The 96,367-nt window shown below is 67.5% G+C and carries 94 protein-coding genes, 2 tRNA genes and 1 pseudogene; 26 read left to right on the top strand and 71 right to left on the bottom strand.

Going from position 1 to position 96,367, the window contains the following annotated elements:
• The 4 genes from scpA to Q0579_RS01685 form a co-directional block, all read left to right on the top strand.
• Positions 1-1,607: methylmalonyl-CoA mutase (gene scpA, locus Q0579_RS01700; RefSeq protein ID WP_298808494.1), on the top strand; the 1,607-nt coding region annotated here is incomplete at its 5' end.
• Positions 1,604-1,993, top strand: a complete 390-nt coding sequence (locus Q0579_RS01695; protein ID WP_298808492.1) for a lysozyme inhibitor LprI family protein — start codon at positions 1,604-1,606, stop codon at positions 1,991-1,993. The genes scpA and Q0579_RS01695, both read left to right, overlap by 4 nt.
• A gap of 11 nt (positions 1,994-2,004) precedes the next feature.
• Positions 2,005-2,997, top strand: a complete 993-nt coding sequence (bioB, locus tag Q0579_RS01690; protein ID WP_298808490.1) for a biotin synthase BioB — start codon at positions 2,005-2,007, stop codon at positions 2,995-2,997.
• 232 nt (positions 2,998-3,229) lie between these two features.
• Positions 3,230-5,245: an acetyl/propionyl/methylcrotonyl-CoA carboxylase subunit alpha gene (locus tag Q0579_RS01685; protein WP_298808488.1), complete on the top strand. Its 2,016-nt coding sequence runs from the start codon at positions 3,230-3,232 to the stop codon at positions 5,243-5,245.
• Positions 5,246-5,281: 36 nt separating this feature from the next.
• Here Q0579_RS01685 and Q0579_RS01680 read toward each other — a convergent pair whose 3' ends face one another.
• From Q0579_RS01680 to Q0579_RS01635, 10 genes are all read right to left on the bottom strand, one after another.
• On the bottom strand, positions 5,282-6,490 hold the full coding sequence (locus Q0579_RS01680; RefSeq protein WP_298808486.1) for an ABC transporter permease: 1,209 nt from the start codon (positions 6,488-6,490) through the stop codon (positions 5,282-5,284).
• Complete coding sequence (locus Q0579_RS01675; protein ID WP_298808508.1) at positions 6,490-7,245, bottom strand: ABC transporter ATP-binding protein; 756 nt, start codon at positions 7,243-7,245, stop codon at positions 6,490-6,492. Before Q0579_RS01675 ends, Q0579_RS01680 begins: the two co-directional genes overlap by 1 nt.
• Complete coding sequence (locus Q0579_RS01670; protein ID WP_298808484.1) at positions 7,235-8,644, bottom strand: efflux RND transporter periplasmic adaptor subunit; 1,410 nt, start codon at positions 8,642-8,644, stop codon at positions 7,235-7,237. Before Q0579_RS01670 ends, Q0579_RS01675 begins: the two co-directional genes overlap by 11 nt.
• Positions 8,644-10,137: an efflux transporter outer membrane subunit gene (locus tag Q0579_RS01665; protein WP_298808505.1), complete on the bottom strand. Its 1,494-nt coding sequence runs from the start codon at positions 10,135-10,137 to the stop codon at positions 8,644-8,646. The genes Q0579_RS01670 and Q0579_RS01665 overlap by 1 nt, the downstream gene beginning before the upstream one ends.
• 196 nt (positions 10,138-10,333) lie before the next feature.
• The gene (locus tag Q0579_RS01660; protein WP_298808482.1) at positions 10,334-10,966 is read right to left on the bottom strand and encodes an NTP transferase domain-containing protein; all 633 of its coding nucleotides are present in this window, start codon (positions 10,964-10,966) and stop codon (positions 10,334-10,336) included.
• Positions 10,963-11,934, bottom strand: a complete 972-nt coding sequence (locus Q0579_RS01655; protein WP_298808480.1) for an XdhC family protein — start codon at positions 11,932-11,934, stop codon at positions 10,963-10,965. Before Q0579_RS01655 ends, Q0579_RS01660 begins: the two co-directional genes overlap by 4 nt.
• A 16-nt stretch (positions 11,935-11,950) precedes the next feature.
• Entirely contained in the window at positions 11,951-14,155 is a 2,205-nt protein-coding gene (locus tag Q0579_RS01650; protein ID WP_298808478.1) for a xanthine dehydrogenase family protein molybdopterin-binding subunit, read from the bottom strand.
• A gap of 94 nt (positions 14,156-14,249) precedes the next feature.
• On the bottom strand, positions 14,250-16,505 hold the full coding sequence (locus Q0579_RS01645; protein WP_298808476.1) for a xanthine dehydrogenase family protein molybdopterin-binding subunit: 2,256 nt from the start codon (positions 16,503-16,505) through the stop codon (positions 14,250-14,252).
• Positions 16,502-17,467 (bottom strand): xanthine dehydrogenase family protein subunit M, encoded by a 966-nt coding sequence (locus Q0579_RS01640; protein WP_298808475.1) that lies wholly within the window; start codon positions 17,465-17,467, stop codon positions 16,502-16,504. Before Q0579_RS01640 ends, Q0579_RS01645 begins: the two co-directional genes overlap by 4 nt.
• Complete coding sequence (locus tag Q0579_RS01635; RefSeq protein ID WP_298808474.1) at positions 17,464-18,027, bottom strand: 2Fe-2S iron-sulfur cluster-binding protein; 564 nt, start codon at positions 18,025-18,027, stop codon at positions 17,464-17,466. The genes Q0579_RS01640 and Q0579_RS01635 overlap by 4 nt, the downstream gene beginning before the upstream one ends.
• A gap of 118 nt (positions 18,028-18,145) precedes the next feature.
• Here Q0579_RS01635 and Q0579_RS01630 point away from each other — a divergent pair, with 118 nt between their 5' ends.
• Positions 18,146-19,156 (top strand): glycerophosphodiester phosphodiesterase, encoded by a 1,011-nt coding sequence (locus tag Q0579_RS01630; RefSeq protein WP_298808502.1) that lies wholly within the window; start codon positions 18,146-18,148, stop codon positions 19,154-19,156.
• Positions 19,156-19,434, top strand: coding sequence for a hypothetical protein (locus tag Q0579_RS01625; RefSeq protein WP_298808472.1), 279 nt, complete (start codon positions 19,156-19,158; stop codon positions 19,432-19,434). The genes Q0579_RS01630 and Q0579_RS01625 overlap by 1 nt, the downstream gene beginning before the upstream one ends.
• Positions 19,435-19,509: 75 nt before the next feature.
• Here Q0579_RS01625 and Q0579_RS01620 read toward each other — a convergent pair whose 3' ends face one another.
• Together Q0579_RS01620 and Q0579_RS01615 are read right to left on the bottom strand one after the other, a co-directional pair.
• Positions 19,510-19,896: a hypothetical protein gene (locus tag Q0579_RS01620; protein ID WP_298808470.1), complete on the bottom strand. Its 387-nt coding sequence runs from the start codon at positions 19,894-19,896 to the stop codon at positions 19,510-19,512.
• A gap of 20 nt (positions 19,897-19,916) precedes the next feature.
• Positions 19,917-21,461 (bottom strand): L,D-transpeptidase family protein, encoded by a 1,545-nt coding sequence (locus Q0579_RS01615; protein ID WP_298808467.1) that lies wholly within the window; start codon positions 21,459-21,461, stop codon positions 19,917-19,919.
• Positions 21,462-21,789: 328 nt separating this feature from the next.
• Here Q0579_RS01615 and Q0579_RS01610 point away from each other — a divergent pair.
• The 3 genes from Q0579_RS01610 to Q0579_RS01600 all read left to right on the top strand — a co-directional run bounded on the left by Q0579_RS01610 (position 21,790) and on the right by Q0579_RS01600 (position 23,675).
• Positions 21,790-21,863, top strand: a tRNA-Gly gene (locus Q0579_RS01610).
• A 91-nt stretch (positions 21,864-21,954) separates the two neighbouring features.
• A complete protein-coding gene (locus tag Q0579_RS01605) occupies positions 21,955-22,719 on the top strand; it encodes an SDR family oxidoreductase (protein ID WP_298808465.1) in 765 nt (254 codons plus the stop codon).
• Positions 22,716-23,675, top strand: coding sequence for a glycosidase (locus Q0579_RS01600; protein WP_298808461.1), 960 nt, complete (start codon positions 22,716-22,718; stop codon positions 23,673-23,675). Before Q0579_RS01605 ends, Q0579_RS01600 begins: the two co-directional genes overlap by 4 nt.
• Before the next feature lie 86 nt (positions 23,676-23,761).
• On the opposite strand, the gene Q0579_RS01595 is transcribed toward Q0579_RS01600, so the two are convergent.
• From Q0579_RS01595 to Q0579_RS01555, 9 genes are all read right to left on the bottom strand, one after another.
• A complete protein-coding gene (locus tag Q0579_RS01595; RefSeq protein WP_298808459.1) occupies positions 23,762-24,148 on the bottom strand; it encodes a hypothetical protein in 387 nt (128 codons plus the stop codon).
• Positions 24,149-24,377: 229 nt separating this feature from the next.
• Positions 24,378-25,952 (bottom strand): efflux transporter outer membrane subunit, encoded by a 1,575-nt coding sequence (locus tag Q0579_RS01590; RefSeq protein WP_298808456.1) that lies wholly within the window; start codon positions 25,950-25,952, stop codon positions 24,378-24,380.
• Positions 25,949-27,517, bottom strand: coding sequence for a DHA2 family efflux MFS transporter permease subunit (locus Q0579_RS01585; protein ID WP_298808453.1), 1,569 nt, complete (start codon positions 27,515-27,517; stop codon positions 25,949-25,951). Before Q0579_RS01585 ends, Q0579_RS01590 begins: the two co-directional genes overlap by 4 nt.
• Before the next feature lie 31 nt (positions 27,518-27,548).
• Positions 27,549-28,868, bottom strand: coding sequence for an HlyD family secretion protein (locus Q0579_RS01580; RefSeq protein ID WP_298808451.1), 1,320 nt, complete (start codon positions 28,866-28,868; stop codon positions 27,549-27,551).
• Between the two features lie 122 nt (positions 28,869-28,990).
• Positions 28,991-30,481: a tryptophan halogenase family protein gene (locus Q0579_RS01575; RefSeq protein WP_298808449.1), complete on the bottom strand. Its 1,491-nt coding sequence runs from the start codon at positions 30,479-30,481 to the stop codon at positions 28,991-28,993.
• Positions 30,478-31,479 (bottom strand): cupin-like domain-containing protein, encoded by a 1,002-nt coding sequence (locus Q0579_RS01570; RefSeq protein ID WP_298808500.1) that lies wholly within the window; start codon positions 31,477-31,479, stop codon positions 30,478-30,480. The genes Q0579_RS01575 and Q0579_RS01570 overlap by 4 nt, the downstream gene beginning before the upstream one ends.
• Before the next feature lie 22 nt (positions 31,480-31,501).
• Positions 31,502-32,203 carry a SapC family protein gene (locus tag Q0579_RS01565; protein WP_298808446.1) on the bottom strand — a complete coding sequence of 234 codons (702 nt, stop codon included), beginning with the start codon at positions 32,201-32,203 and terminating at the stop codon, positions 31,502-31,504.
• A 71-nt stretch (positions 32,204-32,274) separates the two neighbouring features.
• Complete coding sequence (locus tag Q0579_RS01560) at positions 32,275-35,559, bottom strand: TonB-dependent receptor (RefSeq protein WP_298808444.1); 3,285 nt, start codon at positions 35,557-35,559, stop codon at positions 32,275-32,277.
• A 163-nt stretch (positions 35,560-35,722) separates the two neighbouring features.
• The gene (locus Q0579_RS01555) at positions 35,723-35,929 is read right to left on the bottom strand and encodes a hypothetical protein (protein ID WP_298808441.1); all 207 of its coding nucleotides are present in this window, start codon (positions 35,927-35,929) and stop codon (positions 35,723-35,725) included.
• On the opposite strand from Q0579_RS01555, the gene Q0579_RS01550 reads away from it, so the two are divergent.
• On the top strand, positions 35,910-36,929 hold the full coding sequence (locus tag Q0579_RS01550; protein WP_298808438.1) for a LacI family DNA-binding transcriptional regulator: 1,020 nt from the start codon (positions 35,910-35,912) through the stop codon (positions 36,927-36,929). The two genes, Q0579_RS01555 and Q0579_RS01550, sit on opposite strands and share 20 nt — an antisense overlap.
• Here the strand turns inward: Q0579_RS01550 and Q0579_RS01545 are convergent.
• The 6 genes from Q0579_RS01545 to Q0579_RS01520 all read right to left on the bottom strand — a co-directional run bounded on the left by Q0579_RS01545 (position 36,892) and on the right by Q0579_RS01520 (position 46,294).
• A complete protein-coding gene (locus Q0579_RS01545) occupies positions 36,892-38,100 on the bottom strand; it encodes an MFS transporter (RefSeq protein WP_298808435.1) in 1,209 nt (402 codons plus the stop codon). The two genes, Q0579_RS01550 and Q0579_RS01545, sit on opposite strands and share 38 nt — an antisense overlap.
• Entirely contained in the window at positions 38,090-40,405 is a 2,316-nt protein-coding gene (locus Q0579_RS01540; protein WP_298808433.1) for a hypothetical protein, read from the bottom strand. Before Q0579_RS01540 ends, Q0579_RS01545 begins: the two co-directional genes overlap by 11 nt.
• Before the next feature lie 34 nt (positions 40,406-40,439).
• Positions 40,440-41,066 (bottom strand): nicotinamidase, encoded by a 627-nt coding sequence (locus Q0579_RS01535; protein ID WP_298808431.1) that lies wholly within the window; start codon positions 41,064-41,066, stop codon positions 40,440-40,442.
• Positions 41,063-42,043 carry an aldo/keto reductase gene (locus tag Q0579_RS01530; protein WP_298808429.1) on the bottom strand — a complete coding sequence of 327 codons (981 nt, stop codon included), beginning with the start codon at positions 42,041-42,043 and terminating at the stop codon, positions 41,063-41,065. Before Q0579_RS01530 ends, Q0579_RS01535 begins: the two co-directional genes overlap by 4 nt.
• Positions 42,044-42,067: 24 nt before the next feature.
• Entirely contained in the window at positions 42,068-43,858 is a 1,791-nt protein-coding gene (locus tag Q0579_RS01525; protein ID WP_298808425.1) for a thiamine pyrophosphate-requiring protein, read from the bottom strand.
• Positions 43,859-44,008: 150 nt separating this feature from the next.
• On the bottom strand, positions 44,009-46,294 hold the full coding sequence (locus Q0579_RS01520; RefSeq protein WP_298808423.1) for a beta-glucosidase: 2,286 nt from the start codon (positions 46,292-46,294) through the stop codon (positions 44,009-44,011).
• A 173-nt stretch (positions 46,295-46,467) separates the two neighbouring features.
• Here Q0579_RS01520 and Q0579_RS01515 point away from each other — a divergent pair, with 173 nt between their 5' ends.
• A complete protein-coding gene (locus Q0579_RS01515) occupies positions 46,468-47,898 on the top strand; it encodes a L,D-transpeptidase family protein (protein ID WP_298808420.1) in 1,431 nt (476 codons plus the stop codon).
• A gap of 27 nt (positions 47,899-47,925) precedes the next feature.
• On the opposite strand, the gene Q0579_RS01510 is transcribed toward Q0579_RS01515, so the two are convergent.
• Positions 47,926-50,004: a GGDEF domain-containing phosphodiesterase gene (locus tag Q0579_RS01510; RefSeq protein WP_298808417.1), complete on the bottom strand. Its 2,079-nt coding sequence runs from the start codon at positions 50,002-50,004 to the stop codon at positions 47,926-47,928.
• A gap of 101 nt (positions 50,005-50,105) precedes the next feature.
• Positions 50,106-50,267 carry a hypothetical protein gene (locus Q0579_RS01505; RefSeq protein ID WP_298808414.1) on the bottom strand — a complete coding sequence of 54 codons (162 nt, stop codon included), beginning with the start codon at positions 50,265-50,267 and terminating at the stop codon, positions 50,106-50,108.
• A gap of 111 nt (positions 50,268-50,378) precedes the next feature.
• Between Q0579_RS01505 and Q0579_RS01500 the strand changes: the two genes are divergently transcribed.
• Positions 50,379-50,454, top strand: a tRNA-Val gene (locus Q0579_RS01500).
• A 96-nt stretch (positions 50,455-50,550) separates the two neighbouring features.
• A complete protein-coding gene (locus tag Q0579_RS01495; RefSeq protein WP_298808413.1) occupies positions 50,551-51,054 on the top strand; it encodes a hypothetical protein in 504 nt (167 codons plus the stop codon).
• A 16-nt stretch (positions 51,055-51,070) separates the two neighbouring features.
• Here the strand turns inward: Q0579_RS01495 and Q0579_RS01490 are convergent, their stop codons facing one another.
• The 13 genes from Q0579_RS01490 to Q0579_RS01430 form a co-directional block, all read right to left on the bottom strand.
• A complete protein-coding gene (locus Q0579_RS01490) occupies positions 51,071-51,868 on the bottom strand; it encodes a site-specific integrase (protein ID WP_298808412.1) in 798 nt (265 codons plus the stop codon).
• Positions 51,869-52,193: 325 nt separating this feature from the next.
• On the bottom strand, positions 52,194-53,180 hold the full coding sequence (locus Q0579_RS01485) for an MT-A70 family methyltransferase (protein ID WP_298808410.1): 987 nt from the start codon (positions 53,178-53,180) through the stop codon (positions 52,194-52,196).
• Positions 53,180-54,343, bottom strand: a complete 1,164-nt coding sequence (locus Q0579_RS01480; protein WP_298808408.1) for a phosphoadenosine phosphosulfate reductase family protein — start codon at positions 54,341-54,343, stop codon at positions 53,180-53,182. Before Q0579_RS01480 ends, Q0579_RS01485 begins: the two co-directional genes overlap by 1 nt.
• Positions 54,340-54,513, bottom strand: a complete 174-nt coding sequence (locus Q0579_RS01475; protein WP_298808407.1) for a hypothetical protein — start codon at positions 54,511-54,513, stop codon at positions 54,340-54,342. Before Q0579_RS01475 ends, Q0579_RS01480 begins: the two co-directional genes overlap by 4 nt.
• The gene (locus tag Q0579_RS01470) at positions 54,513-54,644 is read right to left on the bottom strand and encodes a hypothetical protein (RefSeq protein WP_298808404.1); all 132 of its coding nucleotides are present in this window, start codon (positions 54,642-54,644) and stop codon (positions 54,513-54,515) included. Before Q0579_RS01470 ends, Q0579_RS01475 begins: the two co-directional genes overlap by 1 nt.
• Positions 54,641-55,180, bottom strand: a complete 540-nt coding sequence (locus Q0579_RS01465) for a hypothetical protein (RefSeq protein WP_298808403.1) — start codon at positions 55,178-55,180, stop codon at positions 54,641-54,643. The genes Q0579_RS01470 and Q0579_RS01465 overlap by 4 nt, the downstream gene beginning before the upstream one ends.
• Positions 55,180-55,530 carry a GapR family DNA-binding domain-containing protein gene (locus tag Q0579_RS18225; RefSeq protein ID WP_366522244.1) on the bottom strand — a complete coding sequence of 117 codons (351 nt, stop codon included), beginning with the start codon at positions 55,528-55,530 and terminating at the stop codon, positions 55,180-55,182. Before Q0579_RS18225 ends, Q0579_RS01465 begins: the two co-directional genes overlap by 1 nt.
• Positions 55,531-55,541: 11 nt before the next feature.
• The gene (locus Q0579_RS01455) at positions 55,542-55,676 is read right to left on the bottom strand and encodes a hypothetical protein (RefSeq protein WP_298808402.1); all 135 of its coding nucleotides are present in this window, start codon (positions 55,674-55,676) and stop codon (positions 55,542-55,544) included.
• Entirely contained in the window at positions 55,676-56,077 is a 402-nt protein-coding gene (locus tag Q0579_RS01450) for a hypothetical protein (protein ID WP_298808399.1), read from the bottom strand. Before Q0579_RS01450 ends, Q0579_RS01455 begins: the two co-directional genes overlap by 1 nt.
• Positions 56,078-56,091: 14 nt before the next feature.
• Positions 56,092-58,839 carry a toprim domain-containing protein gene (locus Q0579_RS01445; RefSeq protein WP_298808397.1) on the bottom strand — a complete coding sequence of 916 codons (2,748 nt, stop codon included), beginning with the start codon at positions 58,837-58,839 and terminating at the stop codon, positions 56,092-56,094.
• Between the two features lie 79 nt (positions 58,840-58,918).
• The gene (locus Q0579_RS01440) at positions 58,919-59,257 is read right to left on the bottom strand and encodes an ogr/Delta-like zinc finger family protein (protein ID WP_298808395.1); all 339 of its coding nucleotides are present in this window, start codon (positions 59,255-59,257) and stop codon (positions 58,919-58,921) included.
• Positions 59,254-59,739, bottom strand: a complete 486-nt coding sequence (locus Q0579_RS01435) for a hypothetical protein (RefSeq protein ID WP_298808393.1) — start codon at positions 59,737-59,739, stop codon at positions 59,254-59,256. The genes Q0579_RS01440 and Q0579_RS01435 overlap by 4 nt, the downstream gene beginning before the upstream one ends.
• On the bottom strand, positions 59,736-60,092 hold the full coding sequence (locus Q0579_RS01430; RefSeq protein WP_298808391.1) for a hypothetical protein: 357 nt from the start codon (positions 60,090-60,092) through the stop codon (positions 59,736-59,738). The genes Q0579_RS01435 and Q0579_RS01430 overlap by 4 nt, the downstream gene beginning before the upstream one ends.
• Here Q0579_RS01430 and Q0579_RS01425 point away from each other — a divergent pair.
• From Q0579_RS01425 to Q0579_RS01415, 3 genes are all read left to right on the top strand, one after another.
• A complete protein-coding gene (locus tag Q0579_RS01425) occupies positions 60,080-60,913 on the top strand; it encodes a S24 family peptidase (protein WP_298808390.1) in 834 nt (277 codons plus the stop codon). The genes Q0579_RS01430 and Q0579_RS01425 overlap by 13 nt on opposite strands.
• Positions 60,914-60,990: 77 nt before the next feature.
• Entirely contained in the window at positions 60,991-61,662 is a 672-nt protein-coding gene (locus Q0579_RS01420; protein WP_298808388.1) for a hypothetical protein, read from the top strand.
• A gap of 100 nt (positions 61,663-61,762) precedes the next feature.
• Entirely contained in the window at positions 61,763-61,996 is a 234-nt protein-coding gene (locus Q0579_RS01415) for a hypothetical protein (RefSeq protein WP_298808386.1), read from the top strand.
• A 4-nt stretch (positions 61,997-62,000) separates the two neighbouring features.
• Here Q0579_RS01415 and Q0579_RS01410 read toward each other — a convergent pair whose 3' ends face one another.
• The 26 genes from Q0579_RS01410 to Q0579_RS01285 all read right to left on the bottom strand — a co-directional run bounded on the left by Q0579_RS01410 (position 62,001) and on the right by Q0579_RS01285 (position 80,726).
• Complete coding sequence (locus tag Q0579_RS01410) at positions 62,001-63,035, bottom strand: contractile injection system protein, VgrG/Pvc8 family (protein WP_298808384.1); 1,035 nt, start codon at positions 63,033-63,035, stop codon at positions 62,001-62,003.
• Positions 63,032-63,418, bottom strand: coding sequence for a phage tail protein (locus Q0579_RS01405; protein ID WP_298808375.1), 387 nt, complete (start codon positions 63,416-63,418; stop codon positions 63,032-63,034). The genes Q0579_RS01410 and Q0579_RS01405 overlap by 4 nt, the downstream gene beginning before the upstream one ends.
• A complete protein-coding gene (locus tag Q0579_RS01400) occupies positions 63,418-65,829 on the bottom strand; it encodes a phage tail tape measure protein (protein ID WP_298808373.1) in 2,412 nt (803 codons plus the stop codon). The genes Q0579_RS01405 and Q0579_RS01400 overlap by 1 nt, the downstream gene beginning before the upstream one ends.
• Before the next feature lies 1 nt (position 65,830).
• Entirely contained in the window at positions 65,831-65,950 is a 120-nt protein-coding gene (locus tag Q0579_RS01395) for a GpE family phage tail protein (protein WP_298808372.1), read from the bottom strand.
• Between the two features lie 8 nt (positions 65,951-65,958).
• Positions 65,959-66,297 (bottom strand): phage tail assembly protein, encoded by a 339-nt coding sequence (locus Q0579_RS01390; RefSeq protein WP_298808371.1) that lies wholly within the window; start codon positions 66,295-66,297, stop codon positions 65,959-65,961.
• A 53-nt stretch (positions 66,298-66,350) separates the two neighbouring features.
• Positions 66,351-66,860 carry a phage major tail tube protein gene (locus Q0579_RS01385; protein WP_298808370.1) on the bottom strand — a complete coding sequence of 170 codons (510 nt, stop codon included), beginning with the start codon at positions 66,858-66,860 and terminating at the stop codon, positions 66,351-66,353.
• A 44-nt stretch (positions 66,861-66,904) separates the two neighbouring features.
• Complete coding sequence (locus Q0579_RS01380) at positions 66,905-68,077, bottom strand: phage tail sheath subtilisin-like domain-containing protein (RefSeq protein ID WP_298808368.1); 1,173 nt, start codon at positions 68,075-68,077, stop codon at positions 66,905-66,907.
• Positions 68,078-68,091: 14 nt separating this feature from the next.
• Positions 68,092-68,445 carry a GPW/gp25 family protein gene (locus Q0579_RS01375; RefSeq protein WP_298808366.1) on the bottom strand — a complete coding sequence of 118 codons (354 nt, stop codon included), beginning with the start codon at positions 68,443-68,445 and terminating at the stop codon, positions 68,092-68,094.
• Between the two features lie 5 nt (positions 68,446-68,450).
• Entirely contained in the window at positions 68,451-69,005 is a 555-nt protein-coding gene (locus Q0579_RS01370; protein WP_298808364.1) for a phage baseplate assembly protein V, read from the bottom strand.
• Between the two features lie 75 nt (positions 69,006-69,080).
• Complete coding sequence (locus Q0579_RS01365) at positions 69,081-69,848, bottom strand: hypothetical protein (RefSeq protein ID WP_298808362.1); 768 nt, start codon at positions 69,846-69,848, stop codon at positions 69,081-69,083.
• Positions 69,849-69,861: 13 nt separating this feature from the next.
• Positions 69,862-71,646 (bottom strand): hypothetical protein, encoded by a 1,785-nt coding sequence (locus tag Q0579_RS01360; protein WP_298808360.1) that lies wholly within the window; start codon positions 71,644-71,646, stop codon positions 69,862-69,864.
• A gap of 3 nt (positions 71,647-71,649) precedes the next feature.
• Positions 71,650-72,693, bottom strand: a complete 1,044-nt coding sequence (locus tag Q0579_RS01355; protein WP_298808357.1) for a hypothetical protein — start codon at positions 72,691-72,693, stop codon at positions 71,650-71,652.
• Positions 72,690-73,340, bottom strand: a complete 651-nt coding sequence (locus Q0579_RS01350) for a phage tail protein I (protein WP_298808356.1) — start codon at positions 73,338-73,340, stop codon at positions 72,690-72,692. The genes Q0579_RS01355 and Q0579_RS01350 overlap by 4 nt, the downstream gene beginning before the upstream one ends.
• The gene (locus Q0579_RS01345) at positions 73,330-74,187 is read right to left on the bottom strand and encodes a baseplate J/gp47 family protein (protein ID WP_298808355.1); all 858 of its coding nucleotides are present in this window, start codon (positions 74,185-74,187) and stop codon (positions 73,330-73,332) included. Before Q0579_RS01345 ends, Q0579_RS01350 begins: the two co-directional genes overlap by 11 nt.
• A gap of 76 nt (positions 74,188-74,263) precedes the next feature.
• The gene (locus Q0579_RS01340; RefSeq protein WP_298808354.1) at positions 74,264-74,719 is read right to left on the bottom strand and encodes a phage virion morphogenesis protein; all 456 of its coding nucleotides are present in this window, start codon (positions 74,717-74,719) and stop codon (positions 74,264-74,266) included.
• On the bottom strand, positions 74,716-75,198 hold the full coding sequence (locus Q0579_RS01335; RefSeq protein WP_298808351.1) for a phage tail protein: 483 nt from the start codon (positions 75,196-75,198) through the stop codon (positions 74,716-74,718). Before Q0579_RS01335 ends, Q0579_RS01340 begins: the two co-directional genes overlap by 4 nt.
• The gene (locus Q0579_RS01330; RefSeq protein WP_298808349.1) at positions 75,195-75,416 is read right to left on the bottom strand and encodes a hypothetical protein; all 222 of its coding nucleotides are present in this window, start codon (positions 75,414-75,416) and stop codon (positions 75,195-75,197) included. Before Q0579_RS01330 ends, Q0579_RS01335 begins: the two co-directional genes overlap by 4 nt.
• A gap of 13 nt (positions 75,417-75,429) precedes the next feature.
• Positions 75,430-75,897 carry a hypothetical protein gene (locus Q0579_RS01325; RefSeq protein WP_298808346.1) on the bottom strand — a complete coding sequence of 156 codons (468 nt, stop codon included), beginning with the start codon at positions 75,895-75,897 and terminating at the stop codon, positions 75,430-75,432.
• A complete protein-coding gene (locus tag Q0579_RS01320; protein WP_298808344.1) occupies positions 75,897-76,532 on the bottom strand; it encodes a glycoside hydrolase family protein in 636 nt (211 codons plus the stop codon). Before Q0579_RS01320 ends, Q0579_RS01325 begins: the two co-directional genes overlap by 1 nt.
• A complete protein-coding gene (locus Q0579_RS01315; RefSeq protein WP_298808342.1) occupies positions 76,529-76,897 on the bottom strand; it encodes a hypothetical protein in 369 nt (122 codons plus the stop codon). Before Q0579_RS01315 ends, Q0579_RS01320 begins: the two co-directional genes overlap by 4 nt.
• A 2-nt stretch (positions 76,898-76,899) precedes the next feature.
• Positions 76,900-77,130, bottom strand: a complete 231-nt coding sequence (locus Q0579_RS01310; protein ID WP_298808340.1) for a tail protein X — start codon at positions 77,128-77,130, stop codon at positions 76,900-76,902.
• Positions 77,130-77,606, bottom strand: a complete 477-nt coding sequence (locus Q0579_RS01305) for a head completion/stabilization protein (protein WP_298808337.1) — start codon at positions 77,604-77,606, stop codon at positions 77,130-77,132. Before Q0579_RS01305 ends, Q0579_RS01310 begins: the two co-directional genes overlap by 1 nt.
• A complete protein-coding gene (locus Q0579_RS01300; protein WP_298808334.1) occupies positions 77,603-77,812 on the bottom strand; it encodes a hypothetical protein in 210 nt (69 codons plus the stop codon). The genes Q0579_RS01305 and Q0579_RS01300 overlap by 4 nt, the downstream gene beginning before the upstream one ends.
• Positions 77,813-77,923: 111 nt before the next feature.
• Positions 77,924-78,694, bottom strand: coding sequence for a phage terminase small subunit (gene gpM / locus Q0579_RS01295; RefSeq protein WP_298808332.1), 771 nt, complete (start codon positions 78,692-78,694; stop codon positions 77,924-77,926).
• Between the two features lie 40 nt (positions 78,695-78,734).
• Positions 78,735-79,799, bottom strand: a complete 1,065-nt coding sequence (locus Q0579_RS01290) for a phage major capsid protein, P2 family (RefSeq protein ID WP_298808330.1) — start codon at positions 79,797-79,799, stop codon at positions 78,735-78,737.
• Positions 79,800-79,844: 45 nt separating this feature from the next.
• Positions 79,845-80,726 carry a GPO family capsid scaffolding protein gene (locus Q0579_RS01285; protein ID WP_298808327.1) on the bottom strand — a complete coding sequence of 294 codons (882 nt, stop codon included), beginning with the start codon at positions 80,724-80,726 and terminating at the stop codon, positions 79,845-79,847.
• Positions 80,727-80,893: 167 nt separating this feature from the next.
• Here Q0579_RS01285 and Q0579_RS01280 point away from each other — a divergent pair, with 167 nt between their 5' ends.
• The 6 genes from Q0579_RS01280 to Q0579_RS01255 all read left to right on the top strand — a co-directional run bounded on the left by Q0579_RS01280 (position 80,894) and on the right by Q0579_RS01255 (position 89,543).
• Entirely contained in the window at positions 80,894-82,693 is a 1,800-nt protein-coding gene (locus tag Q0579_RS01280) for a terminase family protein (RefSeq protein WP_298808324.1), read from the top strand.
• A gap of 1 nt (position 82,694) precedes the next feature.
• The gene (locus Q0579_RS01275) at positions 82,695-83,744 is read left to right on the top strand and encodes a phage portal protein (protein WP_298808321.1); all 1,050 of its coding nucleotides are present in this window, start codon (positions 82,695-82,697) and stop codon (positions 83,742-83,744) included.
• A gap of 152 nt (positions 83,745-83,896) precedes the next feature.
• The gene (locus tag Q0579_RS01270) at positions 83,897-84,718 is read left to right on the top strand and encodes a DNA adenine methylase (RefSeq protein WP_298808318.1); all 822 of its coding nucleotides are present in this window, start codon (positions 83,897-83,899) and stop codon (positions 84,716-84,718) included.
• A 952-nt stretch (positions 84,719-85,670) separates the two neighbouring features.
• Positions 85,671-86,192 (top strand): DUF6456 domain-containing protein, encoded by a 522-nt coding sequence (locus Q0579_RS01265; RefSeq protein WP_298808315.1) that lies wholly within the window; start codon positions 85,671-85,673, stop codon positions 86,190-86,192.
• Between the two features lie 49 nt (positions 86,193-86,241).
• A complete protein-coding gene (gene dapF / locus Q0579_RS01260; RefSeq protein WP_298808312.1) occupies positions 86,242-87,195 on the top strand; it encodes a diaminopimelate epimerase in 954 nt (317 codons plus the stop codon).
• Between the two features lie 245 nt (positions 87,196-87,440).
• Complete coding sequence (locus tag Q0579_RS01255; protein ID WP_298808496.1) at positions 87,441-89,543, top strand: S9 family peptidase; 2,103 nt, start codon at positions 87,441-87,443, stop codon at positions 89,541-89,543.
• A 16-nt stretch (positions 89,544-89,559) separates the two neighbouring features.
• Here Q0579_RS01255 and ligD read toward each other — a convergent pair whose 3' ends face one another.
• Together ligD and Q0579_RS01245 are read right to left on the bottom strand one after the other, a co-directional pair.
• Positions 89,560-91,980: a DNA ligase D gene (gene ligD, locus Q0579_RS01250; RefSeq protein WP_298808309.1), complete on the bottom strand. Its 2,421-nt coding sequence runs from the start codon at positions 91,978-91,980 to the stop codon at positions 89,560-89,562.
• A gap of 7 nt (positions 91,981-91,987) precedes the next feature.
• On the bottom strand, positions 91,988-92,884 hold the full coding sequence (locus Q0579_RS01245) for a Ku protein (RefSeq protein ID WP_298808308.1): 897 nt from the start codon (positions 92,882-92,884) through the stop codon (positions 91,988-91,990).
• A 135-nt stretch (positions 92,885-93,019) separates the two neighbouring features.
• On the opposite strand from Q0579_RS01245, the gene pdxH reads away from it, so the two are divergent.
• From pdxH to Q0579_RS01225, 4 genes are all read left to right on the top strand, one after another.
• Positions 93,020-93,598 carry a pyridoxamine 5'-phosphate oxidase gene (pdxH, locus tag Q0579_RS01240; protein WP_298808306.1) on the top strand — a complete coding sequence of 193 codons (579 nt, stop codon included), beginning with the start codon at positions 93,020-93,022 and terminating at the stop codon, positions 93,596-93,598.
• Positions 93,595-94,542: a cation diffusion facilitator family transporter gene (locus tag Q0579_RS01235; protein ID WP_298808303.1), complete on the top strand. Its 948-nt coding sequence runs from the start codon at positions 93,595-93,597 to the stop codon at positions 94,540-94,542. Before pdxH ends, Q0579_RS01235 begins: the two co-directional genes overlap by 4 nt.
• Before the next feature lie 33 nt (positions 94,543-94,575).
• Positions 94,576-95,379, top strand: a complete 804-nt coding sequence (locus Q0579_RS01230; RefSeq protein WP_298808300.1) for a PhzF family phenazine biosynthesis protein — start codon at positions 94,576-94,578, stop codon at positions 95,377-95,379.
• 116 nt (positions 95,380-95,495) lie between these two features.
• A complete protein-coding gene (locus tag Q0579_RS01225) occupies positions 95,496-96,149 on the top strand; it encodes a DNA starvation/stationary phase protection protein (protein WP_298808296.1) in 654 nt (217 codons plus the stop codon).
• Positions 96,150-96,176: 27 nt separating this feature from the next.
• On the opposite strand, the pseudogene Q0579_RS01220 reads toward Q0579_RS01225, so the two are convergent.
• Positions 96,177-96,367: pseudogene (locus tag Q0579_RS01220) on the bottom strand (IS481 family transposase); the annotation flags it as partial.

The following is a 96,367-nucleotide window of genomic DNA, read 5'->3' as shown; positions in this document are numbered from 1 at the left end:
GGACGATCCAGAACGACATCCTCAAGGAGTTCATGGTCCGCAACACCTACATCTACCCGCCCGAGCCGAGTATGCGGATCATTTCGGACATCTTCGGCTACACCAGCCGCGAGATGCCGAAGTTCAACTCGATCTCGATTTCCGGCTATCACATGCAGGAAGCCGGCGCGACGCAGGTGCAGGAGCTCGCCTTCACCATCGCCGACGGCATGGAGTACGTGAAATACGGCGTCGCGAGCGGGCTCGACATCGACAAGTTCGCCGGGCGGCTGAGCTTCTTCTTCGCGATCGGCATGAACTTCTTCATGGAGATTGCGAAGCTGCGCGCGGCGCGCGTGCTGTGGCACCGCGTGATGACCAATTTGGGCGCGCGTGACGAGCGCTCAAAGATGCTGCGGACGCACTGCCAGACCTCGGGCGTGTCGCTGACCGAGCAGGACCCGTACAACAACGTCATGCGCACCACGATCGAGGCGATGGCGGCGATGCTGGGCGGCACGCAGTCGCTCCACACCAACGCGCTCGACGAGGCGATTGCGCTGCCGACCGATTTTTCCGCCCGGATCGCGCGCAACACGCAGCTGGTGATCCAGGAGGAAACCGGCATGACGAACGTCGTCGATCCGCTGGGCGGCAGCTACTACGTCGAGGCGCTGACCAAGGACCTGGTCGACCGCGCCTGGGCGATCATCGAGCGTGTCGAAGCCGAGGGCGGGATGGCGAAGGCGGTCGCGGCGGGCTGGCCCAAGGCGATGATCGAGGAAGCCTCCGCCGCGCGCGCGGCGCGGGTCGACCGCGGTGAGGACGTGATCGTCGGCGTCAACAAATACCGCAAGGAGAATGAGGACCCGATCGAGATCCTAGACGTCGACAATCACGCGGTGCGCGAGGCGCAGATCCGCCGCATCAACGCGATGAAGGCGAAGCGCGACGAGGCGGCTTGCCGGTCGGCGCTCGACGCGTTGCGTGAGGGGGCGCGGGGGAACGGCAACCTGCTGGAACTCGCGGTGGAATGCGCCCGCGCCCGTGCGACTTTGGGCGAGATTTCCTCGGCGATGGAGGATGTGTTCGGCCGCTTCGGCACGCAACCCACGCCGGTCAAGGGCATTTACGGCGGTGCATACGACGGGGATGCGGCCTGGATTCGGTTGGAAGAAGGGGTGGCAGCGACCGAGCGGCGGCTGGGTCGCAAACCCCGAATGCTCGTTGCCAAGATGGGTCAGGACGGCCACGACCGCGGCGCGAACCTCGTGTCGTCGATGTTCGGCGATCTGGGTTTCGAGATCGTGCCCGGGCCTTTGTTCCAGACGCCAAAGGAGGCAAGCGAGCTGGCGCTCGAGAAGGACGTTGACGTCGTCGGCGCCTCCAGCCTCGCGGCGGGGCACAAGACGCTGATCCCCGAATTGATCGGCCATTTGCGCGACGCGGGGCGCGCCGACATCAAGGTGATCGCCGGCGGCGTCATCCCGGCGCAGGACTATCAGGCGCTGCGCGACGCGGGAGTCCAGGCGATCTTCGGCCCGGGCACCAATCTAATCGCGGCGGCGCAGGAAGTGCTCCGCCTGCTCGGCCACAACATGCCGCCGATGAGCGAGGCAGCGGAATGAAAGCGACCATCCTGATCGCGGGCGCGCTGCTCGCGAGCGCGTTGTCACAGCCGGCTGCGGCGCAGTCGGCGAGCGACTATCAGGCCGCCGACGCGCAGCTGAACGCGGCGTATCGGACCGCGATGGCGCGGATGAAGCAGCTTGATCGCGGCTCCAAGCCCGCGAACCTGCCACCCGCCGAGCGTGCCGGACCCAGCTACAGCCAGGCGCTGCTCACCAGCCAGCGCGCATGGATCGCCTATCGTGATGCCAATTGCCGCGTGTTCTCGTACGAATATCGCGGCGGGTCGGCTCAGGGGCTGTCCAACCGTGTCTGCCTGATCCGCTTCACTCGCGCGCGCACCGCCGAACTGCGGCTGCTGCAATCGGTGTTCGCCCCCAAATGACCGAGACCCGCATGACGACCCGAACCGATTGGACGCGTGACGAGATCGCTGCGCTGTTTGACCTACCGTTCACCGAGTTGGTGTTCCGCGCCGCGGAGGTGCACCGCGCGCACCACGACGCAGGGGCGGTGCAATTGTCGACATTGTTGTCGATCAAGACCGGCGGCTGCCCCGAGGATTGCGGCTATTGCTCGCAATCGGTGGCGGCCGACAGCGGGGTCAAGGCGACCAAGCTGATGGACGTGCGCCAGGTGCTGCAATCCGCCGCGCAGGCGAAAGATGCAGGGTCGACGCGCTTCTGCATGGGCGCGGCGTGGCGCAATCCCAAGGATCGCGACATGCCCGCAGTGCTTGAGATGGTGCGGGGCGTGCGCGCGATGGGGCTGGAGACGTGCATGACGCTCGGCATGCTGACGCCGGCGCAAGCCGCGATGCTGGGCCAGGCCGGGCTCGACTATTACAACCACAATATCGACACCTCGCCTGAGCGTTACGGCGAGGTCATCACGACGCGCAGCTTCGACGAGCGGCTCGACACGCTGTCGCACGTGCGCGACGCAGGCATCAACGTGTGCTGCGGCGGGATCGTCGGGATGGGCGAGACTAGGCAAGACCGGGTCGGCTTCATCCACGCGCTCGCCACCTTGCCCGAGCACCCCGGCAGCGTGCCGATCAACGCGTTGGTGCCGGTCAAGGGTACGGTGCTGGGCGACATGCTCGCCGACACGCCGCTCGCCAAAATCGATGACATCGAGTTCGTCCGCACCGTCGCGGTCGCGCGCATTACGATGCCGGAGAGCATGGTGCGCCTTTCCGCAGGGCGAGAGAGCATGAGCGAGGTGACGCAGGCGCTGTGCTTTATGGCGGGCGCGAACTCGATCTTCACCGGCGACAAGCTGCTCACCGCCGCCAACGCAGGTGACGACCGCGATGCGGCGCTGTTCGACAAGCTCGGACTGCGCGCGATGGCGGCGGAAAGCCGGATGGTGGAAGCGGCGGAGTGAATTGGCGCAGGGTCATCGCTTTTGTTCTCTGGACGGCTGCGTTGCTCCTTCTTTTCTTCGTCGCCGCTGCTGTAACGGTCATAGGCGATTGTCCGGAACACGTTATCGTCGGATGGCAGGGTGGTAACGCTTGCAGTGAACATAAAAGATCGATGGGCTATATTCTACTGATTGGCTTCCCGCTTTTATGGTTGTTGGGATTGATCGGTATATTTCGACGTTGGAGCCGTTAATGTTCAAGAAGATACTGGTCGCCAACCGCGGCGAGATTGCGTGCCGGGTGTTCCGCACCGCCAAGAAGATGGGGATTGCGACCGTCGCGGTCTATTCGGATGCCGACGCGCTTAGCCCGCACGTGCTGATGGCAGACGAGGCGGTGCGGCTCGGGCCGGCACCCGCCGCGGAGAGCTATTTGAAGGCCGAGTTGATCCTGCTCGCCGCCAAGGAGACGGGCGCGGACTGCATCCACCCGGGCTACGGTTTCCTGTCGGAGCGCGAGAGCTTCGCGCGCGCCTGCGCCGAGGCTGGCATCGCCTTCGTCGGCCCGCCGCCCAACGCGATCGCGGCGATGGGCGACAAGATCGAGTCGAAGAAGCTGGCGAAGGAAGCCGGCGTCAACGTCGTGCCAGGCTTTCTGGGCGAGATCGCCGACACCGACGACGCGGTGCGCATCGCGGGTGAGATCGGCTATCCGGTGATGATGAAGGCATCGGCCGGCGGCGGCGGCAAGGGGATGCGGCTGGCGTACAGCGAGCAGGACGTGCGCGAAGGCTTCGAGGCGACCAAGCGCGAGGGGCTGGCGAGCTTCGGCGACGACCGCGTGTTCATCGAGAAGTTCATCGAGAGCCCGCGCCACATCGAGATTCAGGTGCTGGGCGACCAGCACGGTAACGTCGTGTACCTGAACGAGCGCGAATGCTCGGTGCAGCGTCGCCACCAGAAGGTGGTCGAGGAAGCACCGTCGCCGTTCGTCTCCCCCGAGATGCGCTGCGCGATGGGCGAGCAGGCGGTCGCGCTCGCCAAGGCGGTCGGCTACTACAGCGCGGGCACGGTCGAGCTGATCGTGTCGGGCGCGGACACGACGGGGCAGGGGTTCTATTTCCTCGAGATGAACACCCGGCTGCAGGTCGAGCACCCGGTCACCGAGGAGATCACCGGGCTGGATCTGGTCGAGCAGATGATCCGGGTTGCGGCGGGCGAGCCGCTTTCATTCGCGCAGGCGGATCTGAAGATCAACGGCTGGTCGGTCGAGAACCGCGTCTATGCCGAGGATCCGTATCGCGGCTTCCTGCCCTCGATCGGGCGGCTGGTGCGCTACCGCACGCCCGCGGCCGATCAGCGGCAGGCGCCGTTCGGTGACGACGAGGGTGCGCCGGGCGTACGCGTCGACGACGGCGTGCGCGAGGGCGGCGAGGTCAGCATGTTCTACGACCCCATGATCGCGAAGCTGGTCACCTGGGCGCCGACGCGTGCGGAAGCGATCGATAAGCAGATCGCGGCACTCGACGCGTTCGAGATCGAAGGGCCGGGCACCAATCTCGATTTCCTCTCCGCGCTGATGCAGCACCCGCGCTTCCGCTCGGGCGAGATCACGACCGGGTTCATTGCGGAGGAATATCCCGACGGTTTCCACGGTGCGCCGGCGGGCGACGAGGTGGTGCGCGCGCTCGCGGCGGCGGCGGGGTTCGCCGCGACCGCCGAGGCCGACCGCGCGCGGCAGGTCGACGGGCAATTGGGCAACCAGCTCGACGCGCCGGTCGACTGGGTGGTGCGCGTCGGCAAGGCCGATCACCGCGTCTTGGTTGGCGACGATCATGTCGTGGTCGATGGTACGCCGATCGCGGGCGATATCGGCTATGATGCCGGCGCGCGGGTGGTGACGGTCGGCGGCGATGCGCCACTATCGGTCAAGCTCCGACGGACACGGACCGGCTTCGTGCTCAACGCGCGCGGGGCAACGCACAAGGTGCGCGTGCTGCCCGCGCACGTCGCCCCTTACGCGCAGCATTTGATCGAGAAGGTACCGCCCGACCTGTCCAAATTCCTGATCGCGCCGATGCCGGGGCTGCTGGTGCGACTGGACGTGCGCGAGGGCGACCGCGTCGAGGCTGGGCAACCGCTCGCCGTGGTCGAGGCGATGAAGATGGAGAACATCCTGCGCGCCGAGAAATCGGCGGTGGTGAAGACCGTCAATGCCGCCGCGGGCGAGAGCCTGCAGGTCGATCAGGTGATCATGGAACTGGAATAAGCGAGGAGGGCGGGCCGGCATGCTGCCGGCCCGTCGTCATTCGTGGCGAAGCGCGTCGATTGGGTTGAGCGCGGCCGCGCGGCGCGCGGGGAAATAGCCGAACACGACCCCGATCACCGCCGAGATGCCGAACGCGATCGCGTTGATCTCGGGCACGAACAGGTATGGCAACCCGCCTAGCGCCGACAGTGCGCCGATCGCCACCTGCGCCAGCAGCAGTCCGATGACGCCGCCCAGCATCGACAGCACGACCGCCTCGACCAGGAATTGCAGCAGCACCTCGCTCGCCACTGCGCCGATCGCGAGGCGGATGCCGATCTCGCGCGTCCGCTCGGTTACCGACACCAGCATGATGTTCATGATGCCGATCCCGCCGACGACGAGGCTGATTCCGGCGACCGCGGTGACGATGCGGGTCAGCAGCGTCGTGGTGCTCGAAAGCGTGTCGCTGATCTGCTTGGTGTCGAAGATGTTGAAATCATCGTCCTTGCCCGTTGTGATGTTGCGGCGTTCGCGCAGCAGATCGGTGATCCCCGCCTGCACGGTGGCGGTTGAATAGGCCTGGTCGACGCCGACCAGCATCAGGCGGATGTCGCGCGTGCCGGTGAAGCGGCGCTGCACCGTCTTGATCGGCATGATGACGACGTCGTCCTGATCGCCGCCGAACCCGGCCTGACCGCGCGTCGACAGCACCCCGATGACGTCGCAACTGACCGCCCCGACGCGAAAGCGCTGCCCTACCGCGCGCCCGGTGCGGAACAGGTTCTGGCGCACGGTATTGCCGATCACGCAGACCGCCTTGCCCGCTGACTCCTCCTGCGGCGTCCAGAGACGGCCCGAGGCGAGCGGCCACGGCTGGACCTGAAAATAGGCCGCGGTGGTGCCGTTGATCGTCGTCGACCAGTTCGCACCCTCGTAGATCGCGGTCGCGGTCGATTGCGCTTGTGGGGCGACCGCGGAGACGCCCGCGATCTGGTTGGCGATCGCCTCAACATCCTCGGGTTTGAAGTCGGGGGGACGCGGACCACCGCCACCGCGGCCGAAACCCTGTCCGGGGCGAACCTGGAGAATGTTGGTGCCGAGCGACGAAATGTTCTGCTGCACCTGCGCGGTGGTCGCCTTGCCTAGCGTCACCATGGTCACCACCGCCGCCACGCCGATGATGATGCCGAGCGTGGTGAGGAACGAGCGGAGCAGGTGCCGCCGAATCGAGCGCAGCGCGAGAACGAAGGTGGTGCCGAGCATCAGGCGTCCGCCTCGACCGGTTGACCCTGGTGATGGTTGCGCTCGATCCGCTCGACCAGCCCGTCCTTGAAGTGGATCACCGTGCGCGCGAACGCCGCCATGTCGGGCTCGTGCGTCACCATCAGCACGGTGATGCCGCCGCGGTTGAGGTCGGTGAGCAATTCCATGATCTCGACCGAGCGTTCGGAATCGAGGTTGCCGGTCGGCTCGTCGGCGAGCAGCACGTCGGGCTGCGTCACGATCGCACGCGCGATCGCGACGCGCTGCTGCTGCCCACCTGACAATTCGGCGGGCGTGTGATCCCACCAGCGGTCCAGCCCAACCTTTTCCAGCGCCGCCATCGACAGTTCGCGCCGCGCCTTCTTCTCATCGCCGCGGTAGAGCAGCGGCAATTCGACATTCTCGAGCGCGGTGGTGCGGCTGAGCAGGTTGAATCCCTGGAACACGAAGCCGAGATAGCGCCGCCTCAGCAACGCGCGCTGATCACGGTTCAACGTCTCGACATGGTGGCCGCGGAACAGGAAGGTGCCGCCTGAGGGTACGTCGAGACAGCCGAGAATGTTCATCGTCGTCGACTTGCCCGATCCCGATGGGCCCATCACCGCGACGAAATCGCCCGCCATGATGTCTAGGTCGACGCCCTTCAGCGCTTGGAACGCGGTGCCGCCCTCGCCGTAGCTCTTGGTGACGCCGCGTAGCGCGATCAGCGCGTCGGCACCGCCTGGCGATGAGGCCGCGGCGGCGTTACTGGCCACCGCCGCCACCCCCGCGCCGACCGCCACCGCCGCCGCTACCGCCACCACGACGCCCGCCGCCGCCGCTGCCCGCGTCGTCACCACCGGCAAGCTGCCCGGTGATCACCTGCATTCCCGGCTTGAGCGGACCCGATAGCACTTCGGTCATCGTGCCGTTGGTGTCGCCGGTCGTCACCTGGATCGCGCGCGGCTTGCCGTCCGTGCCCTTGACGTAGAGCGTCTGCACGGCCCCGCGTCCAACGGTCGCGGTCCGCTCGGGCCGGCCGCCGCGGCGCGGACGGAAGGTGAGCGAGCCGGCGATCCCGCCGCCATTGTCGTCGCCGCCCGCGGTCTGCGGCTTGAAGCGGAACGCGGCATTGGGGACGAGCAGCGCGTTGCTCTTGTCCGAGGTGACGATGTCGGCAGTCGCGGTCATGCCGGGGCGCAATTGCAGCGTCGGGTTCTCGACCGTCAGATCGGCGGCGTAGGACACGACCTGCCCGGTCGTGCTGGTGGTCGCGGTGCTCGACGACGACGAGGCGGTCGCGTTGCTGACCGTCAGGTTGGAGCCGAGGTCGACGCGCGTGATCGTCGCGGGGAAGGTCTTTCCCGGAAAGGCGTCAACGGTGAAGCTCGCGCGCTGCCCGACCTTTACCGATCCGACGTCGGCCTCGTCGATCGCGACCTCCAGCTTCATCTTGCTCAGGTCCTCCGCGATCACGAACAGCGTCGGCGTGTTGAACGAGGCGGCGACCGTCTGACCCGGATCGACCTGCCGCGCGAGCACGACGCCGTTGACGGGCGAGCGGATGATCGCGCGTGCGCGCTGCGTCTGGCTCTGCGCCAGCGTTGCCTGCGAAGCGACAACGTTCGCCTGCGCGACCCTCAGCGCGGCGACCGCGCGCTGGTAGTCAGCGCGGCCGGTCTGGAGCTCGGTTGCCGAGGGGACGCGGCCGTTCGACAATTTGTACACCTGCTCCAGTCGCGCGCGCTGCGCCTGGCTCTCGGCGACGGTCGCCTGCGCCTGACGAACCTGTGCCTGATTGGCGGCGATCTGCGCCTGTTGCTGGCGGATCTGGTCCTCGATCTGCTCGGGGTCGATCAGCGCGAGCGGTTGGCCGGCGGTCACGCGGTCGTTGACGTTGACCACTACCTTGGTGACGAGGCCAGAGAGCTGCGAGCCGACGGTCACCTGGTTGGTCGGCGCAAGCTTGCCCGTCGCCGACACGCTGACGGTCAGATTGCCGCGCTCGACCGGCGCGGTCGCGTAATCGGTCGCCTTTGCACCGCCGAAGACGAGCCGCTGCACCAGAAGCGCGAGCAGCACGACGCCGAGTGCGACCAGGCCCCATTTGAGCCACTTGCGCCATTTCGGCTGCGGCTTCTGACCCAGAAATTCGTCGAGGTTCTGGTCGGCCATCAGCGGGTCTCTCGGGCAGCGGGCTGTTGGGATGCGGGCGCCTGGGTTTGGGGGGCAGGCGCCGTCGGGGTCACGTCGGGGTTCCAGCCGCCGCCCAGCGCACCGAACAACTGGATCAGCGCGGTCGCCTGATCCGCGCGCGCCTGTGCCTCGCTGTTGCGCGCGGATAACAGGTTCGCTTCCTGCTGCGACAGCGTGGTGAAATCGGTCAGCCCGCTGCGATATTGCAGCCGCGACAAGAGCGCCGCGTTGTTGGCGGCGTCGAGCTGTGTCGCGAACTCGCGCCCACGCCGGCGGGCAGTGTCGAGCGCGACGACCGCATTCTCCACGTCCTCGAGCGCGAGCAGCACGTTCCCCTTGTACGCGGCGAGCGCGGCGTCGGCCGCGGCCTCGTTGCTGCGCACTTGGGCCGACAACCGCCCGCCATTGAAGATCGCCTGCGTCAGTCCGGCGAACAGCCCGCCGGTGATCGTGCCGAGCAGCCCGCCGACATTCCCCGCATTGGTGTTGATGTTGCCGCTGATCGCGAGTGCGGGGTAGAGTGCTGCTTTGGCAACGCCGATCTGCGCGGTGGCGGCGGCGAGCGTCCGCTCGGCCGCGCGCACGTCGGGGCGCTGGCGCAGCACGTCGGCGGGGATGCCGGCTCCGACGACGCGCGGCCCGGTCGGGATCGGGCGGGCCGCGCTGAGCAATGGCTTGAGCGCCCCCGGGGCCTGCGCCGTCAGCACGCCGAGGCGTGACACGGCGGCGTTATATTGCTGCTCGAACGCGGGGATCGTTGCCGCGGTCGCGGCACGCTGGCTTCGCGCCTGTTCCTGGTCGAGACTGGAGACGAGCCCGGCCTGGACGCGGAAGCCCGCGATCTCGAGATTGTCGTCCTGTAACGCCAAGCTAGCGCGCGCATTGGCGAGTTGCGCCTGATAGAGCCGCGCCAGCACGTAGTTGCGCGCAACCTCCTGCTGCACCGAGAGCAGCGTGGTCGCGTAATCGAAGCCGGACGCTTCGTACTGCGCGCGCGTCGCCTCGACGGTGCGACGCACCTCGCCGAACAGGCCGAGCTGATATTGCGCGTCGAGCCCGAGCGAGAAGTTTGAGCCGCCGCCCCCGCCGACGTTCTGCACGGTGCCGTCGGGCAGCGTCACCGACTGCCCGCCGCCCCGGAACGTTTCCGACCGGCTGTATCCGCCCGAGCCGTTCAACGTGGGGAGCAGGTTGGCGCGGCTCTGCACCAGCGCCTCGCGTGCCTGCCGCAGTCGCGCGAGCCCCTGCGCGACGTCGGTGTTGGCGGCGCTCGCCTGCTCGACCAATTGGCCGAGCACCGGATCGTCGAAGCGCGTCCACCAATGCGTCAGATCCTCGCGCGTCGGCGCGGCGGTGACCGAATAACGGTCGGGCACACCCAGCTCGGCGGCGGAGCGCGGCGCGTAATCGGGACCGACCGTGCACCCGGCGAGCGCAACGGCGGAAAGGAGCGAGAGGCGCAGGCGCGTCATGGTGGTGGAGATGGCCAACACACCGCGCGGCGTCCAGCGCTTTTGTGTCGCAAATTGTAGGCGCGACCCCGCCGTGCCGGCGGGCGGTGCAGCTAAGGATGCACGGGCCTACACGGCCGTCAGCGCTCAGGCGCTGGCCGACGACGCGGGATTAACTCTCGCGTTCCCCGCGGCTACGCACCACGGCGCTTGACCCTCAACCATCCGCATGTCGCCGCGCGCCCGGCAGCGTCAGTGCCTCCGGCGCGTGAACCAGCGCGCGCAGATGCTCCAGTTCTTCGGGCGTGTCGACGTCGATCAACTCGGCGGCATTGGTGACGACGTGACGACCGGCGCGGATCAGGTCGCGCGCGCCCTGGTCGCCCGACAACGCGCACAACGTGTCGAAATGCGCAAGTGCGAACAGGGCGGGCGGCTTCGGGCTGACGCCGTCGCTCGATGCCACCACCGCGTCGGCCGAGTCCGCGGCGTCGAGCAGGCGATAAATGTGTGACGCGGTGACCCGCGGCATGTCGGCGAGCGCGAGCAGCACCGCTCTTGCTCCCTGCGCCTTGGCGCAGGCGACGCCCAGCCGCACCGACGACGCCATGTCGCCGACCGGATCGTCGTTGTTCATGACGCGGAAGCCGTGCGGCGCATAATTGATCGTGCAGCGCGGTGAGGTAACCGCGACACGCTCCTTGAACGGGATCGCTTCCAGCGCGACCGCGACGTGCAGGCCGAGCGGGCGGGCGAGGAATGGCTCGTTCAGCTTGCTGCCGACATCGCCGAAGCGTGCCGACTTGCCGGCGGCCAGCAGGACGAGGACGATGTCCTCCGCCGCGATCACGCGAGCACCGCCTCCGCCGCGCAATCGGTCATGGTGTCGGACGCGGGTGCGGGCAGGTGGAATGCGCGCACCATCGCCGCGGCGATCGACAGCGCGATCTCCGCCGGGCCGATCGCGCCGATGTCGATGCCGACGGGACCGTCGATGCGCTCGATATGCGCTTCGCTCAACCCCGCCGCCGCCATCCGCTCGCGGCGGGCGGCGTGACTCTTGCGGCTGCCGAGCGCGCCGACATAGGCGGCGTTGGTCTTGAGCGCCGCGATCAGCGCGGGGTCGTCGATCTTGGTATCGTGGCTGAGCGTCACCACCGCGGTCGACGGACCCGGGCGATATGCCTCGACCGCCTCGTCGGGCCAGCGATCGTCGAGCGTGACGTTCGGGAAACGCTCCTCGGTGAGGAACCGCCCCCGCGGATCGATCACCACCACCTCGATCCCCAGCGTTGCGGCGAGCGCGGCGAGGCTCTGCGCGATCTGCACCGCGCCCACGATTAGCAACCGACGCGGCGGTGCGTAGCGGTTGGCGAATACCTCACCTGTTTCGACCGGGCGCAGGTCGCTGTGCCCGGTCGTCAGGTCCGTCGTCACCGTCACACCCTGGCCGCTGTCGCGCGCCTCGGCGATGCGGTCGAACAATTCGGGGTCGAACCCCTCGGCCGAGACGGGCTGGACCATGACGCTGATCTGCCCGCCGCACGGCAGCCCGACCTCCCACGCGCTGTCGTCGGCGACGCCGTAGGTCTTCACCTGGAACGGCGCACCCGCGATCACCTGCGCCGCGGTGTCGAGGATGTCGCCCTCGACGCATCCGCCCGACACCGATCCTTCAAACCGGCCGTCGGCGTGCACCAGCATGTGACTGCCCTTGGGCCGGGGTGCGGAGCCCCAGGTCGAGATGACGGTGGCAAGCGCCAACGGCTCGCCCTTCCAGGCGTGGGCGGCGGCGAAGACGGAATCGTTGTCGGCCATATTGGTTCTCGTCTTGTCAGACCGGCGGCAGGCCGGCGAGCAGGGTGTCGAGCGTCGCGGGCACGTCGCGCACGCGCACGCCCGTCGCATTGTGGATCGCGTTGATGACCGCCGCGCCCGCGCCCGAGATGCCGAGCTCGCCGACGCCTTTCGCGCCGACCTGGTTGGCGGCGTCGTCGATCTCCTCGATGAAGTGCACCTCGATTTGCGGCACGTCGGCGTTCACCGCGACGTGATACTCGCCGAAATCGGGATTGACGAAGCGGCCGCTGCGCGTGTCGACCACCGCAGCCTCACCCAGCGCGTAGCTGACGCCCCATACCATCCCGCCGACGATCTGGTTCGCCGCGGTTTTTTCGTTGAGCACACGCCCGACGTCGAACACGCCCAGCATCCGGCGCACGCGCACCTCACCCGTCACCGCATCGACCGCGACCTCGCAGAAATGCGCGCCGTGGCTCGCCTGGCTGGTGCGCTTCGCCTGTTGCCCCGGTGACGACTTGCCGCGTCCTTCGATCGGCTCACCGCGCGCGAGGTCGGCGAGCGGTACCTCGCGCCCGCCCGCCGCGACGCGACCGTCCTTCAGCACCAACTCGTCGGGCGCGGCGTTCATGCGGAGCGCCAGTTCGGCGAGCACGTCCTCGCACGCCAGCACCACCGCCGCGCACGCGCTGCCCGCGCCGAATGACCCGCCCGAGCCCGCGCTCTTGGGATATTTGGTATCGCCGATCCGCACGTCGACCTGGCTCGCCTCGACGCCCAGCACCTCGCCCGCGGTCTGCGCGAGGATCGTGTAGGTGCCGGTGCCGATGTCGGTCATGTCGGTTTCGACCGTCACGCGCCCATTCGGCTCCAACCGCACGTTCGCCGCCGCGGTCACGGTGAAGTTGCCGCGCAGCGCCGCCGCCATGCCGATACCGATCAGCCATTCGCCCTCCAGCGTGGTGCCGGGATCGGGCACGCGCTCGGGCCAGCCGAAGCGGCGTGCACCCTCGGCGTAACAATCGAGCAGGCGGCGGGTAGAGAAGGGCTTGGACGATGTCGGATCATACGCCGGCTCGTTGCGGCGGCGCAGCTCGATCGGATCGAGCCCTAGCTGCTCGGCGAGTTCGTCCATCGCGCACTCGATTGCGAAGGTGCCGATCGCCTCGCCTGGCGCGCGCACCGCGCCGGTCGGCGGCAGGTCGACGCGCGCCAGCGCGGTGCGGAACACGCGCGTGTCTCCGCTGTAGAGCGGGATTGAGCCGAACGGGATCGGCTCCAGGAACGCGGCATCGTCGTTCTGATACGCCACGCCCTCATGCGCGATCGCGCTGATGTAGCCGTCGTGGTCGCAGGCAATGCGGATACGCTGGCGTGTCTCGCTGCGGTGATGAACGAGGTAGGCGGTGTCGCGCCTGGGCAGCGCGACCTTGACCGGACGACCGAGTTTCTGCGCCGCAATCGCCGTGAGGATCACCTCGGGGCCGACCCCGGTCTTGCCGCCGAACCCGCCGCCAACGAAGGGGGCGAGCACGCGTACCTGATCGTCGCCGATCCCCAGCGCCTTGGCGATCGTGCCCTTGGCCGCGCCGATCACCTGGTTGCTCGACCGCACCGTCAGCCGGTCGCCCTCCCACCAGGCGGTGGTCGTATGCGGCTCAAGCGCGGCAGGGAAGTGCGCCGGCGTGGTATAGGTCGCATCGAAAGTAACCGGCGCGTCACGCATCGCAGCGTCGAGGTCGCCCTTGCTGATCGGCGGCAGAAAGCCGATCTCAGGTTTCTCGTCGACCGGCTCGGCCGCGAAGTCGTAGCGGCCCTCTCGTGCGTTCACCTCGACGCGTACCAGCATCGCCGCTTCGCGCGCGATCACCTGCGTTTCGGCGACGACGGCGGCGACGGGTTGGCCGGCGTAGAAAATCCGGCGCGTGCCCTGCTCGGCGAGGCGGTTCGAATTGCCTTCGCCCGCCATGATGCGCGGGTCGTCGTGGATCACCGCGAGCACACCGGGCAATGCCTCGGCGGCGCTCACATCGATCCCGGTGACCTCACCCGCACCGACCGGGGCACCGACCACCGCCAGATAAGCGGTACCCGCGGGTGCGTCCTCGTAGGCGTAATGCGCCGCGCCGGTGACCTTCAAGGGTCCCTCGATCCGCGGCAGCGGCGTGCCGAGCAATCCTTGAACCGCGCGCTTCAACCCGCCCGGCCGCTCAGCCGTATCAATCGCCTGTTCGGTCACCGTGACGCTCCCCGCTTGAACGCGGCCAATCTAGGGATTGCGCCGCGCAAGCGCCAGCGGGACGCCGGGTGATCGACCCGGCGCCCTGCGATCATCAGGCGTCGAACGGCAGTTGCTCGATGATCTTGTCGCAGGTGATCGGGAAGTCGCGCACGCGCACGCCAGTTGCATTGTAAATCGCGTTGGCGACCGCCGCGCCCGCGCCCGAGATGCCGAGCTCGCCGATCCCCTTGGCCTGGATGGGGTTGGCGTGAATGTCGCGTTCGTCGAGGAAGTGGACCTCCAGCTGCGGCACGTCGGCGTTCACGGGCACGTGATATTCCGCCATGTCGCGGTTGACGACCTTGCCGTTGCGCTCGTCGTGGATCAGCTTCTCGGTCAGCGCAGCGCCGATCCCGAAGGTCATGCCGCCCAGACACTGCGACCGCGCGGTTTTCTCGTTCAGGATGCGTCCGGCCGAGAACACGCCCAGCATCCGCTCGACCCGCACCTCACCCGTCACCGCATTGACCTTCACCGCGCAAAAATGCGCGCCGTAGCTGGCCTGGTGAAATTTCTTCTCCTGCTTGCCCGGCTCGATCTGCCCGATCACCGATAGGTTTTCCTCGATCAGCTCGGTGACCGGTACCGCGCGGTTCTGCGCGATCGCACGGCCGTCCTTGAGCGTCATCTCCTCGGCCGACACGCCCATCGCCTTGGCTAGCTTCTCGCGGATGCCCTCGCAGGCGAGATAGACCGACGAGCCCGACGAGCCGGCGCCCCACGAACCGCCCGATCCCGATGATGCCGGTGCCTTGCCGTCGCCCAGGTGGACGACGACCTTGTCCACTGGCAGCCCCAGCGTCTCGGCGGCGATCTGCGCCAGGATGGTGTAGGTGCCGGTGCCGATGTCGGTCATGTCGGTATCGATGATCGCGCGACCGTCGGTGGTCAGCGTCACCTTGGCAGCCGACTTCTGCAACTGGTTCGATCGCACCGCGGCCGACACGCCCATGCCGTACAGCCACTCACCGCGACGGTCGGTGCCCGCTGCTTTACGCTGCGACCATCCGAACAATTGCGCGCCCTGCTCCAGCGCAGGAATCATCTGCCGGCTGGAAAAGGGGATCTGCTTTTCTGGCTCCTGCGCGGGCTCGTTGCGGCGACGCAACTCGATCGGATCGATGCCGAGCTTCTCCGCCAGCTCGTCCATCGCGCATTCCAGACCCATCATGCCGACCGCCTCGCCCGGCGCACGCATCGAGCCCGCCGCGGTCAGGTTCATCGGGATCAGGTCATGATTGATCTCGCGGTTTTCGCCCCCGTAGATGAAGTGCGTGCCGACGCCGACCGGCTCCCAATATTGCTCGTACGGCGTGTTGGCGATTAGCGAATTGTGGCTGAGCGCGTCGATCTTACCGTTGGCGTCGGTGCCGAGCCGGATACGTTGCTCGGTGTTGGAGCGACGCACCGTCGCCTCGTACACCTGCTGCCGCGCGAGCACGATCTTGACCGGGCGACCGAGCTTCTTCGCCGCAACCGCCGCTGCGACGCTTTCGGGCGCGATGCCAAGTTTCGAACCAAATCCGCCGCCGACGTAGCGGGCGATGATCCGCACCTTGTCCGCCGACACGCCCAGCGCCTTGGCGAGCTGCTGCTGGTCGCTCGCCACCATCTGATACGCGCCGTGCAGGATCAGCGTGCCGTCACGCCATTCCGCGATCGAGGCGTGCGGCTCCATCGCGGTCGAGTTCTGGCTCGGCGTCGTATAGGTGACGTCTAGCTGTACCGGCGCGTCGTCGAACGCCTTGGCGAAATCGCCCTGCTTGCTGTGGCCGGGGATCTGGTCCTTCTTCGGCTCCTTACCCTGATCCTTGTGCGCGGCGAAGACGAAGTTGGCGTCTGCTTCTTTGTATCCGAGCCGCACCGCCGCCGCACCGTCGCGCGCGGCCTCGAACGTTTCGCCGACGACGACCGCGACCGGCTCGCCGAAATATTGCACATCCTGCACGCCCTGCGTCGGCGCATTCGTGTCGCCACCCTGGCCGGGGCTGCGGATGAACGTGTCATAGTCGACGATCACGTCGATGACGCCGGGCAGCGCGCGCGCCATGCTGTCGTCAATCTTGGTGATCTTGCCGCGGCCAAAAGTCGCGCGCACCAGCACGCCGTGGACGAGCCGTTCGGCCGGATATTCGGCCGCATAAGGCGCGCGTCCGGCGACCTTCAACGGACCCTCTACCCGGTTGATCGGCTTGCCGATCACGTCCTGCGCGCCGTCGTCGAGGAAACTCTTGGGACGAGGATCGTCCATCACGAGCGCGTTGGTCTCGGCGTCGTCGGACCCGAACAATTTGCCTAGGATGCTCATGCGGTCAAATCCCGTAAGGTCGCGATCAGCGTGCGCCGCGCGAGCGGTATCTTGAAATCGTTCGAGCCGTAGCCGCGCGCATCGGCGAGCAGCGCATCGGCCGCGGCCTCGAACGCCTCGGTCGACGGTGCGCGGCCGACGATCGCTGCCTCAACCGCCGGGTTGCGCCACGGCATCGGCCCGAGCCCGCCAAAGGCGAGCGCGGCCGAAGCGACGACACCGTCCTTCACCTCGACCACGCCCGCGACCGAGACGAGCGCGAAGGCGTAAGAGGCGCGGTCACGTACCTTGCGATAGACCTGCTTGCCGGCAGGCCGCGACGGCAGCTCGACGTGGGTGATGAGTTCACCCGCCTCCAGCACCGTCTCGATTTGCGGCGTGTCGCCGGGCAGGCGGTAGAAGTCATGGATCGAGATACGACGCTTGTCGCCGTCTGCCTTCTGCGTGACCACCGTGGCGTCGAGCGCGCGCATCGCCACCGCCATGTCGCTGGGATGCGTCGCGATACAATGCTCGCTGGTGCCGAGCACCGCGAGGATACGATTGAACCCGCCGATTGCGTCGCAACCCGACCCAGGCTCACGCTTGTTGCAGCGCGACGCGGTGTCGTAGAAATAATAGCAGCGCGTTCGCTGGAGCAGGTTGCCGCCGGTCGACGCCTTGTTGCGGAGCTGCCCCGACGCGCCCGCGAGCAGCGCGCGGCTGAGCACTTCATATTTCTCGACTACACGCCGGTCGGCGGCGAGATCGCTGTTGGGCACCAGCGCGCCAATCGTCAGCCCGCCGTCGTCGCGCTCTTCGATCGTATTGAGGTCGAGCCGGCTGATGTCGACCAGCCGTTCGGGCGTCTCGACCTGCAGCTTCATCAAATCGAGCAGGTTGGTGCCACCCGCGATGAAGCGGCCGTTCGCGTGGGTTGCTGCCTCGATCGTGTCGGCGCGGCGGTAGTCGAAGGTCTTCATGCCGACACCTTCTCTTGCGCGGGTTGCTCGCTCGCGGTGCGCGGGGCAGGCTTGATCGCCTGCTCGCCCGACTGACCCGCGACTTCGCGGATCGCGTCGACGATATTGGGGTAGGCAGCGCAGCGGCAGATATTGCCGCTCATCCGCTCGCTGATCTCCGCGTCGGAGAGCGACACCTCGCCCAGATCGCCGGTGACGTGGCTGGCCCAGCCTTTCTTGACCTCGTCGAGCATGCCGACTGCGGAGCAGATCTGCCCGGGCGTGCAGTAACCGCACTGGTAACCGTCGTGCGATACGAACGCGGCCTGCATCGGGTGAAGGTTCTCCACCGTGCCCAGACCCTCGATCGTCACGATCTCGTCATCCTGATGCATCACGGCGAGCGACAGGCAGGAGTTGATGCGCCGCCCGTTGACCAGCATCGTGCACGCCCCGCACTGACCGTGGTCGCAGCCTTTTTTGCTGCCGGTCAGTCCCAGGTGCTCGCGACACAGGTCGAGAAGCGAGGTGCGGACATCGACATCCGCTTCGTAGGTTTTTTGATTGATGGTGAAGCGCATGATCCGCCTTTTCGCTGCTCGCTCCATAACGTGCGTTATTCGCTTCATATCCCTGCGAATGACTCTCACCGCCGCGCTGCTGCTGGCGTCCAGCCACGCGGCGGGGCAGGGTGCGCGGATGTCCGTCACCCCCGCCAGCCCGCGCCTGTCCTCGCCGCCGATCGTGATCGCGCACCGTGGTGCGAGCGGGGAGCGGCCCGAGCACACGCTGGCGAGCTACGCCCGCGCGATCGAGCAGGGCGCCGACGTGATCGAGCCCGATCTGGTGCCGACCAACGACGACGTGCTGGTCGCGCGACACGAGAACGAGATCTCCGAGACGACCGATGTCGCCGCCCACCCGAAATTTGCCGCGCGGCGCACGACCAAGACGATCGATGGGCAGACGCTGACCGGCTGGTTCACCGAGGATTTCACGCTTGCCGAGCTGAAGACGTTGCGCGCAAAGGAACGGTTGCCGCAGCTTCGCCCCGCCAATAGCGCTTGGGACGGACGCGAGACGATCCCGACGCTTGCCGAGATCATCGCGCTCGCCAAGCAACGCCACGTCGCGATCTATCCCGAAACCAAGCACCCGACCTATTTCGCGCGGATCGGCCACCCGACCGACAAGCTGCTGGTCGATCAGCTCAAGGCGGCGGGCTGGGACGGTGCCGATGCACCCGTGTTCATCCAGTCGTTCGAGGTCGACAACCTCAAGCGATTAAAGGCGATGACCCGTGTCCGCCTGATCCAGCTTGTCGCGGCGACAGGCGCGCCGGCCGATGGTGCAGCGCCGAGCTATGCCGCGATGGTGACCCCGGACGGCTTACGCGACGTGGCGCGCTATGCCTGGGGCATCGGCCCGGACAAAGCGATGTTGTGGCAAGGAGGTGCGCAGGACGACGCGCCGTCGACGCTGGTTGCCGACGCGCATGCCGCGGGGCTGCGCGTGCATCCCTGGACCTTCCGCGCCGAGAACGTCTTTGTCCGCGCGCCCTGCCGCCGTGGGGATGACCCGAGGGCACACGGCGACGTCGCGGGTGAGATCGCAGCTGCGCTGGCGCAGGGCATCGACGGATTCTTCACCGACTTTCCTGCTATCGGGGTGACGACGCGCGACACCTTTGTCGCCGGGGAGAAGAAGTGATGCGTTTGATCGTGCTGACACTGGCGGCGGTGCCGCTGCTCGCGACCGGCGGGTGCGTGAAGACGGCGTGGAACGTCGCCACCATGCCGGTGCGCGCGATCGGCAAGGGCGTCGATCTCGCCACCACCAGCCCGCGCGAGCGCGACGAAAAATACGTCCGCCAGCAGCGCAGGCAGGCCGAGCGCGAGGAGCGCGAACGCCGCGACTATGAGCGTGAGTGCCGCAAGAAGCGCGGCGATTGCCCACCCTACAATGGCTATGTCGCCAGGCAGCGTTAACGCTGACACCGCGCACAACTCATCACGAACGCACGGCCGGCCACGCCCGATCGGACGCGGCCGTCCGCGCCCTCATCACTCGCCGGTGAAGTTTCCGTCGGTGGCGGGCTCGTCCGCGCTCGACTGACCGCGCGCGCGATCACCGGCCGTGTCGCGCGTCTGGTCCCGCGTGCTGCGCGCGGTCATGCCGGTGGCGAAGGCATCGTCGTTCATCTGTTCGTCCACCGTCCGCTCGGCCGGCGGCGGCAGCGCCTCGGCGGTCGCGTTCATGTCGGTCGCCGGCGCGACCTCGGGCGTCGGCATCACCTCCGGTGTGGGTTCGGGCAGCGGCTCGGCCTGGTAATTATCCGAAATCTCGTTGTCGGGCAGCGGCGCCTGCTCGTCCGACGAACGCGAGCACCCCGCGAGCGAGAGCATCATCAACGCGGCGAGTGCGGCCCCGGTCCTGGTCTTGTTCAACATGGCTTCGATCCCCGATTTCGTCACAATGACGCGAGCGTCTGTTTCGCCTGTCGTGCTTCCACCTTGCTGGCAAGGTCGCCGTCCCACCCATAAGGATCGTCGCGGAACCCGACCTGGCCCGAGGGGCTGGCGAATGCGGTCCAGTAGAGCAGATACACCGCAACCGGCTCCGCCATCTGCGCGCGCACCGTTTTGCCGGCGGCGACCGTCTGGTCGATCGCTTCGGGCTGCCATTGCGGCGTCGTCTTCATCAGCAGCTTGGCAAGCGCTTCGGGCTTTTCCAACCGGACGCAGCCGTGGCTGGCGAGCCGGTCGAAGCGCGAGAAGCCGGCCTGTGCGGGCGTGTCGTGCAGGTAGACCGCGAAATCGTTCGGGAAATCGAACTTGAAGCGGCCAAGCGCGCTCTTTTCCGACGATTGCTGCAACCGTTTGCCGCCGTTCCCGGTGTCGATCACGCGAAAGCCGTTGCGCTTGAGGTAGCCCGGATTGGCGCGCTCCTTGGGCCACAATTCCTTGTCCGCAATCGAACTCGGCACGTTCCACGGCGGATTGAGCACGACCGAGTGGATCGAAGACACGAGCATCGGCGTCTCGTTCCCAGGCCGTCCCGTCACCGCCTTCATCGACATGACGGGCGCGTCGCCGTCAAACACCGTCAGCACCGCCGCGGCGACGTTCACCTGGACGCGCTTCTGCTCCAATTGCGCGGGCAGCCAGCGCCACCGTTCCATGTTGGCGGCGATCTGCCGCATCCGCGTTGCGACCGGCACGTTCAGCGCGGCAAGCGTCTGTGCACCAACATCGCCCGCCGGGTTCAGTCCGTAACGGCGCTGCGCGCGACGCACCGCGGCGAGCAGGTCGGCATCAAATGTGTCGCCATTCGCCGACACCTGCGGATCCTCTGCCGCCAGCCGCTTGCGCAAGGTGGCGACTGCCGGGCCGGAGCGCCCGAAGCGCAGCTCCGCCGCGGCCGGCACCGTCCCCCAGCCGCCGTCCGCCGCGATCTTGCGATAGCGCGCCAGCCCAGCGACCAGCGCATCGTAACCGGCATAAGGTGGCGGCAGCGCGGCGATCCAGGCGTCGAGCCGGTCGCGTTGCACCGCGTCGGCGAAGCCGGGCAGCGGATCATAGGCCTGCGGGCGGATACCCCAGTCGCGCGCGAAGTCGCTGGCGTCGAGCCGACCAGCGTGTACCGCGCGCGCGTGATCGAGCGCAATCCGCACCAGCGCGTCCCCCGTCGTGCCGCTCAGATCGCGCTGGCTGCCCTGGCGAAGGCCCTGACGCACCTCGTCCTGCGCGATCAGCTTGGCGAGCTGTCGCGTCTGTGCGTCGGACAAACGCGGCAACGGTTGCGACAGCGTGGAGGCCGGCAACGCGGGCAATGCGGCAGGAGCAGGCGAGGGCGCCGGTACCACCGGCGCGGGCAGGGTCTGCGCCGTCGCTGCCGCGGCGAGCGTCAGTAGCGAGGCGCCCGCCGCAACGCGTGCCGCACGCCCGAACCAGCACGCTTGGAGCCTGTCTGCGCTGCCACGTGCTGCCGTGCCGGCGGCCTTCACCATGCTCATCGACTTTCTCGTCCTTCGCTTCATTCCGTTTCGCCGGCCCTAGTCTCGACCAGCCTGCGCCACGCTGAACGCCTTATCCTGGCACAAGTGGCGCGAGGCTTCGGAAACAATTACCGCCTCACCCCCGGCGTGTCCGCAAGTGGCGTCGGTTCCGACCGAGATAGCAAATGTTCGGGTGCGAATGCCACCGTTGATCGCGGCAAGGGTCTAGAAAGGCTTGCGGAAACCCGGTGTCGCTAGGGTTCGCGGCGGTCGGATGCCGCGTCGCGCTACCCCGCTTGCGCGGCGGGCCGCGTTGCAGTAACCTGCCTTCAGCCGACCGGTTCGGGCGGGTATAGCACAATGGTAGTGCAGCAGCCTTCCAAGCTGAATACACGGGTTCGATTCCCGTTACCCGCTCCATCCTCCTCACACTGACGTGTCCGTCGCCGCCGCCCGCGCGAGAACGATCGCGGGCGCCGTGAGTTGTGCCTCCAGAGAAGCGGAGGACGAAATGGCGCGGACGGTTGTCGTGACGGGTGCGGAATCGGGTATCGGCGCCGCGTGCGCGGAAGCGTTCGGTGCGGCGGGCGACCGCGTGTGCGTCATTTATTATTCCGACGCCGAAGCAGCGCAGCGCAGCGTGGCCGCGGTTCAGGCGCGCGGTGGCGAGGCCATGTCGGTGCAGGCGGACGTGGGCGAAGAGCAATCGGTCGAGGCCGCCTTTGCCGCGGTGGAGCAGGCGTGGGGACCGGCCGCGGTGCTGGTCAACTCAGCCGGGCTGAACATGAGCGGCGTGACCGTGCGCGCGATGACGCTGGAGCAATGGCAACGACTGCTCGGCACCGACCTGACGGGCGCGTTCATCGTCTCGCGTCGCTTCCTGAAAGGCCGCGGCGAGACGAAGGCGGACGCGTCGATCATCCATATCTCCTCGATCCACGCTTATGCGGTGCGCGCGGGCGGTGCGGATTATTGCGCGGCGAAGGGCGGCCTCTCGAACCTGGTCGAAACGCTCGCGATTGAGGAAGCGCCGCGCGGCATCCGCGTCAATGCGATCGAGCCGGGCATGATCCTGACCCCGATGAACGCGCGCGCGCAGAGCGATCCGGCGTATCGGCGCAGCCTGGAGCAGAATATCCCGATGGGACGCGCAGGTGACCCCGCGGAGGTCGCCGATCTGGCGGTGTTCCTCGCCTCCGACCGTGCACGCTACATCACCGGCGCGCGAATCGTGATCGACGGCGGCCTGTCGTTGATGCAGGCGCTGGGCGCATGAGCGACGCGGCCCAGGGATCGATCGCCGACCCGCATCGCAAGGACACGGTCGCCGCCGCCGACATCGCACTCGATTTCAACGTCAAGGCAATCGAAGCGGTGACGATCGAGGGTCCGCCTGCGCTGATGGGGCGCGACCTGATGAGCCCGTATGTCTGGCGCGAGGCCGATGGTCGCTGGGGCATGATGGTGCGCGCGGTCTGCCGGCCGGGCGAGGTGATGACCGACACCGGCCAGATCTGGAGCGGGTGGAGCAATGACGGCGTGCATTTCACCATGCTCGACCAGCCATCAATCGTGCCCGGCCCGGACGCGCACGACGCGGGCGGCGTCGAAGACCCGACGGTGGTGCGGCTGGAGGACGGCTATCTCGTCTATTATTCGGGCGTGCTCGCCGACCACGCCCACGGCGAATTGTCCTACGCGACCGGCCCGTCGCTCGACCGGCTGACGAAGAGCGGCGTCGCGCTCGCCTCGTCCAAGTCCGAAGGAAATACCAAGGAAGCGACCGTCAGTCGCAGCGCCGACGGGCAGTGGCGATTGTTCTACGAATATGCGGCCGATCAGGCGTCGCGGATCGGGCTCGCGGTCGGGCAAAGCGCGGCTGGCCCATGGACCGAGCAGCCGACGCCGTTCATGCCGCGCGACAACAGCTGGGACGACTGGCATCTTTCGACCGGACCGCTGCTGGTCGACGATCCCGCGACGCCCGTCATGTTCTACAATGGTGCAACGCGTGACGCGCGCTGGCGGATCGGCTGGATCGCGTTCGACGCCGACCTGACTCGCGTCGTCGCGCGCGGGATCGAGCCGCTCGTCACCCCGCCGCCAGTCGATGATCGCAGCGCGACCGACATCGCCTTTGCCGCGTCGGTGGTGGTCGATGGCGGCGCGATCTGGCTCTATTACTCGCTGGAGGATCGCCGCCTGTCGCGCGCGCTGTTGCGGCGAAGCTGATCCTGTGCGGTCGCGCCGTCGTGGTGCGGGAACCAGCGGGGGTCAGCGCGCCTTTTGAGGCGCAAATGAATGGGAAGCCGTCGCGATCATGACGGGATCGACAGCGAAGGAACGGGTATGATCGGGGCATTCGTCATCGGCTTGCTGCTGCAAGCGGGCGCGGGCGCTGGGGCAGGCGCAACGGGAGGCACGGCCTCGTCGGGGTCCGCAGGTGGCGGCGCCTCGGCACCGAGCGGGCGCGTGTCGCAACCGCCGATGAACTCGGCGATGCGCCGCGCGATGGGCAATTCGGGTAGTGCCGCAACGGCGTCGTCCAGTGCGTCAGCGGGAACAAGCACACCTACCAATGCAATGACGCTCACCAGCAACGGCGGCGCAGCGGCGAGCAGCCAACAGTCGGGTGCGAACGGTAGCCGTTCATCAGATTCGATGAACGGCGGTATGACCAGCAGCGCTTCTATGCGAAGCGGCACGGCTATGCAAAGCGGCGAGGGGAGCGGCAGCACGGGTTCGACGCTGTCTCAGCGTAGCAGCAATACAGGCTCGTCGTCGCAGACCAGCTACGATGCGACGGGAATACGGCAGCAGGGTAACAGCCCTCGCTGACTCCTTCTGACCTAGTATGCGCTGCGCGTCCGGCGCCGATAGCATTAACCATCGGTGGTCAGCTACCCGCCACCGGGCGGAACATAACCAGTCGACCTACTTGCTGTCCGTTTTCGCCTGCGTGTACGCCGGCGCGGCCTCGCCCGGCGCAGGCACGGCGAGCGGAAGGTCTTCCCAGCCGCCGCCGAGCCCCTTGTAGAGCGACAACAGGTCGCGGCGCAGGTTGCCGTTGCTCTCCGCCACCTGATCCTCGGCCGACAGCACCGATTGGCGCGCAGCGAGCACGTCGCCGAAGTCGGTCAGTCCGGTGCGCCAGCGCGCCTCGACCGAGCCGACCGCGCGGCGCGCGTCGGTGAGCCCGGCAGCGAGTACGCTGCGCCGGTCCTGTTCGGTGCGGATGCGGATCAACGCGTCCTCGACGTCGCGCAGCGCCATCAGCACGGTGCGGCGATATTGCGCATAGGCCTCGTCCGCCGCGGCACGGCGGATCGCGACCTGTCCCTTGCGACGCCCGAAATCGAGCACGGGGAAGGTGGCGTTCGCCGCCCCCATCAATTGCAGGCTGTCGCCGGTGAACAGGTTGGACAAGGCGGTGGAGATCAATTGCGCCATGCCGGTCAGGCTGAAGCGCGGATAGAGATCGGCGACCGCGACACCGATGTCGGCGGTCGCCGCCGCCAGATTGCGCTCCGCCGCGCGTACGTCCGGGCGGCGGCGCAGCAGTTCGCTCGGCAGCCCCGGCGGGACGGACGCGGGCACCGCAAGCGCGGGGCGCGGGCGCGACAATTCGACGATCAGCGCGTCGGGGGTTTGCCCGGTCAGCACCGCGAGCGCATGCATCTGCGCCTTGCCTTCGGCGACGATCGGCCCAATCGCGGCCTGCGCGCTGGCGAGTTCGGCGCGCTGGCGGATGAAGTCGCCTTCGGCGATCAACCCGGCGCGGCTGGTGTCGGCGGCGATCTTCAGATTGCCTTCCTGCCGCGCGACTTCGCCGCGCGCGATCGCCTCACGCTCCTGTAGGCTGCGCAGTTGCAGGTACGCGTCGGCGGTTTCGGCAACGAGCGAGAGCTGTGCGTCGCGCGCGTTCCACACCGCTGCTTCGGTGCGCGCGCGCGATCCCTCTACCTGGCGCGTCACGCCGCCGAACAGGTCGAGCTCCCAGCTCGCGTCGAACCCGGCGGAATAGGTCTGGATCGAGCTGCCGGGCGAGGTGATGCCGCCACCCGAGCTGCCGCCCGATCCACCACTGCCCCCCGAGCCGCCGGTACCCGTGCCGCCGCCTGCGCCACCTCCACCGGCGCCGCCGCCGAACAGGCTGGCGAGCGAGGCGAGCCCCGCGTTCTTGCTGAAGCGCTGGTACGTCGTGCCCGCGGTTGCGTTGACCTGTGGCAGATAGGCTGCGCGCGCGATGCGTTCCTGCGCGCGCGCCTGCTGGATGCGCGCCACCGCGATCGAGATATCGGGGCTCTGCTCGAGCGCGGTCGCGACAAGCCGGTCTAGCTCGGGATCGCGGTACTGGTGCCACCAGCCATTGAGCTGGGGTGCCGGCTGGGTGTCGGTCACCGCCTCGCCGAAGCGTGGCGGTGCACTCGCCTCGGGCGGGCGATAGTTCGGCCCGACGGTGCACCCCGCCAGCGCGGTCAGCGCCGCGATTGCCCATGTGCGCGTCATGCCGCCGCTCCTTTCGCCTTACCCTGCCGCAGGAAGATCGCAAGCGGGGTCACCAGCAGCACGAAGATCATGAAGCCGTGGAACACGTCGATGTACGACAATACCTGCGCTTGCTCGCGCACCTGCTGCATCAGTGCGGACAGCGTCGTCGTGCTCTCCCCAGTGCCCGGCATCGAGCGCGACAATTGATTGACGCCTTCGACATAGGACGGGTTGAGCGGGTTCAGCCCCTCGACGATGCGATCCTGGTGATATTGCCCGCGCGCGATCAGCAACGCCTGCGCGACGCCGATGCCGATGCTACCGCCCAGGTTGCGCGCGACGTTCAGAAGTGCGGAGGCGTCGCTCGTCTGGTTGGGCTTCAATCCGACGTAAGCGGCGGTGTTGATCGGCACGAACAGGAACGGCAGCCCGACCGCCGAGATCAACCGGGCGGTTGATGCCTGGTGGAATGTCAGCTCGCTGTTCCAGCCCGACATGTACCAGAGCGACGCGGCCTGGAGCAGCAGCGCGGGCATCAGCAGGAAACGCGTGTCGACCTTGCCGGTCAGTGTGCCGACGACGGGCATCGCCACCAGCGTCGCGATCCCGCCAACCGTCAGTGCCAGCCCGGCGGTGGTGGCGTCGTAGTTGAACACTTCCTGCAACATCTGCGGGATCAGCGTGGTCGTGCCGAACAGCACCGCGCCCGTCGTCGTCATGAACAGCAGGGTGATCGCAAAATTGCGGTTGGCGAGGAGCTTCAGATTGACGATCGGGTCCTTGCGCGCGAGCTCCCACCACACGAGGAAGCCGAGCGAGACGACCACCGTCACCGCAAGCCCGAGGATGAAGGTGCTCTCCAGCCAGGCCTCGCGCTCGCCGCGATCGAGGATCAGCTCGAGCCCGCCGAGCCCCAGCACGACGAGCGCGAACCCGATGTAATCGACGCGCAGCCCGCGTTTCAGCCGCTGGCGGCGTTCCTTTTCCAAGATCTCGGGTTCGATCACCAAGGTGTTGACCAGCAGTAGTGACATGATGCCGATCGGCACGTTGATCAGGAAGATCCAGTGCCACGAAATGTTGTCCGTGATGATCCCGCCGAGTGTAGGTCCGAGGACGGGGCCGATGACGACGACAACGCCATAGGCCGCGAACGCCGCGCCGCGCTTCTCGGGCGGGAAGCTGTCGGCGAGGAAGCTCTGCTCGGACGGCGCGAGGCCGCCGCCGCCGATCCCCTGGAGGATGCGTGCGAAGATGAGGAAGGTGAGATTGGGGGCAAAGCCGCACATCAGCGACGACAGCGTGAACAGCGCCACCGAGATCATGTAATAGCGCTTGCGCCCGATCACGTCGGACAGCCAGCCCGAGATCGGGATCACGATCGCGTTGGAAACGAGGTAGCTCGTCAGCACCCAGGTCGCCTCGTCGCGGCTGGCGGCGAGCCCACCGGCGATATGATCGAGGCTGACGTTCGCGATCGAGGTGTCGAGCACCTCCATGAAGGTCGCCAGGCTGATGACGCCGACGATCAGCCACGGATTACGATCGCCCGCCGCCGAGCGTTCGTTGCTCCACCCGCTCATGCCGCGCCCGCGCCGCTTGGCCGAGGTGCGATCACGGGCGCACGGTGACGCGCGGCACCACCGACATGCCGGGCCCGATCGCGTAATGCTGCCAGTCGTTGTTGTTGAAGCGGATGCGCACCGGCACGCGCTGTACCACTTTGACGTAATTGCCCGTCGCGTTCTGCGGCGGGAGAAGCGCGAACGCCTGACCCGCGCCGCGCTGGATCGATTCGACGTGGCCCGCGAAATCGCGACCGGGAAAAGCGTCGATCTCGATCCGCACTGGTAATCCTGCACGCATTAAGGTGAGTTGGGTTTCCTTGAAGTTGGCGGTGACCCAGAGATCGTCGGGGACGATCGCCATCAATTGCTGCCCCGGCGCGACATAGCTGCCGAGGTTAACCGCGCGATTGACGACCTGCCCGCTGATCGGGGCGCGGATAACGAGGTGGCGGACGGAAACGTCGCTCTGCGCGACGCGCGCTTCGGCGACGCGGCGCTGCGCGCGTGCCGCCTCGACCCGCTTGCGTGCGGTCAGCACGTCGGCCTGCGCCGAGCCGATCTGCTGGCGCGCGGCGCCGACCTGCGCGAGCGCGCTCTGCGCCTGCGCGCGTGCCTGGTCGATCTGCGTCGGCGCCGTGGCGAGCGGATCGAGCCGGCGCAGGTCGACGTAGCGCTGATAATCATCCGCCGCGCGGCGCGCCTCGGCGAGCGGCACCGCCGCCTGCGCGCGCGCCTGTCGCACGCTCGCGAGCGCGGCAAGCACGCCCGCCTCGGCCTGGCGGATTTGCGCGTCCGCCTCGGCGATCCCCGCGACCGCCTCCGCACGCGAGGCTTGTGCCGTTCCCGGCTCGATCACCGCCAGCAGTTGCCCGGCCCGGACATGGCGATTGTCGAGCGGCGCTACCAGCGTGAGTTGCCCGCTTTCCTGCGCGGCGATGCGAACGATGTGCGCGTCGATAAAGGCATCGTCGGTAGACTCGAACCGGCGCGCGTGCAGCCAGTAGAGCACGCCGCCGATGATCAGGACGGCAGCAACAATCGCGACGACGATCCAGAAGATCGGGCGTTTGTAGAGCGGCGGTTTACCGTCATCGTCTTCGTCGTCAGACCCGTCGCCGTCATCATCGTCGCTGTCGCTGTCGCTGTCGCTTTTCTTTTCGTCGTCCTTCTTTTTGTCGTGTTCGCCCCTCTCCTCACCGCCGTCGCGATCGTCGTCGCTGTTGGCGTTGTCGTGACCCTCGTTGTTCTTGTGGTCGCGGGCAAAGTCGCTTGCTGGTGCGTCACGGTCGGCGCCACTGCGCCGCGGCGGGTCCTTGCCCTCGTTCGTCGCGCCGCCATTGGCCGCGTCGTGATCGTCCCCGCTCAAGCAAGCCCCCTGATCGTGCGCCAACAAGCCGACCCGCGGTGAGCAGAAATCGACTTGATCTTTGTTGGTGCCTGAACGCCCATGTGTCGGGGACGTTCCTCTCGTGTAACGATGCGTTGCGCTCAGGCAGGGCAGTATTGCTGGAGGAAGTGCTGATGCGACGGCAGCGTCTGCACGGTTGCGGCAATCGAGCGGGTCAGGTCGGTGAGCGAGGCACGCAGCGCCGGTGCGTCGATCAGGCTGGCGACACGATGGTGCGCGCGCGGGGTCAGGCCCTGTCCGAGCATCACCGCCGCCCAGGAGTCGATCCGGAACAGGTCGTCCTGCCCCTGCCACGCGCCCGCGCTCTCGGCGAACAGCGCGATCCGCTCGGCCAGCGTGTCGGGGATCGCCATGGTGCGCCGCTCGCGCCAGAACGGCGTGTCGTCGCGTTCGGTCACCTTGTAGTGCAGGATGATGAAGTCGCGCACGTGCTCCCACTCGTGGCGTGATTGCGCGTTGAAGCGTGCGGCGAGCGCGCCCGCGTCGTCGCCGCGGAACGGGAACAACTGGATCAGCCGGATCGCGGCGTTCATGATCAGGTGGATGCTGGTCGATTCGAGCGGCTCGATGAACCCGCCGGCGAGCCCGAGCGCGACGCAATTGCGGTTCCAGCTCCGCCGCCGCATCCCCGCGGTGAACCGCAACGGTCGTGGCTCGAACAACGGCTCGCCGTCCAGCCCGGCGAGCAGCGTCGCGCGCGCCTCGTCGTCGCTCATGTAGCGGCTCGAGTAGACGAGGCCATTGCCGACGCGCGATTGCAACGGGATCTGCCAGCGCCAGCCCGCACCGTGCGCGATCGCGCGGGTGTAGGGAACGGGCGCGCGCACGGTTTCGGTCTGCACCGCCAGCGCGCGATCGGTTGCGAGCCACCCGCTCCAGTCATCGTAGCCGGTCTGCAGCGCGCCCTCGATCAGCAACGCGCGGAAACCGGTGCAGTCGATAAACAGGTCGCCCTCAATGCGCCCACCCGAGGCGAGCACGAGTGCGGCGATGTCGCCGTCTGCGGCGCGCTCCACCCGCTCGATCCGCCCCTCGACCCGGCGCGCACCCGCGCCCTCGGCGACGCCGCGCAGGAAGCGCGCGTAGGCGGTGGCATCGAGATGGTAGGCGTAGGCGAGCGACCCTTGCGCGTCGTGCCCGAACCGCCCGGCGGCGGCAGCCTGTTGTTCGAGCGAGTAATCGCCGTAGCTGCCCGCGACACCGTGCGCGCGTGCCTGCAACCAGAAATGCTGGAAATCGGCGATCGCGACCGAGCGACCGACCTGGCCGAAGGGGTGGAAATATCGATCGCCGACGGTGCGCCAATTCTCGAACGAGATGCCTAGCTTGAACGTCGCCTGCGTCGCTCGCATGAACGCGGCCTCGTCGACGCCGATGAAGGCGTGGAAGCTGCGCGCGGTCGGAATCGTCGACTCGCCGACACCGACGGTGCCGATCTCGTCCGATTCGACCAAGGTCACCTCGATCAGGCGGCCGAGCTGACGGGTGAGTGCGGCGGCCGCAATCCAGCCGGCGGTGCCGCCGCCGGCGATCACGACGCGGGTGGGTGGTGGCATGGCGGTGTCGGTCATCGGTTCAGCCGTCCGAGCAGATAAGCGCGCAACTGTCGCGCCATGCCGTCGCTCATCGGTGCGAGTGGCCCGCGCGCGCCAGCGGGCAGATGCGCCGCGACCGCATCCGCGTCACCGAAGACATAATGGTCGAACATCGCCCGCCACGCCGCCTTCTCCGGCGCGGGGCGATCGCGCAGCGACAGAAAAGCGTGGAGCATCGTGTCCATTGGTGTGTCCATGAACGCGGGCGCCGCATTCCACCAATAGTTCACCAGCACGTTGAACGCGTCGAGCGCCTCGACATGGTGCCACCACAAGGCCGGGTAGACGAGCACGTCGCCGGGCTCCAGTTCGGCCACTTGTCCGGCGGCGAGCGCGTCGGCAAAACGGGGATAGCGGGCGAGATCGGGTGCGGCGAAATCGACCATGCTGACGACCTGCCCGCCGGGCGTCGGTGCGAGCGGGCCGGGGTAGAGGTTGGCGACCTGCTCGGGTGGGAACAAGGTGAAGCGCCGCCGCCCGACGGCGCAGACCGCGGCATTGTTCGACTGGTCGTAATGCGCCGAGGCGATCGTGCGATTGCCGATCCAGATGCTGGCAAGCGGCGGGTGCTGCGCGAACGTGTCACTCGCGGGGCGCAGTTCGTTCTCGGCACGAAAGCCGGGGAGGTAGGTGTCGAGGTCGGTTGAGCCGAGGTAGAGCGCCGGCGCGTTTTCTGTCGGACAAGCGAGGACGCGGTCGAGGAAGTCGGGAAGCGACATCCGATCGGCAGCGAAGTTCATCGCGGTCGCCGTCGGGTCGTAGTGGAAGCGACCGCGGATCTCGGGCGCACCGATGTAACCGGTGACGAACTGCCCCGTATCGAAGCGGCGCAGGTAATCGGCGGCGTCAGCAGGACCGCTCAAGCCGGCGCGCACCAAAGGCCAGTCTGCGGCGAAGCCGCGCATGATGACGGGCTCGTTCGCGGCGATCAGCGAGTCGAGATCGAGCGTCGCGGCGCTGGCGACCTCGCGCACCCGGCACGTGACGCGAGGCTCGTCAGCCACCCAGCTCGCTCCGCAACTTGCGGTCGATCAGGTGGCGCACGTTACCGAGCGAGGAGGCGATCCAGATCGCGGATCGCAGGTGATCGGCCCGGTGCAGCCGCGCCAGCACGTCACCGCCGAGTGCGGCGAGCCGCTCCGCGTCAACCGTCCAGTGATCGGGCAATTTGTAGCGGCGGCCTTCGCCCAAATCGAGCTGCAGCGTGGCCGGGGTCAGCAGTCCCGCGTCGGACAAGGCCGCGTAGAGTGCCTGCTCGTCCTGCAGGCCGGCGTAGATGCGCTGCAGCACCGAAGACACATGATCGAGCAGTGGGGCGTTGCCGCCATGTTCGCGGAACACCGGCTCACCATCGGGATGAACGCGCGGGTGGTCGGGCTCGACGTGGATCATCGGCTCGCCATTCTGATCGACGCCGATCGAGAAAGGCCCGCGCGCGCGCGTGGCGGGAACGTAGCGCGCGTCCCACTGCTCGCCGGCCAGGAACAGGTTCTCGTCCGGGTCCAGGCCGAGCAGGACGGTGGCGAGGAATTGGTCCTGCTCGTCGCGCCGCAGCAGGATCGCGTACTCGCGTTGCAGTTCCTCGAACTCGGCCGGGAACACGCGGGTCTGATTGATCGCGTCGCCGTAGCGCGCGTGGTGGCCGACCGCGACGCGCAGGTCGCGGTGATCGACGTTGTTGAGCAGAACGGCAGCCATGATGCTTACTTATCCGAACGCCATCTGGGTGAACAAGGCCGCCGCCGTCAGCGGCCTTGCACGTTCGGTCATCAGAAGCGGTAGCGCGCGCCGACCAAGTAACGCGCGGAGCCTTCCGCGAGATACCAGACGTTGCTCTTGTCGCGACCGTAGGTGCGAACACCTTCTTCGTTCAGGTTGATCGCCTCGAAGCCGAGCGAGAAGCGCGGCGTCAGGTCAAAGTTCATCGACAGGTCGAGCTGGCCGTAAGGCGCCACGAACACCGGGTTGCGATCGTTGCCGCCGCGGTTGATGTCGGCCAGAAACTTCGCGCGCCAATTGTACGACAAGCGGATCGACACGCCGTTCTTGTCGTAGATCAGCGTCCCGTTCGCGGTGTCGGACAGGCCGACCAGCGCGAAGGTATTTGCCGTCGGCGGTGCAGCCACGTCGATCCCGACGTTGCCGCGCACCAGCGTGTAGCTCGCCGCGACGCCGAAACCGGTGTCGCCCAGGAAGTACTGACCGGCAAACTCACCGCCGTAGATGTGCGCGTCGCGGTTGTTGATCGGGGTGTTGACCGCGAAGTTGAACAGCGGATCCTGCGCGTTGGCGGTGATGTCGTACTGACCCAGCACCTGGTCGACGAAGCCCTGGTTCAGCGAGCGAGTGCCGGCATTGTAGTTTGCCGCGAACTGCGCGTTGGTGGCTGCAATGTTGCCGTTGTTGGCCTGCAGCAGCGCGGTGTAGGTGAACAGGTTCACGTCGGTGATGTCGGCGCGGAACGTGTTCGACAATTGGTCGCGCGCGGTGCCCGAACGCGTACCCGCCGCACCCGAGGTCGGATCGCGCAGGCCGAACAGATTGCGGTTGACCACCGTGTTGCCGATGAAGTCGTGCACGCGCTTGTCGAAGAAGCCCGCCGACAGGAATACGTCCTTGCGCGGATACCATTCGAGCGAGACGTCGATGTTGTCCGACGACAGCGGCAGCAGGTTGGTGTTGTTGGCGCTGCCGGTAGCGACGCCGCCGATCGCGGTCGGGCGACCAGGCGCACCGACGCCGGTCGAGGCGAACAGGTTGCCATACGGCGCACGCGCGATCGTCTTGCTGTAGGACGCACGAGCGATGAGGTTGTCGATCACCTCGATCTTCGCGTCTACCGCGGGCAGCCAGTTGTCGTAGCTACCGCGATCGGTGATCGGCTGCTGGTCGGTCGAATAGCTGATGCGGAAATCGTTGTCCGAAGTCCAGATGATCGCCTGCGGCACCACCTGCAACGAGGTCGCGCGAACCTTCGTGTTCTCGTAACGCACGCCTGCGACGACGTTGGCGTTCCGGCCGAAGACCTGTCCGCTCCAGGAACCCTGGACATAGCCCGCCCAGATGCTCTCGCGGACGCGGTTGTCGTTGTTCGCCTCGATGTTGTTGGTGTGGTTCACACCGTCATTGGTGATGCCGCTATAATAGTTGAACAGCGTATCATAAAGCTTGGTCGCATCCTCGGTGCGGAAAGCGATGAGCGAGTTCCCCGTGACCCCAGGATTGTTGTTCTCGAACTTGCACACGCTGCAGAACTGGAACACCTGACCCGGTGCGAGACGCTGGATGTCGGGCGGCAGCGAGTTGCCCCAGTCGCCCAGCGTCTGGTTGGTGTTGAACTGCGTTTGACGGGTCTTGGTTTGGCGATAATCGCCGCCCGCATCGAAGCGGAACTGGTCGTTCAGCTCCCAGCCGGCATCGGCACGCAATTCCTTGATCCGCTGCGTCTGCGTGGATGCGAACTGGCGCTGGACCGCGCTCGACAGGTCGCCCGCGTCGATCACGCCATTGGCATTGCCTTTGATGAACGCGACGCCCGCCGGGGTCACGCTCGCCACGCCGTCGTTGATCGTGATCGACTGGGTCGGGAAACCTTTGTCGCTGAGCGTCAGCGATTGCGCGGCGACGACCGGCGCGTTGAACGCGACGGTGGTCGAGGTCTGGCCATTGGGGTTGTCGGGCAGGCTGTCCGCCTTGCCGATGTGGCCGTCGATCGCGAATGAGAAGCGGTCGGTCGGCTTCCACTCGATGTTGCCGCCGAAGTCGTACAGCTTGTTCTTCTGCGCGCGATACGCCTGCTCGAACGCGGCGTCCTTCACGCCGTTGATCGTCTCGGCGAGGAAGGTCGTCGTCGCGACGCCGTTGCTCGCGTCGTCGAACGTCACCTCGCTGAACGGACGGTTGAACCAGTTCGACTGGGTCGAGCGACGCTCCGACTGCTTCAACTGCGCATACAGACCGTCGGCGGTGAAGGTCAGCGTGTCGGTTGGACGGAATTGCAGGATCGCCTGACCGTTGATGCGCTCACGGCTGGCTTCCGAGAAGTGGTAGCGCGAGTCGTTCGGCACCGACACCAGCGGATTGCCGGTCGGGCGGTTGTTGATCTTGGTGGCGTTGTTGACGAAGCCGTTCGCGGGATTGAGGAAATCGTTGAGCGTGCGGATGTTCCAGTTATCCGGCGCGACGCTGGGGAAACTGAAATTGCGCTTCTGGTAGCTGCCGAACAGCGACACGCCGAACCGCTGGTTGGGATCGGACCAGGCGGCGGTGCCCGACACTTCGGGCGTCACGCGCGCGCCGCAGTCGAGGCAGTCGGACGAGCTGTTATCGTAGCTGCCCTTCGCACCAATTGAGCCGAGGAAGCCTGCGTCGGTCGAGTCGAGCGGACGGCGGCTGACGACGTTGATCGTCGCGCCGATACCGCCCGACGGAATCGCGGCGCGACCCGTCTTGTAGACTTCCAGCGTCTTCACGCCTTCCGAGGCGAGATTGGAAAAGTCGAACGAGCGGCCGAAACCGCCTGCGCCGTCGCCGCCCTGGTCGCCGCCGACTGCGACGATGTTCGAGGTGGCGAGCTGGCGGCCGTTCAGCGTCACGAGGTTGTACTGCGCGCCGAAGCCGCGGACGGTGACGGTCGAGCCCTCGCCGTTGCGGCGATCGATCGACACGCCGGTGATACGCTGGAGCGATTCGGCGAGGTTGGTGTTGGCGAACTTGCCGATGTCTTCCGCGCTGATCGCGTCGACGACGCCGTTCGAATCACGCTTGATCGCGATCGAACGCTCCAGCGAGGCGCGGACGCCGGTGACGACGATGTCATCGCCTGGCTGGCTGTCGGGCACCGCGTTGGTCGGGCTGGTCGGTGCGCCGATATCCGAGGCGGGGGTGGTGTCGGCCTGCGGCGTGCCCTGCTGCGGGTCCGCAGGGGCGGCGGGGTTGGCCTGCGGATCGGTCGCGGTCTGCGCGTTCGCGGCGCTGGCCATCATCAAGCCGGCAGCGAGCCCGATCATCGAGGTTGAGCGCACGAGTGCGCACGATAGCTTCATCGCTTTCATCATCCTTCCCCTTTGAACCCGGCAGCCGTCCCTTCGGCCGTTCCGGGCGCAATCTTCCGTTACGTACTGTTGCGCGTCGTATCGAAGCCGACATCGATGTCAACATACGACCAATGGTGGTGTTGCTTTGTCGCCGGATGTGGCAACAATGCACATCAAACGCTTAATCGTGAGCTAGCTCGATCGCGGCTGACGCTTTGACAGCGCGTTCAACGTTGCGCTTGACCACGCGGCTACTTTCGCCGACATCGATGTCAACGAGCGTGAAGAACGGACGGCATGCGGCATGATCCGGCGTTTCGTGGACCGGGAAGAACGGCGTTCGCCGCCGCGTCGATGAGCTGCCAGACATGAAGCCGATCACGATCAAGGATGTTGCCGAGCGCGCGGGCGTGTCGCCCAAGACGGTGTCGCGCGTCATCAACGGCGAGGCGCACGTCCGACCCGAGATTCGCGAAAGCGTGACCCGCATCGTCGCGGAAATGAACTACCGTCCCAACGCCTTCGCGCGCGGGCTGTCGAGCTCGCGCTCGTTCCTGGTCGGCTTGTTCTTCGACGATCCCGCATCAGGTTACGCTGCCACGATCCAGCGCGGGGCGTTGGAACAGGCACGCGCCCTTGGACAGCACATCGTGATCGAGCCGATCACGTTCAAACGCTCCGACTGGCGCGAGCGGCTGGTCGACAGCCTGCACGCGCTGCGGCTGGGCGGCGCGATCCTGACCTCCCCGATCTGCGACCGATCGGAACTGCTCGACATCTTCGAAGAGCACGACGTGCCCGTCGTCCGGATCGCGCCGGGTGCCGAGCTCGATCGCACGCCGCAGGTCCGGATGGACGACCGCGACGCCGCGCGGGTGATGACCGAGCATCTGCTGGCGCTCGGTCACCGCGACATCGCTTTCGTGCGCGGCAACCCGACGCACAGCGCGTCCGAGCGGCGCTGGCTCGGCTTCCACGACGCGATGACGGCCGCGGGCCTGGTGCCGCCTGCCGAGCGCGTCGTACAGGGCGACTTCCGCTTCCGGTCGGGCTTCGACGTGGCCGAAGCGCTGTTCGACCGCGGCGCGCGCCCGAGTGCGGTGTTTGCGAGCAACGACGAGATGGCGCTGGGCGTCATGGTCGCGGCGATGAGCCGGCAGATCGCGGTGCCGCGGGCGGTGTCGATCGTCGGCTTCGACGACGCGGAGATCGCGCGCATGGCATGGCCGCAGCTCACCACCATTCGCCAGCCGAACCACGCCATGGGCGCGCAGGCGGTCGACCTGGTGATCCATCAGCAGGGCGCGGGCGTCACGGGTGATCCATGCCGCGTCCTGCCATACGAGCTGGTCATCCGGGGTAGCTCGGCGCCGTGCGCCTTGTCTTGAGAAGCGCCGGCAGCAACGCAGCAGCGAGCGTCAGCGCGGCGAACAGCAGCAGCACCGCGGAGAAATCGCCCGCGCTCGCGATCAGCGCGAGCAGCGGCGCGACAACCTGCGGCAGCGTGTTGGCAAGGTTGAGCAAGCCCAGATTGCGCCCCGGACCCGCGCCGCGCGGCAGCAGCAGCATCGCGTGCCCGGTGTTGAGGGCCTGATAAATGGCAACGCCGCTAGCAAAAGCGATGTAGCTGGCGGCGGCCATGCGCCAGTCGCGAAAGCCGACCATGCCGAGCAGCCCGGCGGCGCCCAGCAACGCGGTGGCCGCGAGAAAGCGTTCGCGGTGGCCGATGCGGTCGGACCAGCGCCCGAGCAGCAGCGCGATCGGAACCGGAACGATGGTAGCCACGAGCAGCAGTTGCGCGACGATCGCGGGTGCGTCGCGAGCATCACCGATCGCGCGCGCGAAGAAAAAAAACAGGCATAGCCCGACGCCGCTGTTGGCGACCTGCACCAGCAACCGCGTTGCCCATGCGACCGCAAGCGCGTGACGCGCGTGCGCCGCTTCCTCGACAGGCACCGTTGCCGGCACGAGCGCGCGCGCCGGGCCGAGCAGCAGTGGTGCCACGCACGCGATCATCAGCGCCGCGACGAGCGCCAGTCGAGCGCCCTCGCTCGCTGAAAGCGAGACCACCAGCGCGGACGCCGCAGCGGCGAGCGGCGCGCCGAGCGTCAGCAATCCGGCGGCGGTGTTCTTCTGCTCGGCGGGCACTTCTTCGGCGATCAGCGCCGATACCTGCGCGAGCAGTGCGTTGACCGCGATCTGAAAGGCGACGATCGCCGCGACGATCGAGCCGGCATGGCGGGCGAACGCGATGGCGGCGAAGGATGCCGCGGTCGCGGTCAACCCGGCGAGCAGCCAGCCGCGCCGCCCGCCGCCGCGCGCCACCGAGCGATCGCCCAGCCAACCAAACCCGATGTTGGCGAACCCCGCCGCCAGTGCGCCGGCGACACTGCACGCGACCAGCAACGGGTAGCGCGTGGCCGGCGCGAATGCCTGGAGCTTGATCGGCAGCAGCAAGGTGAGCAGCGGGGTGTAGCCGATGATCCCGCCGGTCGCGGCAAGCGCATAGCCGAGCAGTGCGGCCGCCGACAGACGCCGCGCCGGCGCCTCAGCGCGCATCGGGCAGGTCGATCGTCGCCGTCGCATTCGGATCGTCACGCAGCACCAGCGTCGCCGCCGTCGCGCGCGGGACGGTGAGCGTTGTGCCAGTAAAGCCGTCGGGCACGTCGGTGCCGCCGACGCTGCGCAGCAGGAACAGGTCGCTGCCCGCGATCGTGCAGGTCGCGCGTGTGCACGTCACCGCCGTCAACCGCGGCAGCCGCACCAATGTGCCGAGCGCGCGCCAGTCGCCTGCTACTTCGCCTTGGACGAGCCGGAAGCGCAGCGCGCCGTGTGCCGACGCCCCGAGCGCGGTCGGATCGAGCGTCGCCACCGCGACGTGGTCGTCCTGCAACCGCACTGGCAACCGCGCACTGGCGTCAGGGGCAGCGACCTCCACGACATCGCCGGCGGCAAAGATCGTGCCGGCGTCGGCGCGCAACGAAAAGGTGACGCGGCTGTCCTGCGCGATCAGCGCGTCGTCTCGCAGCTTGATCGCGACGCTGCGCGGCGCCACCGGCACGCTCGTGCGGCCAAGCAGCGTCGCCGACGGGCGGGGCGGGGCGATCTTCACCGTGACTGCGACGCTGCGCCCGTCATTGAGCGTCGCGCGTGCGGTCGGCGACTGCCCGGCGGTGAAGGCGGCGGCCTCGGCGCTCAACTCCAGCCGGTCGCTCGTCCCCGCACGCGTGAGCGCGCCCGGGCGGAAGATCGTGCCGCCGACGTCCAGGCTCGCGACCTGATCGAGCCGTGCGCCGGTCAGCACGCCGTTCCGGTCGCCGGCGTGAAGCGTGAAGCCGTCGAGCCGGCTCGCCTCGGCATAGGCGCGCAGCCGTAGAAGCTGCGGCGCCGCCACACCGTAGCTGCGGATCGCCAGCGTCAGCGCGCCGGGTTTTACGTCGCTGAGCGGCACCTTAAGGCGCAGCGTGTCGCCCGCGACCTCGAACGGCACCGCGCGTTCCAGCCCGTCGCGTGCGACGCGCACCTCCGCCACGCATGCTGCCGCGCCGCCGGTCAGCGTCAGCGGCGCGTCGCGCCCGACCACCAGCGTCGCCTCACCCGTAGTCCACGTGCCCACACCCGCAGCCACCAGCCGGAACTCGGGGCCATCAAACGGCGTGAAGCCCCAGGCACCGTGCAAGCGACCGGTCATCGACGCGTCCATGACCAACCCGGGTGGGGGGTCGCCCAGCACGAAACCGCCACGCGATGCATCGGCGGTGACCGGCAGCTCGACAATGCCCGCCTGCGTCGTGAGGCGCAGCTGCATGTCACGCGCGTAATCGGTCGAGAAAACGAGCGGCGCGCCGCTGACCGGCAGCACCAGTCCGGATTGCGCGAGGCACAAAGCGTCGCGCGTCCCAGCCTCCAGCGGTGGGCGCGCCGGCGCGGCGACGGTCGGCAGCGCGGCAACCAGCACCGACTGCGGTTTGCGGAACGACGGCACGGTGTTGAGCAGCAGGTCGGTCGCCGCACCGTGCTGCACGTTCAGCGCCGGGATGAACTGCAATTGCGCCGACTGGAACGCGCCCAGCATCCGCGCCAGATCGCGGAACACGCCGATATAGGCGCTGTAATAACCGTAGCCCGCCTGCGGGGTAGCGGCGAGTTGCAGCGCGATGTTGGCGGGTGCGCCCGCCAGCGTCTGCGCGATCGAGCTAGTCTGCGCGTCGGCGAGCACCGCCGCGCTCTGCCCAGGCGTCAGACAGGCGGCGCGCGGGTCCTCGCCCGGTTGCAGACAGGCGGGGTCGAGCTTCACCGCCAGGCTCTTCGCCAGCACGGGCGAGCGCTGCGCGACTTCCTCCGCCGAGCGCTGGCGCAACCGCGCGACGAACGCCTCTAGCCGCGTGCGATCGAGCATCGCCTGGTTGAGGTCCTGCGACGCACGCACGAACGCGCCGGGACGCTGGCGCACCGCCGACTTGACTGCCGAGAATGCGCCGCCCGTGTCGGGGACGAGGAACACAATAGCCTGCTGCGCGCCGGCGGGCACCGCGACGTCGATCACAGCCTCCTTCGGCTTCCACGTCCGTGCCTGCGTCAGCCATTGCTCGGGTGGCGGATTGGTCGCGCCGCGCAGAAAGGCGAGCACCATGCGGTAGTGTGCGCCCTGATCGGCGGGGAGCGCTGCGGATACGCGCAGCCGGTCGCCCGCGGACAGATTGGGCACCTGCGACAAGGGCAGTGTCGCGCCGGCGTGGGTGACGGTGACGTTGAGCGACGGCCCGGTCAGATCGAATGCATTGTTCTGCGCCGCCGCAGGGGCGGCAGGTGCGGCAGCGAGCAGCGCGGCCGCGGACAGGTACGAGCGGAGAAAAGGGGCCACGGTGCCGCTTTACCGCGCACGCGCCGCCGCGCAATCACATGCTGGTCGCCACACCTGCCGCCGCGAACTGTTCCTCCGCCGCGTCGATCGTCGTGCCGCGCGCCAGCGGCATCGCGATCGCGAGCGTGCGATCTTTCAACACCACCGCCTCGAAGCCCTCGCGCCTCGCATCGAGTGCTGACCAGGCGACGCAGAAGTCGTAGGCGAGCCCGACGAACACGCAGCGGGTCACCCCGCGGTCGCGCAGCGCGCCGGCGAGCCCCGTCCGCGTCGCACGATCGTTCTCGAAAAAGGCGGAATAGCTGTCGACCGCGGGATTGCTGCCCTTGCGCACGATCAGGTCGGCGCGCGCGACCGCCTCCGCGACCGCGGGGTGAAAGTCTGCGCCGGGCGTGCCCTGGATGCAATGGTCGGGCCACAGCACCTGCTCGCCGTAGGGCATCGCGATCGTCTCGAACGGCTGCCTGCCCGGATGAGTGCTCGCGAACGACGAATGGCCGGCCGGGTGCCAATCCTGCGTCACGACGACGTGCGCGAAGTCGCGCGCGAGTGCTGAAATCGGCGACATCACGACGTCGCCGTCCATGACCGCCAAACTGCCGCCGGGGCAGAAGTCGACCTGCGGGTCGACGATGACCAGTGCGTCCGTCTTGACGGTCATCGAAAACCGACCACCGCGTGCGGCACGTAGGACGCCTCCAGTCGCGCGATCTCGTTCTCGGTCAGCCCGAGTTCCAGCGCGGCGATCGCGTCGTCCAGATGCGCGGCCTTGGACGCGCCGACGATCGGGGCGGATACCTCGGGCTTGGCGAGCACCCAGGCTAGCGCGACCTGCGCGCGCGGAACGCCGCGTTCGGCGGCGATCCTGGCGACTTCCTCGACGACGCGGCGGTCGGCGTCGGCGGTGTGCACGTAGAGCGTCTGGCCGAATACGTCGGTCTGCGACCGCTCGGTGGTCTCGTCCCAGTCGCGCGTCAGCCGCCCGCGCGCGAGCGGGCTCCACGGGATCACGCCGACGCCTTCCGCCTCGCACAAAGGCAGCATCTCGCGCTCCTCCTCGCGGTAGAGGAGGTTGAGGTAGTTCTGCATCGTCGAAAAGCGCGTCCAGCCGTTCGCCTCGGCGACGTGGAGCATGGTCGCGAACTGCCACGCATACATTGACGACGCGCCGATATAGCGCGCCTTGCCCGCCTTCACGACATCGTGCAGCGCTTCGAGTGTTTCCTCGATCGGCACATCGTAGTCGAAGCGGTGGATCTGATAGAGGTCGACGTAGTCGGTGCCGAGGCGGGCGAGGCTCGCGTCGATCTCGGTCATAATCGCCTTGCGGCTGAGCCCCGCGCCGTTCGGACCCGGGCGCATCCGGCCGTGGACCTTGGTCGCGATCACCACCTCGTCGCGGCGCGTGAACTCCTTCAACGCGCGCCCGACGATCTCCTCAGAGGTGCCGTCGGAATAAACGTTGGCGGTGTCGAAGAAGTTTATCCCTCCTTCGACCGCGCGGCGCAGGATCGGGCGGCTCGCCTCTTCATCCAACGTCCAGGCGTGGTTGCCGCGGTCCGGCACCCCGAAGGTCATGCACCCCAGGCACAATCGCGACACGTCGAGGCCGGTCTGGCCGAGCTTGGTGTAGTCCATGATGCTTCTCGCTTGTGTAAGAATTCAAAGCCGCTCGCGCACGCCGCCAATGATCTGGCGCGCAGTTTCCAGCATCACGCCCGGACCGCCGCGGTCGCCACCCGCAAGCGAGGACAGGAAGCCCTTCGCCTGCTGGAGCGTGACGTGAGGCGGCAGTGGCGCGACATCGGGGTCGGTCTTGACCTCGAGCACCACCGGACGATCGGCGGTGAGTGCGCGGTCCCACGCGTCGCCCAGTCGTGAGGGATCATCGACGTAGATGCCGGTCAGCCCCAGCAGCTCGGCGAACCGCGCGTAGGGGACGTTGGGCAGCGACTGCGACGCGTCGAAGCGCGGATTGCCCTCGTTGATCCGCTGCTCCCAGGTGACCTCGTTCAGATCCTCGTTGTTGAACACGCACACCACCAGCCGCGGGTCGGCCCAGCGCTGCCAGTATTTCTGGATCGTGATCAGTTCGGCCATGTTGTTCATCTGCATCGCGCCGTCGCCCACCAGCGCGACGACCGGCCGGGTCGGATGCGCGAACTTCGCCGCGATTGCATAGGGGACCGCCGCGCCCATCGACGCGAGCCCGCCCGACAGCGAGCCGCGCTGCCCACGCTTCACCTGCCAGTCGCGCGCGTACCAGTTGCAGCACGAGCCCGAGTCCGACGTGACGATCGCGTCATCGGGCAGTCGCGGCGACATATCGTACACCACGCGTTGCGGGTTGACCGGCTTGGCGTCCGCCATCGCGCGGCCCTTGAGCGTGTCGCGCCACTGCTCAATGTTCGACACGATGCCCTGCTGCCAGTCGCGGTCGGTCTTGTGATCGAGGAGCGGCAACAGCGCGCGCAGCGTGTCGGCTGCGTCGCCGTGCAGGTTGACGTCGACCGGGTAGCGCAGGCCGAGCATCTCGGGTGCGAGGTCGATCTGCACCGCGCGCGCCTTCCCGTCGGGCGGCAGGAACTCGGCCCAGGGGAAGCCGGTGCCGATCATCAGCAATGTGTCGCAGCCCTGGATCATGTCCGATGACGGCTGCGTGCCGAGCAGGCCGACCGCGCCGGTGACGAAGCGCAGATCGTCGGGCAGCACGTCCTTGCCGAGCAACGCCTTCGCGACGCCCGCGCCGAGCTTCTCGGCCGCCAGCTCGACCTCGGCCGCGGCCCCGCGCGCGCCCGCGCCGATCAGAATCGCGACCTTCTGCCCTTCGTTCAGGATCGCCGCCGCGCGTGCCAGATCGGCGTCGTGAGGCACGACGCGCGGCGGCGAGTAGCCGGTGCCCGAGCGGGTGAAGCCGTGTGCCTGTTTCGGCTCCTCATACGGCATATCCTGCACGTCCTTGGGCAGGATCACCACACCGACCCCGCACCGGGCCGTCGCCACGCGGATCGCGCGGTCGGTGACGTGGCGGACCTGCGCGGGGGCGCCGACCTCCTGCACGTAATCCGCCACATCGGCGAACATGCGGTCGAGGTTCAGCTCCTGCTGATAGCTGGCACCACGCACCGTCACCTCGGCCTGTCCCGCGATCGCGAGGACGGGAACGTGGTCGCTTTTCGCGTCGTACAGCCCGGTGATCAGGTGCGTCGCACCCGGCCCGCCGGTCGACAGGCACACGCCCAATTCGCCGGTGAACTTGGCATGCGCGCTCGCCATGAACGCGGCCATCTCCTCGTGGCGGACCTGGATGAACTCGATCGCGTCGGGGCTGCCCTTGTCGCGTTGCAGCGCGCCGAGCACGCCGTTGATGCCGTCGCCCGAGTAACCGTAGATGCGCGTGACGCCCCACGCCTTTAGCCGCTCGACGAAGAAGTCGCTGGTCTGCCGCGCCATGCCGAAATCCGATTCACTGTTGGTGCAGCCCCAACGTGCGGCGCGGCGACTGGTTCGCTCAGGCGGGGAAGTAAGCGAACCACTTGCCCTGGCGCGCCACCGTCTCGTCCGGCGGCGATGCGGGCGACGCGAGCGCCGCCGGCGCGCGCGTCACGGCTTCATGGTCGCGGCATCGAGCGTCGCGCTCGACACCATCGTGCGGTCGGTCGCGTCGCGCGCGAGGGCGACGCGGTAGGTACCCGCGCGCACGCGCCAGCCCGGCAGTTTGGTGTCATAGTCGGCGATGACGCGCGGCTCCGCGGTCAGCGTCACGCGCCGCGTCTCGCCGGGTTTGAGCATCACGCGGGTGAAGCCCGCCAGCCGCATCGGTTGGTTCGCGCCATCACGCGCCACGTACATCTGCGGCACGTCGGCGCCCGCGGTGCGGCCGGTGTTGACGACGTCGAACGTGATCGACAGCCGCTTGCCGCCGCTCACCACCGGATTGCGATACGCGAAGCTGGTGTAGCTGAGCCCGTGGCCGAACGGGAACAGCGGCTTCATCGCCTTCTTCTCGTACCAGCGATAGCCGACGTCCGAGCCCTCGACATATTCGACCGGGAAGCTCGGCAGGACGAGGTTGGCGGCGCGCGCCGGATCGGCCGCGGCCTGCGCCTCGAGCGAGCTCAGCCGGTCGAGCCCGACCGGGGCGGGGCGCACGGGCTGTGCGGCGGAGGCGGGGAAGGTGATCGGCAGGCGGCCCGACGGGTTGACGCGCCCGGTCAGCACGCTCGCGATCGCCTCGCCCCCCCGCTGTCCCGGATACCAGGCCTGCACGACCGCGGGCACCTGATCGAGCCACGGCATCAGCACCGGACCGCCCGTCTCCATCACGGCGACGGTCTTCGGCTGCACCTTGGCGACCATTGCGATCAGCGCGTCCTGATTGTCGGGCAGCCGCAGGTCGGCGACGTCCTGCGCCTCGGTCGTCCACTGCGTCGCGAAGAAGATCGCCATGTCGGCGTTCTTCGCCGCCTCCAGCGTCGCGTTCAGGTTGCGCCCGTCGACGTAGCTGATCTGCGCGCCGGGCAGTGCCTTGCGCAGCGCGTTGAGCGGGGAGGAGGCGTGATAAGTGATGCGCGCGAACGACGAGGCGCCGCCGCTCGACAACGGAATCTCGACCGGTGCGCCGCCGACCGAGCGGACCTGGCTCGACCCGCCGCCCGACAGGACGCCCACGTCGGCCGAGCCGCCGATCAGCACAATGCGGCGCGCGGTGCGCGCCAGCGGCAGCAGGTTGCCCTCGTTCTTCAACAGCACGATGCCCGCCTCCGCCGCGCGCTGCGCGATCTCGGCATTGGCGGCATAGGGCGGCGTCTGCGCGGCGGAGGCGACGGGCGCATCATATGCGCCGCTCTCGATCAGGCCGGTCAGGTAGCGCACCACCATATCGTCGAGCCGCTGCGTCGACACCTGGCCCGCCTGCACCGCCTGGCGCAGCGGCGCGTCGAAGAAGATTTGCTTATCGAGTTCCTGTCCCGATTCCTGGTCGAGCCCGGCGTTCGCCGCCTTGACGGTCGAGTGAACCGCGCCCCAATCGCTCATCACCCAGCCGCGATAGCCCCAGTCGCGCTTCAGCACGCGGTTGAGCAGGAAGTCGTTCTCGCACGCCCAATCGCCGTTGACCTTGTTGTAGGCGCACATGACCGAGGCGGGGTTGCCGCGCTCGATTGCGAGTTCGAACGCGAGCAGGTCGCTTTCGCGGAGCGCCTGCTCACCGATCCGCGCGTCGGCGACGGTGCGGCCGGTTTCCTGCGAATTGAGTGCGAAATGCTTGATGGTGGAGGCAATGCGGTTCGACTGCACGCCCGCAATATGCGCGCCCGCCAGTTCGCCCGCGAGCAGCGGATCCTCGCCCAGATACTCGAAGTTGCGCCCGTTCCACGGATCGCGCGTCAGGTTGACGCCGCCTGCCAGCAGCACGTTGAAGCGCTTGGCGCGCGCCTCGCTGCCGATCATCGCGCCGCCCGCGCGCGCGATCTCGGGGTCGAAGCTCGACGCGGTGGCGAGGCCGGAGGGAAGCGCGGTCGCGACGTCACCTTTGCGCTGCTCGACCTGATTGGCGACGCCGAGCGACGCGTCGCTCTCGCGCACCAGCGGCACGCCCAGGCGGGGTATGCCGTCGATATGGCCGGCGGAGGGGATCAGCTCGTTGGCAGACTTGCCGGCTGCCATTGGCGGGAACAGCCCGTGCACGAGCGCGATCTTCTCGTCCACGGTCATGCGCGCGACGATCGCTTGCGCGCGCGCGCGCGCCGCGGCACCGTCGATGCGCGGTGCGGGCATCGTCGCCGGGCGCGCGCCTGAGCGGGTGGCGGTGCGCTGCGCAACGGCAGTGCCAGCCCCCGTCAGTGCCAGCAATGATGCGCCGATCAGCGCGGCGTGCGACGTTTTCATCCTCTTGCCCCTTCGTGAACCGCGCGATCGCTGCCCGGCCGTGTTCGCCCGCACACACCATAAGAACCGCTGCCGCTCAAGGCATTGCCAGTCGTAGTCGTCGTTTTGCACGCGCACCGCGGGAGCAGACTTCGGATGCGTGCGTTCTGCTTACGTAACGAGGGGAGTGTGGCGTGCGGGTGATCTGGGGACATGTGCCGGCGATGGCGTTGCTGCTGGCGGGATGCAGCGTCGATGTGGCGCCCGACAATCAAGCAACGAGCACGAACGCGAGCGAGCCGGCGGGCCCCGCGCAGTGGAGCAATGACACGCGCGCGCAATTACGCGACGCGATCAACGCCCGCGCCGTTCACGGCCTCGATCAGATGTCGTTCGCAAGCGACGCGAGCGACGAGGCCGGCTTCACCAAGCAGGCGCTCGCCTATGCGTCCGCACTGGCACGCGGCGCGACCGATCCGACCAAATTGTACGACGTTTATACCGTGCCGCGCCCTAACCCGGATTTGCGCGCGGGTCTCGCCAACGCCCTGCGCGCGAACGACGTGAAGGGCTGGCTCGCCAGCCTCGCACCCGCGGACGACAATTACCAGCGGCTGTCGAAAGCCTATATCGCGTTGCGCAAGGCGCCGGCTGCGCCTGTCGCCGGCATCCCGGTGACGGGCGATGCGATCAAGCCGGGTGCGACCGACGCGCGCATCCCCACGATCGCGCGCCAGCTCGTCATCCTCGACTATCTCGATCAGGGCGCCGCGCAGGGCCAGCGATATACGCCGGCGATGGTCAAGGCGGTGCAGGGGATGCAGGCCGATTACGGCATGAAGCCAGACGGCGTGATCGGCGGCGAGGCGCTCGCGATCCTCAACATGTCCGACGTCGACCGCGCGCGCGCGGTCGCGATCGCGATGGAACGGCTGCGCTGGCTCGAACGGACGCCGCCCGCGACGCGGATCGACGTCAATCTTGCCGCGGCGCGGCTGACCTATTGGCGCGACGGCAAGATCGCCGACAGCCGCAAGGTCGTGGTGGGCGAACCCGACCGCGAGACCCCGCAGCTCGGTTCACCGATCTACCGCCTCGTCGCCAACCCGACCTGGACCATCCCGCGCTCGATCGAGGGCGAGACGGCAGCAAAGGGGGCAGCCTACCTCAAGGCCAACAACATCGCGCGCAAGGACGGCTGGCTGGTGCAGCAGCCAGGGCCGAAGAACTCGCTCGGCCTCGTCAAGTTCGACATGCTGAACGACCACGCGATCTACCTGCACGACACGCCCGCCAAGCAATTGTTCGCGATGATCCAACGTCAGCGCAGCCACGGCTGCGTTCGCGTAGATGACGCGCTCGGGTTCGCCGAAATCCTGGCGCGCGACGAAGGTGTGACCGACCAGTGGCACCAGGCACGCGGCACCGGCAAGGAAACCTTCGTCAAGCTGCCCAAGCAGATCCCGGTGCGGATGCTCTACCAGACGGTGCTGTTCGACGACACCGGCGAGCCGATTGTGCGCAACGATCCGTACGGCTGGGACGACCGCGTTGGCGAGGCGCTGGGGTTCAAGGCGGGCAAGGCATTGCGTGTGGAGACGCATGCGAGCGACGAGGGCCCGTGATTGAACCGGCCGCCGATCTGGCTCGATCTATGCGGTGATTCGCGTGTGTTCGGCGCCCGACAGAATTTCGCGTGCAGGGCGGCCTATCAGATACCCTTGTACCTGGTCGCAGCCCCAGCGCCGCAGCCGAGCTAACTGCGCGTCTGTCTCCACGCCCTCTGCGACGATCGTCAGCTTCAGGCTTTTGCCCAGTCCGATGATCGCGCGCACGATCGAGGCGGAGGGCGGGTGATCGCCCATTGCGGCGATGAAGCTGCGGTCGATCTTGATCTTGTTGAACGCGAAATCCTTGAGGTTGCTCAAGGACGAGTGACCGGTGCCGAAATCGTCCATCACCACGCGTGCGCCATCGGCCTGTAATGCTTTCAGCGTCGCGAGCACCTCGTCCCGCTGGTAACCGAGCAACGTCGCGCTCTCGGTCACTTCCAATTCCAGCCGCGTCAATGCAACGCCGTGTGCCTGCGCGGCACGGCGCAGGTCGTCGGCCAGACCACCGGTGCGGAACTGCAGCGGCGACAGGTTGATCGCGAGCGACAGCGTGTCGGGCCAACTCGCCGCCGCGGCCAGCGCATGGTCGATGACCCAGGCGCCGATCGGCGCGATCAGCCCGGACGATTCGGCGATGGGGATGAACGTGTCGGGTCCGATCTCACCCAACACCGGGTGTCGCCAGCGCAGCAATGCTTCGTGCCCCGTGACGCGCAAGCTGCCGGCGTCGGCGATGGGTTGAAAGACCAGATACAATTGATCGGTCGCGATCGCCTGCTCCAAGTCGCGTGCGAGCCGTAGGCGCAGGCTTTCCTCTTCGCGCAGATGCTTGTTGAAGAAGCGCGCGGTGTGGCGCCCATCGGCCTTCGCGCGGTAAAGCGCCAGGTCGGCGAGCTCGTACAATTCGTCGCCGCGCTGTCCCGGCTCCGACAAGGCGACGCCCGCGCTCAGGCGGATCGCGGGCGCATCATCGCCGCTGTCGGCGCGATCAGCCTCTTTGTAGATGCGCGACAGCAGTGCCTCGGCAGCGGCGGGCTGCGCTTGTGCCACCTGCACGATCGCGAACTCGTCGCCGCCCATGCGCGCGACCAGATCGTCGTTGCGCGCGCAGCGAGACAGCAGCTCACCCGCTCGCTTCAATGCCCGGTCGCCGCCGGCGTGACCGTAACGATCGTTGATCGCCTTGAACCCGTCCAGGTCAACCACGATGACCGCGATCGTGTCGCCCGTGCGCGCGCTGCGCGTCAGTTCGTGCGCGAGCCGGTTCTCGAACAACAGTCGGTTGGCAAGCCCGGTCAGCATGTCGTGGTGTGCCAGGAAATCGGCGCGACGTTCGGCGACACGGCGGCTCTCGACGGCGCCGCGATACTCGGTAAGCCCGCGCGCCAGGTCGCCCAGTTCGTCACCGCGCACGGTCCCCGGAACGTCGGCATCGTCACCGCCCGCGCCGAAATCACGCAGTCGTTGGGCGATGAGCGTGATCGGTTTCAGCAGACGCTGGCGCAACCACGTCGACATGGCGCTGATGATCAGCAGGATAACGAAGCCGCCAATCAGGACCTGCAGGATGCTGTGCCGGCTTTCCCGCCCGTTGCGCTCGGCGGCCTGCATGATTGCGAGCGTCAGCGCTTCGCGGGTACGCGCACGGCTTGCCTCAAGCTCGCGCAACGATGCAACGAAGCTGGGCATCGTGCGCCCGATCATCCTTGGCCGCGTTCGCGCGACCGTCAGCACGTGGATCGACAGCGCGGCGAAGCGATCCGATAGGTCGCGCGTATGCGCGATCAGCTCGGTTTCGCGCTCGCTATCGTGATCGGGAAAGGTGACGGGCAATGCGGCGAACGCGCGCGCCTGTGCGAGCAGCGCGGCCCAGCGCGCGTCAGGGATCGCGGCGCCGCGCTCGGCGGCGCGGGTCGTATCGCCGATGTTCAGCCGCAGGTGGCGCTGTGCGCGGTCGTGCCGGTCCTGACTATGCAGTGCCTCGCTCAACGAAACGATACGCTGATCGGCGTCATGGACCTTTTCGCTGACCGCTAGGCCCGCCAGCAACAGTGCAATCCCCAGCACAACGACGGTTGTGCAGGCGATTGACACGCGGGCGGCAATCGATAATCGCACCAGCTCCTCCTCGAAGAGCCCGTGTAACCACAAAGCCTTACGCGAACGTTATAGGCCTGACGCGACCGTTAGCACGTGCGCCTGCCGCTGGACATTGGCGGTCAGTCGCCGAGCAGCGAGGATTTGCGCGGAATATGCTCTTCGTTCGGTTGCCCCTTGTCGAGCGTGTCATTGGGACGGCGCGCGTCGCCCTCACGCTGGTGCTCGGTGGACAGATTTGGGCCCTCGGTCTCAGTCGTCGGCTTCACCGGATCGTCGTTCATCGCGAAACTCCTCTGCTCGCCGATCAACGACGGCGTGTCCGCGGACGTTCCGGGGATTGCGAAGCGGCGCATGTCGCCGTAGACGCGCCTTTCCCAAGTCGCCGATGCGACGGGCGCTTAGCTCAGCTGGTAGAGCGGCTCGTTTACACCGAGTAGGTCGGCGGTTCGAACCCGTCAGCGCCCACCATAAAAACAATCGTTTAGCAGCATTTCCCGAGTGGTTCGGTGGTTCAGTTGAACCAGCACGAGCCGCAACAGGTCCAATAGGCGGGCAGGAGCTGTGTTGATCACATCCGAATATGCGCTGATCGAGCGGGCCGTCGACTTTACGATGCAGCATGCTGACGAAGCGGAGGCGAGAGCGGTTGAGAACCTGCAAACTGGAGCAGCGAATCGCGACATCAATGCGCTTCGCATGGTCAGCATGCAGCGATCGATCGTTGCAATAGGCGCGATCCAGGCGTTTGAGGGGGTGCTTCAACAGCACAAGGGTTGGGGTGACACGTTCGGGAAACTGGATCGCCACTTGCGCGCGACCGGCTACGACGAGCTTGCCGATCGGTTTGTGGATTACCGCGATGCAATTAACGTACTGAAGCACGGCCACGGCAGAAGCTACGAGCGCCTGCTCGCAAAGCGTGCCGCGTTGCCGTTCACCGTCAAGGATCGCGGTCAGCCATTCTTCGATGAAGGCGACGTGTCTGAAGGCCTCCGCCTGGTTGACGCTAATCGCGACTTCGTGTGCCAGTGCTCTGCCATCATAAAGGAGATCGCGGCGGTGCTCTGATCGGAGCACCGCTGGATTAGAAGTCGAGCGCGGCGCTTGCGTCGCGCATGAAGCTGGGGCTGTAGCGGGCGTAGGTGCGCTCGGTGACGCGGGTCGACGTGTGACCGAGGTATTGCGCGATCTTCTGCATGGGCACGTCGGCTTCGGCCATCCACACGCCGGCCGAGTGGCGGAAGACGTGCGGCGAGCAAGGTATGCCGACGCGCTCGCCGGCGCGGGTGATCGCCTTGCGCACGCTCTTGATCTGCTCGCCGGCGTACTCGATCACATAGTCCGTCAACGCACCCTTCTTCGCCTCCTCGAGCGCGGCGCGTGCGCGGGTGTTGAGCGGCACGACGGTGCGGCGCTTGTTGGTCTGGTGGCGCCCGGCGGGGCGGAAATCGACAGTGCCGCGGTCGAGGTCGACGCGATCCCAGGTGAGATCGAGGATGGCCGTCATGCGCGCGCCGGTCGTGGCAGCGAGGATGACGTAGAGGCGGACGTGAGGTGTCTCGACGGCGTCGAGCAGCTTCGCCAGCTCGGCGCGTGTCAGGTAGCGGTCGCGCGGTGCGCTTTCAGGTGGGAGCCACAGGCCGGGCGCAGCATCGCCGTAGCGATGGCGCAGGCAAGCGCGCAGGAATTCCAGCTCGGTCTTAACTGTGCTGTTCGTCCGCTTCGCCGCGATCCGCGCCTTGTGGTACTCCCGGCAATCGTCGCGCGTGATTGCGCGGCCGAGGCGGTGACCAAAGTGGGGACCGAGCACCTTCCATAGACCCGCGAACCGCTCGCCTCGCGCCACCACCTTCTTCCGATCGGCGACATACGCGGTCCACAAATCCTCTACCCGTTCGGAAGCGGGCTTGTGTCGCTGCTGCCAGATGTCACGAGCGCGAGCCTCGGCAAGGCCTCGGTCATTCGTGCCAAGCGAGATGCGAACGCGTCCTCGTTCGGCGTCGGTGTAGATGAGGGCGAGGGACTGTCGGTATAAGGCGATCCGGTATTCTGACATTCGAACCTCTCGACCGCATCGGCCGGGATGCGAATCAGTTTGCCAAGGCGGAAGCCTTCGATCTCGCCCGCCTTATACATCCTGCGGACCTTGTCGGGGCTGCAACCCCAGCGCTCGCCGAGGCTCTCCGGTGTGAAAGGGCGAGCGGTGGTCACGCGTGCTCCTGAAACTTTCCGGTCTCGTTGCCCCATACGTCCCAGCCGTCGCGCTGCTGGCGCGCGAAAAGCTCGGCGCGGGGACCGGCGTAGAGCTGCTCGAGATCGGCGTGGAGCTGGTCGGGCTTGCGGCTGTGTTCGCGCACCGGTGCCGCGACCAGGTTGCGGATCGAGCGCGACAGCACGCGAGGCTTGCCGATCGTGCCGACGAGGTAGAACTCGGCCGCGGAGCGGAAGACGTAGCCGGTGCCGAACGCCCAGCGACCGCCGGTCTTCGACTGTTTCGCCCAGGCGCCGGCCGATTTGAAGGTGAAGCCCCATGCGCGCATCAGCTCAATCGCGCGGTCGAGCAGCGGCGCGGTCGCCCACATGATCAGCGCGCAGTCGGCCGCTGCGAGGCGAGCAACCGGCAGCGTGGCGAGCTGTTCAATCGACATGCAGGCGTAATGCGCGACGGGGTTCTTGACCTCGCCTTTCACCGACCGGTTGAGGAAGCGCCACGGCGGATCGGCGAGGATGACACCATACCTGCCCGGCTGCAGCGCGCCGAAGGGCCAGTCGGCCGCGGGCGTGAGCGGTGGCGCGGGAACGACACGCGTCGGGCGAGTCCGCGCGCCAAGCGGCGAACCGTCGAACAGCTCGTGATTGCGCGCTGCCTCAATTCGCCGGCGCGACAGCGTCTCGCGCAGGTTGGCGATGTGCGTGTCGCGATCGTAGGCGAGGTGGCAGCGCTGGCACATGGCGCGCAAGTTGTCGTCGGCGCAGTGCTCGGGCGTGTCATCCAGGTGCGCGACGGTCAGCACCACCTTGCTGCCGGTCACGCTGTGCGGCTCGCCATTACGCTCGCTGCAGCGGCCGGCATGATCGTGACCGCACTCGCCCTGGCACTCGCACTGGTCGCCCGCGCGCTCCTTGCGAATGCGCAGCGAGATCGCCGACCAGTCGTGCGGGTAGCGGGCACGGTTCTCGGGCTTGATCGGCACTATTCGCACAGCCCGTATTGGCTCGAGCATGCGTGGCGCTGCTCGGCCGGCGCAATCTCGTCCAGGTGGTTGAGCAGATCGAAGTTGCGCCCGCCGCGGCTGGTCTTCGACCATTCGACCGCACGGTGGATCGTCGCGCGGATCTTGCCGTGCTCGTCGGGTGGCACCTTATCGGTCGGGAGGAACGACGACACGAACTCGTCACGTTCGCCAAGCGCCACCGATGTGTTGGCGTGACGCGCTACGTTGCCGCAGATCACCTCCCACTCGGCGATCCGCTCGATCGTGGCTGGGAAGCGCAGCGCAGTCTGCCGCACCTCTTCCTTTTGCGCCATGATGCAGAAGCACCCGACTCGGCCCATCCCCATGAGGTAGAGCGGGTTCGGCTTTAGACCGTGCCGCTTGGCAATCGCGAACACCTCGCGGACGTGCCAGCCGTGGATCGGGCGGTAGATGACCGCCGGCGCGCGCCAGCTGCAGCGATTGATCTCGATAGTCGGCTTGGCGGCGCGGGCGGCGCTTTCGTCCGCGCGCTCGCCAACCCACTCGACCACCGGCGTACCCGCCATACGGATCGGCGTCTTCACCATGTCCATCGGATCGAGCTTCAGCTCTGTCGTGCAGAAGCGCGATTTAGTGCCGGGAAAACGACCATGCAGCATCGCCATGTCGAGGAACGGGTTTCCGGTCGGCTGCATCAATTCGACCGCGCGCGCGATTAGGTGATCAGGCACAGGCGGCGATACCTTGATCGGGCAGTCGCACTCCTCGCGCACAAGCGCCTTCTCGGCGTAGGCGAGATCCTCGCAGGCCGCACGGCACTCGGCCGTGTGTTGTTTGCGGCGCAGCTCCTTCGGCCAGTCGCGCGCAATGGCGGTGCGACGGGCGGCGAACTGGCCGGAAAAGTCGGCGCGAACCGTCTCGATCGTGATCCCGAGTGTTCGCGCCAGATATTCGACGTGCTCGAGCGTGACATCGTGCTCGTTGCCGGTGTCGGCGAACAGGAACCGCGGTGTGAAGCCGGTCCGCTCGGCGCGTTCCACCGCGAGGCACGCGGTCGCGGTGCTATCCTTGCCGCCGCTGATGCTGACGAAGTGCTGCGCCCGAGCGCGCCCAGCGTGCTGCGACTTCGTGCTTTTGGGTAGAATAGCTGTCCCGTTCATGCTGCGTTGCTCCGAAGGGCGTAGCGGACGCGGCAGCCGCGGCGCTGGGTCAGGTAGGCCAGCTCGGCGAGGCGATCGGCTTCGCGGTCGGTGAGCTGGCGTCGGCGGGAGAGCGCGTCGAGGCGATCCATCTCGATCTCACGCGCGCGAGCGGGTGCGACGTAGGCCATCACCGGCGGTCCTGGACGCTGCCGAACAGCTGCATGAGGACGAACGGCACGGCGATGATGGTGATGACGATCGTGAGGAGGATCTTCGCCCAGGTGCGCCAGCGGGGCGCGGCGGTGGTGGCATCGGTCATGCGGCTTCGGCTCCTTGGAGGGACAGTTGACGATCGGGGGCAGGTGGGGCGGTCCGCTGCGCGTCCGCCTCGAGCGCGCCGGCCGGCAGCGCCGGCAGGTCGACGGGCAGGGCGGCGAGCGAGGGGACGTGCACGTCGGCGGTGAGCAGCACGCGCGCGGTCGGGTAATCGGCTTCGTGGTGGATCAGCGCGTCGATCGCGTCGGCGAGGCCGAGGAGCTCGGCGTCACCTGGTGCCGCGTCGACGTTGGCGCGCGCGGCGCGGGCGAACGCCTGCAGCGTTTTGATGCGCTCGTAATCCCACGCGCCGCCCAGATCGCCCGCCCACAAGTCGAAGGGCGCCCGGCCGGTGCGCAGCGTGGTCGCCCAGCCGCGCGCGATGGCGCGGGTGATGCGCATGGCGTCGATCGACTGCTCTTTCGTGATCGTGCCGGCCTCGAACGCGGCGATGCACTGGACAGCGCGCGCGGCGTGGAGGTGGCGCGAGACGACATGCAGCGTGGCGAGGTCGGCGAAGAAGCGGGCGGCGCCGGGCATCAGATCATGCCCAGCGATTGCATGTAGACCTCGAGCACCGCGGTCTCTTCCTGGTACTGCTCCTTTGCCTTGAGCCGGATCTTGCGAATGGCGTTCAGCGCCGCGGCATCGAACCCGCGCGAGCGTGCCTCGGCTTCGACATCCTTGATGTCATCGCTGATGCCCTTGCGCTCTTCGTGCAGACGTTCCAGCCGCTCGAGCAGCAGCTTCATCTGCTCGGCCGCGCTCTCGCCGTTGGTCTTGATCGGATCGGGCACCCGCCGCGCCTTCTTCGCGCCCTTGACGGGCTTGGGCACGAAGGGGGTCGGCACGTGGCGCAGCTCGCCGTCGGGGCCGCGCGCGACGCGCATGGTCATCGTGTTCATGGCAGCACCGAGGGGATCGCCGGCACCGACAGGTGCAGCGCGTGGACGGCGCAGGCGGCGACGATGACGACGCAGGCCGCGGCGTAGACGCGCTCGGCGAGCCAGCGCGCGGGGGTGGCGGGGCGGCGCATTACGCGGCGATCCGCTGCGAGCGGCGTGCGGTGCGGCACACACGGCAGCGACCGGCGGTTACGGGCACGGCATCGTCAGCGACGCCGCACGAGCCGCACAGCGTCGGGTGGCGTTCGGCGGGCTCGGTCGCGAGCTGGTTGTAGACGTCGACGTCGATCGGCAGCGCGACGGCGAGTAGCGCGAGGTTGTCGGGATTGATGATGCGGACGCCTGGGCGCTCGATCAGGTCGACCCAGGCGCGCACGGCGCCGGCTGGCGTGATGCGGCGACGGGTCTTGATCAGGCGCGAGAGGCTGGCGGCGAGCTGCGCGCGTGACAGACCGGCCGCGCGCCGGCGCAGCTCGAGATAGTGCCACGGCGTCATCGGTGTGGGCAGGGCAGGCGAATGGGCGTGCGTCATGGTCACGATTCCTTTCAGCGGGGGGCGGGGACGTGGTCGGGATTGCGGAAGACCCAGCACTTGACCGTCCCGCCGAGGCGGCTGTTGACGGGCTTCACGTCCTGGAACTTCCGGCGCTTGCTGCCCTTCAGAGCCTTCTTCAGCTCGATGATGGTGCAGGGCATTTGGAGCCGCATGTCGGCGCACTTGCGCTCGAACTCGACCATGTTGATCGCGTGCACTTCCGTCGTGCGGCTGTGATCCATGCGGATCTGCGATTGATCGCTCTCGAGTGAGACGAAATAGTCGAAGCGCTCCCAGAACCACTCGACGTTCGGGTGATCGCTCTCGACCGAGCGTTGCCGTTCCTCGAGCATGGTCAGGATGAAGCGGTGCGTGGCGTCGACCTGGTCAGCGTGCAGATTGCCGATCACGAGCTGCATGGCGTCGAGCATCGCGGCGAGCTGCGCGTGATTCTTCGCGAGGCGCTGGTTGCGGATGCCGGGATGCTTGAGCATCCGCGCCTCGTGCCGCTTGAAGGCGTCGAAATAGGCGGCGAGGATCTTCTCCTCGGCGCGCGCAAGGTGGACGATCAGACCGGAGAGGTCTTCCATGTCCATGCGCGACAGCTGCTCGCCGGCGAGCTTGCCGGCCTGCGAGAACAGCGTCTTGTCGAAGTGGATCGCCATGATGCGTTCGCGCAGCGCGGGCGAGGCGTCGACCTCGGCATTTTGCGCGATGACGATCGCGCCGCGGAAAGGCGGCTCGAACGTTTCCATGCCACCGTTGGCAATGGCGCGGGTGCGGACGGCGCGACCGTTGTAGGCGGTCTTCAGCTCGTCCCATTCGAACCGCTTGCCGTGCGGAACGTCCTGATTACGATCACCTTCGATCAGCACGACCGGCAGGTTGCCGACCTGCCCGAGCGTGCGCGCGATGCCGGCGTTGGTCGCCTTGGTCGGGTCGAAGCCCTCGTAATTGGCGCGACCGTAGGTCTTCCACAGGAACTCGAGCAGCGTGGTTTTGCCGGTGCCGGGGAGTCCGGTCATTTCGAGAAAGCCGAGGCTGTCCTGCTTGCGCCGGATCTGATCGGCGAACAGCGCCAGGCACCAGAACGCGGTGGTCGCCAGCCCCTTGGCACCGTAGGCAGTCCATAGCGGCGCGATCCAGTCGAGGTTCGGCTTCTCGGCGTCGTAGTTGATGCGCAACAGGCGATCGGTGGTGCGCAGCTTCACCGACTGCTTGCCGAGCACGAAATACTCTTCGTCGTTCGGCTCGTGTACGCGACCCTTGTGCACCGCGAGGTCGCCGAACACGTAGGCGCCATGCTCGATCGAATAGCCGGTGTGCGGGATCGCCTCGACCATGCGGATGCTCGCCCACTGGCGCTGCATCAGCTTGTCGATCTGGTATTGTGAGCCGGTCCACTGCGCACCGGGCGCGATCGAGGCGAGACGCTTCTTGAACTCGCCGTTGGTCGAGCAGGCCGAACCGCTGAAGGTCGCCTTCACGGTCGCGCGATCGGACGGGAAGTCGACGCGGAGGAAGTAGTTCCCCTCCTCGAGGTTCGGGTCGCGCTGAAAATAGAGCGTGCGGAACACGCAGTTCGCCAGCTCCTCGATCGACACCGCCGCGGCAGCCGCGCGTTTCCACTGCTCCTCGAACGGCATGTCTTTCAATTCGGCGTGTTCGGGGTGGTCGCTCTCGAGCCACTCCTGCAGCTGCGCGTTGATCTTCTCGTGCGAGAAGTCGGCCCAGAACTGGCGACCGCCGAAGGTGAGAGGGAAATGGGCGAACCGCTCGCGCTCGTAGATCAGCTGCGCCTTGTCGCCGGCGGTCGGCGCGATCGTGACCTCGCCGTTCCACAGGTAGAGGTCGAGATCTTCGGCGGTGAGCTTCTCGGACTGGTGCAGGTCGTTCCAGTCGTGCTTCTCGCCTTCACCATCGGGGCGCACCTGCGCGGCACCGACCGCGAAGCCGGCATCACGCGACCGCTTCACGAACTCCCGCGTCCAGCGGATGCCGGCTGGGCCGACGTCGAACGCGAAGGTGAGCTTGGGCGCGGAGCGGTTGTCGGCAGCAGCGACGCGGCGCAGCTCGGCGAGGGCGTGCTCGGGATAATTGTTGCACGACATGAGGCTGACCGCGATCAGCCCGCGATCCTTGAACGCGGCCGACTGGTTGAGCGCGATCGCGTCGAAGATGCCCTCGACCAGCCACAGGCCCGACGCCTGCGCGAGCGCCGCCATGTCGTGCCCCGGCATCGACCACCACTGACCGTAGTATTTGGCGCCGTAGGAGAAGCGGGCCTTCTTCTTGCCGAAGCGGGCGGGCTGATCGATCAGCCGTTCCCAATAGGTGCCGGGTGCGCCGGGGAGCGGGAAGCGCACGGTGGCGGTGCTGATATTCAGCTCGCGATCGGCGTAGCTCTCCTGCGTGTACGCGCCGCGCAGCCCGGCGAGATCGAAGCCGCGACCGTGCGCGAGGTAGGCGTCGGCCGCGGCGTTGGGCTGCGCCGGCGTGCTGACGTGCCGCTTCGACCAGTCATCGAAGATCTCGGGGTAGAGCGTCTTGACCGCGAAGGTCTGCCCGCAGCGGTTCTCGCGTCCGCAGCGGAGCACGTAAGGCTTGTCCGCGGAGGTGTAGAGCTCCTTCTTGTCGCACGCGGGGCACTTGCCTTGCCGCAGGTAGCGGCCCTGCTCCTTCAGCCCGTAATCGGCCTTCAGCTTGGCAGTGACTTCGCGGAGGATCTCGGGCTGCAAGGTGGCGATCTCTTCGGGCAAGCGGGTGGCGTTCCCGAAAGCAGGGTGCTTTCAGGCGGGGAGGGCAGTGCGGGAGTGCGCGGCCGAGGCCGCGGCGTGGTCAGCCGGTCATGGGTTCGGTGCCGTCGATCGGCGCGGTGACCGCGGCGGGCAGCACGTCATCGTTGGCCGGCACGCGGGTGTCATCGTTGGCCGGCTTCGACCGCCACTGACCCATCGGCAGCTTGATCGCGGGGTTCGGCATCATGCTGGGTTGGACGGTGCGGAAAATCCCGAGCTGACCGACGAAGGTGTGACCACAATCGGCGTTGCTGCAGCGGAACCGGATCTCGCGCGTGAGAAGGTCGATTTCGACCGAGTCATAGGCGACCGCGCGCGTCAGGCAGTGCGGGCAGGCGATGGCAGGTATTCGTGCAGGATAGTTTCGCTTCTTCGTCATTGGGCTCCCCCCGGCGCCTGCCCCCCGGTGGGCAGGAGTTGGTCTACGACGCGCATGACCTGACCGATGACGCCCCGCGCCTGTCCGATCTCACGATACGCACGTCGAATCTGTTGAAGTGTCGCGCCCGGCTGGGTCAGCGGCAGGATCGCGGCGACGGCGTCGGCGTGTTCCGTCACCAGCTCGCCGAGGAGCGCGAACAGCAGCCTGCGGCAGCCCGCGGCCTCGCTCGCCATATCATCGAGCAGCAGCTCGTGCATCTCGTGCATCGGCGCGCCGACCCCGTCGTGCTCGCGATAGATTGCGTCAATTTGTACCGACTGCTGGACGTTTGGCAGGCGAGGATCTTCGTTGTTGGACCAACGGCTGATGTAGCTCTCCGACACGCCGAGCTTGCTGGCGAGCACGGACTTTCCGCCGACTTGATCGATGACGCGGAGGATCGCCTTGCCGAAGGTGTCGGGTTCGCGCTCGATCGTCATGCGTCACTCGAGTATAAATCGTGCTGCTTATTGGACGCGACGGCGTGCCGCCCCATGCCGCAGACGTGCGGCATGGACAGGCTGTCAGGAGCGCGCCCCATGCTGGCAAGAGCGGATGCTGCATCGTGAGGGATAGTGTCGAGCGGCCAATTGGCCGACTGGCGGAACCACGAGGCGAACCGTTCGAGGTTCGCTACCGTAAACGTCTTTCCCTCGCGCAGACGCGTGAAGAACGCACCATTGTTGACGACGATTGTCGCGACTCGAGCGAGCGACTTCCCGCCGTGGCGAGACACTTCGCCCTCATAAGAGGCTGCGATCGTTCGCAATGCGTTCTCAAATGCTGCGTCCATGCCGCGTTAGTGCGGCATATATTACGCGCTTGTCAACGGCTTTTATTACGCTCGCGCGCACTTCTGCCGTGCTGCATATGTGCCGCACTATGACAGGCGCCCCTGAAATCCTAAGAGAGCGACTGGCAGCCAAGCTCGTAGAGCTGAATGTCACGGCTCGTGAAATTTCGATGGCGGCTGCGGGGCAACCTGACGCGGTGAGGCACATCATCAAGCGCGGCGTAATGCCGGGGGCGCTTCGCCTCGACGCTATCGCTACCGAGCTAGGCACGACCGCTGATTGGCTGCTTGGTCGAGAGAATGCGATCGAGCGCACGATCAAGCCGGAGGCCGAGGACGCGATCAAGCCCGAGGTCTTCCGTCGCCTGCCGAAAGATTTACCAATCTACGGTAGCGCGCTTGCTGCCGATCTCGAATTCGGCGACGAAACGGGGGTGATCGTCCGCGTGGAGCAGACCGAGGTGCACATGGTGGAACCGATCGACCGCATGGCGCGGCCGATCGGGGTGACCGGGCGCCCGGACCTTTACGTGATTGAGGTGGCGGGTCACTCGATGGAGCCGCGGCACGACTCGGGGCGACGCCTGCTGGTCGACCCGCGCCGATCGCCGGGGGTGGGCGATGACGTGGTCGTCCAGCTGCGCGGGCCGACGTTCGACGGCGAGGAAGTGACGCACGTGCTGATCAAGCAGTTGGTGCGGCGCCGGCCGGGTGGGTGGCTGCTGCGGCAGTACAATCCCGACACGATCTTTGCGGTGCCAAACGCGCAGGTGTCGGCGGTGCACCGTGTGATGCCTTGGGACGAGGCGTTGGGGTTCTGAGACTGCGGCTTGATCGAGCCGATCCGGGGGGAATACAGATGGGAACTCTTGCACCGATTATCGGCTCATTGGGGCTGTTGACGCTGATCGTCGGCGGGTTGATGTTTCTGCCGCTCCGCGCCCTCAAGTCGCGAAGGCCGCTGGCGAAGAAGCTGGCGATCGGGGGTGGGGTGGCGTTCATCATCGGGGTAATCTTCACGCCGACACCGCCTGCCTCGACCAAGTCGCCCGCCAGCGTCGCGACACAGGAGCCAGGTGCCAGCGCATCATCGACCCCGTCGCCGAGCCCGACCGCTTCCGACGTTGCGAGCGCCGCGGCGAAGGATGAATTTATCCAGCGCTATCGCCAGATGCTGGCCGCGGCGAAGGTGTGCGACGAAGCGTCCGAGACTCTCGGCAAGGCCGCTAACAGCGGCAGTCAGCTGGCGACCTACCAAGCGGCGCAGGGCGGACGGGACGCCTGCCGCGCTGCGGCCGGGACGATCGGCGAGTTGGATGCGCCGGAGGATCTGCCGGACGCTGGTGAAGCCGCCTTCGACAAGGCGAAGGACACTTGCCGGAACGCGTACATCTATCGTCAACTCGGGATGGAGAAGGCGATGCAAGCCGCGGATGGCGACGCACGTCCATCCGTCGTCAGTGAAATGCAGGAGAATATGAAGACCGGGCAGGCGGGCACCCTGCTGTGCGTGGCGCAATGGTTCGACGCTGCGGGTAAGTCGGGGATCGATGTAAAGGCGCTGGATTGATCGGTGATGCAGGCCGATTGTAGGGCGAACCGGTGCGCCAATAGTAGAGGTCTGAGGTATTATGTCAGCCGCTAATCACGACACAAAACGAACCGATTTCTTGTGGATCGTGCAGACGTTTATGTTGCGTGACCAGAAGGTTGTTGGGTGGCATGGCTTTGTTGGCGATGCAGTAGCAGCAAGCTATCGTATTCCTAGAAATATGACCGCGCGTGACGCTGCACTGGATTTCTGGGGTTTCTTCAACGAGGACTTCGGCGGTGAAGACCGCACCGTGCCCGGTTGGTTTGCAGGTCTAGACGATCCGACATATCGACAAGGCGCGTCTGATTGACCGACTACGTAGCGCTCTCCAATTTGACCTGCGTCGTGAACCCACGATCGCCGATACTGTGCGCCACCTCGGTCACCAGCCAGCCGATCGCATCTATCGCCGGCTTGTAGCCGCTGACCTTCGCCTTCGTCTCGGGGTGGAGATCCGCGCGGCCGAGCGCCAGGGTGAGCGATAGCGACACCGGCTCGCGACCCGCGCGCGCCCTGGCGGCGTTGGCAGCGGTCTGCGCGTCTTCCTCGCTGGCGAACACCTTGGTGAGCGTCTTTGCTCCCTTCGCCTCGCCGGCGACGAAGTGCTGCCGCTTGCCCTCTTTCCGATCGTGCCACGTCGCCTTCACGCCGGGTACGTCCTCGCGCTTCTGCCGACTGAACTGGTGCTTGTCGCCGTCGCGCCGCGCGATCGTCACCGTCGTGAGCGTTTTGCCGGTTGGCGTCGTGACGGCGCCGATCGGCGATAGGATCAGTACGCCGCGCAGGATCTTCGCGACCGCGCCGCGCTCGCGGCCGAGACGGCGCAGGAAGGCGAGGTCGCTCTCGCGGTTTTGCGCCTTGGTGGTGATCGCGACACCAGCGAGGCTGGGCGCGCAGCGCGGCGTCAGACCCTGCGCCTGCGCGATCTCGGCGACGATCGCGCCGAGCGTGGTGCCGTGCCAAGCCTTTTCGCGCCTGGTCTTCAGGTCGCCGGTGAAGTCAGCCGCGCGAGCGCGCACGGTGATAACGTCGGGCGGTCCATCGTGATTGACCTCGTCCACGATGAACCAGCCCTTGTCGACCAACCCGGGCACCACGTCGCTGCCCTGCTTCCAGCCGAGCCAGACGTGGATCTTCGCGCCATCGGCTGGTAGCGCGACGGCGCCGTCGCTGTCATCGATCACGAGGTCGAGCTGGTCGGCTTCTTCGCCGCGTTTTTCGGTGATGCCGAGGCTGACTAGGCGCGTGCGCGGCGGCTTGCCGCCCGGCTGCGGCACCTTGCCCTGCAGCGTCGGCGTAATGTCGGTGCCGTCGACCAGGACGCGCAGCGCAGGGATGTTGGCGATCATGCGTCGGCGCCGTCGACGCGGAGCAGGTCGATGGAGAAGTCGATCTGCCGCGGCGTGCCATCAGGCCAGAACGCCTTGCGGCGATCATCGATGGTGGTGATGACGAAGGCGCCGTAGACGTAGCCGCGCCCGTCGACCAGCGACCAGGCGTCGCCAGTGCCTGCCATGCGGCGCAGCTCGTCCACCGACACCTCGCCGTCCGCGATCTCGGCGAACACGGTGCCGGGCAAGCTGATCGTTTCGTCGCCGGGTCCGGTGAACTGCGTCGCGTCGCGCGCGCCGACGCGGGTGGAGGAGGCGTGACGCCAGGTGGCGCGCCGCGACAGCTCATCGAAGGCGAGCGTGTCGATCGAGAAGACGAAGAGGCCGAGGGCGAGCAGCATCAGGCGGTTTCCCAATCAGGCGTGTCACCGTAGCTCGAGCGCCCGCGCGCGGCGGTCTCGCGCTCGCGCCGGTCCAGCTCGTCAGCGACCGCGCGCGCCAGATCCTGCGCGTTCTCGCCCGGCTGCTGGTTGATGGTGATGTTGTAGGTGCGCCCGCCGCCCGCGTTGCCAGCGCCGGCCGCGCTGGCGGCAGCGGCAGGCGACGCCATCGCGAGTGCGGGCACCGCGGTGCCCGTGACGATCGCCGACGACAGCCGGCGCGAGAGGCTGTCCATGCGGCGCACCGGCTCGCTCTCCTGCGCGGCGATGCCGTTGGTCAGGCCGTCGATGATGTTGCCACCGAAGCCGGCGAACACGCGGCTGGGCGAGTGGATGTCGAGCTTCTTTGCAAACCAGCTCGCGGCCGAGCTGGCGACGCCGACGATGGTGGAGCGGAGCGCGCCGACCATGCCGAGCACGCCGCGGATCAGCCCACTGATCATGTCGCGACCGAACTGCGCAAACCGCAAAGGGAGAGCGGCGAACCAGGCGAGCGCGCCGAGGCCGGTCGCCTTGATGCTGGACCACACGCCAGCGAACCAGCCGGTGATCGCGCCCCAATTGGCGTAGATGGCGTAAGCCGCGGCGCCGATCGCGACGACGCCCGCCACGACGGCGAGCGCGATGCCGATCACGGGCAGCAGGCCTATGCCGAGTGCGCCGGCCGCGAACGACAGCGCGGCAAAAGGCGCAACCAGGCCGGCGATCACGATCGCGCCACCGCCGAGCACGAAGAACAGGGAGGCGAATGCGGCAGCGCCGACGCCTAGCGCCTTGGTGAGACCGGGATAGCGGTTGGCGACATCGCCGACCCAGGTGGCGAATGCGGTCGCGCGCACGACGACGGCGTTGACGGCCGGGAGCAGCTGCGCGCCGAGCGTGACCGCGAGGGTGGTGGCGTTGATCTTGAGCTGCTTGGTCTGCTCGGCCGAGTCTTGCATGCGCACGGCGAAGTCGCTGTCCGTCGTGCCGCCCGCACCCGCCGCCTCAGCGCGGATCTGGCGATAGAGCTGCATGTTCTGGATGAGCGGGCGCAGACCCTGCTGCACCTGCGCGTCCTCGAATAGATAACCGAGCTTTGACAGGTCGCCCTTGAGCGTCTTGTTGGTCAGCTCGGCAATCGCTTCGAGGGGGGTCTTGCCCTCGGCATAGGCCTTCTTGAGCGCAGCGGGCAGGTCAACGCCCATCTTCTCGAACGCCTTGTTGGTGGCGGGCGAGGCGATCTTCTGCAGGATGTTGGCGAGGTTGGTGCCGGCGGTCGCGGCGTCGCCCGCGCCCTTGCGCGTGATCTGCAGGCCAGCGGCGAGATCCGCGACCGCGAAGCTGCCGGTCTGCCCGAGACCCTGATAGGCGGCGGTCAGCGCAGGAAAATACTGCGCCATATCCTTGATCTCGAATGCGCCCGCCTTGCCCGCGGTCGCCATGATGTCGATCACCTTGCCGGTCTGCGCGATCGGCACCTTCAGATTGTCCGTCGCGGCATAGGCGGCAGCCGATAGGTCGGCGATCTCGGCCTTGTACGCCGTCGCCGCGCGCCCGATCGGTGTCATCATCCTGACCGCGTCGGGAACCTTGGCGCCGAGGCCGGCGAGCGTATCGACGCCGGCCTGCAGGTCGGCGGGCATTTGGTTGGCGGCGCGCGCGGCAACGAGTAGGTTGCGGCCGAGCTTCTCCGACGCGGCGCGCGACAGGTCGGCCTTCTGACCGATGTCGGTCATCACCGATTCGTATTCCTGCGCGGCCTTGACGCTGGCGATCAGTGGTGCCGCCATGACGACGCCCGTGCTGATCGCAGCCGCGCCGCTCGCCGCCATGCCGGTCGCCACACCCTGCATGCGCGTGAAGCGGGCGCGACCGGCGTTGATGCGGCGCTCGCGGTCGGCGAGACGCCCGAGCCGCTGTTCCTGGTCGCGCAGCTCGTCGGTGGTGCGACCGGCCTCGCGGCGCAGTTCGCGCTCGTGCCGCGCGAGGTCGGTGGTGGCGATGCCGGCGGTGCGCAGCCGGTCGCGCAGCTCGCCGAGCTGGCGCGTCTCGGCCTGGTGCTGGCGCTCGAGCTGCTGCAGCTCGGCCTTGGCGCGATTGAAATCGCGGGTGAGCGCGCGCGTCGGGTTCTGCGTCTGTGCGACCTCGCGCCCGAGTGCCGCGGCACGCGCGCGGGCGGCGTCCAGTGCGCCCTCGGTCTGGCGCAGGCCAGCCTTCAGCCCGCGAAATCCGGCGATGTTGGTCTGCGCGCGGTCGATCTCCTTCAACCGGTCGCGGGTTGCACGCAGACCTTCCGCGGCCTTGGTCGACCCGCCGGCGATCTCACGCAGCGGGCGGGAGACCTTGTCTCCCGCCTCGAGCAGCATGCGGATGCGCAGGTTCCTGTCCACGCTACTTCCCCTCGGGATTGTGGCGGCGCGCAGCGCGCTCGCGCCATTGCATCAGGTCGGCGACGGAGAGCGCGTTGAGGGCGTCAGGCTGCCAATGGAAGACGAAGGCGATGTCCGCCATCGGGTCTTCTACGCAGCCTGGGAGAGCGCCTCCTTCGTCGCAGTCGGCAGCAAAAAATCAACGAGGATCCCCGCCAGCATGGTCACGTCGGCCGGGTCCATCGCGTCGACCAGGTGCGGGTGGAGCACCGGGCTGGTGACGCGCGGCGCGACGAGCGCGACCTGGTTGTATTCCATGCGCACCAGTCCGCCGAGGTTCGCGCCGCGCAACGCGCCACCCATTGGCTTGCGCACCGTCACCTTCGTGCCGGCCGTGATCACGACCTTGTCGGCGACGACGATGTCGTATTCGAGTTCCAGCTCGCCCGAATTGGCAGGCGCCGTAGCGGGGTTGTTCTGATCGTCCATGTTCAATCCATTCAGGGCAGGGGGAGCAGTGGCGGCAGCGCTGGCGCTGCGGCTTAGATGCCGAGCGCGGCGCGGTGACCGGCCATCAGGTCGACGCCGCCAACGAGCTCGACCATGCCGAGCACGTCGATCTCGATCACGACTTCGCCGTTCCAGGTAAGCTTGTAGTAGGAGAGCTGGCTCTTGACCTTGAACTCGGTATCCTCGCCGGGCTTCAGCTCGCCCATGTCGATCTCTTCGTGCCGGCCGCGCGTGACGATCTCGACCGTGTCGATCGCGCCGGTGTCGTCGTTCTGGAACGCGCCGACGAAGCGCTGCTGGACGCCCGAGAGCGTCAGCATGGCAGCCTGGCGCAGCACGCGGCGCATAGGGCCACCGTAGGTCGCCTCCATCTCGAGTGCCTCGCCGCCCATGTCGACCTTCACCGGGCGGTTCATGCCCCCGGCGCGGAAATCCTCGAGCTTGCGGGTGAGCTTGGGCGGGGTGACGGATACGACCTCGCCGAGGCACGACTCGCCGGCGTTGAAGATGTTCATCTGCTTGAGCTTGGTGGGGAACGCCATGACGGCAGCCTTTCAGTCGCGGGAAGGTAGGGCGGTGTGGTCGGTCAGCTGCCGGCAACCAGACTGGCAAAGTCCGCGAAGAACTCGTCGCTGATCTCCTGCTCGAGCCCGAGCGCCTCGAGCGGGGGCACGAAGGTGTAGCGGTAGCTGATCGCCAGCTTGCCCGCCTTGAGCTGGTCGACCGGGTTCTTGCCCGGATCAAAGGTGGCAACGGCACCGAGGATGCGGCCGGCGCGCTTCTCGGCGCGGAACAGCTCGTTGATCTCCTCCACGATGTCGCGCGCGAGGCTGGGCACGAGCGGCTTGTCGATGCCCCACACCAGCCCGAGCGCGACCGAATCGGCGAGGATATGCGCGGTGCGGCAGGCGCTCTCGAAGGCGAAGTCGCTGCCCTTGTCGGCGCAGGTGCGGTTGCCCCAGAAGCGGAGGTCGCCGGCGATGCGCACGACGGTGACCAGCTCGCTGGCGTTCAGCACGTTGGCGTCGCATTCCGCGTCCTGAATGTCGAAGGTGACCCCGGCGGTCAGGCCGTCGATGTCGGCGAGCGGCACGTTGGAGAGCGTCTTGTGCCAACCCTGCGCCTGGTCGATCGCGGCACGCGCGCCCATCGCGACCGCAGCGACGGGTACGGGAACGCTCGCGCCGGCCTCGCCATAGGGCGCGGTAACGCCCGGCCACAGCAAGGTGAGCGCACGCGCGTCGGGGAAGAGACCTCGATAGGCAATCGCTTCGCCCCGGTCGTCGCCGATCGCCGCGGCGTAGACGCGCGCGCGCAGTCGCTCGCCGACCGCGACTAGCGCCTCGGTCACCAGCTCGTCCTCAAGACCGGGCGCGCCGATGATACGCGGCTGCAGCCCGAGCTGCGCCGAGGCGGTGAGCAGCGCCTGCATGCCCGATTTCACACCCGCCTCATCCTGGCCAATGATCGCGGCGGTAGTAGCAGCGGCATCGGCACCGGGCGCGACACGCACGACGATGACGGGCGCGTCGACCTGACCCTTGATTGCGGTCAGCGCGGTGCGCAGCGTGCCGCCCGCGCCCGCCTTGGTGATGGCATCGGCGAGGTTGGTCACCTTGACGGGCGTGTCGAGCGGGAAGTCGGCTGCGTTCGCGGCTGGCGCCGTGGCGACCAGGCCGATGACGGCGGTAGCGACGATCGCGATCGAACGCTGGGTGTTTCTGACCTCGGCGACGTTGATGCCGTGCATAAAGCTCATGCGAAGGTGACCTTTCAGGCGAGCGCCGACAGGGCGCGGATGGTGGTGGAGGCGGAGAAGGCCGGATTGCCGGCAACGTCGGTGCGGCGCCCGGTGACGGTCAGCACCGCCTCGTGAGGCTGGTCGCCGGGCGAGAGCATCACGCGCGAGATCCGCGCGCGCCCTTCCTGGCGCAGCAACGCGAGCGCGGCTGCGGCGAAGATGCGCGTGCGACCGACTGCGTTGTTCGGTTGGTCGAGCAGCTCGGGCACGCGCGAGCCGTACTCGCGACGCGCAACACGGGTGCCGATCGGCGTGCCCAGGATGTCGCCGATCGACTGCGCGAGGTGTTCGGCGCCGGCGAGCGGAGTGCCCGTGGTGCGGTCCATGCCGTTCATTGCGGCTTGCCCGACAGCCCCTGACCCGCCTGCACCGCGACGTGGACGTGATCCTTCAGGCTTTTGCCGGCGCCGATCACGTCGGTGTCCGAGACGATCTTGCCGGTCGAGGTGATCTGGCCGTCGACGGCGAGATTCCCGGTCAGCTGCATGCCTCCATCGGCGACGAGCACGATGGTCGCGCCGGCGGGCAGGTAGGCGGTAAGCGCATGCGCCACCGGATCGTAGCCGATGAGCGCCTGGTCGGTGAAGTCGATCAGCGTCTTGGTGTCGCTCGCGGGTTGCGGGCGGGCGTTGCTAGACAGACTGCCGAGGATGATACCGCGAGCAACGTCGGCTTCCGGTGCCAGCACAAGAACCTGCTCGCCCTCGCTCGGCGGCGACCAGATGCGGGTGTCGCCCATGCGCGGCGACAGCCAGGGGATGTCGCCGGTGACGAGATCGTCGGCGAGCTGCACGCGTGCAGTGCCGGCCGTAAGGTCGACCGACACGACAGTGCCTTCGCGCGCGAGGTCGCCGATGAGGCGCTGTAGGTCGGGAAGCTCGCCCATGCCGCGACCATGCGCGGGGTACCGGCAGAGGCGAGTCCGCGCTCTTGTTGAATCGCTTTCTACAAGAGCGCTACTTCAGATCCCGTATTCGGCCGCGATGCAGTCGATCAGCTCTTTCCCGAGCGCGCGCCAAGCGGCGCTGGCGAGCGGGCGCGTGCTGATCGCGGTGAGGCCGATCTTCGCCGAGGCGGAGTAGCCGTCCTGCCATCCGCCGATGTTCCAGGCGGTGTCTGACGGCGGTGCGGCAAACGGGGTGGATACGATCGAGCCGTCACGACGCATCACCGCGCCGGTGGCGGTGTCGGCATCGTAGGAGAATATCGCGATGCGCTGCCCCGGTGCGATGCCGGACTGTATCACGCCATCGGCGTCGACGTTGGTCGACAGGTAGCGAAGCTGCCCGTCCTGGTAGCGCACGTGTCCGACCGGCGGATTGGCAGGACCGATCCCCCACAGCACCGAGGGGAGCACCGCGGCGTCCGCGTCCGACACCTCCCACGCCATGATAACGCTGAACGACCCGGCCGGGCGAAGACTGCTCGAGCGGAACCAGCGGGTGGCATTGTGATCGAAGCGCAGCGCGGGCCTGCCATTGATCGAGGCAGGCGACGGCGCTGCGGTAGCGGCGCCGGCGAGCGACCAGGAAACGCCGAGCGCCGCCCGGTCAGGGACGATGCCACCGGAAAGCACCGCAGGGTCGAAGAGGTGGGTGACGCCTGCGGCATCGCCGATCCGCGCGAGATCGCGCTGGTACCCCGACACGTCGATGCGGATCATGCCGGCGCGGAAGCTGGGCGGATAGGTGCCGCCGGCAGGCAGCGGCTCGCCTTCGAACAAGGGCATAAAGTGTCTCCAGTCAGGCGACCGCGACGGCACAATGTGCCATCCAGTCGTGCAAGGGGGTGCCATCGGGCGCGATGTCGGTCGAAATCGTGCGGATGCAGCAGCGCGGACCGGTGGTCGGGCCGGCCTTCGCGCCCGGCACGCCTTCGAGTGCGAAGCCGAGCGTGCCCGCAACCGCGCGAGCGAGGGTGAGCGTCAGCTTGCTGCCGCTCACCGCGATGTTGGAGATCGCGACCGACGCACCGCCGGCGTCGCGGTACACGAGCCCGAGCTGCCCCGGATCGCTGACCAGCGCGGTGTCGATCGCGAGCGCGGCATTGTCGGGCACGTGAAGGTCGACGGTCACGCTGGTGCCGTCGCGGGTCGCTCCCGTGGCGTAGAGGCCGGCGCCGTCACCGCCGCGCAGGACGCGCGCGCCCGCCCGGCCGGCAAGCGCATCGAGACGACGGTTGCCCTCGGGCGCCAGGTGAATGCCGTCGGCGGCATACGGGAGGAAATAGAGGGGGGTGAAGACAGCGTAGAGCGCGGGGTCGGCGAGCATCGCCGCCATCTGGCCGAGCGGCACGCCCGAGGTCGCGGTCGCGGCACCGTAGTTCGTCCAGCTCGACGGCTGCGCGAGCAGGATCTTCGGCGACGCCGCGGGATCGAGGCAGATCGCGCGCACGTCGGCGAGGATGTCGGCGCCGAACTCGGCCAAATACCCCTGATACGTGGCGCTCGCGTCGGCGTAATTGTCTTCGCCGTGCACCATGATGAGCGCCGGAACGCGCGCGCTCATGCCGGCCGACCACGCCTGCAGCTTGCCGGCAACGAGGGTGCGCAGGAGGTTGGCATAAGGCACGGTGCCCTTGCGCAGCGAGGCGTAGGCACGGCCACCGATGCCGTGCGATGAAACGAGCACGCCCGTCGACGCCGGAGAGGCCGCGAGCAGCGCGTGTGCGGCGCGCATGCCGAGACCGCGTCGCTCGGCCTCGGCACCGCGCAGATCGTAGGTGGCAGCAAATGCGCTATCGTCGAGCGCCGGCACTGGCACCGTGGGGTCGACGTAGGCGGGACCGAGTTGCGAGCCGCGCTCCGAAAACGAGATCGCGCGGCCGGGATCGAGTGGGTCGAGGTCGAGGGCACCGGCGACGAAGCCGGTCGAATTCGATTGCCCGTACCACGGCAGCAGCAACAGGTCGGTGATGCCGGCGAGCAGCCGCGGCCGGCGCGACAGGTCGAGCGTGCGCCGCGTGACAGCGGCAGCGCTGCCGCTCACCCAGGCGAGCAGGTCGCCCGCCAGGCGCGGCTGCCGATTGTCACCGTCGAGGTAAGTGACGCGGGCGGCACGCTGCGCGCCGTCGATCACCAGCACGTCGCGCGCACCCGCCGGGCCATCATCGAACGCCGTGCGATCGAGGCTGTCGCCTGCATCGCCAGCCCCTACGGCACCCGCGACATAGCCATCGGCGTCGACCAGGCCGCGCAGGATCGGCAGGTGCGTGTAGACCCGGATGCGTCCATCGGCGCCGGGGTTGGTATAAACGCGACCCTCCTCATCCATCGCCCACGCCGCGTAACCATCGGCGTCGATCCCGCGCGCCAGGACGATCCGCTTGCCGTTCACGACCGGGTAGGGCGTGCGCAGTCCGAGCGTGGCGGCAGCAACAGCGCGATCCGCTGCCGCATTGGTGGCGTCGAGGTAGGGGTCGAGCAGCGCGCCCAGGCGAGCGCGTCGCGTCTCGCCGTCAATGAGCACGGGCACGGTCTCGTCGCCGCTCGGATAGGCAAGGGCTGGAAGCGCGGAAATCTTCGCCATGCGTCAGCGTCCCGTGGCGCGCCAGCGAAAGCCGCCAGCCGCGTCCTGCGTGTTGGAGTTGTCGGATTGCAGGAAGACGACGGCGCCGTTGAGCGACACGCTGACCTCCTGCACCAGGTGGCTGCCCGAGGTGGACTGCGCGGTGTTGCGCACGGTGCCGCTGACACCGAAGCATTCCTCCTTGAAGGGGATTGCGAAGGCGATCGGGATCGCCGGTTCACCGGTGACCGCGCCGTCGACGTAGCCCCACTGCTCGATGTAACCATCGCTCCACTCGCGGTAGCCGGCCTGGGCGGCGAGATTGCTGCGCACGACGTAGATCACACCCGCCGCGGCTAGCGCGGCCGGCGTCACCGCCATGTCGAGTGCGGTGCCGTCGCGCACGTCGTCGCCGGTCGCGGCGTCGACGGTGAGCGTGCGATTGGTGTCGTTGCGACCGCCGCCCTTGACCAGCCCGCTGCCGTAGATCGTGCGCGCGGCGAGCCCCTCGACCGCCTCGATCACCGCGGCGACAACGTCCGCGATCATCGCCTTGACCACCGCTCCGGTAGTGACACGAAGCGCGTCACCTGCCTGTGCCTCGGCAAACGTCGCCAGCTCGACTACGCCCTTGCGTGCTTCGGTGCCCGGCGGGTTGAGGAAGTTGGTCGGACCGAAGGTCAGCTGCTCGACGCCAGCGACCGGGAAGGCGATGTCGATCGCGAGCGCCATCATCGAGCCGGACGATTTTTCCGCGATCGCGCCGGGCTGGCTGTAGGCCGCGAAGAGCGTGCCATCGGCGAGGAACAGGCCGAAGCCGGTGACCGAATAGGTGACGGCCTCGTCATCGGTCACGGTCAGGTGCACGATGTCCTGCGCCTCGACCGATCCCGACACGCTGGTGAGACGGCGGAACTCTCCCGGCAGGTCCGTCAGCGTCGGCGCGGCAACGAAAGCGGCCGCGGTCAGCCCGACCGACGCGATCGTCAGGTCGATGTCGTCGTCGGCCTGCGCCGCGGTAAAGCGGCCGAGACCGGCGGTGGTCATGATGAGCTTGAGCGCGGTCATGGCGTCGTGTCCAGGTAGCTGCCGTCGCCGGCCTCGATCGGCTCGCCATCCTCGGTCTGCAGCATGGCTGCCCAATCGAGCGAGGTGTCGATCGTCATGTCGGCGTCAGAGCGGGTGTAGGAGGCGGCGCGCACCACGCCTTCGATGCCGACCGCGCCCGCGACCGCGACCTGCTGCACCACGCGCATCTGCTCGCGCAGCGGCTTCACGCGCGACACCTCGCGAATGATCGCGTCGGCGAAGGCGGCGCTGGCGCGGCGACCACCCGGCGCGGTGCCATCGGGCAGCACCATTGGGATTACGACATCGAAGGTATGCGGCGTGGCGCGAGGGCTCGCCTCGTGCCACTCGACCACTTGTGCCAGCCGATCGAAGCGGGCGAGCACGGTCTCGACCGACAGCCGGGTGCCCTTGATGCGGTGCATGGCGATCGATGACGCGACCGCCTCGCGTTTGTCGGCCTCCGACCAGTCGGCATCCCAGCTGTCGACCGACGCGCCCCAGGCGAGCCACGGCAGCAGCTCGGCCGGGCAGGCGAGGGGATCATCGATCACGTCGGCGGGCGTGTCGAGCGCGAGGATACGCACGCCCTGCTCGAGCGCGCGCTCGAGCGGCGTGCTGTTGGGCGGCAGCAGGCTAGTCGTCATAGCCGGCGTGGGTCACGGTGATGGCGGTGCACAGCGCCGCCTGCGTGGCGTCGCAGACGATCGGCGCAATCGGCGCGATCAGCTCGACGCGCTGGACGCCCTCGACGGTCAGCGCGGCGTAGAGGCCCGACAGCGTGATGTCGCGGCCGAGCCGGCGCGCATCGGCGATGTAGCCGTCGAGCTTCGCGCGCGCGGACGCGAGGACGAGCGCGGCGTCGGGACCGGCGAAGGTCCACAGGCGGGCGGTCACGACGAACGGCACCAGCGTGGCGGACACAACCGTGACCAGGTCGCCGAGCGGGCGCACCGCCTTGTCGGTGACGATCTTGCGCACGGCGTCGAGCAGCTCGTCCGACGCATTGCCGTCGCCCTCGGCCGAGAGCACGGTCACCAGCACCTCTCCCGGTGCGGGGTTGGTGGCGCTGGCATCGAGCACCAGCGCGGAGGCGTCGCGCGCGCGCTTCACATACGCCAGTTCGGGTCCGGCCGCGGCGAAGCCCTCGGGTGCGAGCACGATGCGGGCGCGCAGTGCGTCGTCGCTCTCGCCGGCGAGCCGCGCCACGCCGATCGCGGCACCGATATGATCGAGGGTGGAGCCAGTCGCGTAGGCGACCAAGCGCTGCTGCAGCCGGTCGTTGAAGTCGGCGCGCAGCATCATCTGCTCGTAGGCGGCGATCTGCAGCACCTTGACCGCTGGGTCGCTGTCGACGGTCGCGTCGAAGCTCGGCAGCTGCGCCTGCACGCGGGCGATCAGGCCCACGAGGATCGTCTCATAGTCGAGCTGCTCAACGATCGTCGGGGCCGCAAGACGCGACAGGTCGACGGAGCTGGAAGCGGGCGCGGGCATGGCGCGGCCATGTCGGGTGCGACGCGCGCGCGTGGCGAGGGCGCGCTCTTGTTCAAACGCTTTCTACAAGATCGCGTCAGGCCGGCGTGACATGGTCGAGAATTAGATCGAGCACCCGTTCGCGCTCGGCATCAGTCAGGCCGAGCAACACACGGCGGGCATAGCGAACCTTCGGCTGACCAGGTGCGGGCGCGTCGGAGAGGCCGAGCTGGTGGATCGCGGCGATGCGCGCGGCGCGACCGCCGAAGCCAACCCACACCTCGTCGCCGTTCCCGCCTGCGCGCAGGCTCTTGGCCATGCGGAGCTTGCGGAACATTTTCTGTGCGCGAAGCCGACCTTTGCTGGCACGCAGCTTCTTCGGCCGGCGCGGCGCGAAGGCGGCGCCGTCGGGTTCCTGCTGTCGGCCGATGCGATCCGACTGGCTCTTGCGGATCTCGCGGCCGATCGCGCGCATGAGCTTCGACCGCTCGGCCGCGCCAACGCGCAACAGCAGGTCGCGGCATAGCTGCTCGATCGGGGCGAAGTCGTTCACGCGGTCACCAGCTCAAGCGGGGCGTCGCTGGCGTCGATCAAGCCCGCCCACATCTTCGTACCGGTCGGCACGCCGGCGAACGCGTCGGTCATCATGGGCTCGGGAAGGTGCGTGACCCGCAGCCCGCGCGGCTGCTGCTCGACGCGCACCAGCTCGGTCAGCGCAAGCGTGATGGTGATGTCGCAGGTGTCGGCGTCGAGGAGTTCGGACTCGAAGGTAAACGGCTTGCGGTCGCCCTTTTCGAAGAGATCGGGCTGGTTTGCCGCGATCCAGGCGAGCAGGGGGGCGACCAGCGTGTCGATGCTGGCGCCGAAGTCCTGCACCCAGATCGAGGCGGTGTAGCCGTACTCGAACGATAGCGACCCCGCGCGCACCGCTACGTCGCCCTTGTCGACGAAGACCTCCATCTTGGACGGATCGGCCTTGATGACGGCGACGGACGCGATCAGGTGCGCGCGCAGGTCGGCGAGCTTCTTCACTTCGGGCTCGCGCAGGTGCCCGGCGAGGTCCACTCGATCAGACGATCAAGCCGCGATGCGTTGGCACCAAATGCGCGCGCCATGCGGATGATGCCGGCGCGGAGCTTGGTTGGGATCTGCGCGACCAGGTCGGCGTCCTCGGGCAGGCCGGTCGGGCGCTCTGCGCACGCGAGCAGCTCGGCGGGCGGCGTCTGCCTGACCGGCACCACGATCGGCACCGGCTTCTCCACCTCAACGGGCGAGCGTGGGGCGCAGGCCGGCAACGCCGTTGACAGCAGCAGTCCACTCACGATCAACGAGGTTGCGGCGTTCGGCTTCGGCATCGGCGTTCTCCATGCGGTGCGCGGCGTCACGCGCGGCTTCGGCCGCGGCGCGGGCGGCGAGGTTATCGGCGAGCTGGCGCGCGTCGTGCGCGGCCATTGCCTTGGTAAGCGTCTCTGCAGAGGCGGTGGCGGTGTCGCTCTCAAACTTGGACAGAGCGGCGATGCGGGACTGACACGCGACACCCCGCGCCAGCTTCCCCTCGGCCGCGAACGGCTGCCCTGCCGCGGTGCACAGCAGCTCGGCCGCGTGCTGCAAGCTGTCGCGATCATCACGTGCATTGCGCATCTGCACGTACATCCAGCAGCCGGCGACCGCGACCACGAGCAGCACGAGAAAGCCGATCTCGGCCTTCATCTTGGCGAGCAGCGCACGCATCAGCGCACCGCCTTAACGCGGGCGTCGAGCGTGGCGGGCGTCTTGCCGGCGACGATGCCGGTGACGCACGCCTCCCATGCGCGCCGCCGCCGCAGCTGCAGGCCACGTACTACCTTGCCGCCTGCGCGGTTGAACTCGAGCAGCTTGTCGCAGAACGGGCGCCACGTGCCCGCCGCGGCGAGGCGCGGCAGGCTGGAGCGGCAGACGCCGGCGGTACCGACGTTATAAGCAAGGTCGATCGCGGCTGCCGCCTGGTAGGGTCGACCGTAGAGCGACGGTATGCAGGCGATCACCGGCTCGGCGTGCGCCACCAGCTCGCGCTCGTTCATGGCATCGCACTCGGCAACGGTGAAGCGCTGCCCGGCCTTCACACCGCGCGTGACGCCGTCGCAGGCGGTCGCAACCTTCACGATGTCGAGATAGGCGGCGAGGTGCTGGTTGCCGCTGACGTGGCGAATGGTGACGCTCTGGTCGGGGTTGATGGTCGCGGCGACGGTGCGGCCGCTCTCCTCACGCGGCACGCCGACGAACAGCAGCACCGCGCCTACCGCGGAGCCGATCACGGCAGCGAGCTTCTTCGGCGCAGGCTTTCGCGTGGGCGCGGGCGCGGGCGATGCCGCGGGCTTGTTGGTCATTGCGGATCCTTTCGGCGCAGGAAGGGCACGGCGTTGCGCAGCGCGTCGGGCAGCCCGACGACGATCTCGATCACGCCGTCGCGGAAGCGCGGCGCGGCCTTGAAGGCGATCATGCCGAGGGTGAAGGTGACCGCCTGCTCGACATACGGGTCGGGTGCTGTGTGCCAGTAGAAGGCGCAGGCGGCGATGAAGGCGAGCTTGGCGAAGTAGCTGACCGTCACGCCGACGACGAACTGCATGCAGCCGGTGCGCCAAGTGAGCGCTTGTTCGTAGGCGAGGCTGACCGCGGCGCCGAGCGCGGCCGGCAGCAGGCCGATGAGGAAGACGAGCATGGCAGCGCCGGCGTCGTGAAGGTGCTTGTCCATCGTCAGTTCCACAGGTTGACGACATCGGTGCGCACGCTGGTGGCAGGCGCGGCGATGGCGGGCAGGTTGACGACGAGACCCTTGGGCAGGGTCGGGCCGAGCGCGGCTATGCCGGGGTTGGCGGCGAGCACGGCGGGCAGATCGGCGGGGCCGAGACCGCGCTCGCGCCAGATCAGCGCGTCGAGCGTGTCACCCTCGCGCGCGCGCGCCGTGTCGAGCGGAGCGCCGGCCATCAGATCAGCTCCACCGCGACGCGGGTCACGTCGAGCATGTCGCGGATGGCATAGAGCGAATCGCGGCGCAGCTCGCTGACGCTCGGGTCGAGATCTTCGGCCTTGCGGTCACCGCGCGGTGTCAGCTCAACGTCGCGGTAGCGCTCGACCAGCTCGGCCTTGGCCAGCGTGAAGACGGCACGGCGGTAGAGCAACTCGAGGCGGCTGGTGCCGTCGATCTTCGGTGCGGGCACGTCGGCGAGCCGGGTGTGCCCCGATGCGCGCTGTGTCACCGACCAGGTGGCGAGATCGCGGCCCACACCCATGATCGCGGCGATCAGCGCCTCGCGGGCGCGCGGGTCGGTCACGCTCTCGCGCACGCGCAGCTGCTCGCGAAATGCCGCGGGGTCGACATCGGGGAAGAAGCCGTCGTTGACGATCAGCGCGGCGGGCGGCGCGTCGTCGTCGGGCAGGACGGTCGCAATCAGATCGGTCAAGCGACACGCTCCGCCACGAGCATGGACGCCTGCACGAAGGTGAGCAGACCGACCAGAATGAGCGCGATGCCGGCTGCACGTGGCGGCAGCTCGACCGGACGATCGCTAGGCGACGCGATGATGGCGATGACAGCGCCGGCAAGCACCGCGAACGCGCCCAGGCCGAGCAGCGCGACCAGTAGGAGAAGGGCGAGAGTGGCGATCATGGTGCGGTCCTTCGAAGTTCACGGGGGTGGGGACCGGGTCGAAGAGCGGCCCTGCAACCCGAAGGTCTCCCGCCTCGCGCGATCCGTCCCCGAGCGCCGGGGGCGAGCTGGTCAGCCGGACGTGCCGGCATTGTCCTGGTCGGATATGGGCAGGGCGGCGAGCGCCTTGCGCAATCCGCGAATGTGCGTCTTCACGCCGGAGCGGTCATGCAGCGACTGCGCGCGCTCGAGCCGCGTGATGGCGTTGGTTATGGTCGGGCGGGCAAGGTCGGCCTCGGCTTCGCCGGCGGCGTGGACTAGCTCGACGCCGATCGCCTTCTGCAGCTTCGCCTGCACCTCGTCGTGCATGTCGATGCCGGCGGTCAGCTCCTCGATCCGGTAGAGCAGGTCGAGCGGAAAGCGCATGTCGAGTGCTTGGTCGCGCATGGCGGCTTCGGCGAACTCCTCGACCAGCAGCGTCGCCGCGTCGCGCTTGAACCGGGTCGGCAGCTCGATGTGGAAGCGCAGCACGTGCTCGGCCAGTTCGAGCGCGCGCGCCCAATCGCCGACATCGATCGACCACACCATGATCGTCGGCAGCACGTCGTCGGCGTCGGTAGCGCCGAGCTGGTTGCCGATCGTCATGCGTCCGGCCTCGAGCAGTCCGTCGCACCAGGCGCGGTATTCGGGCAGCATGTCGCGCTTGGCGAGGATCTTGGCGCTAGTCGCCTTGATTTGCTTCAGCCGCTGCGCGTCGTGGCGCAGCCGTAGCTTGATCTGCCCGGCTGCCGGATCGATCGACGTGCGGCGAGCAGAGGAGGGGGTGAGCCCGCCCCCGGAGGCAGGAGCAGACGCCGATTGCAGTGCGAGAGTGCGATCCCGGTGCTTGAGAGCGAGGCTCATGGCGTGTCCTGTGGGGGCGGGCTACGTCGGGGAGCGGCGCTTACGCGCCGGCGGGCGCCTCGGGCGCCGCCTCCATCTTGATGTTCTCGTAAATCGCGATCAGGCCGTAATCCTCGACGACATAGGCCTCGTTGACGCTCTCGAAGTTCTCGACTTGGTCGCGCTTCGGATTGTCGATGATCGCGCGGCGACGCGTCTCGTCCTGGTTGTAGATCGAGAGGTTGTCGTAGGTGGTGATCACGACGGTACCCTTGGGGAACGACGGCACCACCGCGGCCAGCTTGCCGCCGATCTTGTCCTGCAGCAGCAGCACGTCGCGCGCGATCTGCTCGGTTGCCTTGTCGCCAGCGGTGTTGATCAGCGCGAACTTTTTCGCGTGGACCAGCTCGTCGCTGACCATGACAACGAGGTCGGTGCGCGAGCGATGCTGCTCATCGAGTAGCTGCAGCGCGTCGAACACCAGAGCATCGAGGTTGACGTAATCGGCAGTGCCGGTCGCCGACACGAAGATCGCAGGCTTGTGCCCGGCCTGCCCAGGGTCGCCCGAGTGCTCACCGTCCGACACGATCCGCGCCGGCGCGTCCTCGCGCGTATGCTGGATCCAGCCCTTGTTGACGTCCTGCAGCAGCGGGAACGCGACGCGATCGGTATCCTTCGCGACGTGCGTGCCGTTCCAGCCGATGATCATGCGGTCGAGACCTTGGCGCTTGACGATCGCATCGCGCACGATGGTCTGAAACTCGGGCCGGTGCGCCCAAGCGTCGAGCTTTGCGTAGGATATCGCGGTGTCGAAATTGGTCTGCTCGCAGCGATAGCTGGTCGCGGTCAGGCCGGTCGGGTCGATCGGCTGGCGCTCGCCCTTCGACGTGTCGGTGCGCCCGGCGATCGAGGACGTGATGCCGACGCCGACCTTCTGCCCTTCCTGCTGCGCGACCGTGACGAAGTTGATCTTGGTCAGGAACTCGCTGGACTGTTGGGTCTTCTCCTCCAGCTTTTGCGCGATCGAGGGGTCGACGGTGAACTTCTCGGCCGCGCTGGGCACGGCGGAGAGCAGCGCGATTTGGCTGACGTAGGCGGTGAAAGCGATGCGGGTCTTGTTGCGCATGGTGTGTCCCGATGGTGCGAGGAGAAGGAGGGCGGTCGCTGCCGATCAGCAGTCGGTCTTGAGGCCGTCAGCACCGCCGGTCGCGAGCTGACGCGGTGCGTTGGGCGCCTCGGTGTTCGACAGGCGCGTCGTGAGCGCAGTGAAGTCGCCCCGCATGCTGCTGATTTCACGGTCGACCTTCGTGTTGAGCGCGGTCAGGCTGGCGTTGATCAACCCGAGTCCCTCGGTCACCTGTGCGAAGTTGTCGTTCGCGGGCGTGGTCGAGCCGGCGGGCGGAGTGGGCGGCGTGACGACGGGCGGCGTCGCCGGTGCGGCTTGGGTCGTGCCACCCGAGGTGAACCGCTCGAAGAACGACTTCATGGCAGCGAACGCGCCAACCGCTGCTGCATCGGCCTGCTCGGTCGCAGCCGGCACCTCGAGCGCGAACTGGTTCTCTTCCGACGCGGAGAAGAAGTTCGCGGGGTCGGACTTCCGTGCGTCCCACATCGGCTTGAACGCCGAGAATTTCAGCGCCTCGGTGCCAAGGCTTGCGGGGTTGTCCGTGATCGCGAGGCCGACCAGGCCGAACTTGCCCGTCTTCGCGAAGTCCGGCTGGAACTCGCATGAGGTGAAGATCTTCTGATCGGCCTTGATTGTCGCGACCATCTGATCGTTGGCGTCGAACTGACCGTACAATGCACGCTTGGTCTGCGCCTTACCGTCGATCTCGATGCTGAAGTCTTCGGCTTTCACCGCCAGCACGGACCCATAAGCATTGAACGGCGGTTGCGGGCTGAACCCCCGAATGTGCTCGCAGTTAATGCGCGCGGTGTACGTCTCGGTGTTGTAGGCGGCTGCCGACTGATCGATCATGTCGCGCGTGATCGTGCGGCCGTCGGTCGCGGTAGCGCCCTCGACGGCGATGCGGAAAAAGCGGGTCTTGGCCATTGTCGGTCTGGTCCTCGGGTCCGGTAAAGACACGCGGCGAGCGACCGCGTCAGCGTCGCGAACAGGGACCGAAGGGCGCGGCTTCTCAAGCGCGCCCTCTTGTTGAATTGCTTTCTACAAGAGCCGGCTAGGGCAGGGCGCGCGGAGCCGTGGCTAGGCTCCGGCCCATGTCGATCCTCGCCGATCCCCTGACACTCGCCCCCGAGGACCGCCGCCACGCGGCGCGCAGCCTGTATTGGCGCGGGTGGAGCTACGGGCAGATCGCCGACGAGCTGCAGCTCAACCGCGACACAGTGAAGAGCTGGGGCAGGCGCGACCGCTGGGATGACGCGCCGTCGATCCGCAAGCTCGAGGACTGCCTCGAGACGCGCCTGATGGTGCTGATCTGCAAGGACAAGAAGACCGGCGGAGATTACACCGAACTCGACGCGTTACGGCGGCAGGTCGAGAGCCTGGCAAAGGTACGCCGCTACGAGGCGCCGGGCGGGCATTCGGGCGACCTTAACGACAAGGTCGCCAACCGGAACGCGGGCGAACGCAAGCCGAAAGCGAAGAAGAACCACTTTACCGCCGAACAGGCCGAGCGCCTGCGCGAGATCTTCCTCGACCAGCTCTACGGGTACCAGGAGGCGTGGTTCGCCGCGCTGTCGCAACGCACGCGCATGATCCTGAAGTCGCGCCAGATCGGCGCGACCTACTATTTCGCCTTCGAGGCGCTGATCGACGCGATTGACACCGGGCGTAACCAAATCTTCCTGTCCGCGTCGAAGGCACAGGCGCACCAGTTCCGCTCGTACATCGTCGGGTTCGCCAAGCTGGTCGACGTGACGCTGACCGGCGATCCGATGCTGATCACGTCGGAGCTGCGTTCGGCCGACGAACCCGCGGCCGAGCTGCATTTCCTCGGCACCAATTTTCGCACCGCGCAAGGGCGGCACGGCAATTTCTATTTCGACGAGTTCTTCTGGGTCCACAGCTTCGAGGAGCTGAACAAGGTCGCCTCGGGCATGGCGACGCACAAAAAATGGCGGAAAACTTACTTCTCGACGCCATCAACCGTGCTGCATCCCGCCTATCCGTACTGGACCGGCGAGCGGCGCAATCGACGCCGGAAGAAGGAAGACCGTGTCGAGCTGGACGTGAGCCATGCGGCGCTGGTGACCGGCGCAGTCGGCCCGGATCGGATTTGGCGCCACATCGTCAACATCCGCGACGCGGAAGAAGCCGGCTGCGATCTGTTCGACATCGCCGAGCTGGAAGACGAATATGCGCCCGACGAGTTCGCCAACCTGTTCATGTGCGACTTCGTGGATGACAGCCAGTCGGCATTTCGGTTCAACGAGCTGGTCAAATGCGGCGTCGACACGCTGGAGGCATGGCCCGACTTCGACCCCGACGCGGCGCGGCCATACGGCGAGCGCGCGGTGTGGGCGGGGTATGATCCGCAGAACAGCGAGACCGGCGACAATGCGTCGCTGACGATCGCAGCCCCGCCGAGCGCGCCAGGTGGCACGTTCCGCCTGCTCGAGCGCCATTCGCTGCGCGGCATGGATTTCGAGCAGCAGGCGACGTTCATCACCAACATCCTGTCTCGCTACAATTGCACCTACCTCGGTGTCGACGCGACCGGTATCGGCGCCGGCGTCTACCAGCTGCTCGCCAAGAGCGGCGTGCGCGGCGTGACGAAGATCGAATATTCGATCGAGCAGAAGCAGCTCATGGTGATGAAGGCGCAGAACGTCGTCAGCCGCGGGCGCCTGGCATTCGACAGCGGCTGGCTCGACGTCATCTCGTCGTTCGTCTCGATCAAGAAGACGATTACGCCGAGCGGGCGCAGCCTGACCTTCAAGGCCGGCCGCGGTGGCGAGGACGGCCACGCCGATCTCGCCTGGTCAATCATGCACATCCTGTTGAACGAACCGCTGGACGGCAAGGAACGCCCGACCGCGACGATGGAGATCTTCTGACATGGCGAAGCGGAGCCGGGTGCGCGCACTGGCGCGAAGCGAGGCGCACGAGGCGGCGATCGGCGCGGTCGAGCACCAGGTAAAGCCGGGACCAGTAGAGGCGTTCTCGTTCGGCGATCCGGAGCCGGTGCTCGACCGTCGCCAGATTCTCGACATGGCGGAATGCTACGCCAACGACCGCTGGTACGAGCCACCGGTGTCGCGCGAGGGGCTGGCGCGCGCGTTCCGCGCCTCGGCGCACCACAGCAGCGCGATCGAGTTCAAGCGCAACCTGGTCGCGGCCTCGCTCGAGCCGACGCGCTACCTGTCGCGCATCGACTTCATGAAGGCGGTGCAGGACTATCTGATCTTCGGCGATGCGATATTCCAGCGGCACGACAACGTCTTCGGTGAGCCGCTGCGCGTCAGTCACGTGCCGGCGAAATACGGGCGGCGCGGCGTCAAGCCGGGAACGTTCTTCTTCGTCCAGGGCGCGCTCGGCTCAACCGAGTTTGCGGCCGACAGCGTCATTCAGATCATGCAGCCCGACATCAACCAGGAGGTCTACGGCGTGCCGGGCTATCTGTCGGCGCTGCAATCGGCGTTGCTCAACGAAGCGGCCACGCTGTTCCGTCGCCGCTATTACCTGAACGGCAGCCATGCCGGTTACATCCTCTACGCCACCGGTGACTTCCAGAACGGCGACACCGACGCGATGCGGCTGGCGCTGAAGAACTCGAAGGGTCCGGGCAACTTCCGCAACCTGTTCGTCCACGCGCCCGGCGGGAAGGAGGCCGGCATTAAGGTGATCCCGATCGCCGAGGTGGGCGCGAAAGACGAGTTCCTCGGCATCAAGTCCGCGACGCAGGCCGACGTGCTCGCGGCTCACCGCGTGCCGCCCCAGCTGCTCGGCATTGTGCCGGCGCAGGGGTCAGCGTTCGGCAGCCCTAAGGATGCGACTGCGATGTTCCTTGAGCTGGAGATTGAGCCGATCAAGACGGCGCTGCTCGAGCTGAACGATCGGCTGGGCGTCGAAGCCGTCCGTTACCGCGAGCGCGCGCCGCTCGAATAGTTTCTGCGTCCGGTCCTGGTGACCGGGCGGGGGAAACCGGGTTGCAGCCTGGTTAAACCGACGAGGGATGATCTCGCCACGACACGATCGGCCAACCGGCCGTCCCGCGCCCGATTCGCTCGGGCGGGATCATAGATGCGAGATTTTCCTTAATGTCATGTTCTATTTCCGTTCTCCCTGTCGCACCCGCTGCCGGGTACATCGGCGGCAAGCGCAACCTCGCGCGCCGCGTCATCGCGCTGCTGGGTCAGATCCCGCACACCAGTTACGCCGAGCCGTTCGTTGGCATGGGTGGCATCTTCCTACGCCGGCCGACCCGCCCCGCGGCCGAGGCTATCAATGACGTGTCGGGCGACATCGCCACGTTCTTCCGCGTGCTGCAGGAGCACTATCCCTACTTCATCGACATGCTGCGCTGGCGGGTGGCGAGCCGGGCCGAGTTCGAGCGGCTGCGCGCGATCCCGGGCGATCGGCTGACCGATCTGCAGCGCGCGGCGCGTTTCCTGTATCTGCAGCGGCTGGCGTTCGGCGGGAAGGTCGAGGGGCGGCATTTCGGCGTCGACAAAGGGCAGGGTGCCCGGTTCAATATCGGCAAGCTCGAGCCGATGCTCGCGGACATTCACGAGCGTCTGCAGGGCGTGGTGGTCGAACAGCTCGGCTATGCCGACTTCATCCGACGCTACGATCGCGACGGTGCACTGTTCTACCTCGACCCGCCATACTGGGGCTGCGAGACGGACTACGGCCAGGACGTGTTCGGCCGCGCTGACTTCGCCGCGCTCGCCGAACAGCTCGCCGGCATCAAGGGCGCGTTCGTGCTGTCGATCAACGACACGCCCGGCGCACGCGAGACGTTCGCGCGGTTCGACATGGTCGACGTGCCAGTGACCTACACGATCGGCGCCGGCGCAGCGAAGAAGGTGGGGGAGCTGATCATCAGCAACCGGCCGATCACGAGGGACCGCGCGGCCTGACCCGCGGCGCGGTCGGGTCGATCGGGGCGGGGTGGCAGGTGCCCCCCGGCCTGGTCGACCCGTCGACTTGCACCCCTACGAAACGCGCTAATCCCCCCGCCTCGCCCCCGTTCTTTCTAGGTCGGAAAAGGTGCACCGGCCGACATCGGGCAAATCGGCCCAGGAGCTAGGCTTGTTGCAGCGTCTCGGCGGGTGCGCCTGGGTGCAGTTGGGTGCACCTGAACGCGGTTTTCGTCACGCAGACGGCAGAACGCAGCCATGTGCAAGGCGAATGCGCACGATCGCCCTTCGAGAATGGGGTAGGTCCGGGAAAAGGGTAACCTCGGTAATCTGACCCAAAATAGCCAGCTAAGGCACTGATCCTGCTTGACTTTAATGTTACCGAGAAAGGGTAACCTCGGGGTAACCTGATCAAGCGACTTTGGTTACGTCATTGATTTTGCGCCGTTTTTCCCAACGTCGAAATTACCCCGAAGAAGGGTAATCAGGTTACCTTTAGATTACCCTTTTGGTTACCCCATAAGCCGTTGATTTCACTCGCATGTTACCGATGTTACCCTTTTCCCGACCCTCACCTAAAGTGTGGCGCTGCCGCCCGCCCTCGATGCCGCACCAGCGCAGCCGAACAGCGCTACAGGTGCAAACCTGCACCGAGTGCGTCGGTGGTTCAATTTGAACCAGGGCGTTGCAGGCAGGACGCGAAACTGCGCTTTTTAGCCGCCAAATTCCGCGCAAAAAACGCCAGAGCCCGCAGAAATCCTAGGGGGCTAAGCGTTTACACCGAGTAGGTCGGCGGTTCGAACCCGTCAGCGCCCACCACCATGCCGTAGCGCGCTTCTAGGCGCAGCTCGGCTGCGACCGATGGCGCGCGGGCCGCTGCGGGCAAGGCGGCTGTCCTACACACCCGCTTCCTGTCACCGCTCACGCCGGATCAAGCGATGGGAGCTCATGGATGCGCGAGTTGGTGGAACGCAGGGTGGACGCGAGCGGCCGGCCGTGCGCGGTGCCGGGGGGAATGCGGGCGAGCGGACGCAGCGTGACGGTCAACCTGCGCGAGTCGCCGCTTGCCTGGCTCGCCGCGCGGAGCCTCGTCACCGCGCGGCAGAACGAGGCGGGGGAGCGGTTGCGTGCCGATTACGAGACCGCGGCGATCGCGCCCGCGGTCACGATGCGCTGGGAGGCGCGCGTCGATGGCGGCACGCGTGACGGCCTCACCCCGAGCGAGCGGCAGCTCGCGGCCAAGCGCCGCTTCGACGGCGCGGTCGCGGCTGCCGGACGCGGGCTGTCCGACATACTGTGGCGCGTGATCTGCGCGGGCGAGGGGCTGCCCGCGGCCGAGCGCGATCTCGGCTGGCCCGCACGCAGCGGGCGGCTGGTGCTCGGGCTCGCGCTCGACCGGCTTGCCGACCATTATGGACTGCATGGAGGCGAAGCGCGCAACCAGGGCGGGGTTGCGCCGGTTGGAGGTTCGTGACGATAGGAGCCGACATGACTACCACCTCCGCTGCTGCGCGTATCCGCTGATGCTGGTGCGCTTCACCAAATGCCATGGCTCCGGCAACGATTTCCCGCTGATCGACGGGCGCGACTGGATATTGTCGGACGGCGAATGGGCCAGCTTGGCGCGCGTGCTCGCGGCGCGTGACGGGCCGGTTGGTGGTGACGGCATCCTCGCCCTGGTGCCCGGCGACGATGCATCGGCGTTCGGGATGCGGATGTTCAACAGCGATGGGTCGGAAGCGGAGACGTGTCTGAACGGGCTGCGCTGCGTCGCGCGCGCGGGCTTCGCCGCGGCTGAAGTCGAAACGGCGACCGCGCGGCTCAAGACCTCGCACGCGCAGGTCGAGCATGTCGGCGACCTCGCATCCGGCGTCTACACGGTGGCGGAAACCGGGGGCCCCGCCTCGCTCGCAACCGCCGACTGGCCGATCCTCGGCGTGTCCGATCGATTGATCGACGCGGTCGTGCCCGGCTTGCCGAGCACGCGTTTGTTCACCGCAGTGTCGATCCCCAACCCGCATTTCGTCACCTTCGTCGATGCGATCGACGAGGTCGAGTTGGTCGCGGTCGGCGAGGCGTGCGAAGCGGCACCCGCCTGGCTGCCCAATCGCGCCAATGTGTCGTTCGTGGAAGCACGCGGGCCCGACACGTTGTTCGTCCGCACCTTCGAGCGCGGCGTCGGGCTGACCAATAGTTGCGGCAGTGCGATGGCGGCGTCCACCTATGCCGCCTGCGTGACCGGACGCATCGAGTTCGGCCACGAGATCGTGGTGCTCAATCGCGGAGGCATGGTCCGCGCGCGCGCCGAGGTCGATGCAATGGTGACGCTGCACGGCAATGCGACTTGGGAATGGGAAGGCGAGGTCGAGGTCGATCTCGCCGCTGAGCGCGCGGGTAAAGTGACGGTGCTGCACCGCTACGACGACGAGGTCGCGGCGTGGCGCGCGGTCGCGGAAGCGGCGCGGGACAAGAATTGACGCTTGCGCCGCCGGCGTGAGGTGCTGTCCGTTCCGTGAGAGACCGCACACGGTGATACGGCAGGCCTGACGCTGTCTGGTTTGCATACCTCTGTATTTCATCGGCGGTGCAGTGAACCTCGCCCCAGACCCGCGATGACGCCGCGCTGATGCGGACGACCGGCTCACCCCGATGTGCGCTACCGCTCCGAACGCGGTGTCTTGCGCGCCGCCGCCGTTCGGGCATGTTCGCGCTCGCCTCGATCATGGAGCTCGCCTTGCGTCCGACCCCCGCCTCCTTCGTCACCGCCCTCGCGACCACTGCCTTGCTGCTCGCCATACCGGTCGCCGCGCCCGCGCAGGATAGGCCCGTCCCCGCCGCCGACACCGCCAACCGCGCGTTCACCGGCCAAGATCTGTTCGGGCTGCAGATGGCGAGCGATCCGCAGATCAGCCCGGACGGGCGCACGATCGTCTACGTCCGCCGCTCGGGCGACGTGATGACTGACCGGATGCAATCGTCCTTGTGGCTGGTTGATGTGGCGAGCGGGCGTCAGACGCCGTTCGCCGCCAGTGGTTCCTCGCCGCGCTGGTCACCCGATGGCACACGTATCGCCTATGCCGCGGGCGACGGCGACAACAGCCAGTTGTTCGTCCGCTGGCTGGCGACGGGCGCGAGTGCCAGGATCACCGCGCTGCCGGGCGATCCGGGCGCGCTCGCCTGGTCACCCGATGGCCGCCGACTCGCCTTCACCGCGACCGTGATGGGGGAGGGGACGAAACTGGGCCGCGCGCCTGACAAGCCCGAGGGCGCGAAATGGGCCGAGCCGCTCCAAGTGATCGACCGCATCACCTACCGCGCCGATGGTCCGGGTTACATCAAGCCGGGGCGCGATCACGTGTTCGTCGCGGCGGCCGACGGCGGTGCGGCGCGGCAATTGACCTTCGGCAGCTACGACGATGCCGGGCCGCTGTCGTGGAGCGCGGACGGGCAGCGTATCCTGTTCGCGGCGATCCGCGGCAAGGATGCCGACCGCCGCGTGATGGACAGCAATCTCTACGCGGTCGACGTCAACTCGGCCGTGCTGACGCAACTGACCACCCGCGACGGCCCCGATGCCTCCCCGCGTTTCTCCCCCGATGGCTCCCGCGTCGCGTGGCTCGGGTTCGACGACGAGCGGCGCGCATACGAGAACAGCGAGATCTACGTCGGCGATCGCAGTGCCGCGAACGCGCGTTCGCTGACGCACGCGCTCGATCGCTCGGTCGAGGACGTGCAATGGGCGGGGAACACCCTTTACGCCTCGTACGATGATCATGGCATGCGCAAGGTCGCGCGCGTGGGCGAGGGCGGCGGCGTTACCGTGCTTGCCGACAATCTGAAGGGCGGCGGGCTCGACCGGCCATACACCGGCGGCGACTTCTCGGTCTCGCGCGGTGGCGTGGTGGCCTATACCGGCGGCGATGGCCAAGCGCCGGCCGATATCTGGGTCGTCTCTGGCGGCAAGCCCAGGCGACTGACGAACCTCAACGCGACGATGCTGGAGGCGAAGGCGCTGGCGCCGATCCGCAAGCTCGCGGTCACTGCGCCCGACGGTCGCGCGATCGACGCCTGGATCGCGACCCCGCCGGGATGGCAGCCCGGTCGCCGCGTGCCGCTGATCCTCGAAATCCACGGCGGGCCGCAATCGGCCTATAGCCCGAGCTTCGCCAGCGACGTGCAGCTCTATGCCGCCGATGGCTATGCGGTGTTGTGGACCAACCCGCGCGGCTCGACCAGCTACGGCGCCGAGTTCGCCAATCTGATCGACAAGAACTATCCCAGCGCCGATTACGACGATCTGATGGCGGCGGTCGACACCGCGATTGCGGACGGCACCGCCGACCCGGACAATCTGTTCGTCACCGGCGGGTCGGGCGGCGGCGTGCTGACCGCGTGGATCGTTGGCAAGAACAACCGCTTCAAGGCGGCGGCGACGCAGAAGCCCGTCATCAACTGGATCAGCGAGGCGCTGACCATGGACGCAACGCTGTTTACCTCGCGCTACTGGTTCAACAAGCTGCCGTGGGAGGATCCGATGGATTATTGGCGGCACTCGCCCTTGAGCCTCGTTGGCAACGTGAAAACGCCGACGCTGGTGGTGGTCGGGAGCGAGGATTACCGCACCCCGGTGTCGGAAGCGGAGCAATATTACGCCGCCTTGCAGATCCGCGGCGTGCCGACCGCGCTGGTCAAGGTACCGGGTGCGAGCCACGGCGGCTTCACCGCGCGGCCGAGCCAGTCGGCGGCGAAAGCGTCGGCAATCCTCGCCTGGTTCGATCGTTATCGCGTGACGGGCGCACCCGCGCAGGCGACGCCCGCGCAGTAAGGTGAGCGGCCCGGCCTTACAGGTCGGGCAGCATTTGATCGGCGACGCCCCAGCCCGACAGCGCCGGCGCATTGGCGCGCGCGGTCAGCTCGGCGGCGTCGCCGACGTGCCAGTTCGCTGCGGTGTCGAGGTCGCGCAGCTCGCTCCACGTCACCGGTGCCGCGACCGGCGCACCGGCGCGCGCGCGCGCGGAATAGGGCATGATCGCGGTCGATCCGCGCCCGTTGCGCAGATAGTCGATGAAGATGCGCCCCTTGCGTTTCGCCTTGCTCATGGTGGCGACGAAACGGTCGGGGTGGCTTTGCGCGAGTGCGCGCGCGAAGCGTTCGGCGAAGTCGCGCACTGCGGGCCATTCGGCGCCCGGCATCAGCGGCACCACGACGTGGACGCCCTTGCCACCCGACAGGAGCGGGAAGCTGGCGAGGCCGATCTCCCCCAATTGGTCGCGCACGAACTCGGCCGCCTTCTTTGTGTCGCCGAAGTCGAGCCCTTCGTCGGGGTCGAGGTCGAAGATCATCCGGTCGGGCCGCTCCAGCGCGTCGACGCGCGATCCCCAGCCGTGGAACTCGATCGTCCCCATCTGCACGCAGGTCAGCAGCCCCGCGGCATCGTTGACCCACAGGTAATCCTCGCTCGACCCGTCCTTCTCCTCGATCGCGACACGGTGTACCGCCTCGCCGAACGAGCCCGCGTCGTGTTTCTGGAAGAAGCATTGTTTCGCACGTCCCTGCGGGCAGCGCACCAGGCTGATCGGGCGGTGACCGGTCCAGGGCAGCATGATGGCGGACATCGTGGCGTAATAGTCGGCGAGGTCTCCCTTCGTCACGTGTCCGTCGGGGTCGATCACGCGGTCGCGATTGGTGATCTTGACCGCTGGGGTTGCGGACGTGTCGGCGATCACGTGGGTTTGTTCCAACACCACCTCGCGCGCGGGCTTGTCACCGCGCAGGCCCAGGAAGCTCGGGTGGCGCAACAGTCCGTCGGGCGTCGCCTCGGTGAAGGCGATCTCCGCGACCAGATCGGGCTTCACCCACTGCGCGCCGCGCACCATCGCGCGTGGCGCGTCGACCGGCGCGGTCTTGCGCACGCGGGTGTCGAGCTTCGCGCGCAGCTCCGTCATCAGTGCCTGCGTGAAGCCGGTGCCCACCTTGCCGGCGTAGCGCAGCTTGCCGTCCTCGTGCACGCCGAGCAGCAGCGACTTGAACCCGCGCTTCTTGGTCGACGGCAGCCAGCCGACGATCACGAACTCCTGCCGCCGCGTGCATTTGATCTTGAGCCAGTCGGACGAGCGCCCGGCGCGGTAGGGCGCGTCGGCGCGTTTCGATACCACGCCCTCCAGCCCCTCGGCGCACATCTTCTCGAGCAACTGCTCGCCGCTGCCAACGACGTGCTCGGCGTAATGGAGCCGTGCGTCGTCGCCGATGATCGCCTGGAGCCGCGCCTTGCGCATTGTCGTCGGCAGCGCCGTCAGATCCTCGCCATCGAGCGTCAGCAGGTCGAACGCGAACATCGTCATGTCACCGCCCGACGAGATCGCGTCCTTGAGCGTCGAGAAGTCGGGGCGCCCGTTCTTGAACGCGACGATCTCGCCGTCGATCAGCGCGGAACGCACGTCCAGCGCCGCAGCGGCTTCGGCGATGCCGGGAAACTTGTCGCTCCAGTCGAGGCCGTTGCGGGTGAACACCTTGGCCGTGCCGCCCGCGACCGCGACCAGCGCGCGGTAGCCGTCATATTTGACCTCGTGCAGCCACGCCGATCCGGTCGGCACCGTGTCTACCAACGTGCAGAGCTGCGGTTCGGTGAAGGCGGGCAGGGTGGCGGCTTTGGTCGCCTTGCGCCCAGCCCTTCGCTTCTTGGGCGCTTTGTCCTCGGCAATCTCCTGCATGGTGCGGCCGGTCGACACGCTGGTCAGCGCGGTCTCGACCAAGAAGTCGGTGCCGCCGGCCTCCGCGTCGCCGATCTTGCGTAGCAGCCAGTTCTCGCGCTTCTCCCTGGCACGTGGCTTCAAGCGGATCAGCAGCCACTCGCCGCGCATCCGCTCGCCTTCCAGCACGAAATGGAGGTGCCCGGCCTCCAGATCCTTCGCGCTCTTGCCCTTGATCGGCGACCAGGTGCCGCGGTCCCATAGCATGACGGTGCCGCCGCCGTACTCGCCCGCGGGGATCGTTCCCTCGAACGTGCCATAGTCGAGCGGATGGTCCTCGGTCCTGACCGCCAGCCGTTTCTCGCCAGGATCAAGGCTAGGCCCGCGCGTCACCGCCCAGCTTTTCAGCACCCCGTCGACTTCGAGCCGGAAGTCCCAGTGGAGCCGCGTCGCGTCGTGCTTCTGCACCACGAAGCTGTTGCCGTGACCCTTTGCGAGCGTACCCGCGGGCTCGGCCGTGCGCGTGAAATCGCGCTTGGCGTTGTAGCGGGCGAGAGGGTCGGTAGCGGCCATCGCGGCGTCAGGCGCGCTTCTTGGCCGGCGCCGGCTTCTTCGCCGCCGGTTTCTTGGCGGCGGGTTTCTTTGCTGCGGTTTTGGCCGAAGCCTTTTTCGCCGGCTCGCCGCCCGACTTGCCTTCCATCGACTTCTTGAGCGCCGCCATCAGGTCAACGACGTTGGACGCCGAGCGGCCGCCCTCATCCTTGTCCTCGATGATCTTGGTCTTGCCCTTCGCCTTGCGCTTGCGTTCGATCAGCTCCTTCAACGCATCGACGTAGCGATTGTGGAACTCTTGCGGATCAAACGCGGCGGTCTTGCGGTCGATCAGCGCCTCGGCGAGGTCGAGCAGCTCGGGGTCGGGCTTGGTGTCGGCGATCTCGCGGAAATAGCCCTGCGCCTTGTTGACCTCGTCGGCGTAGCGCAGCGTCTCCAGGATCAGTCCGCGCCCGCACGGTTTCAGGCTGACGATATATTCGCGCCCGCGCATCGCGAGCTGTCCGAGGCCAACCTTCTTGGTCCGCCGGAGCGCCTCGCGCAGCACGATGAACGCTTCCTCCGCAAGGTCGTCGGCGGGCACGACGAAATAGGGCTTCTCGTAATAGAGTACGTCGATTTCGCTGCTGTCGACGAACTGCGTCAGCTCGAGCGTCTTCTTCGATTCGAGTTTCACCGCATCGATCTCGTCCTGTTCGAGCAGGACGTACTCGCCTTTCTCGACCTCGAACCCCTTGATGATCTCATCGGGGTCCACCGGGCCGATGCCCGGCGCGACTTTCTCGTACTTGATCCGCTCGCCCGAAGGCTCGTGGATTTGGTGGAACGCGATCTGCGCGCCCGACTTCGTCGCGGAATAGATCTCGACCGGGATCGAGACGAGCGCGAGCCGTATCTGCCCCTGCCAGTAAGCGCGCGCGGCCATGTTCCACCCCTCTCGTTGCGTAAGCGATTCAAATCATGGGCGAAGGAGTCGTTCCGCGCCGCGCATGGGAGTTGTTCCCGCTTGCCCGATGACGCGGTTGTTCCGCACTGATGCAGGTTGCGCTATGGGGGGCGGATGAGTGACGATCCCTTCGCGCTGTTCGATGCCTGGTATGCCGAGGCGCGGACAAGCGAACTCAATGACCCGAATGCGATGGCGCTCGCCACCGCCGATGCCGCCGGGCGCCCGTCGGTGCGGATGGTGCTGTTGAAGGGGCATGGGCCCGACGGCTTCGTGTTCTACACCAACCGCGGCAGCCGCAAGGCCGAGGCGCTGGCCGAGAACATGCAGGCGGGGCTGCTGTTTCACTGGAAGTCGCTGCGCCGCCAGATCCGGATCGACGGCCCGGTCCGCTTCGCGAGTGATGCGGAGAGCGACGCTTATTTCGCCACCCGCAGTCGCGACTCGCAGCTTGGCGCCTGGGCGTCCGACCAATCGCGCCCGCTCGACACCCGCGAAACGTTCGAGGCGCGGTTCGAAGAGATGAAGGCGCGCTTCGACGGACAGGACGTGCCGCGTCCGCCCAATTGGGGCGGCTATCGCGTGACACCCGAACGCATCGAGTTCTGGCAGGACCGCGCGCATCGCTTGCATGAACGCCGCCTGTTCACGCGTGACGGCGACGCCTGGAGCGAAGGATTGCTGTTCCCATGACCGAGAGCGAACGCCGCCGGGTGATCCCGATCGCGATGCGCGCCGCACTGGCGAGCGTCGCGATGGCGCTAAGTTTGCTCGTCGTGAAGGGCTATGCCGCGTGGCATACCGGATCGGTCGCGATGCTGGGGTCGCTCGCCGACACCGGGCTCGACCTGCTCGCCAGCCTCGTCACGCTTTACGGCGTCAAGCTCGCCGCCGAGCCTGCCGACCACGACCACCGGTTCGGCCATGGCAAGGCGGAGGCGCTGGCAGCGCTGTTTCAGGTCGTGCTCATCACCGCCTCGGCGATCGGCATCGCGTGGCGCGCGGTGGAGCGTTTCTCCGCGCCGCAGGTCAACGAGGATGCCGGACTCGGCATCGGCGTGTCGGTGCTGGCGATCGCCGCGACGCTGGTGTTGCTCGCCTATCAGCGCAGCGTGATCCGCAAGACGGGGTCGGTCGCGATCCTCGCCGACAACGTGCACTATCAGTCCGACGTGCTGTTGAACGTCGCGGTGATCGCGGCGCTGGTGCTTGACCAATATGTCGGGGTGAAGGGTGCGGACCCGGTGTTCGGCATCGCGATCGCCGCGTGGCTCGCCTGGGGCGCGTTTCAGGCGTCGAGCCAGGCGATCGACATGCTGATGGACAAGGAATGGTCGGAGGATCAGCGCTCGGCCTTCATGGAGGTTGCCGCACGCCAGCCCGGCATTCGCGGCATCCACGATTTCCGCACCCGCCGTGCCGGCTCTCACGATTTTGCGCAATTCCACATGGAGGTCGATCCCGACCTGACCGTGCGGCAGGCGCACGATATCGTTGAGTCGGTTGAGTTCGCGTTGCGCCGCACCTTTCCCAAGGTCGAGACGCTGATCCACCTTGATCCCGAGGGGCATGAGGATACCGACAATCCCCTGGTCGAGGCTGAGGCGACGCCGCACTGGTTCGGCAAGCGGCTGTAAGAACCTGTCGCCAAGCGGCTGTAAGGACACGAGATGCGCATCCCCTTTTCCCAGGTCGACGCCTTTGCCGAGGAAGCGTTCACGGGTAATCCCGCGGCGGTGATGCCGTTGACCAAGTGGCTCGACGACGACACGCTGCTCAAGATCGCGGTCGAGAACAACCTGTCCGAAACCGCCTTTCTCGTCCCCGACGCCAGCGGTGAGGCGAATTACGAGTTGCGCTGGTTCACGCCGGGTGCGGAGGTCGCGCTATGCGGTCACGCGACGCTGGCGAGCGGACACGTCGTGCTATCCTCCGACACCGACCGCGCGAGCGTCCGCTTTCGTACGCGGCAAGCCGGCATACTCGAGGTCGCGCGCGACGGGCACCGCTACGCGATGGCGCTACCCGCCTGGGTGCCGCAGGCAAAGCTCTTGCCCGAGATCGTCGCCGGGCTGGAGCTGCCGGAAGGCGCGGTGCAGGAAACGCTGTGGCACGACAAAGGCTACGCGCTGGTCGTGGTGGAGAACGAACGTCAGGTGCGCGATTGCGCGCCCGACATGCGCGCGCTCGCGCCGCTTGGCCCATTTGTCATCATCGTCGCCGCGCCGGGCGAGACGACCGATATCGTCAGCCGAGTCTTCGTGCCCGCGTTCGACATCGACGAGGATCCGGTGACGGGCAGCGCGCACGCGGTGATGGTGCCGTACTGGGCCGGGCGGCTCGGGCGCGAGCGGATGAGCGCATACCAGGCCTCGGTACGCGGCGGGCGGCTGTCATGCCGGTTGGAGGGCGACCGTGTCGTGCTGGGTGGCGCGTGCGTGACCGTGATCGAGGGCACGTTCCTGCTGCCGTGAGGCGTTCGTGACAAATCTTTGCTGACGGAAGCAACCTAGGTTAGTTTTCGCCGTTCGGGCAAGTACAGTGAGCAGCGTCGCCGACCGGCGTCGCGCTCCATCGACGGAGTTGCCCGATGCGTCTGATCCTGTCCGCCGCTGCCTGCCTGGTTGCTACGCCTGCTCTGGCGCAGACCGCCGCCCCTGCAGGTGGGTTCCCCACCAACAGCGTTACCGACCGCGAGCATGGTGGGCCGCAGGCGGGGGCGCACCGCGCCTCGATCCAGGCGTTGCAGCAGACCTTGACCGAGCTCCAGCAGCTGCAGTTGCAGACCAAGCAGGCGCATTGGAACGTGTCCGGCACGCTGTTCTACCCGCTGCACGAATTGCTCCAGGACCATTATGAAGGTGTCGGCAAGTACGCCGACGAGGTCGCGGAGCGACTGCTCGCGATCGGTGCCTCTGCCGATGGACGTGCCAACACGATCGTGCGCACCAGCCGCGTGCCCGAATATCCTGGCGGCTTCACCGACGATGCGCAGGTGATCGCGTGGTTCGCGCGCTATTACAAGGTGGTGAGCGACGAGGTCGGGCAGGGGATCAAGGCGTCGGAGGATGGCGATCCGACGACGTCGAACCTGCTCCAGGAGGTTCAGCATGCGATCGACAAATACCAGTGGCAGATGCGCGCGATGATCCAGCCGACGCCGACCGACCAGAACACCGGCGCCGACCTGAACGGCGGTCGCCCGATCGCAATGCCGCCGCGCACGGGTGGGTCGCCGCAGTAAGCGAGGTCCGACGCACGGACGCGGCGCCTAGGTGTTCAGTCCCGGCATTTGGTGGATCGGGTCGATGATGAACCGATCTGGCTCTGACGTCCAGATCTTGGCGATGCATTCGTAGGGGGTGAGGCCGCTGAGCGTCTTGAGCCGGCGGGCAAAGTTGTAGGCTGCCATGAAGTCGGCGAGGTGCGTCCGGAGCTGGTCGTGGCTCTCGTAGTGGAAGC

Source organism: uncultured Sphingomonas sp. (genome assembly GCF_936927845.1).
Taxonomy (GTDB): Bacteria; Pseudomonadota; Alphaproteobacteria; order Sphingomonadales; family Sphingomonadaceae; genus Sphingomonas.
This window is presented reverse-complemented; position numbering and strand designations above follow the sequence as displayed.

Excerpts from the sequence above, each read along its gene's own strand:
- Q0579_RS01695 (WP_298808492.1), top strand. The coding sequence starts at position 1,604 with ATGAAAGCGACCATCCTGATCGCGGGCGCGCTGCTCGCGAGCGCGTTG.
- bioB (WP_298808490.1), top strand. The coding sequence starts at position 2,005 with ATGACGACCCGAACCGATTGGACGCGTGACGAGATCGCTGCGCTGTTT.
- Q0579_RS01685 (WP_298808488.1), top strand. The coding sequence starts at position 3,230 with ATGTTCAAGAAGATACTGGTCGCCAACCGCGGCGAGATTGCGTGCCGG.
- Q0579_RS01680 (WP_298808486.1), bottom strand. The coding sequence starts at position 6,490 with ATGCTCGGCACCACCTTCGTTCTCGCGCTGCGCTCGATTCGGCGGCAC.
- Q0579_RS01670 (WP_298808484.1), bottom strand. The coding sequence starts at position 8,644 with ATGGCCGACCAGAACCTCGACGAATTTCTGGGTCAGAAGCCGCAGCCG.
- Q0579_RS01665 (WP_298808505.1), bottom strand. The coding sequence starts at position 10,137 with ATGACGCGCCTGCGCCTCTCGCTCCTTTCCGCCGTTGCGCTCGCCGGG.
- Q0579_RS01655 (WP_298808480.1), bottom strand. The coding sequence starts at position 11,934 with ATGGCCGACAACGATTCCGTCTTCGCCGCCGCCCACGCCTGGAAGGGC.
- Q0579_RS01645 (WP_298808476.1), bottom strand. The coding sequence starts at position 16,505 with ATGAGCATCCTAGGCAAATTGTTCGGGTCCGACGACGCCGAGACCAAC.
- Q0579_RS01640 (WP_298808475.1), bottom strand. The coding sequence starts at position 17,467 with ATGAAGACCTTCGACTACCGCCGCGCCGACACGATCGAGGCAGCAACC.
- Q0579_RS01635 (WP_298808474.1), bottom strand. The coding sequence starts at position 18,027 with ATGCGCTTCACCATCAATCAAAAAACCTACGAAGCGGATGTCGATGTC.
- Q0579_RS01630 (WP_298808502.1), top strand. The coding sequence starts at position 18,146 with ATGTCCGTCACCCCCGCCAGCCCGCGCCTGTCCTCGCCGCCGATCGTG.
- Q0579_RS01625 (WP_298808472.1), top strand. The coding sequence starts at position 19,156 with ATGCGTTTGATCGTGCTGACACTGGCGGCGGTGCCGCTGCTCGCGACC.
- Q0579_RS01620 (WP_298808470.1), bottom strand. The coding sequence starts at position 19,896 with ATGTTGAACAAGACCAGGACCGGGGCCGCACTCGCCGCGTTGATGATG.
- Q0579_RS01615 (WP_298808467.1), bottom strand. The coding sequence starts at position 21,461 with ATGAGCATGGTGAAGGCCGCCGGCACGGCAGCACGTGGCAGCGCAGAC.
- Q0579_RS01605 (WP_298808465.1), top strand. The coding sequence starts at position 21,955 with ATGGCGCGGACGGTTGTCGTGACGGGTGCGGAATCGGGTATCGGCGCC.
- Q0579_RS01600 (WP_298808461.1), top strand. The coding sequence starts at position 22,716 with ATGAGCGACGCGGCCCAGGGATCGATCGCCGACCCGCATCGCAAGGAC.
- Q0579_RS01590 (WP_298808456.1), bottom strand. The coding sequence starts at position 25,952 with ATGACGCGCACATGGGCAATCGCGGCGCTGACCGCGCTGGCGGGGTGC.
- Q0579_RS01585 (WP_298808453.1), bottom strand. The coding sequence starts at position 27,517 with ATGAGCGGGTGGAGCAACGAACGCTCGGCGGCGGGCGATCGTAATCCG.
- Q0579_RS01575 (WP_298808449.1), bottom strand. The coding sequence starts at position 30,481 with ATGACCGACACCGCCATGCCACCACCCACCCGCGTCGTGATCGCCGGC.
- Q0579_RS01565 (WP_298808446.1), bottom strand. The coding sequence starts at position 32,203 with ATGGCTGCCGTTCTGCTCAACAACGTCGATCACCGCGACCTGCGCGTC.
- Q0579_RS01560 (WP_298808444.1), bottom strand. The coding sequence starts at position 35,559 with ATGAAAGCGATGAAGCTATCGTGCGCACTCGTGCGCTCAACCTCGATG.
- Q0579_RS01550 (WP_298808438.1), top strand. The coding sequence starts at position 35,910 with ATGAAGCCGATCACGATCAAGGATGTTGCCGAGCGCGCGGGCGTGTCG.
- Q0579_RS01545 (WP_298808435.1), bottom strand. The coding sequence starts at position 38,100 with ATGCGCGCTGAGGCGCCGGCGCGGCGTCTGTCGGCGGCCGCACTGCTC.
- Q0579_RS01535 (WP_298808431.1), bottom strand. The coding sequence starts at position 41,066 with ATGACCGTCAAGACGGACGCACTGGTCATCGTCGACCCGCAGGTCGAC.
- Q0579_RS01530 (WP_298808429.1), bottom strand. The coding sequence starts at position 42,043 with ATGGACTACACCAAGCTCGGCCAGACCGGCCTCGACGTGTCGCGATTG.
- Q0579_RS01525 (WP_298808425.1), bottom strand. The coding sequence starts at position 43,858 with ATGGCGCGGCAGACCAGCGACTTCTTCGTCGAGCGGCTAAAGGCGTGG.
- Q0579_RS01520 (WP_298808423.1), bottom strand. The coding sequence starts at position 46,294 with ATGAAAACGTCGCACGCCGCGCTGATCGGCGCATCATTGCTGGCACTG.
- Q0579_RS01505 (WP_298808414.1), bottom strand. The coding sequence starts at position 50,267 with ATGAACGACGATCCGGTGAAGCCGACGACTGAGACCGAGGGCCCAAAT.
- Q0579_RS01480 (WP_298808408.1), bottom strand. The coding sequence starts at position 54,343 with ATGAACGGGACAGCTATTCTACCCAAAAGCACGAAGTCGCAGCACGCT.
- Q0579_RS01475 (WP_298808407.1), bottom strand. The coding sequence starts at position 54,513 with ATGGCCTACGTCGCACCCGCTCGCGCGCGTGAGATCGAGATGGATCGC.
- Q0579_RS01470 (WP_298808404.1), bottom strand. The coding sequence starts at position 54,644 with ATGACCGATGCCACCACCGCCGCGCCCCGCTGGCGCACCTGGGCGAAG.
- Q0579_RS01465 (WP_298808403.1), bottom strand. The coding sequence starts at position 55,180 with ATGCCCGGCGCCGCCCGCTTCTTCGCCGACCTCGCCACGCTGCATGTC.
- Q0579_RS18225 (WP_366522244.1), bottom strand. The coding sequence starts at position 55,530 with ATGCGCGTCGCGCGCGGCCCCGACGGCGAGCTGCGCCACGTGCCGACC.
- Q0579_RS01455 (WP_298808402.1), bottom strand. The coding sequence starts at position 55,676 with ATGCGCCGCCCCGCCACCCCCGCGCGCTGGCTCGCCGAGCGCGTCTAC.
- Q0579_RS01450 (WP_298808399.1), bottom strand. The coding sequence starts at position 56,077 with ATGACGCACGCCCATTCGCCTGCCCTGCCCACACCGATGACGCCGTGG.
- Q0579_RS01440 (WP_298808395.1), bottom strand. The coding sequence starts at position 59,257 with ATGACGAAGAAGCGAAACTATCCTGCACGAATACCTGCCATCGCCTGC.
- Q0579_RS01435 (WP_298808393.1), bottom strand. The coding sequence starts at position 59,739 with ATGACGATCGAGCGCGAACCCGACACCTTCGGCAAGGCGATCCTCCGC.
- Q0579_RS01425 (WP_298808390.1), top strand. The coding sequence starts at position 60,080 with ATGCTGCGTCCATGCCGCGTTAGTGCGGCATATATTACGCGCTTGTCA.
- Q0579_RS01430 (WP_298808391.1), bottom strand. The coding sequence starts at position 60,092 with ATGGACGCAGCATTTGAGAACGCATTGCGAACGATCGCAGCCTCTTAT.
- Q0579_RS01410 (WP_298808384.1), bottom strand. The coding sequence starts at position 63,035 with ATGATCGCCAACATCCCTGCGCTGCGCGTCCTGGTCGACGGCACCGAC.
- Q0579_RS01405 (WP_298808375.1), bottom strand. The coding sequence starts at position 63,418 with ATGCTGCTCGCCCTCGGCCTCTTCGTCTTCTCGATCGACACGCTCGCC.
- Q0579_RS01395 (WP_298808372.1), bottom strand. The coding sequence starts at position 65,950 with ATGGCGGACATCGCCTTCGTCTTCCATTGGCAGCCTGACGCCCTCAAC.
- Q0579_RS01390 (WP_298808371.1), bottom strand. The coding sequence starts at position 66,297 with ATGGACGATCAGAACAACCCCGCTACGGCGCCTGCCAATTCGGGCGAG.
- Q0579_RS01385 (WP_298808370.1), bottom strand. The coding sequence starts at position 66,860 with ATGGCGTTCCCCACCAAGCTCAAGCAGATGAACATCTTCAACGCCGGC.
- Q0579_RS01380 (WP_298808368.1), bottom strand. The coding sequence starts at position 68,077 with ATGAGCTTTATGCACGGCATCAACGTCGCCGAGGTCAGAAACACCCAG.
- Q0579_RS01375 (WP_298808366.1), bottom strand. The coding sequence starts at position 68,445 with ATGGACCGCACCACGGGCACTCCGCTCGCCGGCGCCGAACACCTCGCG.
- Q0579_RS01370 (WP_298808364.1), bottom strand. The coding sequence starts at position 69,005 with ATGGGCGAGCTTCCCGACCTACAGCGCCTCATCGGCGACCTCGCGCGC.
- Q0579_RS01365 (WP_298808362.1), bottom strand. The coding sequence starts at position 69,848 with ATGCCCTTGTTCGAAGGCGAGCCGCTGCCTGCCGGCGGCACCTATCCG.
- Q0579_RS01360 (WP_298808360.1), bottom strand. The coding sequence starts at position 71,646 with ATGGCGAAGATTTCCGCGCTTCCAGCCCTTGCCTATCCGAGCGGCGAC.
- Q0579_RS01355 (WP_298808357.1), bottom strand. The coding sequence starts at position 72,693 with ATGACCGCGCTCAAGCTCATCATGACCACCGCCGGTCTCGGCCGCTTT.
- Q0579_RS01350 (WP_298808356.1), bottom strand. The coding sequence starts at position 73,340 with ATGACGACTAGCCTGCTGCCGCCCAACAGCACGCCGCTCGAGCGCGCG.
- Q0579_RS01345 (WP_298808355.1), bottom strand. The coding sequence starts at position 74,187 with ATGCCCGCGCCCGCTTCCAGCTCCGTCGACCTGTCGCGTCTTGCGGCC.
- Q0579_RS01325 (WP_298808346.1), bottom strand. The coding sequence starts at position 75,897 with ATGCGTGCGCTGCTCGCCAAGATGAAGGCCGAGATCGGCTTTCTCGTG.
- Q0579_RS01320 (WP_298808344.1), bottom strand. The coding sequence starts at position 76,532 with ATGACCAACAAGCCCGCGGCATCGCCCGCGCCCGCGCCCACGCGAAAG.
- Q0579_RS01315 (WP_298808342.1), bottom strand. The coding sequence starts at position 76,897 with ATGGACAAGCACCTTCACGACGCCGGCGCTGCCATGCTCGTCTTCCTC.
- Q0579_RS01310 (WP_298808340.1), bottom strand. The coding sequence starts at position 77,130 with ATGGCCGGCGCTCCGCTCGACACGGCGCGCGCGCGCGAGGGTGACACG.
- Q0579_RS01300 (WP_298808334.1), bottom strand. The coding sequence starts at position 77,812 with ATGATCGCCACTCTCGCCCTTCTCCTACTGGTCGCGCTGCTCGGCCTG.
- gpM (WP_298808332.1), bottom strand. The coding sequence starts at position 78,694 with ATGAGCCTCGCTCTCAAGCACCGGGATCGCACTCTCGCACTGCAATCG.
- Q0579_RS01290 (WP_298808330.1), bottom strand. The coding sequence starts at position 79,799 with ATGCGCAACAAGACCCGCATCGCTTTCACCGCCTACGTCAGCCAAATC.
- Q0579_RS01285 (WP_298808327.1), bottom strand. The coding sequence starts at position 80,726 with ATGGCCAAGACCCGCTTTTTCCGCATCGCCGTCGAGGGCGCTACCGCG.
- Q0579_RS01280 (WP_298808324.1), top strand. The coding sequence starts at position 80,894 with ATGTCGATCCTCGCCGATCCCCTGACACTCGCCCCCGAGGACCGCCGC.
- Q0579_RS01275 (WP_298808321.1), top strand. The coding sequence starts at position 82,695 with ATGGCGAAGCGGAGCCGGGTGCGCGCACTGGCGCGAAGCGAGGCGCAC.
- Q0579_RS01270 (WP_298808318.1), top strand. The coding sequence starts at position 83,897 with ATGTCATGTTCTATTTCCGTTCTCCCTGTCGCACCCGCTGCCGGGTAC.
- Q0579_RS01265 (WP_298808315.1), top strand. The coding sequence starts at position 85,671 with ATGCGCGAGTTGGTGGAACGCAGGGTGGACGCGAGCGGCCGGCCGTGC.
- dapF (WP_298808312.1), top strand. The coding sequence starts at position 86,242 with ATGCTGGTGCGCTTCACCAAATGCCATGGCTCCGGCAACGATTTCCCG.
- Q0579_RS01255 (WP_298808496.1), top strand. The coding sequence starts at position 87,441 with ATGGAGCTCGCCTTGCGTCCGACCCCCGCCTCCTTCGTCACCGCCCTC.
- ligD (WP_298808309.1), bottom strand. The coding sequence starts at position 91,980 with ATGGCCGCTACCGACCCTCTCGCCCGCTACAACGCCAAGCGCGATTTC.
- Q0579_RS01245 (WP_298808308.1), bottom strand. The coding sequence starts at position 92,884 with ATGGCCGCGCGCGCTTACTGGCAGGGGCAGATACGGCTCGCGCTCGTC.
- pdxH (WP_298808306.1), top strand. The coding sequence starts at position 93,020 with ATGAGTGACGATCCCTTCGCGCTGTTCGATGCCTGGTATGCCGAGGCG.
- Q0579_RS01235 (WP_298808303.1), top strand. The coding sequence starts at position 93,595 with ATGACCGAGAGCGAACGCCGCCGGGTGATCCCGATCGCGATGCGCGCC.
- Q0579_RS01230 (WP_298808300.1), top strand. The coding sequence starts at position 94,576 with ATGCGCATCCCCTTTTCCCAGGTCGACGCCTTTGCCGAGGAAGCGTTC.
- Q0579_RS01225 (WP_298808296.1), top strand. The coding sequence starts at position 95,496 with ATGCGTCTGATCCTGTCCGCCGCTGCCTGCCTGGTTGCTACGCCTGCT.